Here is a 115343-nt window from a genome sequence, read left to right as displayed (position 1 = left end):
GCTTCGGAACGGCAGTCCCGGGCGGCCGGTTAAGGTAGACGGTTATGATAACAAACCGCGACGCGCCGCAAATGTCAACGTGCTTGCAGCCAGGTAGCCGCGCCCAGCCCGGCGGCGCGGCCGGTCGCCAGGCAAGCGGTCAGCAGATAGCCGCCGGTCGGCGCCTCCCAGTCCAACATTTCGCCGGCCGCGAACACCCCCGGCAAACGCCGCAGCATCAAGCCTTGGTCAAGTTCGGCAAAGTCTATGCCGCCGGCGCTGCTGATCGCCTCGGCCAGCGGTCGGGCCACGCTCAGGCGGATAGGCAGGGCTTTTGCCGCGATAGCGAGGCGGTGCGGGTCGTTGATTTCGGCGGCGCTCAGGACTTCGCGGAGCAGCGCCATTTTTACGCCGCCGAGGCCCAAGCGTTTGCGCAGATGATTGCTCAAACTCATTTTGCCGCGCGCTTGCCCGGCACGCTGGCCGGCTTCCTCGACCGTTAAGCCGGGCAGTAAATCCAAATGGACGACGGCGGCGGCGTTGGCGGCGATCTGCTGGCGAATCGGCGCAGACAGCGTATAGATCAAGCCGCCTTCCAAACCGTAATCCGCGATCGTCATTTCGCCAAGCCGCCGGCATTCCAGGCCGTCGTTTCCGACAAACGTCAAGGCCACCGACTTCAGCGGCTCGCCGGCAAAGCGTTCGCGGAAATAATCGCTCCAACCGGTTTCGAAGCCGCAGTTGGCGGGTTGCCACGGCGAGATGGTCACGCCGCGCTCGGCCAGGGGCTCAGTCCAGGCGCCGTCGGAACCCAACTGCGGCCAACTGGCACCGCCCAAGGCCAAGACCAGTGCATCGGTTTCGATCAGTTTTTCGCCGTCCGGACTCGCAAAGCGCAGCCGCTGGTCGGTCCAACCCAGCCAGCGATGGCGCATCCGGAATTTGACACCGCTGCCGCGCAGCCGATGCAGCCAGGCGCGCAGTAACGGCGCCGCTTTCATTTCGTTGGGAAACACCCGGCCAGAACTGCCGACGAAAGTCGCAATGCCTAATTCGGCCGCCCAATGGCGCAAAATCTCCGGCGAGAAATCGTGTATAAACCCGGCCAGCGCGTGGCTCCGTGCACCGTAGCGCGATAAAAAACTTTCAAAACCTTCGACATGAGTGATGTTCAAGCCACCTTTGCCGGCCATCAGGAATTTGCGCCCGGCCGACGGCATCGCGTCGTAAACGGTAACAGCGGCACCGGCTTGAGCCAGCACTTCGGCGGCCATCAAACCGGCCGGACCGGCGCCGACGATGGCGACGGTGGGCGAGCTATCCATGGCCGGCGATCCGTTCGCCGCCAAGACTTGTCCCGACCGGTGCCGGCCTAAGCGTCCAGGGCCTGATATTGGCACCGGCCGCCAAGCCCAGAAGTATGCGAGTTAGCATGGCGGCTGACCTATGCGGCTGACCTATCATGCGCGGAACCGAACCGATCAAGGTTGGCTGGGTTTGAGCGCACCACGCTTTTCCTGGCGTTTTTCCATATGCTCCTTGCGCATCTCGTCCATTTTCTGCATCTGTTCCGGGGTCAGCACTTCCTTGATCCGGGCGTGCGACTCTTCATGAATCGCCCGGAATTTGGCGTGTTGCTCGGTGAAAATGGCTTCCAGCTTGGTTTTTTGCTCGGGCGTCAGTTGCAGCATTTTGCTCAAGTGCTCGAGCTTGTGGTCGGTCGGTTGACCGTAATCGTTTTCGCTGGGGTAGGCAGTCGCGGTCAGCGGCAAAATCAGCACGGCCAGCATCAGTAGCGGTTTAATCATCGGATGTACTCTCGGAGGGTTGAATGAATGCGCACCTTCAGGGCGGCGTCACAATGGATAAGCAAACACCGCTAAAGTTCAGGTTTTCAAACGGCCAGCGGATCGCTGGCGGCTTGGCATTCGACTTGATGGCGGCGCGGCGGGTCGGACAATTCCAGCGCGGTCAATTGGCCGCCCCACAGGCAACCGGTATCGATGCCGTAGCAGTTATAGCCCTCGTAATACCCCAGTGTGGACCAATGGCCGAAGATGATCCGCATGCCCAGACTGCGCCGGCCGGGCACCGCGAACCACGGGAGCAAATGCTCGGGCTGGCTGCCGAGCGGACCTTTCTGCGTGAAATCCAACACGCCGTCGGCGCTGCAATAACGGAGTCGGCTGAAACAATTGATCGCAAACCGCAGTTTCTCGGTGTGGCTGAGATCGTCCTGCCAGACCGCCGGCTTGTTGCCGTACATGGACCGAAAGAAGCGCTCGTAGTCCGGACTTTGCATGGCCTGTTCGGTTTCCAGCGCCATTTGCCGGGTCAGTTCGAAATCCCACTGCGGCGGCAGGCCGGCATGCAGCATGCAATAATCATCGTCGTAATGGAATAATTTACGATGGCGCAGCCAAGCTATCAATTCGTCGCAGTCGGCGGCTCGCAGAATGGCGCCCAGCGTGTCTTTCTTGCTGGACTTGCCCAGCGCCACCACGGTGGCGATCAGATGCAGATCGTGGTTGCCGAGCACGCAGATTGCCGCGTCGCCCAAACTCCTGACGAAGCGCAAGGTTTCCAGCGACTTCGGCCCCCGATTCACCAGATCGCCGGCCAACCACAGCGTATCCTTGTTCGGATCGAAGTCTACCCGGTCCAGTAGGCGGCGCAAGTCGTCGTAACACCCTTGAATATCGCCTATCGCGTAGGTCGCCATTAATGCAGAGTGCGGGGAATCGACAAGGTAAATTTAGGTATGTTCGCGTTGAAGCTTTCGCCGTTGTCGGCCTGCATCTGGTATTTGCCCTGCATCACGCCGACCGGGGTTTCGATCATCGCCGCGCTGGTGTAACGGAACGAATCGCCGGGGTTCAGATGCGGATGTTCGCCGACCACGCCTTCGCCGTTGACTTCCTGCACCTTGCCGTTGGCGTCGGTAATCAGCCAATGCCGGGTCAGCAACTTGGCGGCGCTGGAACCGACGTTGGTAATCGTCACGGTATAGGCGAACACGTAGCGGTTGTCTTCGGGCGAAGATTGCGCCTCGATGTAGTAAGGCTGAGCCTCAACTAAAACTTTGTTTTTTTCGCTCATTGATAGATGATGTAAATCGTTATGGCGGTTATTTCAACCCAACTGATAAGCAAACGCAAGCAAGCAATCCGAATGTTCACGACCCGATTCGCGGCGCTGGCGCTGCTGACGATTTCCGTTACGGCCGGCGCCGAGGGCGGCAAGGAACTGTTCGCGGCGGCGGCGGCAGGCAAACCGGAGCGGGTCGAGGCTTTGCTGACCCAGGGCCAGGATGTCAACGCCAAGATCGAACAGGACCGAACCGCGCTGATGGCGGCCAGTTTCAACGGCAATCTGCGGGTGGTCAAAGCGCTGTTGGCCTACGGCGCCGACGTGAATGCCGCCGATAAAACCGGCGCCACCGCGCTCGGCGACGCGGTGATGTTCGGCAGCGCCGACGTGGTCGGCGTGTTGATCGCGGCCGGCGCCAACGTCAATGCCGCCGACGGCCAGAATGTCAAAATCCTCGACAAAGCCAAGAAGACGGGCCGCGAGACCATCGTTAAGTTGCTGGAAGCGGCAGGCGCCAAAGGCACAGAAACCAAATCCGAAACCGAAGCCAAGCCCGAAGGCGAAGCTAAGCCCGAAGGCGAGGCCCCCAAGGAAGCAGGCAAATAAACCAGCAACATGACCAACGATAAACCTTTGCATATCCACATCCTCGGCATCTGCGGCACTTTCATGGGCGGTCTGGCCCTGATCGCCCGCGAACTCGGCTACAGCGTCAGCGGCTCGGACCAAAACGTCTATCCGCCGATGAGCACCCAGCTCGAACAACAAGGCATTCGCTTGATGAACGGCTATAAGGCCGAAAATCTGGACGTCAAACCGGATCTGGTCGTCATCGGCAACGCGATGTCGCGCGGCAACCCCGAGGTGGAAGCCGTGTTGAATCTGGGCCTGCCCTATATCTCCGGCCCGCAATGGCTGGCCGAACACGTGCTGCAACACAAATGGGTGTTGGCGGTGGCCGGAACCCACGGCAAAACCACCACCACCAGCATGTTGAGCTGGATCCTGGAATTCAACGGCTTCAAGCCCGGCTTTTTGATCGGCGGCATCCCGTTGAACTTCGGCATCTCGGCACGGCTGGGCAAGTCGGATTTCTTTGTCATCGAAGCCGACGAATACGATTGCGCGTTCTTTGATAAACGCTCCAAGTTCGTCCACTACCGGCCGCGCACCGCGATTCTGAACAACCTGGAATACGACCACGCCGACATCTTCGAAAATCTGGACGCGATCAAAAAGCAATTCCACCATCTGGTCAGAACCATCCCCGGCCAGGGTTTGATCATCGCGCCGGACTGCGAGCAGCATGTCGCCGAAGTACTTGCAATGGGCTGCTGGACGCCGGTGCAACTGACCGCCATCGACGCCCCGGCGCCGTGGCAAGCCGAATTGCTAAGCAAAGACGGCAGCCGCTTCGCGGTGCATTTCGAAGGCCAAGCCCAAGGCGTCGTCGAATGGCCGCTGACCGGCCGACACAACGTCTACAACGCCTTGTCGGCCATCGCCGCCGCCCGTCACGTCGGCGTGCTGCCGGCCGACGCGATTGCCGCGTTGGCCCAATTCCAGAACGTCAAGCGGCGGATGGAAGTCATTGTCAAGAAAGCCGGCATCACCGTCTACGACGATTTCGCCCACCACCCGACCGCGATTCAAACCACGCTGGACGGCCTGCGCAAACAGGTCGGCAACGAAAAAATCCTCGCCATCGTCGAACCCCGCTCCAATACGATGCGCCTGGGCGTACATACCCAGTCGCTGGCCGAATCGCTAAGCCAGGCTGACCAGGCCATCATCTTTCAGCCGGACGGATTGGGATGGGACTTGAGCCAATTGCTGAAATACGCCAACAACATCGAGATTTGCAACAGCCTGGATGCCATCGTCGAAACCATCCGCGCCGAAGCCGGCGGCGTTTGCCACGTCTTGTTGATGAGCAACGGCAGTTTCGGCGGCATCTACCAACGGCTGCGCGACGCGTTGTAAGCCGCGATGGGCCACCGCGTCGAAATCCGTTACTGCACCCAATGCCGTTGGCTGCTGCGCGCGGCCTGGATGGCGCAGGAACTGCTGAGCACTTTCGACGGCGACCTAACCGAACTGGCCTTGCAGCCCGGCACCGGCGGCATTTTCGAGGTCTATGCCGACGGCGTACTGGTCTGGTCGCGCAAGGCCGAGGGTCGCTTCCCGGACATCACCGAGCTTAAGCAACGCGTCCGCGATCAAATCGCCCCGGAGCGCGATCTGGGCCACGCCGACCGCAAGCCGCCGCCGACCTAATCCGCGCGCGACCGGCCCCGCCGCAAATAGCGACCTATACTTGGCGCAACTGTTTGTTCCCACGGTTAGCCGATGACGCCCGACGACGACCTGACCCGCCTTCTCCGGCAAGACGATTTTACGGTGCTGAAACCGCGGCCTTACCCGCGTCCGTTGCCCGACACTCGCGCGAACGACGAGGCTTACGGCGGCGGCTATTCGTTGCGCGGTGCGGTCGGTGCCGGCGGCGTCGGCCAGGTGCTGCTCGGTTTCGACGAGCGTATCGGCCGGGAAGTCGCGATCAAGGAAATGCTGGACCAGGCCGCCAACGAAGACCGCGAACTCAGCACCCGCTTTCTGCGCGAGGCACGCATCACCGGCCGGCTGGAGCATCCCGGCATCGTGCCGGTCTACGACTTGGGTGTTAAGCCCAGCGGCGCGCCTTACTACGTCATGCGACTGGTACGCGGCGACACCTTGGCCCAGGCGCTGAAGGAGTGCAACGCCGATCCGTTGCCCGAACATGCGCTGTCCAAGCGTTTGGCCCTGCTCGACCGGCTAATCGATGTTTGCGAGGCGATGGCTTACGCGCATTCCAAAGGCGTCGTGCATCGCGATCTAAAGCCCGGTAACGTGGTGTTGGGCCAATTCGGCGAAACCATCGTGCTGGACTGGGGTTTGGCCAAGGTCGAAAGCGAGACGGAGTCGGCGGCGGCGCCGTTACCGCGCGCCGGCCGCTCGAACGCTGATGACGACGAAGACCTGACCCGGCTCGGCGACATCTTGGGCACACCGGCTTACATGGCGCCGGAGCAAGCCGACCCGCGTTTCGGCGGTATCGATGCCCGCACCGACGTGTTCGCTCTGGGCTGCATGCTATTTTATTTGCTGAACGGCCGGCCTCCTCTACAAGGCGGCATGGACCGGATTCTAGCCGAGTTGGCTTCCGACCAGGCCATGCCGACCGCGCGGAATCCGAATTTGGCGGCTCCGGTCGAACTGGTGGCGATCTGCGATCACGCGTTGGCCAAGGACAAGGCCAAGCGATTCAAGGATGCCGGCGCGTTCGCCGACGAATTGCGGGCATTTCGCGACGGGCGTCTCGTCAATGCCTACGCCTATACCCGCGCCGAACTGCTGAAGCGTTTTATTGCCCGTAACAAGGTGTTGTTGCTGGCAACAGCTGCGGTCATGGCGTCTATCGTGATCGGCGCCGGCTTGGCATTGAGATTCGGTATCGAAGCCAAGCAAGCCCACAAACTGGCGGTCGCCGAGGGCGAACAGGCCAAGCAACAGTTTCAACGCGCCGAGCAGGCGCTGGCCGACGTAACCCGCATTTCCAACACCAATCTAACCGTCGCCAGCCGGATTGCCTATCGTATCGGCGGCGAATTCGCAAATTTGCTGAACGGCTTAGTTCAGGCCGCGACTCAATTTCGGACCGCTGCCGACCTGGTTGGCGCCACGCCGCGCTTGGAAAAACTGACCACGGAGCTACCGCGTCTGGAAAGTGCCGCCACCACCCGGGCGCCCGGCACCCTCCTGGCCGTGGCGCCGGCCCGCTACCGGCACGCGATCGGCGCCGACACTTCTCAGCTGGAACATAACCGAATGGCCTTGCAAAGCGGCGAGCCGGTGCTGAGCCAGGTGCATGCGGCACCGGAAGGTTATCAGGCTGTCACGCTGGTCGCGCCGGTCAAAGCCGGCAATGCGACGATCGGCTTCGTCTCCGGTCGTATCAAGGCCGCCGAATTTCTAGGCGGCTTACTGCACGCGGAGTTGCAAGACAGCCGCCGAACCATTTGGATCATCCAGGATGACGGGTTGATTTTGTTCGATACCGAGACAAACGAAATCGGGCTAAATCTGTTTCGGGAGGAACGGTATGCCCAACTCCCAGAGCTGCGCCAATTGGCCGAAGAAATTGCCGGGCAACGGGGCGGGGTGGGGTATTATGAAAATTCGGCGGCGTATAGCGGCCGGCGCATCGCCTCTTGGGTCAGTCTAAATCCGGTGGCAAACCGGGAATGGAAAGTGGTGGTGCTGGAAGCTTGGTAACACATTATAGAAGGCCGGCCTCGGGCCGGCGCGTACACACTGGATAGGAGAATAGCCATGTTTGTTGCCGTATATCGTTGGCGGGTGAAACCGGGATACGAAGCGAAATTTCGCGAGGGCTGGCTGAAGGTGACCGACGCCGTCTATCAAATGTACGGCAGTCTCGGATCGCGGTTGCACCGCGATGCCGACGGCAGTTGGGTAGCCTACGCGCAATGGCCGGACGAAGCGGCTTGGCGCGAGGCCTGGCAATCGCAGCGACCGATCGCCGATCCGGAAGGCTATGCGATGTTGAAGGACAGCGTCGAGACTTGCTACGAACTGGCCGAGCCGGTGATGAAACTGACCGTGTTGGAAGACAGACTGAAGTCGCAACCGTATTCCAACTACGAAGTCACACCCTGACCCGTAGCGGCGACGGCGGTTCGGTCCGGCATCCGGGGCCGAGAACGCAAATGCCGATCGTCAGCGAAATCTGTTAACGGTAAATCGTCGGCGTCGCACAGCGCGAACCGCCGCGCCGGCGGGTTTCTGCTATTATCCAAGCAATAACCGCCCGAAACCGCGCCGGGCGGTGAACTTTTGCGGGCCAGCGCCTTGGCGCGCGCCGCGCGGAACCCCTGGCATTGGATACGGCATGGAAAAACTCGAATTCGGCGTGAGCGACGACGACAGGAAAAATCTACTCCACTTCGTCGATACCTTACAAAAGCTGCTCGGCGACTTGATCGGCGCGGACCAGTATTTTTTGCCCAAATTCCGCGACGATTACAAACGGGCGTGGCGCGAACTGGACCCTCACTTTTACGCATTGAAAGACGCGATTCAACGCGCCGACACCAACGCCTTGTTGACGCACGGTTTGCTCGGCAGTCCGCTGCATTTGAAGCTGAAAGTCATCAATCATTTCACCGAGGAGTTCATGCTCTACGGCATCGAACTGGTCGGCGGCCATAAAATCCTGGAAAAGCTGCTCGGCGCGGTGAACCGCCTGTTGGCGACCGTCGTGGATACCGTGGGAACCGGTTCCCCAATCCATACCTTCAACGAACTGTTGATTTCGATCATTCAGGACGACAGCTAGCAAAGCCTTGCAATCGGGCCGTTCCGGCCCGATTGCAAGAGCCAAGAGCCCGGCGAATTTACCGTCCAGACGCCCGGCGGTTGCGGCGCAACCCCATCAAGCCCAGCATCGAACCGAACAACCAAGCCGCGTTTGGCAGGGGTACGACCTGCACCCCGACGTTGAAGGTGTCCGGGGCAAAATCGGAAATCTGGGTGAAGCCGGCGGAAACCGCGCCGTCGCGCGGCCACAGGTTCCAGGTAAAACTTTCCGGCGCGAAACCGGTCGACGGCAACAGACCCGATGCAATCTCGGCAACCATATGATTACCGGTGATCGTCACCGAGCCCGGAGCGAGGTTCGTCGTGCTGAACGACGGCGCGATCAAGGTTACCAAGCCGGTGCCGTCGTTGTTCAAGCGCACGACCGAATCGAACAAAATATTCTTCAGACCGTTAGATTCGAAAAGCGCGGTACCACCGCCGCGATTGAAGCCCCAAATATAAAAACCGCTCGGCGACGAACCGATGTCGACATTGAACGTACTATCCAAACGGAAAGTCGCGGTGGCCTGATCGTAACTGACCGACGCCGACACCACATCCAAGTCGCCCGCCGTACTGCCGTTGTATCCGGCGACATAATCGCCGATCGCGTCGCTGACCGCGACGGCTTGCGCCGGCTGCGCAGCGGCGATGATCGCGACGAATACCCAATGTTTCGCTGTGTTGATTCTCATACACCTACCCTCTGTTGCTGATATCCGATGGAAGCACCCGGCGGGAAACTAAGTTCCCTCCGGGTGCGATTGCGGTTTACAAGGAATATAGACCGTATAACCGAGCGGCATGGCGCAGCTACCGAATAGGGGGTGGTCGGAGCACCGGTGCCGCTCGTAGGTATATCCCCGGAGCAACGCTAAGGTTCAATGCCCCTAAAAAAATTTTAACGCGGTCCAACTCGCGGTTCGTTCTCCGCGACACCGATCACTGCTTCGAATTCATTCAGCGAAAACACTCATTCAAATCGACCCGATACGCTCGCCATGACGAATTGAAGCTTGAGTCGCCATCAGGAAGCGGAGCCCGTTTCTCCTAGACGACCTCAAGGTATTTCTTCACTCGACATGTTGCTTGGCGGGGACTAACTTAGCTTGCGTCTAACAGGTTGTTGAAAAAGAAACTCGGTGGAAAAAATCTTCCAATTTGTCGCTAAAAGTCATTTAGCTGTGACAAACAATCAGGGACTTACAAAATTTTATTTTGCGGAAAATGCGTTTTTGGAGGCAAAAGTGGAGCAGTTTTTTAAATTTCAACAGCCTGTTAACGGCAAAAAAATCGGGACGACCAGTAGATGGGCAAAAAGATAAGTCGGACAAGTAGCTGGATGATATTTTATTTTTCTCCGACCTCTTTATTTCCCTGGCGTTCGATGTTGGTTTCAGGCCATCGATCGCATCCATCAAAAAGTAAAATGAATTTGGGCCTATGACTAACGCTGCATTCATCTTTTCCAGCACTGATTTCCCGGATAAAGACCGAGTCGACATTTGGCGCGAGATGTTTGCCAGAAAAATTGCTGGATTCGATGTCGAACACGCCGATTCGCGGCCTTTTTTCAACCAAACACGGTTTCATTCCTTCGGCCACGTGAACTTGGCGGCGCATACTAGTACCGCGGTGCGTTTTCGCCGTACTCGTGAACTCATTACCGGAGACGGGTTAGACGATTACCTAGGCCTATCGGTATGCGTAGCCGGTATCTGGGAGGTTATGCAAGGACAGCGGCGACTGTTGATCAATCGAAGCACCGCCGGCTTAGTTGATTCGACCAAAGTTCTCGACGGCGGGTTCGGACCAGACTCGCCCGAGGGATACCAGGAACTCTTGAGCTTGCGCATTTCCAGATTAGAATTGACCAAACGGGTACCGAAAGCCGAACGCCTGGTTATGACCCCTCTTTGCAACTCGGAGGGCATAGAGTTGTTAAGAAATTACCTGCAAATGCTAGACCGGGGGGGCGTCGCTCAAGATCCTAGCCTAGGCGAACTAGTGGGGGATCATATTGTCGATCTCATCGCTTTTCTTTGCAACGACGAGGTGGTTAAGGAGTCCCATTCCGGAGGGGTGCGGGCGGCCCGGCAAGCGGCCGTCATTCGATATCTGGAAAAGCACTTTAGTGAGCCAGGGCTCAGTGCGGCGCAAATCGCCGGCGAATTGAGAATATCCCGGAGATATTTGTTCGATCTGCTGAATGAAACCGGAGAAAGTGTTACTCAGATTCTTAATCGACTCAGAATTGCCCGGGCATGCCGGCTGCTGGCCGACCCCAAGTTCCGCCACCTTGATATCGCGGCGATCGCCTTCCAATCCGGGTTTAACGATCTGTCTTACTTTTATCGCCAATTCCGTCAGCAATTCCAAGAGCCGCCGGGCGCCTTTCGGGCGCGGCGCGCGCTTCAAAACAACCTTGACTCCCAAACAACCGAAGCCGGTAACACCGAGAAATCCTCCTTGCACCCGCTAACCGACGGCAAGCCATCCAACTAAGTTACCGCAGATTTATTCGCAGTTCCCGCAGCGTAAGGATGCACCAATTGGCGTCGAAAAACTGAGGTCGATATTTCTGCCTGGGCGTTGATGACTAACGATGTTCATCTGCTCAGCACACCTCGAGCCGAAAATGCGGCCAGTCGTATGATGCAAACCTTGGGCAGGTAGTATGTGCGCTATTTTAATGCCTGCTATCGGCTAACCGGCATGCCCCTTTTGCTTTATTGTCGCCCAGCGTTCGGGCTAAATCCCGGTAGTATCGCCCATCAGTTCGAGCAAACGGTGCGCTGCCAGCGTAGGCGATACGCTGCCGTTTTCGACGGCGGCGCTTAAATCCGGCATCGCGGCCCGGACGCCGGGGTTTTCTCGAAAGCGTTCCTGGAGGCCGGACTCGATCAGCGCCCACATCCAGGATAACGACTGATGCCTGCGTTTAGCGGCCAATTCGCCGGTTTCGCCGACGGTCTGGCGAAAGAGGCCGAGTTGTTGCCAGAAATTGCCGATACCTTCACCCAAAGCCGCACTGACTTTCAGTACCGGCGGCTGCCAGCGCGCGGCGCTTGGCCGCAGCAGTGTCAGCGCCCCCGTGATTTGGCCTGCGGTCAGGTCGGCCGCCACGGGATCGAGATCGGCCTTGTTGACGACGAAAATGTCGGCCAGTTCGACGATACCTTTTTTCATCGCCTGCAGATCGTCGCCCGCGTTAGGTTGCTGTAATAGGCAGAACGCATCGGTCATGCCGGCGACCGCTGTCTCGCTCTGACCAACACCAACGGTTTCGACGATGATCACATCGAAGCCCGCCGCTTCGCAAACCAGCATGGCTTCTCGCGTCGAAGCGGCGACGCCGCCCAGCGACCCGGATGAAGGCGATGGGCGAATGAAGGCTTCGTCGCGTGCCGATAATAATTCCATCCGGGTTTTGTCGCCGAGAATGGAACCGCCGGAGCGCGAGGATGACGGATCGACCGCCAGCACCGCCACCCGATGACCCTGTTCGATCAGGTGCAAGCCGAGTGCCTCGATAAACGTGGATTTACCGACGCCCGGCGTGCCGGAAATGCCGAGCCGAATCGAGTTGCCGCTGTTAGGCAGCAGGGCATGCAACAGGGTCCCTGCCCGCTGGCGATGGTCGCTACGGGTCGACTCGATCAGGGTAATCGTCTTGGCCAAGGCGCGACGCTGACCGGCGAGCACGGCACCGACCAGCGCTTGGTCTTCGCGGTTGAGTTGGAAATTCGGTAGAACCGGCATGCTGTTGGCCCCGGATCAGGATGCCGTCGGCGCTTGCGCCGCTTGGATGGCGTTTAACACATCCCGTGCGCATTGCGGAATCGGCGTGCCGGGTCCGAACACGCCCTTGGCGCCGGCGGCGAACAAAAACTCGTAGTCCTGGGCTGGAATCACGCCGCCGACGAAGACGATGATATCGCCGGCGCCCTGCCCGGCCAAAATGTCGATCAGCGCCGGCACCAACGTTTTATGGCCGGCCGCCAGCGTCGATACGCCGATCGCGTGCACGTCGTTTTCGATGGCTTGGCGGGCGACTTCTTCCGGCGTCTGAAACAGCGGCGCGATATCGACGTCGAAGCCCAGATCGGCGAAGGCGGTCGCGACGACCTTAGCGCCGCGGTCGTGACCGTCCTGGCCTAATTTGGCGATCATGATGCGCGGCCGGCGACCTTCGGCGGCCGCAAAGTGGTTGACCTGTTCCTTAAGTTGCGTCCACTCCTGATCGGCCTCGAAGGCCGCGCCGTACACGCCGGTCACGACCTGATTGCTGGCGCGATGGCGGCCCCAGACCTGTTCGAGCGCTTCGGAGATTTCGCCGACCGTGGCGCGCAGGCGAATAGCCTTGATGGCCAGGTCGAGCAGATTACCGTCGCCACTTTTCGCGCAGTCGCTCAAAGCGGCCAGCGCCACCTGAACCGCTCCGGCGTCGCGGCTGGCGCGAATCTCGGCCAGACGCGCCACCTGCGCGTCGCGGACCGCGTGGTTATCGACGTTCAGAATATCGATGGCGTCTTGCTGAGGTAGTTTGTATTTGTTAACGCCGACAATCACGTCTCGACCCGAATCGATATTGGCTTGCTTTTGGGTGGCGCATTTTTCGATTTGCAGCTTAGCCCAGCCCGTCTCGACCGCCTTGGTCATGCCGCCCATCGCCTGAACTTCTTCGATGATGGCCCAAGCCTTGTCTGCAATGTCCTGGGTCAGCGATTCCATCATGTACGAGCCTGCCCAGGGATCGATAACCTTGGTGATGTGGGTCTCTTCCTGGATGATCAACTGAGTGTTGCGGGCGATCCGCGCCGAGAATTCGGTGGGCAGGGCGATGGCCTCGTCGAGCGCGTTGGTATGCAGCGACTGGGTGCCGCCGAATACCGCCGCCATCGCCTCTATCGTGGTTCGTACCACATTGTTGTAAGGGTCCTGCTCGGCCAGCGACCAGCCCGAGGTTTGGCTATGGGTACGCAGCATCATTGATTTGGGATTCTTGGGTTCAAACGCCTTCATGATCCGCCACCACAACAAACGCGCCGCGCGCAGCTTGGCGACCTCAAGGTAGAAGTTCATGCCGATCGCGAAAAAGAAACTTAGCCGGCCGGCGAAATCGTCCACGTCCATGCCCGAGGCAATCGCGGTTTTTACATACTCAAGGCCGTCGGCCAAGGTAAACGCCAGTTCCAAGGCCTGGGTCGCGCCAGCCTCCTGCATGTGGTACCCCGAGATCGAGATCGAGTTGAACTTGGGCATGTGCTTGGCCGTGTAGGCGATGATGTCGGCGATAATCTTCATCGACGGCGTCGGCGGGTAGATATAGGTATTGCGGACCATGAACTCCTTGAGGATGTCGTTCTGGATGGTCCCTGACAATTGTGCCATCGACACGCCCTGCTCCTCGGCGGCGACCACGTAGCCGGCCAGCACCGGCAACACCGCACCGTTCATCGTCATCGACACCGAGACTTTGTCCAGCGGAATGCCGTCGAACAGAATTTTCATGTCTTCGACCGAATCGATTGCCACGCCGGCCTTGCCGACATCGCCGGTCACCCGCGGATGGTCGGAGTCGTAACCGCGATGGGTGGCCAGGTCGAAGGCCACCGAGATGCCCTGGCCGCCGGCCGCCAAGGCCTTACAGTAAAAGGCGTTGGATTCCTCGGCGGTCGAAAAGCCGGCGTATTGGCGGATGGTCCAGGGCCGCGCCGCATACATCGTCGCTTGCGGGCCGCGCAAAAACGGTTCGAATCCCGGCAGGGTATCGGCGAACGGCAGGTTTTCGGTGTCGGCCTTGGTGTAGAGCGGCTTGACGGACAGCCCCTCCGGCGTCGTCCAGGTCAGGTTCTCGACCGCGCCGCCCGGCGCGGATTTCGCGGCCGCCTTGGCCCAGGCATCCAGGGAAGGAATCTTTACTTCAGGATAATTTTTCATCTGCTTTGCTACTTCCAAGAGGTGATTGCATGCCCGGTCGGCCTGACGCTCGTGTAGAACCGGCGCCACTTTATCGATTATATTCGGTTAAAGATAGTCCGGAAAAATACAAGAAGCTGAGTTAGGCAGGTCACGCCAATCCGAATTCCGGAAGCCTTGAGCGATAGAACCTGCTCGCAAAGCCGGCGCTCTTGATCGCGACCCAATGCGTTGAAGCAAGACAGGTCGAGAGGTTGTTTTGGGCCTATTCATCGAAGACGCCATACAACAATAAGCTACCTATCCGGTTTCATTCCATCATCAACGCGCAACGTCTACACTTGTTGAGTGTGCAAACGACTCGGTTGTGCTGAAATCGCCTTCCCAATGCTTTGAATACCGTGCGGACGTTGACAATGTATGACGTAAGAGTCGATTTGACGGTAGGCTTCGTAATCTCAAGGCGCCAATCCAGTGATTCATCGGTTTTCGACAGTATCGGTACTGGTACTGCTGTCTCTATAATGTTTGATTCAAATATTTTTCAATAACTTATGAAATGCGACATGATTTGATTTTGTTAACTTAACGCCATTGCCCTAGGCATTCGGAGTGCGTCGTGAAGCGGATAATTTCATTGTTTGTGTGTAGTCTGCCGGTTCTATTGAGCGTGCGAACCGTTCGTGCGGACTTTTTTTCCACGGAGGATGGAAAATTTCGCCTGAGCAGTTTTGGTACCTTAGGCGTTGTTTACGACAGCAGCGACATCCTGTATTTACAAACATCGACCGATCAACCGAACACCTTCGACGGTCATTGGTCGTGGAGATCGAGCACCCAACTCGGTATTCAGGCCAGCGCCAAATTTACCGACGAATGGGATGCAATGGTGCAGTTCCTGATTAAGGACAGATCGTACAACTCATTGAACGAAAACTTATTTTGGGGCTTGCTGCGCTGGCAACCCAGCCGCAACTTCACTGTGCGCGCGGGACGCCTGGGGCTGGATGTTTATCTGCTATCCGATTACCGCAATGTCGGTTACGCCTATTTGTGGGAAAGGCCGCCCACGGAATTTTACGGCTCCTTGATTAACCAAAACTTTGACGGCGTGGACCTGGCTTGGCGCGTACCGCTCGCGCAGGGTTTTTTTCAAGCGAAAGCGTTTGCCGGTAGTTACTCGCATTCGTTTCCGATCTTTCAGCTCGATACCGTTTCAAAAAACACCTTGGCGCTTTCGCCGATATTCGGTGGCAAATTCAGTTACGAAGATGAGGACTGGCAGTTGTCCCTCGGCGCCACCTATACCATTTTCGATAAAAACTTCGTCGGAATCTCGCAGCTGCTCCAAGGGCTCAGCTCCCCAGGACTGAGAACAGTCTGGAGCAATGCGGCCGATTACGCCGCGCAACTCAACAAGGTTGGTAAAGGCATTGGTTTTTACTCAATAGGCGCCGCCTATAACGCCAACGAATGGAGCATTCAAAGCGAGTTTGGTTATCTCGATTCCGGCGTGCCCGAAATACAAAGCCAATTCAGCGGTTACTTCAGTATTGGCCGACATATCGGCGACGTTACACCCTATGTCTTGTTCAGCATCGCCAGACCGAGCGGCGAGTCAAAAGCGGTCGTACCGCCGGAAATCTCGGGTCCGTTGCAAGACCAACTGTATGCCGCCACATCGGTAGCCATGCAAGAGTATAGGATCAATCAGGAGACCATCAGTTTGGGTGCCCGCTGGGATTTCGCGCCCAATTTGGCCGCAAAGATTCAATGGGACCACAGTCATGTCGCCGCTAACTCTTCCAGTCTTTGGCTGAACGGCAGCCGTGAGATTTCGACGCCGGATTTAGATGTCGATTTGTTTTCGCTCAGCATGAATTGGTCTTTTTAATGATGGCGGGCCGTTTGAACATGAGACGTTTCCGAGGCACCAATCGTAGCGATGCAAGGCGGGTCAGCCCTTCGGAAGCGCTGCCGGCCGGCAAGCGCCGTTTCTTGAGTCCCTATATTTTTCTGATTCCGTTGGCGACGCTGCACGGGCAACCCGCATGTTGCGGCGAGGAGGTTTTGGTGGTGGTCAATCAAACCAATCAGGCCATGGAGTTTAGCCGCAACCAAGTGATCGACTTCTTCATGGGACGCCAGCAGAATTTCCACAGCGGCAAAGCCGTGTTTACGATCGATCTGGCGCAGGACTCCCCGACCCGCGCGCATTTTTATCAACAATTGGTCGGCAAATCCGTGCCGCAAGTCAATGCCTATTGGGCTAGATTACTGTTCACCGGCAACGCCACGCCGCCGAAAATGCTGCCCAGTCCGGCCGCGGTGTTGTCGGCGGTCAAGGAAAACGCCGATGCCATCGGTTATGTCGACGACCGGGACTATGACGGCTGTTGCAAAGTCGTATATCGTCTAAAACCGGCCGACTGACGACTCACTCGCCTAACTCATGATCACCTTTAAGAAACTTTCGGTACGGATTACGCTGGTCATCAGTTTTTTTGCGCTGTTGGTCGCGGGGGTCGGCTCGGCGGTGTCCTATACCGATACGTTGCGGCAAGAGCGCAATAAGGCTTACGCCAGAATCATGGAATTAGCCAAAACCGTCGAAAAAAGCGCGCAGATCGCGGCTTACCTGGATAACCAAGAGATTGCGGACGACGTTATCGGCGGTTTAATGAATAACGAAGTCGTAGCCGGCGTCTTGCTGAAAAGTCAAAGCGGTTGGCGTTCGACCAATGACCATAAACCGCTGAATGATGCTCTCGGCGAAGCGCCGTTAGCGCTCGACCTGGATTCTCCATTCAGTCCGGGCGAGAAAGTCGGTGTGCTGCAAATTTTCCCCAAACACGACGTTATCGAGCGCAATGCCAAGCTGATCGCTCGAAATCAGGCGCTACTCCTGTCGTCGTACACGTTGATCGTGGCGCTGATCATCATGCTGGCTATCCAGCAAATCTTCGTGCGCACCATCAAAACGGTGGCATCCACACTGAACCGTATCGACCCAAGCGGCACGAAACGCTTGCACTGTCCGCTTAGCCACCGAAAGGACGAAATTGGCCACTTGATCGCCGACATCAATTTCCTGTTGGATATTTCGCATTTTCGTATTCATTCCGAACGTGAGTTGCGCGAGCAGCTCGAAAAGCTTGAACAACGTTTTCGACTGCTGTTCGAGAATGCCAGCGTGGGTATTTGCGTGCTGAACGAACACGGCGATGTCATTTTGCACAACCCGGTTTGCCGTGAGGTATTGCGTCTGGACCCGGCGCCCGAAGGCCCAGCCCGCGTAGAGCAATTTTTTAAGGATGCCCGCCAGATTAACCGTATCGTATTCGACACGCTAACCGCCGGCGAGTTGACGAACGGCGAATTCGAATTAGCGACTACAGACGACCTAGATGGGCCGCGTTGGGCTCAATGCCTGTTTTCAAAAGCCAGGGTGAACGAAACGTCGGAATTCCAAGGCAGCGCTTTCGTGCAAATGATCGTAATTGATATTACGGAGCGAAAGATTGAAGAACTGCAAACGCGTTTTAAAGCGGAACGCGACCCATTGACCAAGCTGTTCAATCGCAATGGCCTGGAAACCCGCCTCAATCTGATGCGCGATCTGGCCCTGCAAGAAGCCTGCGGCTTCGCGATTTTCCTGATGGACTTGGATAATTTCAAACCGATCAACGATAACTACGGCCACGAAGCCGGCGATACCGTTTTGATAGCGGTAGCCGAGCGCTTATTGGCTTGTTTTCGGGCAAACGATATTCTGGTTAGGCTGGGCGGAGACGAATTTCTGGCCGCTTTAATCTGCAAACCGGCGATCAACCAAGCCGACTTAAGCCGGATAGCACAAAAAACAATCCGCTTACTGCTGCAAGACATCCCGTTGAATCGGGGCCGAAACGCGAATATCGGCGTTAGCATAGGCATCTGCGCCAGTGGACCGGAGCACGCCCATTTGTCGATTGCCCAGTTGATCGATCATGCCGACAAAGCGATGTATCAGGTCAAGCTCGCTGGCAAAAATGACTTTTGCATCAGCGTTCCATCGCCGATGCGGAGAGACCAATTGACGTCTTGAGACAAGCGGTTGGCTGGGCGAAGTCGCGGCAAAAGCCTATCGGGCAGGCGAAAGCTCAGCTCGCGCGCTCGATCAAGCCTTCCACCTGCTTGGCAAACACCTTGAGGTCACCCTTTTTGACGGTTGCACGGGGGATGACGATGGCGGCGTCGAAATCGACGTAGATGTAGACGTAATCCTTATGGCGCTCGACTCGCAGCATGTCTTTCCACAGCGTTTTGTGCTTGCCGCCCGGCGAGGTTTCCCGTAAGAACTCCGGCTCCGCCGTCAGATGGTGGATGCCGAACATGGCTTTTTTCTCGGCCTCGGTGTATTTATTGAAGAATTGGCGGCGCATGTCGATTTTCATGATGAAAGGCGACGCAAACGCCCAACCCAGCGCCAGGATCGTGATGTAGGCGGTGGTCATCATGTCCACGTAGTACACATAGTAAAACAAACCGATCGCCATCATCACGCCGGGGGCGAACAGCCGGTTGTTGCGGATTTTCTTTTGCATTTCCGGATCGCTTTTCAGCCTGAGTTCGTTGAAGTGAACCAGGTCTTCCTCGCGGAATTCGTATTCGATTTCTAACATTGCGCTCGCTCGTCGGGTGGATTAGTGCATCTTGATTTTGGCGTGGGTGCTGCGCCGGAACAGGTTGGACAGGGTCAGCATCGCGGTGCGGAAATAGCCGTGGATCGCCACTTGGTGCATTTTGTACAGCGACAAATACACCACGTAGGCGATAAAACCGCCGACGCTGACCGTACCCATCAGGCTGCCCATCAACGAACCGACCGTGCTGAATTTACCTAGCGACACCAGCGAGCCGTAATCGTGGTAAACGAATTTGACCGGCGCCTTGCCGTTCAGACGGTTGACGATGGTCTTGGCAACGGCCGAGGCCATTTGATGGGCGGCCTGAGCGCGCGGCGGCACGTTACCGGCATGGTCGGCCCAGGCGCAGGCGGCGCAGTCGCCGATCGCGAATACGTCGGGATCGCTGGTTTGCAGGGTTTGATCCACCACCAGCTGGTTGATGTGGTTGGATTCCAGCCCGTCCAGATTTTTCATCCAGTCCGGCGCCTTGATACCGGCGGCCCAGACTTTCAGATCGGCGTCGAACACCTCGCCGTCGTAGGTATGCACTTCGGTCTCGGTGACTTCGGTGACTTTGCGGCCCAGCTTCAACTGGATGCCCAACTTGAGCAATTGGTCTTGGGTGGCTTGCGACAAACGCGGCGGCAAGGCTGGCAGCAATTGGGTGGCGGCTTCGATGATGGTGATGTTGACTTCTATCGAGCCTTCCAGGCCGTAAGTCGCCAGCAGTTTAGTGACCTCGTGCAATTCGGCGGACAACTCCACGCCGGTGGCACCGGCGCCGACGATGACGATGGACAGCGGCTTGTCGCGTTGCCTGCTTTGGTTGGCATAAGACTGGATGTAATAGGTTTCGACCAGCTGGCGCTGAAAGCGATAGGCTTGGGTAGTGGTGTCGATAAACATGCAGTGCTGGTCGACGCCCTTGATGCCGAAGGTGTTGCTGACGCTACCTACCGCCATCACCAAGGTATCGTATTTGAAGCGGCGGGCCGGAATCAGTTCGGCGCCTTGTTTGTTGTTGATCGGTGCGACAATGATTTCCTTGGCGGCGCGGTCCAAGCCTTCCATGCGGCCGAACAGGAAACGGAAATGGTTGCGGTGGGCCTGAGCCATGTATTCGATTTCCTCGGCTTCGGCCAAGGTGCCGGAGGCGACTTCGTGCAGCAACGGCTTCCAGATGTGAGTCGAGGCGGCATCCAGTAGCGTGATCTCCGCCCGGCCGGACTTGCCGAGTTTTTTCCCGAGTTCGGTCGCCAGCTCCAGACCGGCGGCACCGCCGCCGACGATCAGGATTTTATGTAGTTCATCAGCCATTTATATTCTTCCCCAGTCGATAGCCGCGGCGCGGCATGGATGAAATCCCTCCACTTTATAGTGCATTCCGTTGTCCGGCATTATAACCAATCGCGCTCGGCCGCCCGCCGATTTTCCCGGCCGGGTTTCAGGCGCCGTAAACGGTGTGCAGCATCTTGGCGGACAGCAGCAACAACAACAGCGCGAACAGTTTTTTCAAGGCAGGTACCGGCAGGCGATGGGCCAGTCTGGCGCCCAATGGCGCGGTCACCACGCTGACTAGCGCAATCGCCGCCACCGCCGGCAAATAGATGTAGCCGAAACTATGGGCCGGCAGGCCTTCGACCCGCCAACCGCTGGCCATGTAGCCCAAAGTGCCGGCCAGCGACAGCGGCAGGCCGACCGCCGCCGAGGTGCCGATCGCATTCTGGATGCGCACGTTGCACCAGCTTAGAAACGGCACGGTCAAAGAGCCGCCGCCGATCGCCACCAGCGCCGACACCGCGCCGATCAACAAGCCAACCAGGCTTAAACCCATGGCGCCGGGTAGCTGTCGACTGGGCTTGGGGCGAACGTTGAGCACCATTTGCAGCGACACATAAGCCATGAACACCACGAAAAACAGGGCTAACGGTCGGTTCGGAATCAACGCGGCAACGAACGCCGCCGCGAAGGTGCCGGCGATAATGCCGGGCGAGAGCGTCCATACCACCGGCCAAATCACCGCCCCATGCCGATGGTGAGCCCGTAGACTGGCGATCGATGTCACGATGATGGCCGCCATCGAAGTTGCCAGCGCCATGTGTACCAAGTGAGCCGCGCCGAAGTTTTGCATCGCGAACAGCGTGGTCAACACCGGCACCATAATGCCGCCGCCGCCAATACCCAGCAAGCCGGCAAAGAAGCCGACCGCCACGCCCAGACCCAGGTAGGCCGCAATCCAGTCTAGTTCCAGCAAGAATGTTCCTCTTTCGGCCGAGCCGGTTGTTGTAAAAATTAGGTAGCCGTGGCCGATCTTTCGTTTGGCGCCACGGGTGACCGCTCTGTCGAGCGCGGCCGCCAAGCGCTTTCGACGGTGGTCGTCGAGGCGAGTTATTAACCCAGCTTATTTACCACTGGTATCCGTTCGGGCTGAGCTCGTCGAAGCCCCAGGTTGGCGTGCCCTTCGACAGTCTCAGGATGAACGGTGTGTTAAGGCCGGGTTAATAGCGGTTGAAGCGCGCTACAAATAGCGCAGCCACCGCCAAGCCGGACGCGCCGCTTTGAAGGCTTCGAACCAGCGGCAGACCGGATACAGCATCAGCAATACCAGCAGCCAAATCGCGTAAACGCCGGGCAACCCGTAGCCGTAGTCCGCCGGCAAGTCTTTCCGCCAAATGCCGCCGCCGGCGATGGCAGCGACCGGACCGTCGGTCCAATAGGCGATGAGCACCGCCAAACCGTGTATCAGGTAAAGATGGATCAAATAGTAAAATAGCGGGGTCTTACCGAACACCGGCAAAATCGGCAACAGCCGACCGCTGCTGGCTGCCAGGAACAGGAAGGCCGGACCCAAGGTCATCAGCAAGTACAGCAAGGACGGCGGGTATTTATGGCAATTGATAAACGACAGCAGCGTAAATGCCGGGTCCGGGTAGCTTTGCCAGGGTTTGGGATCGCCGTAAAAATTGCTGTAGCGCAGCGCGATAAATCCCAGAATCAGCGCGGCGCCCAATCCGGCCAGCCGCCGACCGCTTTGCCAGCCCGGACTGCTGATCAGTCCGCCGAAGCCATAACCCAGCGCCATCACGCCGATCCACGGTACCAGCGGATAATAGGGATTCAGTTTCCAACCGGCGCCGAAATCGATGTCGTCACCGGTATGCAGTACCGCCCACCACGGGCCGAACTCGCCCAAGTGTTCCGGTTTAATCCCGTCGAACAGATTGTGGGTCGCCACCATGATGCCGCCGAACGCCACCAGCCAAGCCAGCGGTAGTTTGACCAGGCCGGCCAACGCGATCATCGACCAGCCGATCGCCCACAAAACGCCGGCGTCGAGCTGGCGCAAGTCGGCCAGGAAATTCCAGGCAAAGGCTTCGACGGTCGCCACCAACACGACTAACAGCAGGCCGCGTTTGACCAGAAATTCGCCGAGCTGTGCGTCCGGACCGCGTTTGGCCGCCCACAGATAGGCGCTGGTGCCGGCCAGAAACACGAACACCGCCGCGCAAAAATGGGTGATCCAGCGCGTCATGAACAAGGCCGGGGAGGTTTTGTCCAGGTCGGTAGGATCGAAATGGGCGTTGCTGAAGAAGTCGCGGGTATGGTCCAGAGTCATCAGTACCATCACCAGACCGCGTAGATTATCGAGAGCAGGAATGCGTTGATTCATAGCCTTGTACTTGTTTAACGGCTGCGCTTAACGGTGCGCGGCCGGATTTGGGCTCGACTGGCGGAGGATTGTTCCTAACCTGATCGTACTATCGTTAGAAACGGGCGCGCCGGCCGCCAATACTAGCCGCCGAAACAAGCTTCGTTCATGGATAGCGCGGGCTGGCTGGGCGGTCGGCGCACGCCGATGAAGCGTTCCCGCCAGTACGGTTGATTCAAATCGGACACCATGACCCGACCGGTCCGACTACTGGGGGCATGCACGAAGCGGTCGTCGCCGACGTAAATGCCGACGTGGGAGTAGGGCTTATCGGTATTGAAAAACAACAGATCGCCCGGCCGGCGCTGCTCCGGATGGACGGCCGGCAACTGGGTAGCCAACGAAAAGGTATCGCGCGGCAGACGCAAGCCTTGGCGGTTGTAGACGTAATACACCAAGCCGCTGCAATCGAAGCCCTGGGTGGGCGAAGCTCCACCGTAAACGTAAGGCCGCCCCTGCAATTGCAAGGCCTCGGCGACCACCTTGGGCGCGTCGGCCGGTATTGCTTGCGGGGCGATATTCAGCGCCTTCTTGTCGTCGCCGGCGCAACCGGCCAGCAACGCGGCCAATAGCGCTATCGGCAATATCGCTGGCGAAAAACGGAGCTTGAGCATCGGTGCGGTTTTCAAGACGAAGTTGGGCCAATTATAGTCGGCCTGCCCGTTGTCCGCCCAGGCTTTGTATGTCAGCGCAGAGTCCCAACCGACGGAAACCGACGTTTTGCGCCGAAAAATGCACAGACGAGCGCCGGAACGACTTTAGCCGCGAAGGTAAACATCGGTCCACCCGTGGCCTATGAGTTGCCCCCCGTAATAACGCGAAAGCGCCCCCCCCGCCAAATTGACCCGCACTACCGAGAGTCCGACAAACACGAATTAAGCGCCAGCGAGAAGAATCCAACGGGCAATTGCGCCGCCGTTGCGTCGATGCTAAGGTTCGCCGGCGGTCCGGGCTAGGCAAAAATCGCCGAGTGCCGGGCATTGAAATCAGTCGCGCTTCGCAATCGGACTCACCGGCGCGCCGTTTCCCCTGTTCGGTAACGCTTAACTCGAATCCAGGCTTTTCACCCGTCCCGATGTTGCCACACTCAACCGCATGTTTAAGCCGATGCCGGAAATAATCGGCATTCTATTGGCCGCCGGCGCTAGTCGCCGCTACGGCGCCGACAAATTGAGTCAATGCCTGCCGGATGGAGAACCTATTGCGCTACGCGCCTACCGGAATCTGGCGGAGGGTTGCGATCGGGTCGTCGCGGTGGTTCGGCCGGACAATCCGGCCTTGGCCGAGCGTTTGCAAGCCGCCGGCGCCGAAGTCGCGGTTTGCCGCGATGCCGACCTGGGCATGGGACACAGCTTGGTCCGCGGCGTGCAAGTGGCCTCGCCGGCCGGCGGCTGGTTGGTGGCGCTGGCCGACATGCCCTGGATATTGCCGAGTACGGTGATCAAAGTCGCCGAGGCCTTGCGCGGCGGCGCCTTAGTGGCAGCCCCGGTGTTCAACGGCCGGCGCGGCCATCCGGTCGGTTTCGCCGAGGCATTGGCGCCTGAATTGATTGCATTGCAAGGCGATCAAGGTGCAAAATCGGTCATCCAAGCCCATCTTCATCAACTCATGCTGCTCGATTGCGACGATCCCGGTATTTTCCGCGACATCGACAGGCCCGAAGACTTATTCCCCCGACAATGCAAAAACCCGATCTGTTAAGTTTGCAACTTGAATTGCGCGACGCCCGCCGTCCGCACGCCCTGGCCACCGTGATCGAAATTCTCGGTTCGTCGTCGGCCAAACCCGGCGCCAAGGCACTGATCGGCGAAACCGGCGAGGTCCTGGCCGGCTGGATAGGCGGGGGTTGCGCGCAGGCGATGGCGGTCGATACCGCGCTAAAAGCCCTGGCCAGCGGCGAACCCTGTGTGATCGATGTCGATCTGACCGACGAAGTATTCGGCGCCGGCATGCCCTGCGGCGGCAGTATGCGGGTCTACGTCGAGCCGGTGGTGCCGAAACCGCGAGCCTGGCTGTTGGGCCACGGCCGCATCGTCGAGGCCTTGTGCGAATTCGCCGGCCGCCTGGGTTTCGACGCCATCGTTGACGATCATCAGGCCTTGCCGGCACGCTTCCCCGGCGCCTGCCGGCTGATTACCGACGATCAGCGCTATCAACAATTGCAACCGTTTGCCGGCGATTTTGTCGTCGTCGCCACCCACCACAAGGGCGATTACGACGCGTTGACCCAGGCCCTAAATTCCGAAGCCGGCTACATCGCATTGGTGTCCAGCCGTAAACGCGCGCAATTGGTGATTTCGCGCTTGGCCGGCGAAGGTTGGGACGAAACCTCCCTGAAGCGTATCCGGGCGCCCGCCGGACTGGATTTAGGGGCGAAAACGCCCGAGGAAATCGCGCTAGCGATCGTTGCCGAAATGGTCGCGGTTCGGCGGGGCGCGGGTTGCGTACCGTTGAGCGGCCTCCCGGCAAGTCCGCCCGGTTAATTCGGCCGCTTTACCGGCCGACAACCGCCGTGTACGATGCGCCCACTCGCCACACGGCATTTTTCGCGACACCTAACGGAGCGATAGACCATGACCACGCTCGATATCAACGGCAAACGCCATAAAATCGATCTGCCCGACGACACGCCGCTACTGTGGGCCTTGCGCGACCGGCTCGGCATGACCGGCACCAAGTTCGGCTGCGGCATGGCGGTGTGCGGAGCCTGCATGGTGCATCTGGACGGCACCCCCACCCGCGCCTGCGTGACGCCGATCTCGGCGGCGGCCGGCAAGAAAATCGTCACGATAGAAGCCGTCGGCAACGACCCGGTCGGCCGCAAGGTTCAGGACGCCTGGCTGGCCTTGAACGTGCCGCAATGCGGCTATTGTCAGTCCGGACAAATCATGTCGGCCACCGCGCTGCTCAAACAACACCCTCGGCCCAGCGATGAAGACATCGACAAGGCGATGAGCGTGAATTTATGCCGCTGCGGTACTTACCAACGCATCCGCGCGGCGATCAAACAAGCCGCGAGTCTGAACGAGGAGCCCGTATGAACCGGCCGTTTTCCGATCATCCCGGCGACGCGCTGAGCATCGTCAACGTCAGCCGCCGCGAGTTCCTGAAAACCAGCGCGCTGACCGGCTTCGTGCTGGCCGCAGGCTTTCCCGCCTTGTTGAAAGCCGACGAAACCGCGTCGCCGCAAACCCCGGCAAAGTACGGCGCCGACGCGATGCCGCACGGCTGGATAGACGATCCGCTGGTGTTCGTCGCAATCGCCGCCGACGGCACGGTCACCATCGTTTGCCACCGCTCGGAGATGGGTCAGGGCGTGCGTACCAGTTTGCCGATGGTGGTCGCCGACGAACTGGAAGCCGATTGGGCACGGGTGAGGGTTGAGCAAGCGCCCGGCGACGAGGTCCGTTTCGGCAATCAGGATACCGACGGCTCGCGCAGCACTCGGCATTTTTTCCTGCCGATGCGCCGGGTCGGCGCGGCGGCCCGGCGCATGCTGGAAGCGGCGGCGGCGGCCAAATGGCGCGTGCCTATCGAAGAGGTACGCGCCGAGCTGCATCAGGTCAAACATCTACCCAGCGGCAAGACCGTCGGCTACGGCGAACTGGCCAAGGCGGCGGCGAAACTGCCGGTGCCCGAACGGGATACCCTGCGATTGAAAGCGCCAGCCGAATTTCGCTACATCGGCAAGGGCCAGTCGGACATTTACGACGGCGCCGACATCGTTTCCGGCAAGGCTCAATACGGCATAGACATTCGGCTGAAAGGCATGCTGTATGCCGTGATTGCCCGGCCGCCGGTCTTCGGCGGCAGGCTTAAAAGCTACGACGCCAGTGCCGCGCTAAATGTGAAGGGCGTGGTCAAGGTCGTCGAATTGCCCGGCAGTCCGCCGCCGGCCGAATTCAATCCGCTGGGCGGCGTCGCGGTGATCGCGACCAACACCTGGGCGGCGATTCAGGGACGCGCGGCGTTGAAAATCGAATGGGACGCCGGCCCGCACGCCGGGTACGACTCCTCGGCCTACCAAGCCGAGCTGGAGGCGGCGGCGCGCCAACCCGCCAAGGTAGTCCGCCAGCAAGGTGATGTTGGGGCGGCGCTGAATTCCGCCGCCAAGCGCGTCGAAGCGGAATATTACGTCCCGCATCTGGCCCAGGCGCCTATGGAGCCGCCGGCGGCGACCGCCCGCATCGGCAACGGCCGTTGCGAAGTGTGGGCTTGCACGCAAGCGCCGCAATTGAGCCGGGAAAAGGTCGCCAAATGGCTGAAACTACCCGAGGACAAGGTAACGGTTCACGTCACCTTGCTCGGCGGCGGCTTCGGCCGCAAATCGATGCCGGACTATGTGATCGAAGCGGCCTTGCTGTCGCAAGCGATGGCCGGCAAACCGGTCAAGGTCACCTGGACCCGCGAAGACGATTTGCATCATTCCTACTACCACACCGTGACGCTCGATCGCCTGGAAGCCGGACTAAGTGCGGAAGGCAAGCCCCTGTCCTGGTTGCACCGCAGCGCCTCGCCGAGCATTTCCTCGACCTTCGTCGCCGGCAGCAAATTGCCGATGCCGGTGGAATTAGGCATGGGCGTGATCAACGTGCCGTTCGCGATCGAGCATCTACGCATCGAAACCGCCGAGGCCGAGGCCCATACCCGAATCGGTTGGTTCCGTTCGGTTTCGAACATTCCGCACGCGTTCGCGGTGCAATCCTTCGTCGCCGAGTTGGCGGCGGCGGCCGGCCAGGATCACCGCGATTTTTTGCTGGCCTTGATAGGACCGCCTCGCAAAATCGATCCGCGCGGTCTCGGCGACCACTGGAACCACGGCGAATCGCCGGAACGCTATCCTATCGATACCGGCCGTTTGCGGCGGGTCATCGAGACCGCGACCCGCGAAGCCGGCTGGGGCCGCACCTTGCCCAAGGGTCAAGGTCTGGGTCTGGCGGCGCATTACAGTTTTGTCACCTATGTGGCGGTGGTCGCCGAAGTCGCGGTTGGCGCGGACGGCAAACTCAGCATTCCCCGCATCGACATCGCGGTCGATTGCGGCCCGCAAGTCAACCCGGAACGGATACGCTCGCAAATCGAAGGCGCTTGCAATATGGGTGTCAGCTTGGCTACTCAAGGCGAGATCAGTTTCAAGAACGGCGCGGCGCAGCAGGATAATTTCCATGCCTACCAAATCGCCCGTATCGACGATGCACCGCGCGAAATCCGGGTTCATTTGCTGCCGGCCGGCGATTTCGACGTGCCGCTGGGCGGCGTCGGCGAACCCGGCGTGCCGCCGATCGCGCCGGCACTATGCAACGCCATTTTCGCGGCGACCGGCCGACGTATCCGTCATTTGCCGATCAAGGATCAGTTGGAAAGCGTTTGAGCGTTGGGTCGTCCTAGAGGTGTTCGAATAAATCGAGCTGGCGGTACTGCCCGGCCGAGCGCTCCGGGTCCAGGCCGGATAAGGTGACCCCCAGTAATCGCACCGGCTCGCTGCCGGTGCCGGCGCTGTGCAACAACTCGGCTAGCAACAGGCGCGTATCCGCGTCGTCGGCGATCGGTCGATCCAGCGTCCGGGCGCGGGTCACTTGCACGAAGTTGCGGTACTTGATTTTGACCGTTAGCGTGTAAGCCGTCATCTGCTTTTCGGCCAGCCGTAACAAGGCTTGGCCGAACAAATCTCGCAGCAGGCGCAATTGAGTCGCCGAGTCGGCAATGTCCTGCTCGAAGGTGGTTTCGACGCCGACCGATTTGCGCTGTCTGTCGGCCCGCACCGGCCGGTGATCGACGCCTCGGGCGATGTCGTGGTAATGCTGGGCGGCCTTGCCGAAATGCTGTTGCAACAAGACCAGCGGGGCTTTTTTTAAATCCAGGCCGGTCAGTATTCCGAGCGCCTGCATCTTGCGTTCGGTGGCCGGACCGATACCGTGAAACTTGCCCACCGCCAGGGTTTCGACGAAGGCCGGGCCTTGTTCGGGGGTAATCAAGTGCAAACCGTCCGGTTTGCCCAAATCCGAGGCGATTTTCGCCAAGAACTTGTTATAGGACACGCCGGCCGAAGCGATTAGTCCGGTTTCCCGGCGAATGGCTTGTTTGATTTGCCCGGCCAATCGCATCGCCGATTCGGCCGAGCTGACGTCCAGATAGGCTTCATCCAGCGACAAGGGCTCGATGCAATCGCAATAGCGGGCGAAGATGGCGCGGATGGCTGCCGAAACAGCCCGGTACACGTCGAAACGCGGTCTAACGAAAATAGCTTGCGGACAGAGCCGGTAGGCCTGCGACGACGGCATCGCCGAATGCACGCCGAACACGCGGGCCTCGTAGCTACAGGTGGCGACAACGCCGCGCGAATCGGGTTGGCCGCCGACGATGACCGGCTTGTTGCGGTATTGCGGGTGGTCGCGTTGCTCGACCGCCGCGTAAAACGCATCCATGTCGATATGGATGATTTTGCGCGGAACCTCGGTCATGGCGGACTAGGGTTTGTGGGGCAATTCCAGATTGGCGGTGTCGTTCCAGTCCGCGAACGGAAACGGCAATTTGTCGGTATTGAAGGTCAGAAACAACAAAATGTGGTAATGATAAATCGACAGCGAGCGGCCGAAATTCAGGATGTTGGGATTGCATGCGCCAGTCAGCAGCACCGAGCCGACCTGCAACAGAATTACCAACCACAGCAACAACTTCACCAGGCTGTCGATGGCCGCGTAGATCACCATGAAGATGATCCGCTTCCAGGTTTCGATTTTTTTCAGGTTTTCGTTGATTTGGTCCTGCATCGCCGCCTTAGCCTCGGTTCATCACGTCGCGCAAGTCCAAGGCCGCCGCGTTGGCTCGGGCGATGTAGTTGGCCAGCGCCAGCGAATAGTTGGCGAACAGGCCGAAGCCGTCGCCGTTCAATACCACCGGACTCAAGGTCGGCGTCAAGGCTTTTTCCAGCGACTGGATCATGATGTCCAGCGTATTCATCGCCCGCTTGTCGAGCAAAATGTCGGAAAAATCGTGCTTGATTGCCCGCAGAATGTGTAACAAGGCCCAGCTAGCGCCGCGCGCTTCGTAGAACACGTTATCGATTTCCAGCCAAGGCGTTTGACCGATGGTCGGCATGTTCATATCGACCGGGTTGGAGGGGTCGCCGTGCGCGGCGCCGGAGAAGCGGTCGGTACTGGCCGCCAAACGGGTGGACAATCCGCCCAAGCGTTTGATGACAACCTCGGTGTATTGCCAAAGGTTATCGGCGCGGGCGTGAAACTGGGCCGGCTTCGATTCCGAAGTCGGATTTTGCAAACGCGCCATGTAACCGTGTAATGCCTCGACGCCTTTAACGTATTCGGATTCGGTGGACGGCAGCGCCCAGGAATTGCGTTCGTAGTAAAAATAAGGCTCCGCTTTCGCCAAATCCGGGTCTTCGGCCGATTGCGACTGGTCGCGGGCGAAATGGTTGCGCAAGGCGGTGGTGCCGTCGCGCAGCATGACCAGCGCGCCGTACTCGAAACTTTGGATGTTATCGCAGAACAAGCCAGGCGGCGCCACGTCGTTGGATAAGTACCCGCCGGCCTTGAATAAAATCACGTCGGCAATGTGCGCCAGCGTGTTGGCGTAGACGTAGCCGATCGGCATTTGATCGGTGTGGGTCACGTTCATGCGTTCGATCGCTTCATCTTCGACGCTGAATTGTTCCGGCTCCTGGCTCCACCATTCCCCCAAAACCAGCATCACGATGACCACCACGCTGACCAAGGATCCGAATCCCCACAGAATGCCTCTCGACTTGGAGTCTTCGTAAGCTAATGGATTATCTGACATTTGTAACAATTCCCGGTGAGTCTTTTGAGAAACAGGAGAAAGCCGCCCCCCGATAAAAATGCGACCATGTTAGCACGGATTAACCGGTTGGCATTCGCCGATTTCAGTGCAGCTTGGCGTTGGCAAGCGATAGCGGATCGGCCAGCCGAGTGGGCGGGAGTTGCACGAAAAAGCCTTTCGCCCGCAGGCTGGCGATGACTTTTTCGACCTTCTCCCTGGCCAGTTTGCGTTCCGGCGTCAACTCCAGCTCCATCACGAATTGCAAGCGACCCAAGCTGGCGAACAAATCGGCCGGTAAAGCCGAGAAATCGTCTTTCTTGTCCAGATATAAATAGAGTTCGTCTTTTTTAAGGCTTTTATAAATAAAGCATTGCATGCGCGGCTCTCGGATTGGTTTGGACTGCCAATTTTAACGGTTTTTGTTTAGAATTTTCGGTCAACCCCTTCTCGCAGCCACCGCTAATGTCCGATTCGATTCCGCCGCAAGACCGTTTTTTCCGGCTGGCCTGCCTATTCGAGGCCGGCTTGGCGCCGCTGGCGGTTCTGTTCGGCTGGCTGACCGACGTCGATCCGTTCGCGGGCTTGGCTTGGTCGGAACCGGCATTGGCGAACGGCTTATTGGCCACGCTGCCGCTGTTGATCGTGTTTTTCGCGCTGCAAGCGCTGGAATATCCGGCGTTGCGCGACATTCGCGAATTGCTGCTGGAGACGTTGGGCCCCCGACTGGTCGGACGGCACTGGTCCGATCTGCTGATTCTGGCCGGTCTAGCCGGCTTCGGCGAGGAAGCGTTGTTTCGCGGCTTTTTGCAGCCGTGGCTGGAGAACCGTTGGGGCGCGCTGCCCGCGCTCTGGCTGAGCAACACGGTGTTCGCGCTGGTACACGCGGTAACCCCATTGTACGCGGTGTTGGCCTTGCTGATCGGTCTCTATCTCGGCGTTTTGCTGGATTACGGCGGCGAGCGCAACCTGCTGATGCCGATGGTGGCCCACGCCGCTTACGACTTCGTCGCGTTTGTTGTTATCCTGCGCGATTACCGCCACCGCCAATTAAGGAGCCAGTAATGCCCGAGTCGCCTGGTCGAGACAACCACGATAAGCTGACGGCCCACAAACTGATCTGCGTCGCGATGCTGGCGCTGGTGCTAGCCTACAACGCGTTTTGCCACTTCTGGCCGAATGAGTTTCAGCTCGGCTGGCCGGCTGACCGGCGCGAGCTGATCCGTAGCGTGCTGTACGGCATTGCCATCGTGCTGTTTCCGTTCACCAATCTGCTGCGCCACGTCCTGCTGCGTCTGAACCAGACCATGCCAGGCCCCAAACCGGCGGCGGCCCGCTATCTGGTTACGATTGCGGTCACCCAGGGGCTGATCGAATGGGTCGGGCTGTTCGGTTTCGGAATGTTTCTGATCGGGGACGGTTACAACACCCTCTATATTTTCAGCCTGATGGCGGCGCTGGGCGTGTATCTGCATCGACCGAAAGCCGAGGAATATCGGCGCATTGTCGCCGAGCTGACCCGGAAAACCCCGTGATGCCGGCAAATCCCGTTGACTATTTCCGATTTTTAGGATGCGCGCTTAGGTTGTACAATGGCGGGCTTATTAAAGATTAGCCCCAGGTGTGATTATGCAAATTATTCAGGAAGCGCTCACCTTCGATGACGTTTTATTGGTGCCGGCCCATTCTTCCGTATTACCCCGCGAAGTCGAGCTGAAAACCCGGCTGACCCGCAAAATCACCCTGAACATCCCGCTGGTTTCGGCGGCGATGGACACCGTTACCGAAGCCCGCTTGGCGATCGCGATCGCCCAGGAAGGCGGCATCGGCATCATCCACAAAAACATGACGATAGATCAGCAAGCCGGCGAAGTGCGGCGCGTCAAAAAATACGAAAGCGGTGTCATCAAGGACCCGATCACGGTATCACCCAACGTTACGGTCCGCGAAGTGTTGGAATTGACCCGCGCGAAGAACATTTCCGGGGTGCCGGTCGTCGCCGGTGAAGAATTGGTCGGCATCGTTACCAGCCGAGATTTGCGTTTCGAAACCCGCCTCGACGTGGCGATCAGCCAGATCATGACGCCGAAAGACAAGCTGGTCACCGTCCGCGAAAGCTTCAGCCACCGGGAAGTCATCGAAAAACTGCATACCCACCGCATCGAAAAAGTCCTGGTGGTCAACGACGCCTTTCATTTACGCGGCATGATTACCGTCAAGGACATTCAAAAAGCCAAGGACAATCCGCAAGCTTGCAAGGACGAGCAGGAAAGGCTGATCGTCGGCGCGGCGGTCGGGACCGGCGCCGACACCGGCGAACGGGTCGGCGCGCTGGTCGAGGCCGGCGTGGACGTGATTATCGTCGACACCGCCCACGGCCACTCGCAAGGCGTGCTGGACAAGGTGCGCTGGGTCAAACAAAACTTTCCGCAGGTGCAGGTCATCGGCGGCAACATCGCCACGGCTGCGGCGGCCAAGGCGCTGGTCGAAGCCGGTGCCGACGGCGTCAAGGTCGGCATCGGTCCCGGCTCGATCTGCACCACCCGTATCGTCGCCGGCGTCGGCGTGCCGCAGATCACCGCAGTCAGCAATGTCGCCGACGCCTTGAAAGCCAGCGGCGTGCCGCTGATCGCCGACGGCGGCATTCGTTATTCCGGCGACGTCGCCAAGGCATTGGCGGCCGGCGCTCACGCGGTGATGCTGGGCGGCTTGTTCGCCGGCACCGAGGAAGCCCCCGGCGAAGTCGAATTGTTCCAGGGCCGCTCGTACAAATCTTACCGGGGCATGGGCTCGCTGGGCGCGATGTCGCAACAGCAAGGCTCCAGCGATCGCTATTTCCAGGAAGATACCGAGCAGGTCGAAAAATTGGTGCCGGAAGGCATCGAAGGCCGGGTGCCTTACAAAGGTTCGGTACTGGCCATCGTCCATCAATTGTTGGGCGGCGTGCGTTCGGCGATGGGCTATACCGGTAACAGCACGATAGAAGAAATGCACAACAACGCTCAGTTCGTTCGAGTCACCAGCGCCGGCATGCGGGAAAGCCACGTCCACGACGTGACGATCACCAAGGAAGCGCCCAACTACCACATGAACTAATCCGGACCGATCCCGGTCCGCTCCCTGGCCGTCGCCGACCGGCGACGGCGGGTTTCCGGAAATCAGCATGCAAGCAAACCAACTCGAATCCTCCATGCCCTGCAACCTGTGCGGCGGCCGCCATGTCGAGGTACTGTCCAAGCGTTCCCGTAGCGGCGCGGCGCTACGCACCGTAATCTGCAAGGATTGCGGCTTGGTGTGGAGCGACCCGTTTCCGCACGACCCCCGCCAGTTTTACGCCGACGACTACCGTCTGGCCTATAAGCAAACCTACGCCCCCAAGGCCAAGCATATCCTGCGCGCCGGCCGGGTGGCGTTGGAACGCCACGCCAAGATCAAGCATCTCTTGCAGCAACGCCGGCGGGTGTTGGACGTCGGCACCGGCGGCGGCGAATTCGCCTACCTGATTCAATCGCTGGGCCACGAGCTGCAAGGTATCGAACCGAACAAGGGCTACGGCGAATATTCCGCCGCCCAATACGGCTTGAATCTGCAAATCGGCTTCATCCAGGACGCCGCACTGGACGACGCCAGTTTCGACCTGGTCACGATTTGGCACGTGCTGGAACACACCGAAGACCCCAGCGCGGTGCTCGGCCGCCTGCGCGGCCTGCTCAAACCCGACGGTATCCTGGTTGTCGAAGTACCCAACGTCGAGGCCGTCTGCCAATCGCCGGCCAGCAGCTTTCACGAAGCCCATCTGTTCAATTTCAACGCCAACACCCTGCAACGGATGGGCGAAAAAGTCGGCCTGACCGCAAGCGAATACCGCTTATCGGAAGACGGCGGCAACTTGACGATGTTCTTCAAACCCGCCGAAGTCCGGACCGACCCGGCAGCCCTGAGCGGCAACGCCGACCGGATCGGCGCGATCGTGCGCGGTCATACCAACCTGCGCCACTTCATGCGGGCCGCGCCCTATCTGCGGTTTTTGAAAAAACTGCAACGCAGCATCGCCGAGCGCGGACTGAACCAGCCGGTCGCCGATAGCAAATCCCTGCTGGATCGGCTGTACCGCGAGTATCGCGTACTCTAGGCAGCGACCGATTTTCTGTTATTTCCGACGGCTTGGGCTAGATTAAAGCCCAAGCCGCTTCCGTTACTTCAAGGTGTTCCCGTGACGACTCCCGCATCCAACATCCACGCCGACAAAATCCTGATCCTCGACTTCGGTTCGCAATACACGCAGCTGATCGCCCGCCGCATCCGCGAGATCGGCGTGTATTGCGAGATTTATTCCTGCGACAGTCGCGACGACGAAGTCAAAAACTTCGGCGCCAAGGGCATCATCCTGTCCGGCGGTCCGGAAACCGTGACCAGCAGCGACACCCCGCGCGCGCCGCAGGCCGTGTTCGACCTGGGCGTGCCGGTACTGGGCATTTGCTACGGCATGCAAACCATGACCGAACAGTTGGGCGGCAAGGTCGAGTCCTCCGACCACCGCGAATTCGGCTACGCCCAAATCCGCGCCCGCGGCCATTCCAAATTGTTGACGGAAATCGAAGATCACGTCTCGCCGGAAGGTTACGGCCTGCTGGACGTGTGGATGAGCCACGGCGACCGCGTGGTCGAATTGCCGGACGGCTTCAAACTGATCGCCAGCTCCGACGGCGCGCCGATTGCCGGCATCGCCGACGAGGCGCGCAATTTCTACGCGCTGCAATTCCACCCGGAAGTCACCCACACCAAGCAGGGCGGCCGCATCCTGAGCCGCTTCGTATTGGACATCTGCGGCTGCGCGGCGCTATGGAATGCCAACAACATCATCGAAGACAGCATCAAGGCGGTGCGGGAAAAAGTCGGCGGCGATCAGGTGATACTGGGCTTGTCCGGCGGCGTCGATTCGTCGGTGGTCGCGGCCTTATTGCACCGCGCCATAGCCTCGCAACTGACCTGCGTGTTCGTGGATACCGGCCTGTTACGCCTGCACGAAGGCGATCAGGTCATGGCAATGTTCGCCGAACACATGGGCATCAAGGTCGTCCGCGTCGATGCCGAGGCCCGCTACATGAGCGCACTGTCCGGCGTCAACGACCCGGAGCAAAAACGCAAAATCATCGGCGGATTGTTCGTCGAGATTTTCGACGAGGAAGCCGGCAAACTGACCGACGCCAAATGGTTGGCGCAAGGCACGATCTACCCGGACGTCATCGAATCGGCCGGCGCCAAAAGCGGCAAGGCGCATCTGATCAAATCCCACCACAACGTCGGCGGCCTGCCGGAAAACATGAAGCTGAAACTGGTCGAACCACTGCGCGAACTGTTCAAGGACGAAGTCCGCAAACTCGGCCTGGAACTGGGCCTGCCGGCCGACATGATCTACCGCCACCCCTTCCCCGGTCCCGGCTTGGGCGTGCGCATCCTCGGCGAAGTCAAAAAATCCTATGCCGACTTACTGCGCAAGGCCGACGCCATCTTCATCGAAGAACTGTATCGCCATGATTTGTACAACCAAGTCAGCCAGGCCTTCGCGGTGTTCCTGCCGGTCAAATCGGTCGGCGTGATGGGCGACGGTCGTAAATACGACTACGTCGTGGCCTTGCGCGCCGTCGAAACCATCGATTTCATGACCGCCCGCTGGGCACACTTGCCCTACGACTTTCTGGACTTGGTCTCAAGGCGCATCATCAACGAAGTACCGGGGATTTCCAGGGTAACTTACGACATCTCCGGCAAGCCGCCGGCGACGATTGAGTGGGAGTAAAAATGCGCTGAAAAATAAAACATTCAACATCTAATTCGTAATTTTTTAGGGCTTGGCACCATGCCTTTGATTAATGAACTAAATATGGATACTAAAGATTGGATAATGACCATTTCAGTCATTATGGGGCCAATCCTTGCTGTCCAGGCTCAGAAATTTCTTGAAAATTTTAGTGAAAAAAGGGAGCGTCGTGTCAGGTTGTTCAAAACCTTGATGTCTACACGAGCAGAGCGCCTAAATAGAGACCATGTTCAAGCTCTAAACATGATTGACATTGAGTTTTATGGTCGAATGATTCCACTTATAAGAACGCGATATCAAACTCAAAAAGAACAAGCAGTTACTCATTGTTGGAAGAATTATAATAACCACCTAGGCCAAAGAAATACATATGAGTCAGGTGAGGCATGGCTAAAAAAGTGCGATGACCTGTTTACTGATTTGCTTTATGCAATGGCGCAATCCTTAAACTATGATTACGATAAAGTTCAGCTTCAAAGGGACTGTTATCGACCGGAAGCTCACGGAACGATTGAAAATATACAGCTCAATCTTTTAACTGGTTTAGAAAGTATTGTAAAAGGAGATAGATCGCTACCAATGGCGGTAACTTCTTTCCCTGGAGTTAATAATCCCGATTCGGAATCATCGTTAGAAACGCCTGGTAGTGAAAGCAAACAACCGAGTAATATCGCGAAACCCGATTAGTAACCCTGATTTCCATCGTTCCCGCGCTCTGCGTTCACGTTATACACATCTCATCTCGACATCTTCTGTGCATCCAGGGCGAAGACAAAGTCGCTGCAATATAGCCTTGCCACCCCGCGTGGCGTCGTGTTTGCAAGCGAATAACTGCCAAAGCCCGCTCCAACAGGGTCACTTCCTACAACCGCAGAGGTTCGAGCGGCGGCAAGCACCGCTTGACCACGCTATAGCATAGCAGCGTCCGTAACCAAGGGAGGCAAAATGGGCAGCAGCCGCAACCTCATCACCAAACCGGACAAACCCCATTTCTAACCTGTAACGAGAATAAAGTCAGCCGGAGTTTACCCGCCCTGATGCCATTCAAATCGTTCTGGATACTTGGCGATACCAACGGCAGCACGCCAATTTCAAACTCTTCGCTTACGCGATCCTGGAAAACCTGTCGCCCAGGCTACGGTTTTGGACAAATGCGTCGCCAGTTTCAAATCCTACTCTGACCGGCGAATCATCGACCTGCCGCAACAACAAAAGCCGAGCGCCTGTTGCAAAAGTTGCGTTTCGCCAAGGCCGCGCATAAGAACGACCGCGAATTCCCATTTTGGCAGAAAGGCCTAAACGCCGAACTAGTGTTTAGCGAGACGATGATGCGGGAAACGCTGGATTGCATCCACGCGGGAGCGCGATAACGGTAATCGGGATTGCTCCGCAATCAGTTAATATGTTAGAGTCAGTTCGGCGCGACAAGCTCCGTGGTAGAGACTCGAAACACTCTACTTCCAGACATCTCCTATTTTCAAACGTAAGGAAACAAAAATGTTCAGGAAATTATTATGGCCGGCATTGATTGGCGTATTTTCATTCAATGCTCACGCTAGCGAAGTTATCGATAATACGCCAATCCACTCAAATCAAATAACGGTCCCCGAAGTAACCATTCGCCCGGAATTGCCCGGTATAACAATATCGCCAGGACAGCCACCCGAAGGTGTTCCTGCCTCGAATCCTGTCCTTATTGGTCAGCGATTGAGCTATAACGAAGCTGAAAGCTTATGGCAATATAGCTATCAAATATTTGGCCAGCAAATCAACGAACACGCCGCATTAACTATTCCGTATTTCTCGGATCAAGAAATTAGTTTGTTATCGGGACCGAGCGGTTGGAATTTGGAAATTGGCAATACCGATCTGTTTAACCTGGGTCAGGGTGTTGGATATATACGCTGGAGTTACGACGGCGTTACGCCTGACAGTTCAAACCGAGTTTTTAGTTATTACTCGCATTGGTCTCCAGGACAAGCAAGCTATAATTTCGTTGAAGCGGATCAAACTACGTCGAGCGGATTTCTTGCTCAACCATTGTCGCCGCAAGCCGCGCTGGCTGGAATTACGCCGCTTCTGTTACCTGTTCCAGTGCCTATTCCTTCGTTAGCGCTTCCCTTGTCGGTCTTGTTAATAGGCTGGGTGTTAAGCGGCTCTAAGCAACAAGCCCAGACTGCGAAGGTGTTTGTTTAGCGTGCGACGCCGGAAAAGCCGGGTTGGATACTCGCTAACCCGGCCAGATAGAATTCCATAGTTCCGCCCCGAGCATTGTTGCTGCTGGACTGATAACAATGCCGTTCTCAGTCCAACAAACAGAGCGAAAGATGAAGTACTACCGCGTCGGCGCCCACGCCGAAGCGCCGACGCTCTGGCGCCCCTATAAAACCGCCATCTTTATTCAGGAACAATCCGGCAAGCCACTGCGACAGGGCAAACAACCGGCCTATTTCGGCTTGGTTGGAAAAGGCGCTTGTGGCCCCTGCGGCTGAAATCGTCTAGCGCGCCGTTGCCGCGAGCGAATAAAAAGAATCAAGCCGAATGGTTTTGACGCCGAGTCCGGAACACTTTGCAATATAATCCGAGCATTAGCGATACATCACCTAGCCAAACCACACAACATGACCGACACACCCGACATCCTCAAAACCATCCTCGCCAAAAAAGCCGAAGAAGTAGCGCGCCGCAAGAACAACACACCGTTGGCTATGCTGCAAGAATTGGCCGGCACCGTGCAGGGTCCGCGCGGCTTTTATCAGGCTTTGCGCAACAAGGCCGACCAGCAAAAACCGGCAATCATCGCCGAAATCAAAAAGGCTTCGCCCAGCCAAGGCGTGATCCGCGAGGACTTCAAGCCGGTGGAAATCGCGGTCGATTATGCCTTCAACGGTGCGACCTGTTTGTCGGTGTTGACCGACAAGGAATTTTTCCAAGGCTCGGAAGCCAATCTGCAAATGGTCCGCGAACGTTGCCCGCTGCCGGCGATCCGCAAGGATTTCATAATCGATCCGTATCAAATCCACGAATCGCGGGCGCTGGGCGCCGACTGTATCTTGTTGATCGTCGCCGCGCTGGACGACGCGATGCTGAAGGAACTGGCCGACACCGCGACCGGTTTGGGCATGGACGTGCTGGTGGAAGTGCACGATGCCGAGGAACTGGAACGGGCCTTGGCGCTGAACACCCATATGATAGGCATCAACAACCGCAATCTGCGTACCTTCGAAGTGTCCCTACAAACCACGCTGGACCTGAAAAACGCGATTCCGGCCGACAAATTGATCGTCACCGAAAGCGGCATCCACACTCCGGCCGACGTCAAACTGATGCAGGACAACGGCATATACACCTTCCTGGTCGGCGAAGCCTTCATGCGCGCCGAATCGCCGGGTAAGAAGATGCGCGAGTTGTTTTTCTAAATCCGTTATTTTCGGATTCGCTGATGCTCGCCGCTGCCGGGCCAGATTAGACCGACCAAACCCTTTTTTACTCGAAACGGGTTTACGTCTTTCACGCGCGCACGACGGAGACTGGTATAGTGCCGCCGGTTTTCACCGATGGGGGCGGGGCGATGGCTAATATCCTGGGGGCGGTCCGTGGTTGGCGATTGTGCTTGCTGGTGCTGCTGGCGCCCGTGGCCGGCTTGGCGGGCGACGAATTTTCGTTAATGCAGGCCCTGGCCGACCAGGGCTGGCACGACCTGGACGACGAGCGTTGGAACGCCTACGCCCAGGCTACCTACATCTCCAGCTGGAAACCGGCCTTCGCGGCGGCTTACACCAATCTGAACGGCACGCCGCATTCGCTCAGTCCGAATGCCGAGCGCAGTTTTACCGGCACCTTTACCGCTTATTTCGGTTTGAAAGCCTGGTCGGGCGGCGAGATTTATCTGGCGCCGGAAATGATTTCCGAACTGCCGCTGTCCGACTTGAAGGGCTTGGGCGGCGGCATCCAAAACTTCGAATTGCAAAAAACCGGCTCGGTCAGCGCGACCTGGTACAAGTCGCGGTTTTATCTTAAGCAAACCTTTGGCTTCGGCGGCGACGACGGCCGCAACGAGTCCGCGCCCTTGCAACTGGCCGGCGCGTTGGACAGCCACCGCTTGGTGGTCACTTTCGGCAATCTCAGCGTGTTGGACATTTTCGACAAGAACCGCTTTTCCGCCGACTTGCGCCAGCAGTTCTTGAACATGGCGTTTCTCAGCCACGCGGCTTACGACTTTGCCGCCGACGCGCGCGGTTATTCGGTCGGTCTGGCCGGCGAATATTATCTCGGCGCGTGGACCTTGCGGCTGGGCCGCTTCGCCACGCCGCAAAATCCCAACGATCTGCCGTTGGATTTCAACGTGTTCAACCATTACGGCGATCAACTGGAGATCGAACACCGCCACACGCTGTACGGCCAAGACGGCGCGGTGCGGCTGTTGGCCTACCGCAATCGGGAAATCATGGGTCGCTGGGACGCGGCCATCGCGGCGCTGAAGGACGACCCAAGCAAAAACGCCGCGGCTTGCGGCGGCTTTCACTACGACTCGACCAACGCCGGCGCGCCGGATCTGTGTTGGGTGCGCCGGCCCAACGTCAAAACCGGCATCGGCATCAATATCGAACAGCGCTTGACTGGCGCGATCGGGATATTTCTACGCGGCATGGTTTCGGACGGGCAAACCGAGGTGTACTCCTATACCTCGGCCGACCGCTCGTTGTCGTTGGGCGCGGCCGTCGACGGCGAATATTGGGGCCGAGCCCGCGACACGGTCGGGGTCGGCTTCGCCAGCAGTTGGTTGTCGGCCAGCCACGTCGACTATTTGCGCCTGGGCGGCGTGGACGGATTTATCGGCGACGGCACCATCCGCTACCGGCCGGAACAGTTGGTAGACGTTTACTATAAATTCCATCCCTGGCCCTCGGTGTGGCTGACCGCCGACTACCAGCACATCGCCAATCCGGCCTACAATGCCGATCGAGGTCCGGTCGACGTTTACGGACTGCGCGCCCATTTCGAATTCTGACGTCGCGCGGTTGAAATCAACCGCAGGTTGGGGGATTTTACCCAAAAAAGGCTTTTCCGGAAAAAGATAGCGTATCGATAATAGTCTGCTATCATGCGCGGCCCGCGAACGGCGGGTGTCGGCGCGGACCGTAACCCCGACTCGGTAATGGCAAAGCTCTTGCTAAACTGAATCTGCTCCGGCGCGGCCGGAGGTTTAATCAATCACGGCGAAATTGATGCGAAAACGATTCCAGCAACTCTGTTGCCTCCTGGCGCTGCTCGGCGGGCAGTCGGCGTGGGCGCAAACTCGCGCGCTGACCGCCGAACAGGCCTTGGCGCTGTTCTTTCAGCGCAATCTGGATTTGATCGCCGCCCAGTACAACATCGATCAGGCGCGCGCCCAGGAAGTCATCGCCGGCGCCATCCCCAATCCGGATTTCAATTTCCAGTTGTCCGAGATCGGCGACAATCCCAACATGGGCTCGGCGGCGCGCGGCTGCAATCACAATCCGTCGGTCTCTTGCGGGCCCGCCGAATACTTTTCGTTCAGCCAGTTGATTGAGATGGCCGGCAAACGCGGTTTGCGCATCGAAAGCAGCGGCTTCGCGACGCAAGCCGCGGAAGCCGATCTGCGCGATGCAGTGCGTATCTTTAGCAATATGGTGCTGGACGCCTACTTCGATCTGTTGCTGGCCCAAAAAAACCGCTGGCTAGCCCAGGAAGCCGTCTCCCATTATCGGGACATCGCGGTGGCCAACAAGCTGCGCCTAAACAGCGGAGACATCGCCGAAGCGGATTTTTTACGGGTCAAAATGGAAGCCACCCGCGCCGAAGCGGATCTGGACGCGGCCGAAGCGGCGGTGCGTCAGGCCCAAACCTCGCTGGCGCAAGTTCTGCGTTGGCCGGAGCCGGACTGGCAATTCGAGGCCGCCGAAGTCTGGCCGGCGCTCAGCGACATCGGCCAGCACGGCGATGAAACCGCATTGCTCGACCAAGCCTTGCGTCAGCGGCCGGATTTGCAGGCCGACCGGCGCCGCGCCGAGCAAGCGCAAAAGGAGCTGGAATTGGCCCGCCGCTTGAAATACCCGGACGTCACGGTTAACGCCGGTTACGCCCGCGACCCCAGCAACAACGCGCTCAACTCGTTTTTCGTCGGCGTCAGCGTGCCGGTACCGGTGTTTTATCAGTACCAGGGCGAAGCCGACAAGGCGACGGTCGGTTTGAATCAAGCGCAATTGGCGGTCGAACAAACCGAACTGGCGATCCGTAGCGATGTGGCCAATGCGCTGGCCGCCTGGCGCAGCGCCGATAAAATCGCCCAACGCTACGAAAACGGCTTGCTGACCGATGCCCAAACCGTGCGAGACAGCGCCGAACTGGCTTTCAAAAAAGGCGCGACCGGCGTGTTGGATTTTATCGAGGCGCAGCGCAGTTACAAAACCGCGATGCGCGACTACTTCGCGGCCGTCGTCGGTCGTGCCAACGCCTATTACGACTTGGCCAAAGCCGTCGGCGACGAAACCCCGCTCGGCCGTCCGGCCGCCGATTCAAATTCCATTCCCAAGCCCTGATGACCACCGTGTTTAAACGCCATTTTAACGTCCCGATTCGGACCGCGCTGCTGGCGGGCTTGCTGGCGCTGGCCGCGTGCAACGAAGCCGCCGATAAAACCCCGCCGCCGCCAGCCGCCAAAACGCCGGGCGAGGTGGTGTTGCAAGCCGATTCGCCGAAAAAAACCTACGTCAAGATTCGCGAAGTGGCCTATAGCCGGCCGCCGACGATGGAGCCTCTGGCCGGCAAGATCGCCTACGACGAAAACCTGACCTCGCGGATTAGCTCGCCGGTCGCCGGCCGGGTAGTCGGCCAAGCGCTGGCCTTGGGCAGCCAAGTCGCCGCCGGGTCGACGCTGTTGGAATTGCACAGCCCCGATGTCGCCGACGCCGAAGCCGATTTCGCCAAGGCTCAGGCCGAATCGACGCTGGCCAACCGGGCCTATCAGCGCCAGCGCGAGCTCTACGAAGGCAAGGTCGTCGCCCGCAAGGACTTCGAGCAAGCCGAGGACGATTGGCAGCGGGCGCGCAGCGAACTGCAACGCACCGAAACCCGCTTGAAAAATCTGCATCTGGCCGGTCGCCAAGCCAACGGCCGGTTTGCGTTGAAATCGCCGTTGGCCGGCAGCGTCGTCGAGCGTAACGTCAATCCCGGTCAGGAAGTCGGCCCGGACACCGACCGTCCATTGTTCGTGGTGTCCGACCTTAGGCGGTTGAGCGCGGTACTGGAGGTGTTCGAGATCCATCTGAGCAAGATCAAGGTCGGTCAGCAAGTCAGCGTCGAAGTGCCCGCCTATCCGGGCGAACGTTTTCCGGCCGTGGTGCGCTATATTGGCCAAGTATTGGACGAAACCAGCCGCAGCGTGCAAGTGCGGTGCGAGCTGGCCAATCCGGACGGCCGCCTGCTGCCGGGCATGTACGCCAGCGTGACCCTGGAAAGCGACCCGTCTCAACAGGCGATCGTGATTCCGCTGACGGCGGTATTTACCGAGGCCGAATCCGATTACGTATTCGTCGCGACCGGGGAAAATCGTTTCAAGCAAAAGCCGATCAAAATCGGCCTGCGCCTGAAAGACCAAGGCGTCGTTCTGGAAGGCTTACAGCCCGGCGAGCGCCTAGTCACCGAAGGCGCCCTGGTGCTGCGCGCCGAGGAAGATGCCGACACTCAGGCCAATTGACCGGGATAGCTCATGATCGCGCGCATCATCGCTTTTTGTTTGCAGCAACGCTTGATGGCGATCGGCATGACGCTGGCCGTCGCCGTATCCGGCATCATTGCCTTCGAAAAACTGCCGGTTCAGGCCTTTCCCGACGTGCAGAACGTGTTCGTCCAAGTCGTTACCCAGTATCCCGGCCAGGCGCCGGAAGAGGTCGAAAAGTTGGTCACGCTGCCGATCGAACGGGAAATGAACGGTCTGCCGCATCTGCTGAACATGCGCTCGGTGTCGATCTTCGGCTTGTCGGTGGTGACGTTAACCTTCGACGACGACGCCGAGGATTACTTTTCGCGCCAGCAAGTACTGGAGCGCCTGCACAATGCCGACATTCCGGACGAGGTCAAACCGCAGTTGGGGCCTCTGTCGACCGGCGTCGGCGAGATTTACCGCTACGTGATCGACGCCAAACATCTGCCGTTGACCGAGCAGCGCGCGTTGCAGGACTGGGTGATCGAACCTAAGTTGCGCACCGTGCAGGGTGTGGCCGACGTGATTTCCTACGGCGGCGGCGTCAAGGAATACAAGGTGCTGGTCAAACCCGATCGGCTGAAGAATTACCAACTCGATCTGAACCAGGTGTACGCGGCGATCGCCGCCAATAACACCAACACCGGCGGCGGCTATATCGAGGACGGCGACGAAGCCTTGGTAGTGCGGGGTGTCGGCTTGCTGAAGTCGGCCGACGAAATCGGCGATATCCTCGTCGCCAGCCACGACGGCGTGCCGGTGCGGGTCAAGGACATCGCCGAAATCGCGGTCGGCCCGCAACCGCGCACCGGCATCGTGGCGATGAATCAGCGCGACGACATCGTCGAAGGCATCGTGCTGTTGATCAAGGGCCGCGACGCGGTGGAAGTGGTCAATGGCGTCAAGGACAAGATCGCCGAACTGAACCAGTTCGGCCTGCCGCCCGGCGTCAAAATCACGCCGATTTACGACCGCACCGAGCTGGTCGGCCATACCGTGCATACCGTCGAACACAATATGATCGAAGGCGCGGCATTGATTCTGGTGATTCTGCTGGTGTTTTTGCGCCGCTTCCTAGCGGCCTTGCTGGTCACCTTGATCATTCCACTGTCCTTACTGTTCGCGTTTATTCTGGTCGATGCCGGCGGCGTCTCGGCCAACCTGATTTCGTTGGGCGCGATCGATTTCGGCATTATCGTCGACAGCGCGGTAGTGCTGGTGGAAGCGGTGATGGTGCAAATTACGCTGGATTTGCAGCGCAAGGCCGACATGCGCCATCTGCGTCAATCGCTGTTGAATACCGCCACCGAAATGGGCCGGCCCATTTTGTTTTCCAAGGCCATCATCATCATCGCCTTTTTGCCGATTTTCACGTTCCAGCGCGTCGAAGCCAAAATCTTTTCGCCAATGGCCTACACGCTGAGTTTCGCGTTGGTGGCGTCGATGCTGTTCAGCCTGACCTTCGTGCCGGCGATGCTGACCTATTTGCTCGGCCCGAACATCGGCGAGCGCCACAATCCGTTGGTACACGCGATGGAACGCCACTACCGGCGCCTGCTGGAATGGGTGTTGCGCCACGCCAAAATCGTGTTTACGGCGGCGGTCGCGGCGCTGGTGTTGAGTTTCATGACCGTCCGGCTGATCGGTACCGAATTCATGCCCAAACTGGACGAGGGCAACATCTGGCTGACCATCACGCTGCCGACGCCGGTGTCGCTGACCACCGCCAAGGACATCGAACGGCGGGTGCGCGCCAAGCTGGAAACCTTTAGCGAAGCGAAAATGGTGCTGACCCAGTTGGGCCGGCCCGAAGACGGTACCGATCCGAAAGGCTTCAATAACCTGGAAGCTTTAATCGATCTAAACCCGAAATCGACTTGGCGCTACCATTCCAAGGACGAACTGGTGCAGGCGATGGATAAGGCCTTGGCGGTTTATCCCGGCCTGATGACCAACTTCTCCCAGGTAATTCAGGATAACGTCGAGGAGGCGATTTCCGGCGTCAAGGGCGAGATTGCGATCAAGGTGTTCGGCGGCGATTTGAAAACCTTGCAAGACCAGGCCGATCAAATTACCCAAATCCTGGCCTCGATCCGCGGCGCCACTGACGTGGCCGCCGAGCAGCAAGCCGACTTGGCGCAAGCCATCGTCGAGATCGACCGCGCCAAGATTTCCCGTTACGGCATCAACGTCGCCGACGTGGAGCGGGTCATGGAAATCGGCATGGGCGGTAAGGCGGCTTCTCAGTTTCTGGAAGGCGAACGGCGCTTCGACATCACGCTGCGCTATCAGGAGAACGCCCGCAATTCGATCGCCAGCCTGGAGAATTTGCTGGTCAGCTCGCCGGACGGCTTAAAGATTCCGTTGGCGCAACTGGCGACAATCAAGGTCAATCAGGGCGCGTCGCGCATCAGCCGAGAGGACAACATGCGGCGGATCGCGATCAAATGTAACCTAATCGACCGCGACCAGGGCAGCTTCGTCGCCGAAGCTCGGGAAAAAGTCGCCGAGCAAGTGGCCTTGCCGCCGGGCTATCATATCGTCTGGAGCGGCCAGTTCGAAAACCAGCAACGGGCGATGAAACGCCTGGCCATCATTGTTCCGATCAGTCTGGGATTGATCTTCGTCTTGCTGTTCTGGGCCTTCATGTCGGTTAGAAACGCATTGTTGATCGTGATGAACGTGCCGTTCGCGATGATCGGCGGTTTATTGATCCTGCTGGCGACCGGCATCAATTTAAGCGTGTCGGCGGCGGTCGGATTTATCGCGCTGTTCGGCATCGCGGTACAAAACGGCGTGATTCTGGTATCGCAGTTGAACAAATTGCGCCGCGAAGGTCAGTCCCTGCACGACGCGATCGTCAACGGCTCGGTCAGCCGCTTGCGGCCGGTGGTCATGACCGCGCTGATGGCGATGCTGGGCTTGCTGCCGGCCGCTTTGTCCACCAGCGTCGGTTCGGAAACCGCCAAACCGTTCGCGGTGGTGATTATCGGCGGTTTGGCGACCGCCACCGTTCTAACATTGACCCTACTACCGGCCCTGTACCGTTATTTTTCCGAAGCCGACGAGCCCTAGGACTGCCCATGAAAGAGATACGCGCCTACATCCAACCGCATAAACTCAATCCCTTGACGTTGGCGCTATTGGAGATTCCCGGCTTTCCCGGCATGTCGGTCATGGATTGCGAAGGTTTCGGCCGGGAACGGACCGAACATATTCAGGACTACAAACCGTTCTTGCCCAAGAAGCGTATCGAGATTTTCGCGCCGGACGCACTGGCCGAACGGATTTTTACCACGGTGATGCGCGTGGCCCACAGCGGCCACCACGGCGACGGCAAGGTCTACATGCTGGAGGTCCACAAGGGCGGGCGAATCAGCTCCGGCGAACGCGGCGAGGATTTGGCATAAAAGGGCCGGTCGGCGTCCTATCCGTCCGGCCCCAGCGTTTTAAGGCAGTTTGACGGTGCGCGGCGCGTGTAGCGTCGCGGCGCTTGGATCGTAGGCAGAATGCGGCGGCAGATAGCGGCCCAGGTAGCCGATCAGCGCGTCGATGTCCTGCGCGCCGCCGAGCATGTCGCCGCCCTGGGTGAACACGCTATAGTTGTCGCCGCCGGTCGCCATGAAGTTGTTGACCGTGACCCGGTAGGTTTGGCTGGGGTTGATCACCGCGCCGTCGCTGACAATCAGGTCGGTGGCGGTCGGGTTGCCGCCGGCGTCGTAAACGCTCAGCGATACATTGCGCACCTTCGCGCAAGCCGGCGCGGACTCGCTCCATTCCTGATGCAAGCCGTTGGAGATTTGCAGGATGCGTTGCGAGGTTTGATTGTTCTTGGTCACGCCGTCGGACAACAAACAACCGCCGCCGACGAATTGCTGCTCCAGCACATCTTTTAATTGCGCGGCGGTCAAGGTCAGCGTCACCAAGCTGTTGCCGAAAGGCTGCACCGTAAACGCCTCGCCGTAGCTGACGTCGTGCGGATAGCCGGCGGCGGTGAAGCCTGGATTGCGCACGCCGCCGGGGTTCATCAGCGCAAACTGGGCGCCGCCGAACGCCGCCGCCGAGGTGGCTTGCCATTGCGCATCGGCGATCAAATCGCCGGCCGCCATTTCGCCGGCGCTGTTCGCCGAGTTGGTGGCCGGGCCGGTAATCGTGCCTATCGTGCGAGCCGCCAGCGGTGCCACCAATGCGGCATAACCGTCGACGATGCCTTTGATTTCGGCGTCGGCCGCATAATTGGCGTCCGTCCTGTCCACGGTGATGTTATGCGCATCGACCGCGACGACATCGCCGTTGGCGTGGTTGATGGTCAGGTCGATGTCGGTCAGCACCCGGCCGAACGAACTGGCCTGGGTCACCGGAATCGCGCGGCCGGCCTTGTTGGGCAACTGGCAGATGAAACCGGTGTGGGTGTGGCCGGAAATCACCATGTCCACCGCGTTGTCCAGTTGGGCGACGATGCCCTTGACCGGCGATGTGGTCGGGTCTTGCAAGGCCGCCGAACAATCGTTGATGAAATTCGGCGCCGCGCTGCCTTGCGAGCCGCCTTGATGCAGCAGCACGACGATGGCTTCGACGCCCTGGGCGCGCAATTTCGGCACCAAGCCGTTGACGGTGGCGGCTTCGTCCTTGAACGCCAAACCGGCGACGCCGGCCGGCGTGACGATGGTCGGGGTTTCCTTCAAGGTCAAACCGATGAAGCCGACCTTAAGCTTGCCGCCGGCGGTATTGAAGCTTTTGATGGCGTAAGCCGGAAACACGGTCTTGCCGTTCGCGGTGTTAACCACGTTGGCGGCCAGAAACTTGAATTTTGCGCCTTCGAACGGTACCGGCGTGCCGACCTCGGCGCCCTTGCAGGTGTTGCTGTCGGTCGGATGGCAGCCGCCCGCCTGCATCCGCAGCAACTCGTCCTTGCCTTCGTCGAACTCGTGGTTGCCCACCGCGTTGAACTCCAGGCCCAGGCGGTTCATCGTTTCTATCGTACCTTCGTCGTGAAAAAAGGCCGAGATCAGCGGGCTGGCACCGATCAGGTCGCCGGCCGACACGACGACGCTATTCGGATTCTCCGCTTTCAACGCATCGACGTAAGCAGCCAGCATGTCGACGCCGCCGGCCGGCTTGCTGACGATCGCGGTGCCGGAGCCGCCGGCTTGCACGCCGAAATTGCCCGGCGATTGCAGATTGCCGTGGAAGTCGTTGAATGCGACGATCTTAACGGTGCTGGTGGCGGCTTGCGCGCAACCCAGCGTCGCTAACGCGATGCCGATACCGGCGATCAATTGTTTGTTTCTCATGGCGATTCTCCCAATCAAGCCGAACGGCGCCGTGCCGCGGCAGCCAACAGTCCGCTACCGGACAGCATCAGCCAAGCGGCGCCCGGCAACGGAACCGCCGTCAAGGCAACACCGCCCAAGGTGGCGTTGAATGGTTGATCGTCGGCATCCAGTGCCGAAACCGCCAGCAGGCCGGTGATGTTGTGGCTGCCTGCGCCGAGCAGGAACTCGCCGCGACTGAAGTCGGTTTGGCTCCAGGCTGCGTTAAAATCGATCACGGTCGGCGTATCGCCGTCCACGTAATTGTTGATCCCGACACTGGTATAACCCAGCGCGACACCGTTATCGAAAACCTGAAAACGGTCGCCGGAGAAACCGGCATCGACGACTTTCAGTAGTGCCGGAGCGCTCAACGTGAACTCGAAAGCGATGGCGGAACCGTCGTCGGCGATCCAGCTGAGCGGATCGATGCCGGATTCGGCGGAAAAATCATCGACAACGAACTCGCTCCAACTGCCGTCGACGGCTAAATCGACCGTTTGGGCCTGAGCCGGTAGCGCGAATGCCAGCGCCACCGCCGCGAAAAATCTTGGTTTGAACATAAGTCTGTACCCCATTTGAAAGATGCCGTTGAAGGGGCCGGGACGATTCCGTCCCAGCCACCGCTGGGCATTACAAACCGGGAATATGAAAAGCCGATGACGCTAGCGCGACATTTACGTGGCAAGCGCGCGGACGCCTAGCCGAGGGAGATGATGCTTGGAGTGGGTAGATGGACGGGGAAACCGGCAACCGGCTATGCCGAAGGCTATCGAGCGATGCCGCCGGAATCGACGGCATCGATGCTATCAAGTCAGTAATGGCTTACGAAAAATTGCGGCCGTAGAAGATTTCGGCCATTTCTTCCTGGAGCATTTCCTGGATTTCTTCCTGCTCCTCGTCGCTGAAATTACTCTCCTTTTCGAACAGGTAATTTTCCAGTTCGGTTTCCTTCAGCATCATCTTGGTATGGAAGATGTTCTCCTGATAGACGTTGACGTCGATCATTTGATACAGCTCCTTGGTGCTTTCGGCGATGTAGTTTTGAATCGAGTTGATCTTGTGGTCGATATAGATCTTCTGGCCGGTCACGTCGCGGGTGAAACCGCGCACCCGGTAATCCATGATGACGATGTCGGACTCGAAGCTATGTATTAGATAATTCAAGGCTTTCAACGGCGAAATTTGTCCGCAGGTGGACACGTCGATGTCGGCCCGAAACGTGCAAATATCGGTATCCGGATGACTTTCCGGATAGGTGTGCACGGTGATGTGGCTCTTGTCCAAATGCGCCAAAATCGTGTCGGGCAACGGTCCGGGCGACTCGGAATTCATGCCGGCCGGGATCACCGCGCCCTCGGAAATCAACATCGTTACGCTGGCGCCTTGCGGGTCGTAATCCTGATGAGCGATGTTCAAAATCTGCGCGCCGATGATGTTGGCCACATCCTTCAAAATTTGGGTCAGGCGTTTGGCGTTGTAAGCTTCGTCGATGTATTCGATGTACGCTTTTTCTTGCTCCTTGGGCGCGTAGCAAACGTCGTAAATGTTGAAGCTCAACGATTTGGTCAGGTTGTTAAACCCGTGTAATTGTAATTTGCTCAACCGCTTAACCCTCGATAACTTCGAAATCGTGACTGATTTCCACGCCGGCCTTGCCCAGCATGATGGATGCCGAACAATATTTTTCGGCGGACAGTTTCACCGCCCGCTCCACCGCCGATGCCGGCAGATTTTTCCCGGTCACCTTGAAATGCAGGTGGATTTTGGTAAACACCGCCGGCACGGCGTCGGCGCGTTCGGCGGTCAATTCGGCACTGCAATGCACGATGTCGTGGCGGCCTTTCTGCAGGATGTCGACCACGTCGAACGACGAGCAGCCGCCCACGCCCATCAGCAGCATTTCCATCGGGCGCACGCCCAAATTCCGGCCGCCGTGGTCGGGCGGACCGTCCATCACCACCGTGTGTCCGCTGCCGGACTCGCCGACGAACAATCTGCCGTCGACCCATTTAATCGTTGCTTGCATCCTCTAACCCAAGTCGAAACCAAAATTGACGCGGATTTTACAACGAACCCGTCAAATGTCTTGATTTTTTTCCGAAACTCCTGCACCTTGATAAGGTAGCCAAATCAGTTCACAGAATTATTACAAATTATGAGCTTCGTTAAACAAAACAAGATCTCGCCATCCGCTCTCGAAGCCTTTTTGCGCTTCTGCCATGTCCGGACCTATCCGGCCAAAATCACGATCGTCCGCCCCGGCGACGTCGGCGACAAGTTGTTGTTTGTGGTCGACGGCTCGGTCAGCGTCAGCGTCGAAGACGAAGAAGGCCGGGAACTGATTCTGGCTTATTTGAACAAGCACGATTTCGTAGGCGAAATCGGCGTGTTCAAAAATGCCGAAACCCGTAGCGTGTTGGTGAAAACCCGCACCAAGTGCCAGATGGCGGAGATCGGTTACGAGCGTTTTAAGCAATTGCTGAACGCCGATTTGCGCGATCAGGCCGTCGAAATTCTGACCGTGCTCGGCGAGCAACTCTCCACCCGTTTGCTGATTACCAGCCGCAAATACCGCGACCTGGCCTTCATGGACGTCGAGGGACGTATCGCCCGGACCTTACTGGATCTGTGCAAGGAGCCGGACGCGATCACCCACCCCGACGGCATGCAATTGCACATCACCCGTCAGGAAATCGGTCGTATCGTCGGCTGCTCCAGGGAAATGGCCGGCCGGGTATTGAAGGAGCTGGAAGATAAAGGCTTGATCACCGCCCACGGCAAAACCATCGTCGTGTTCGGCACCCGCTAAATCCGTCCAACGCCCACCATCGGCGCGGCCGCTCCACCGGAACGGCCGCCTAGATCATTTAAATAGCGAATCGAACAGTTCTTGCATCGCCGTCCAGGATAGCCGGTCGGCTTCCGCGTCGTAAGCCACGTCCAACTGGTTGGCCTTGCCGAGACGGTCGGCATCCGGATTGGTAAAACCGTGTTTGACGCCCGGATAATTGACGACGCGATAATCCGCCTTGGCCAGCGCCATTTCCTTTTCGAAGTCCGCGATGCTTTGCGGCGTCACGAAGCCGTCGGCCGCGCCGTTCAACACCAACACCTTAGCCTTGACACTGCCGGGTTTGGCCGGAGTATCGGTCACCAGATTGCCGTGAAAGCTGACCACGGCCGCCAATTCGACGCCTTGCCGCGCCATGTTCAACACAGTCGATCCGCCGAAACAGTAGCCGATCGCGGCAATCTTGCCGACATCGACGTTGGGTTGCTCACGCAAGAATTGCAAGGCCGCCAGAAAACGTTGCTTGGCGATGTCGGCCCGTTCCAGCACCGATTTCATGAAGGCCGACGCTTCGGCGGCGTGTTCGCTGGACTTCCCGTCCCCGTACATATCCACCGCCAACGCGGTATAGCCCAGCTCGGCCAGCATTTTGGCGCGCTGGCGGGCGTAGTCGTTCAAGCCCCACCATTCGTGGACGACCAGCACGCCCGGCTGCTTGAGGCCCTTGGCGTCGTCCCAGGCCAGATAGCCGCGCAGCCGAGTATCGCCGGCGCTGTATTCGACGGTCTGCTCGCGCAACGCGGCTTGCGCGCCGCTCGCGATTAACAGGCTTAACACTAGCCAAATGGGTTTCATGATGTCCTCCTAGTTGCAAAAATGATCGGACCGGCTTTTTATCGCAATCTGTGGTGAAATGCCACCGAAATCGGCGCCGCCGGCGCCCCAGTGCCCCAACCGATCAACAAAATGAACCCATCGAAACCCATCGCCGTTTGGCGGCAAATCCCTGGCGGCGTGTGGGCGCTGGGCTTCGTCAGTCTGTTGATGGACATTTCCTCGGAAATGATTCACAGCCTGCTACCGCTGTTCATGGTCGGCACGCTGGGCGCCAGCACGTTGAGCGTCGGCTTGATCGAAGGCGCAGCCGAAGCCACCGCGCTGATCGTCAAGGTCTTTTCCGGCGTCGCCAGCGATTACCTGGGTAAGCGCAAAAGTCTAGCGCTGATCGGTTACAGTCTGGGCGCGCTGACCAAGCCGCTGTTCGCCATTGCCGCCAGTAGCGGCATGGTGCTGACCGCCCGCTTGCTGGACAGAGTCGGCAAAGGCATACGCGGCGCGCCGCGCGATGCGCTGGTGGCGGACCTGGCGCCGACGGAAATTCGCGGCGCGGCCTTCGGCTTGCGGCAGTCACTGGATAATATCGGCGCGTTTCTGGGCCCTTTGTTGGCGGTGACCTTGATGCTGTGGTGGGGCAACGACTTTCGGGCTGTGTTTTGGGTGGCGGTGATTCCGGGCGCCTTGGCGGTACTGATGCTGCTGGTCGGCGTCAAGGAACCCAAGCATCTGGTCAAGGCCAGGCACGGCAATCCAATCCGCCGCGCCAATCTGCGCCGCTTGGGCAAGACCTATTGGCGGGTCGTGACCATCGGCGCGGTGTTCACATTGGCGCGCTTCAGCGAGGCTTTCCTGGTACTCAGGGCGCAACAGGGGGGCATAGCCTTAGCGCTGGTACCGCTGGTGATGGTGGCGATGAATATCGTGTACTCGGCAACCGCCTATCCGTTCGGAAAATTGTCGGACCGGATTTCGCCGGCGCGCTTACTGAGCTGGGGCTTGCTGGTGCTGATCGGTGCGGACCTGGTGTTGGCCAGCAGCGCCGATTGGCGGGCGACGCTGGCCGGCGTCGGTTTATGGGGCGTTCACATGGGAATGACCCAAGGCCTGCTCGCCAAACTGGTAGCGGACACCGCGCCGGCCGATTTACGCGGCACCGGTTTCGGCTTTTTCAATCTGATCTCAGGCCTGGCAATGCTGGCTGCCAGTGTCGTCGCCGGCTGGCTGTGGGATAGCCACGGCGCGGCGCTGACTTTCGTGGCCGGCGCGATCTTCTCCGCCACCGCGTGGCTGATGCTGCGACTCGATCGTCGCGCGCGTCATTGAAAAGGCCGGGAGTATTCCGCTCGACACGGCGGGCAAGCCATCGCCCTCTTTCCAAAGCCGGACGTAAAGTGTAAGTTAACACTTACAAGCGGCGGCGTTCGACCGTCGTATCGCCAGTTCGAGGCCGTCCGTGAATTTCGCTCCCATCCCCGCTCTGCAACACTCTCGCAAATGGCAGGTCTGGCTGCTGGCCGTGGTACTGGCGCTGCTGCTGACCGAAACCATCGTCGCCGCGATGAGCTGGTTGTTGCGCGGCGTAATCACCTGGGATTATTTGCTGACCGGCTTGGTCGCGTCGCTGATCGTCGCGTCGCTGGTGTCGGGCATCACGGTGTTGCTCCTCGAGAAAATGGCTTCGCTAGACCGCAACATTTTGCAACTGAACACGATCATCGACGCCCTGCCGATACCGATCGCCTTGTTCGACGCCGATCGCCGGATATTACGCCTGAATCCGGCCTTCAGCAACGCGTTCGGCTACCTGGCGGCCGATCTTCCCGATGTCGAAACCTGGCGCCGCAAAGCCTATCCGGACAGCGACTATCGCTATTGGGTAACCGACGAATGGCAGCGCCGGCTGAATTGCGAGCCGCCCCGCTTCGAACCGCTGGAACTCAAGGTTTTTTGCAAGAACGGCATAACCAAAAACGTGGTCGTCACCGTAACGCCGTTGGGGCCGCTCTGCGACCACCTCCACTTGGTAGTGCTGTACGACGTGTCGGAGCGGGTCGAGGCGATGAATGCGCTGGCCGAGTCGCGCAACTTGTTGCAACTGGTGATCGAAACCATCCCGTTGCGCGTATTCTGGAAGGACCGAGCTTCCCGTTATCTGGGCTGCAATGCTTTGTTCGCCGAGGACAGCGGCGCGCCGGACGTGGCGACCGTGATCGGCAAGGTCGACACTCAATTGGCGTGGTACCGGCAAGCGGAGCTCTACCGGCGCGACGACCGTTGGGTCATTGAGTCCGGTCAAGCGAAACTGGCTTACGAAGAACCACAAATCACGTCCGATCACGGCGAATGTGTGCTGCGCACATCGAAAGCGCCGTTACGTAACCGACGCGGCGAAACCATCGGCGTGCTGGGCGTTTACGACGACATCACCGAATTCAAGCAAATCGAATCCGAGCTGTGGTTTACCCGAGCCATGGTCGATAAAAGCAAGACCGCGTTCTACTGGCTGGACGAAAACGGCCGTATCACCTATATCAACGATTACGCCTGCGAAACGCTGGGTTACAGCCGCGCCGAATTGTTGGGCATGTTCCCCTGGCAGTTCAACCTCGATTTGAGCGAGGCGGACTGGCCGATGTTGTGGCAACGTCTACAAGCCGAGGAAATCGTCGTGCTGGAGAGCCGGCACCGCCGCAAGGACGGTACGCTGGTGCCGGTCGAAGTGACCGGACATTACATCCGTTACGGCGATCGTTCGCTGATGTTTGCATTCGCGCAAAATATTAGCGAACGCAAACAAGCCGAAACCCAGTTACGCATCGCCGCCACCGCGTTCGAGTCCCAAGAAGGCATGGCCATCACCGATGCCGACGCGGTGATCCTGAAAATCAATCTGTCGTTTAGCGAAATGACCGGCTACACCCCGGCCGACGCGGTCGGCCGCAACCTTAACCTGTTGCATTCGGATATTCACGACGGCCGATTTTACGACGAAGTATGGAGCGGCTTGCGCCGTAACGGCGTCTGGCAGGGTGAGCTATGGAACAGGCACAAGAACGGCACGGTGTTTCCGGTGTGGCAAACCATGACCGCGGTGCGAGGCGCGGACGGCGCCATCACCCATTTTGTCGCGGCGATGACCGACATCAGCGAGCGCAAGGCCATCGAAGACCACGTCCACCATTTGGCCCACCACGACCCGCTAACCGATCTGCCCAATCGCATCCTGCTCAGCGACCGCTTGCGTCAGGCGCTGGCGCAAGCCAGACGCGAGCAAACCCGGCTCGCCTTGATATATCTGGACCTGGACCAGTTCAAACCGGTCAACGACAGTTACGGTCACGACATCGGCGATTTGCTGTTGCAAGACGTGGCCTGCCGGCTACGGGCCTGCGTCCGCCGCGAATCCGATACGGTATCCCGGCTGGGGGGCGACGAATTCGTGGTTCTGCTGCCACAAATCGACGGCGAGCGCGATGTGGTGGCGATTTCCGAAAAGATTTTGGAAGCCTTGAACCGACCGTTTTCGCTCGAGCAATACGCGGTGAATATTTCGACCAGCTTGGGCATCGCGATTTATCCCAATCACGGAGCCGACGTCAAAACTTTAATGAAGCACGCCGACCAAGCGATGTACCAAGCCAAATGCGCCGGCAAGGGCTGTTATCGGTTCTACGGCGACTCGGCCGCGACGCCGGCCGGAGACGGCTGATCGCCCAGCCACCGGCCCAATTCCGGCGTAAAGCGCCGACCTTGCGCGACGACAAAACGGAATGGCACCGACACCAACGCCATGCCGCGATTGACCTGCACCGCGAAGTGCAGGTGGGGACCGGTGGTAAGGCCGGTATTTCCCGAAAACCCGATCAATTGTCCGGCCGCGACCCGCTCGCCGACCTTGACGAGGGCTTTTTCCAACGCAAGATGGGCATAGACCGCCATCGTGCCGTCGTCATGGCCGATGCGAATCGTGTTGGCTTTGCCGGCATAGGCGGGTTCGGTGCCGTTGCCGTCGAAATCGTTTTCGACATCCAGCACGACGCCGGCGCGCGCCGCATGCACCGGGGTATCGACCGGCATCATGATGTCCACCGCGTACCGATTCTGGTCGTCGGTATGGCTGTATTCGCCGCCGAAGCCTTGGGTGATTTGAAAGCGGCTTCCCAACGCCAACGGCGGGCGGTAATCGGGGTCCCCCGGCGCTTCGGCCAGCGGCTGGCCGAGCACATAGCGATATTGCAAACCGTAGTGCCATCGGCCGGCGCCGGGAACGGCGCCAACCGCGAACAGCGGTGCGGACAGACCGGGACCGACAACGAAACGGCTCGGCAGCGCTGGCTGGGCCTCGACGTTTTCGCCGTCCCGCCAGTCGATCTCGACTTCAATCGGTCCCGGATAGGTGTTGCGAACCGCGAAGGTCGCGCGTCGGTCGTCGCCGGATTTTTCCAGCCACACTCTCTGAGCGGCGGCCGGTTTCATTTGCCGAATCTCGATCGGACCGGCGTCCGGCGGCGCCTGGTCGCTGTAATGCCAGAGGCCCTGGGGATCGCGGTATTTGTAAAGTTTTTTGGCGTCGGCGCCGCCGCAAATCAGCACCAGCACCATCGCCAAGCCGCCGCGCGCCGACACGCCGCGAACTACTTCCGGGTAGAGCTGAACGTGTAGGATTTGACGACGCCCTGGTTATCGAAGCGAATCAGCAAATCCTGAGTGTCGTCGCCGCCGAACAGCGAATATTTGTAGATGCCGTAGGTCCACGTCGGCCGGCCGTCTTCCATGCCGGTACGCCAGGGCGTGCCGAACAGTTCGGTGATGTCCTGTTTGCGGGTTTGACCGACTTTGATTTCCGGTACTCTGGACGCGGCGAATTCCTGACCGACCGTGACGCAACCGCTCAACGGCAGCGCCGACAGGCCGGAAAGCATCAGGGCCGAACCCAGGGAAACAGCCCGCAAGCTGAATATTTTCGCGATATTTCTCATAAGCATTGCCTGATAGGGAAATTGATTGATATAAGTAGCGGAACGCCGCGTATCTTAGCCGGTTCGCGCAACGATTCGTAATTTTTAGCCCGTGAGTCGATTACCATGCCAGCCTCAGCCGATAGCCTCCCCCTCGATAGCCTGCGCTTCGACAACCGATTCGTCCGCGAGTTGCCGGGCGACCCGGAACCCGACAATTTTCGCCGCCAAGTGTATGCGTCCTGTTATTCGAAAGTCACACCCAGCAGGGTCAAGAACCCGCGACTAGTGGCCTACGCCGCCGACCTGGCCGAGGAACTGGGCATTGCCGAGGAGGTCTGTCGCTCCGACGATTTTTGCCAAGTCTTCGCCGGCAACCGGCTGGCGGACGGGATGGAGCCGTTCGCGATGGGATACGGCGGTCACCAGTTCGGGCATTGGGCCGGACAACTGGGCGACGGCCGCGCCATCAATCTCGGCGAAGTGATCTGCCCGGACGGCTCGCGGCAAACCCTGCAATTGAAGGGCGCCGGCCTGACCCCGTATTCGCGTAGCGCCGACGGCCTGGCGGTATTGCGCTCGTCGATTCGGGAATTTTTGTGCAGCGAGGCGATGCACCATCTCGGCGTACCGACCACCCGCGCGCTCAGCGTCGTGTTGACCGGCGAAACCGTGGTGCGCGACATGTTTTACGACGGCAATCCGCAATTGGAACCGGGCGCGATTGTGTGCCGGGTCGCGCCGTCCTTCGTTCGTTTCGGCAACTTCCAATTATTCACCGCCCGCGACGACCTGGAGTCGCTGAAAGCCTTGGTGGACTACACGATACGCAACGACTTTCCGGAATTGGGCGAACCGTGTACCGCCGTTTACCTGCAATGGTTCGCCGAAGTCTGCCGGAAAACCGCCGATATGGTGGTGCATTGGCAACGGGTCGGCTTCGTCCACGGCGTGATGAATACCGACAACATGTCGATTCTGGGCTTGACCATCGATTACGGCCCCTACGGCTGGCTGGAAAACTACGATCCGGACTGGACGCCCAACACCACCGATGCCCAAGGCCGCCGCTACCGTTACGGCAACCAACCCAAAATCGCCTATTGGAATCTGGTGCAACTGGCCAACGCCTTGTATCCGCTGGTTAAGCGCGCCGAGGGCTTGCAGCAGGCCCTGCAAAGCTTTACCGATACCTTCGATCGGCAATGGCAGGCGACGCTGGCCGCCAAACTCGGCTTGTCGGCATTCGATGCCGAAGCCGGCGACGAGGCCCTGACCCATCGCGTGTTGAAGTTGTTGCAGAATGCCGAAACCGACATGACGCTGTTCTTCAGGCAACTGGCCGATATCGATATCGCCGGATCGGCCGACGAGCAAGCCAATGCCGAATTTATCGAGCTGTTGCAACGAAACAGTTACGAGACCTTGAGCGAAGCCGTCGTCGAAATGGCCGAGCGCTGGTTCGGCGATTATCGGAAAAGGCTGTTAAGCGACGGCCTGCCGCAAAGCGAGCGCCGCGAAATCATGAATCGGGTCAATCCCAAATACGTGTTGCGCAATTATTTGGCCCAACAAGCCATCGATCTGGCCGAACAAGGCGATTTCAGCCTGGTTTGGGAGTTGCTGGATTTATTGCGCGCGCCGTATGCCGAGCAACCCGAGCGCGATCGGTTCGCCGCGAAGCGGCCGGATTGGGCCAAGGAACGCGCCGGTTGTTCGATGCTCTCGTGTAGTTCGTAATTTTCGGCGTCGTGACACTGGCGCGTAACCCGACATGGCTTATCATTGTCGCTTGATTTTTCGCTGAGGCATTCAAAGGAGCTCTCATGGCCGTAGGAACCGTTACTGTTGTCACCGGCACCGTTACCGCGCTTTCCGCCGACGGCGGCCGGCGCATACTGCAGGTGGGCGACCGCATCGACGCGACGGACATCTTGGAGACCGCCGACGGCGCCAGCCTGGTGGTTGCATTGGATGGCGGCGGCAGTCTGGACATGGGCGGTAACGACCGGATGGCGCTTGGCGACGCGTTGCCGGACGGTGGCGATATAACCGCCAACGGCCAGGCCCAAGCCAGCGGCCCCAGCGTGGAAGACATTCAGGCCGCGTTGTTGGCCGGCCAGGATCCGACCAAGGTGGCAGATCCCACCGCGGCCGGCGCACCGGCGGCGGGCGGCGGGCCCGGCGGCGGCAATGAAGGCCACGGCATCGTCAGCATCGATTATTTAAATCCGGTCGCGCCGGTCAACAACGGCTTCGATACGATAGGCCCGGTCGTGGCGTTCAACGACATCGCCCCGCAAGTCCTGCTACTCGATCCGCGCCGCCTGCCTGCAACCGCGGACGGCGGGCTCAACCAACCGCCGATCGCGGTCGACGACGGCTCGAGCGGATTGCCGGCCGGCACGCCGGTGACCTTGGACGTGCTCGGCAACGACAGCGACCCGGATGGCAGCCTGGACCCGACCAGCGTGCAAATCGTCGGCACCGCCGCGCCCGGACAGTCACTAACGGTGGCCGGGGAGGGCGTGTGGAGTGTGGACCCCGTCAGCGGTGCGATCACGTTTACCCCAGCCGCCGGCTTCGTCGGCGATCCGACACCGATTCAATACAGCGTCGCCGACAATCTCGGCCTACGTTCCGATCCAGCCACGGTCAGTATCGACTACAACCTACCGCCGGTGGCCGGCGACGACGGCATCTCCGGCCTAGCTCCAGGCAACGCCGCGACATTAACCGTATTGGGCAACGACAGCGACCCGGACGGTAGCGTCGATCCGACCAGTATTCAGATTGTCGGCACGTCGGCGCCGGGCCAAGCGCTAGTGGTCGCGGGCCAGGGCACCTGGAGCATCGACCTCGGGTCCGGCACCATCACATTTACGCCGATCGCCGGCTTCATCGGCGACCCGATCCCGATTCAATACACCATCGCCGATAATCTGGGTTTGCGTTCGGAGCCGGCCACGGTCAGCGTCGATTACGCCCCGGCGGTCACGGCGCTCGATTCGGCCGTCGACGAAAGCGACGCCGACCGATCCGTGACAGCAGCATTGACGATAGACGGCGCGGCGCCGGCTTCGGTCACGTTGGCCGCCGTCGGCGCCACTTGGAACCCGGCGACGCAGACATTGACCGATGATGGCGGCCATTACACCGTGAAGGTCGAGAACGGCACCTATCAATTTACTCTGCTGCAACCGTTGACCCACACCGGCAGCGGCAACCCACTGGCATTCGACATCTCGGCAAGCTTGACCGCCGCCGATGGCAGTAGCGCGAATACCGATTTTACCGTAACGGTTTACGACGACGGCCCCACCGTGACCAATGCCAACGGTCAACTGAAAGATTCCGTCGGCGAAGCGTTAACGCAGTTGATCGATTACGACTTGGGATTCGACGGCTTGGGCAGTGTTACGCTGAACCTGCCCGAAATTTCCGCTGACGGCGCGCCCTGGCAATTGACGTCGGACGCCGACGCGGTCAGCTTCGCGGTTGCCGACACCAACGGGGACGGCTTGGACGAAATCTACGCCTTCATCGACAAAGGCCCTCAGGGATTGGATGCCAGCGACCGGATGGTGTTTACGTTGACGCCGACGCAAAACGGCTCCGCAATCGGCGATTACACGCTAACGCTCTACCAAGTACTGGATCTGCCCCCGGCCGATAGCGTGACGCTCGGCTTCGGCACCACCAGCACCGGGCCCGCCGGGCAAGTGGCGGTCGGCAATTCGCTGCTGGTGACGGGCAGCGACCTTAATGTCGCCAACGGTCACATCGGGATAGGCAACGCCAGCCTGGACAAGGGCGAATCGATTACCTACCAGTTCGGAACGGTCGATAACTTCGATGTATCCGTCAAACAATTGGTGAATTCGGTACAGTTGCAGGAATTCAACACCAATAGCGGCGCCGATGCGTTTCGCTGGACCGCCTATCGCGACGGCGCCGTGGTCGGTAGTAAGACTGTGAGTTTTACCGCGACAGCCGGCGGCGATTACGCGCCGGCGATCACCGTGGACGGCGGTTACGATACGCTGAAGATTCAGGTGATCTCCGGCGGTTTCGAGGTTGGCGGTCTGAAATACCTGAATCTACCCAACACCCAGCAGCTCGATTTGAAATTCGGTTTTACCGCGACCGATGGCGACGGCGACAGCGTGACCGGCAGCTTTACCGTCGATACCGGGGCCTTGCTCACGACACAATTGCAAACCCCGGCCAGCGTATTGGAACACCCCGATAGCTTGCACGCGCTGTCCACGCCGTAAAATCGAAACCTCCAGGCATAAAAAAACCGGCTCGCGCCGGTTTTTTTATGCTGACAGCATAACGCTAAATCAAATGCCGGCGTCCGCCAACGCCCAACACACCGAGCAAGCCGGTCGTAAACAGCCAAGTCGCGGCCGGCAGAGGTACCGCAGCCACCGAATAAGTCAGCGTCGCTTGCAAGGATGGCGGAAATTGGTCGGACAAGCCGCTGTTGAACAAATCCAGATCGACCCCATCGGACAAGGTCAATCGAATCACAACCCGACCGTCCTGAGTCCAGTTAACGATGTCGTCGCCGCTGATATCGAAACTTCTGGTCCAACGTACCCAAGAAATGTCGCCGCCCTCGGCGCCCAATTCGGTGGCCGTGCCGTAGCCGGTTTGCGGCCGCGCATCCCAATCGTAAAGATAGTAATCGTCGCCGGGGACGTAGCTGTCGAGCACGACGGCGTTGACCGATTCGTTGGCGGCGTCGATCGTGTAATCGCCGGTGGCGCTGATCGTGAACACGCCATCAATGAAGGTGGCGATGACGGCTTCTGGAATTTCGAAGTCGAAGGTTCTGGCGGTATTGCTCGGCGAGAAGACTTCAGAAGTGTAGGTAACCTGGTTGGGCGGGGTGTAGGTAACCGTGGTGGCATTCGCGTGAGAAGCGGCGAAGGCCATTCCCAGCAAGGCGAAGAGTTTGGATAACGTGGTCTGCATAAGGACTTACCCATGACTAAAAAGGATGGTCCAATTCTACGCGATCCGCGCTCGGCAGGCCACTGGACGAATGGGAAACTCGTCTCTTTACGATACGGAATGTTCGGTATCGGTCCGCAAGCGGCAAGCCGCCGCCGATTGCGATTTTTCGATCGCGGCGCAAAGCCAACAAATTGGCCGAAAGCCTCCCAAAAAAACATGCTTGCGCCGACCATTTCGGGTATCCTTTTTAAGCTCATCCCACGTTATTCCAGGTTCCGAAATGACCAACAATACCGACATTGCCGGCAAACACGATATCGATCCCGCAGAAACTCAGGAATGGATGGAGGCGCTACAGGCGGTCATCGAAAAGGAAGGCAGCGACCGCGCCAGCTACCTGATCGAAACCCTGCTTGAAACCGCCAGGCAATCCGGTCTGGATATACCCTTCTCCGCCAACACCCCCTACATCAACACGATCCCGGTCGATAAGCAGCCGAAGTATCCCGGCAACACCGATATCGAACGCACCGTCCGCTCCTACGTGCGCTGGAACGCGATGATGATGGTGTTGCGCGCCAACAAATACACCAATGTCGGCGGCCATATCGCCAGCTTCGCGTCGGCGATTACCTTGTACGACGTCGGCCAAAACCATTTCTGGAACGCCGCTTCGGACAAGCACGGCGGCGACCTGATTTTCTCGCAAGGCCATTCGGCGCCAGGGACTTACGCCCACGCCTTCTTGCTGGGGCGCTTGAGCGAGGCGCAAATGGACAATTTCCGCCAGGAAGTCGGCGGCAACGGCTTGTCGTCCTATCCGCATCCCTGGCTGATGCCGGAATTCTGGCAATTTCCGACCGTGTCGATGGGGCTGGGGCCGATCATGGCGATTTACCAAGCCCGCTTCATGCGCTACATGCAGGATCGCGGCATGACCAATACCGACGGCCGGAAAGTGTGGGCCTTCCTTGGGGACGGCGAGACCGACGAGCCGGAAACCCTGGGCGCGATCGGCATGGCCGGCCGCGAAAAACTGGATAACCTGATTTTCGTCGTCAACTGCAACCTGCAACGTCTGGACGGCCCGGTACGCGGCAACGGCAAGATCATTCAGGAATTGGAAGGCAACTTCCGCGGCGCCAACTGGAACGTCATTAAAGTCATCTGGGGCCGGCGCTGGGACGCCATCCTGGCGCGCGACAAGGACGGCTTGGTGGTCAAACGCATGATGGAATGCGTCGACGGCGACTACCAGACTTTCAAATCCAAGGACGGCGCCTATGTCCGGGAGAAGTTCTTCAATACGCCGGAACTCAAGGAACTGGTCAAGGATTACACCGACCGCGATATCTGGGAACTGAATCGCGGCGGTCACGACCCGATCAAGGTCTTCGCGGCCTACAACGCGGCGGCCAACCACCAAGGCCAGCCGACCGTGATTCTGGCCAAAACCATCAAAGGTTACGGCATGGGCGATTCCGGTCAGGCGCAAAACACCAGCCATCAGCAAAAGAAGATGAGTCTGGAGTCGATCAAAGCCATCCGCGACCGCTACCAATTGCCGATCAGCGACGAAGAACTACCCAATTTGCCCTATATCCGCTTCGCGGAAGACTCCGAAGAACTCAAATATTTGCGGCAACGCCGCGTCGATCTGGGCGGCTATTTGCCCGCGCGACGCCCTAAATCCTATCCTCTGGAAATTCCGGCTCTGCCGGCCTTCAAAGCCCTGCTGGAAGGCACCGGCGAAGGTCACGAGATTTCAACGACGATGGCCTTCGTCCGTATCCTCAACATCCTGGTCAAGGACAAGCAAATCGGCAAGCGGGTCGTCCCCATCGTGCCGGATGAATCGCGCACCTTCGGCATGGAAGGCATGTTCCGCCAGCTCGGCATTTGGTCGCAGGTTGGTCAGCTTTACACGCCGCAAGACGCCGAACAACTGATGTTCTACAAGGAAGACAAGCACGGCCAAGTGTTGCAGGAAGGCATCAACGAAGCCGGCGGCCTGTGCGACTGGATCGCGGCCGGTACCGCCTATTCGACCCACGGCGTGCCGATGATTCCGTTCTTCATTTACTACTCGATGTTCGGTTTCCAACGCGTCGCCGATTTGATCTGGGCCGCCGCCGATCAACGCACCCGCGGCTTCCTGCTGGGCGGCACCGCCGGTCGCACCACCTTGAACGGCGAAGGCTTGCAGCACGAAGACGGCCACAGCCATTTGGTGGCGGCGACCGTGCCCAACTGCTATTCCTACGATCCGACCTTCGCCTTCGAACTGGCCGTGATCGTCCACGACGGCTTGCGCCGGATGTATGTCGAACAGGAAGACATTTTCTACTACATCACCTTGATGAACGAAAACTACGATCAACCCGCGTTGGTCGAAGGTTCGGAAGCCGATATTCTGAAGGGCATGTATTTGTTCAAGAAAGGCCCGAACAGTAAAAAGCCGCGCGTGCAACTGCTGGGTTCCGGCACCATCTTTATCGAGGTCATCGAAGCCGCCGGATTACTCCACGACGATTGGGGCGTCGATGCCGACTTGTGGAGTTGCCCCAGTTTCACCGAACTGGCGCGCGACGGCCAAAGCTGCGAGCGCTGGAATCGACTGCATCCCACAGAAAAGCCGCGTACCACGCATATCGAACATTGCCTGGGCGGCGCCAAAGGCCCTATCGTCGCCGCGACCGACTATATGCGCGCCTTTGCCGAACAAATTCGGCCTTGGGTCAAACAACCTTACACGGTCTTGGGTACCGACGGCTTCGGCCGGTCCGACACCCGCGCCAATTTGCGCAGTTTCTTCGAGGTGGACCGCTACCACGTGGCCGTCGCCGCGCTGCACGCGCTGGCCCAAGGTGGCGAGTTCGACGCCGCGAAAGTCGAGGTGGCCATCGCCAAATACAATATCAATCCCAACGTCACCGCGCCCTGGTTGATTTAACGGCTGATTTAACGGAAAGCGACACATGAGTTCTTTAATCGAAGTAAAAGTCCCCGACGTCGGCAACGTGCCGGAAATCGACATCGTTGAGGTATTGGTCCAGCCCGGCGACGTCGTCGCCATCGAGCAGACCCTGGCGGTCATGGAAACCGACAAGGCGACCATGGACTTGCCGTCCAGCGCGGCCGGCATCATCAAGGCCGTACACATCAAGCCGGGCGACAAAGTCGCCGAAGGCAGCCTGATCGCCACCGTCGAAGTCGGTGAAGCCGCTGCCGTGCCCGCGGTTGCCGAGGCCGCGCCCGCGCCGGCCCCGGCGGGACCCGCCGAAGTCGTTCCCGCTCCGGTCGCCGAAGCGCCCAAACCCGAAGCGGCTAAACCGGCACCAGCGCCTGCCGCTCCGGTCGTTGCCAACGAAGGCTTCAAGCCTCACGCCACTCCCAGCGTGCGCTTGTTTGCCCGCGAACTCGGCGTCGATTTGAGCAAAATTCCCGCCGGTAGCGGCCGCAAGGGACGTATCCTACAAGACGACGTGAAAAACTTCGTCAAGCAAGTGATGACCTCGGCGCCGGCGACAACCGGCGGTGCCGGCATACCAGCAATTCCGGCCGTCGATTTCAGCCAGTTCGGCGAAATCGAGGAAAAACCGTTGAGCAAAATCAAACGCCTGACCGGCCAAAACCTAACCCGCGTCTGGCTCAACTTGCCGCTGGTGACTTACCATGATGAAGTTTCTATCGACGAGATGGAAGAATTCCGCAAATCCGTCAACGCCGGCCAAGGCAAGGACGGCGTCAAGCTGACCGGCCTGGTGTTCATCATGAAGGCGCTGGTCGCGGCGATGCAAAAGTATCCGGCGTTCAACAGTTCCTTGTCCCCGGAAGGCGACAAGCTGTACTTCAAGAAATATTTCCATATCGGCATCGCCGTCGATACCCCGAACGGTTTGGTGGTGCCGGTGATAAGGGACGTCGACAAGAAAGGCATTTTCCAACTGTCGACCGAGTTGGCCGAAATGAGCGAACTGGCCAGACTCGGCAAGTTGAAACCCGCCGACATGCAGGGCGGTTGCATGACCATTTCCAGCCTGGGCGGCATCGGCGGCACCGCGTTCACACCCATCGTCAACGCCCCGGAAGTCGCGATCCTGGGCGTGACTCGTTCCAAGGTGCAACCGGTCTGGAACGGAAAGGAATTCGAACCGAAACTGATGCTACCCTTGGACATCACCTACGACCACCGCGTCATCGACGGCGCCGAGGGTGCGCGCTTCATGGAAGCGTTGAAAGCCAATCTGGCGGATATACGGCGCTTGTTGTTGTAAACAACCAGGATCAACTTCCTTGGAGAGGTCAGTATGCAAACACTGAATTTAGAAAAACTACCGGACTTTGCCAGGCACGAATTGGAGGATTTTTATCAATTTTTGTTGCAAAAATACGCCGATCAACAACAAGACCCCAAGGAATCAGCGCCGCTAGCGCCTCGTTTGGTTAAACCATTCGAACCCCTGCCACGCGAAGCGGTTTATGAGCGTTAGCAGTTTTGTCGATTCCAACGTCTGGCTTTATGCTTTCATGGATGAAAGTTCGCCCAAACACCAGCAAGCTTTAACGGTTATCGCGCAGCCCGGCGTAACTCTCAGCACTCAAGTCGTAAACGAAGTCTGCAACAATCTGCTGCGAAAAGCCGGATACACTGAGCAAGAGATTCGGCAAACCGTGGAAAATTTCCGGCAACGTTATCCGATACATGCCGTCACATTGGATGATGTACGCCGGGCCTCCGAATTACGCGAATCGTTCAGTTTGTCCTATTGGGATAGTTTGGTGGTCGCCTCGGCAATTGCTGCCGATTGCCGAATTATTTACTCGGAAGATATGCATCATGGTTTAAACATAAACGGTTTACAGCTACTCAACCCTTTTGTTTAACTTTCCCCGCAACCTCGGTTAGCGAAGCGTAACCGAGATTTAAGCGTCAAGTCCTGGCAAAAATGCTTCATTCCCGCGATTACGCGTCGCTAAACGCGACTACGCGGGCTGTCTTCTATCGGCTTCCACCAAAATGGATAATACTCAATACAAATAATGAATGATGTTAGAATCCAGCTCGCTCGACTAAACCTGCTTCTGAACCTATCGGCCGAGCTCCGCTGGAAAGCCAGCGTGTTGTAGCGAAGATAACGGCGCTTGAAACCATTTTCTATTTCAAAAGTACAAGGAAAAATGATGCATCCCCGCACAAGTATTTTGTTTCGTAATATCTGTTTCGCCGCCAGCTTGTTGGCAATGATTGACAACGTTCATGCCGGAAAAGTGGTAACTGGTGCCACAATATTGGATAGCGAAAAGTTTGTAATCAACTCCGCAACCAGTTCCCTGGCTTATAACCCTGGGACGATTTCGTTTGAAATCGGCATGTCACCCACAGTCAATTATTAGCTGAGCGGCTCGTTTGATGCTACTGTCTGGACTCTGGATGGAAGTAGCAACACTTGGCTGACCATCAGCAATCTCAACCTGTCTACAAGTAACCTGCCAAGCGGTTTTCAAATGCCGGATTTCATCAATAGCCAGCTTACGGGTCCTGCTTTTTCCGGTGGCGGCAACCCCTGTGCATACTTCCCATACGGCGGTTCTTGTTATGCCATTGGGAGCTTTCCTTCTATCGTAGGACAACTACAAAACGGCTCCATCAGCTTCAATGCTTTTTTTCCGGTTGGCGTGGCTATTTACGGCGGCGGGTCCACATATCAGATCAATGCGACGGCAGCCGTGGTACCGGTCCCAGCCGCTTTCTGGTTATTTGCGTCTGTATTGGGACTTTGCGGATTTAAGGTTCGGCAACAAACGGTCTCGGTAGATCGAGGCTAGGTGTTACTCGGAAGGCGGAACGCATTAGCAATTCCGTCTTCCGTACACAGACAATCGACGTATCGCCTAACGGCATCCTCCCTACCTTACAGTCACTCTTCCGGCCGGACTATTCCCCCTGACCGCCTCGTTATACATGTCGAAGCCGCTGGCCGGCGGTATCGCAGCATTACCGGGACGGCCGACTTTCCAAACTTGGTATAAGGTTAAATCCCCACCGGGTTGTAGCTTGGCGACGCGAACGATGCGGTCCGGGTAGCGCTGGGTTTCCTTGACGTTGGCCCAATAGTTGTCGTCGCTGGCTTGCAATTTGGCGTCGGCCAAGTAGGTTTGGTCGTTCTCCTGGCCTTCCGCCAACGCCGGAATTCCATCTTCGACGACGACGAATTCGCTGCCGGTTGGCAAACGACCCGGCTCGTCGTTCCGCTTGATTCGGAGTTCGCTGATCACCACATCGCCGAGGCTTAGCGGCTGGTTCAAGTCGATCGATTCGTTGCCGCTCGACGTGATGCGGCGAAAAGCCCGCTCGACGGTCAGACCGGCCGCGCGAGCGCTAACCGCCGGATACGGCACATCGACTTGCAAGCTGGCCGAGGCCACGTCGGTGTCGTTTAACTCGGCGATGCGGATGTCGGTCAGTTCGCCGGCCGCCGGCAATGAGTCGAAACGCCCCAGATAACCGCCGGGTATTCGATTCAAATTACCCAGCACGCGGCCGGCCGCGCTGGCTTTCAAGGACCTTGCCTTGGCGTTTTGCGCGGCGGCGGCTTCCTTGCTGAGTAGTTCGCGGGTGTTGAAGATCACTTGGGCCGTGTCGTAAGTCGAAGTCCAATAGCCGTGTTGCTGAGTTTGCAGCAGCAGGCGTTTGAGTTTGGTTTCCAGAGCCTGAGGTAGTTCACCGGCCGTAAACAAAACACCTAGTCCTTCGGAAACCACGCTGGGCAATCCGAAGCCAAAACCCAATCGGCCATACAACTCGCCGCGCGAGGACTGATAAGTACCCGGATCAATCGCGTCCAAGGCTTGTTGCAAGCGGGTAACCAAGCGTTTTTGCAGATCGGATTTGTCCTGCAAGGCTTGATTGAAACTGTGCCAGCTAATGGTTCGATAGGCGGTCACCAAGCGCAGCGCGGCGGTCAAGTCGGCGATGCCGGCCCGATCGTCGGCATACACTCGGGCGACGAAATCGGCCTGCTGTTGCCATGGGCCTTGGTAAATATAAGTGGCGGCGGTGTAGCCGGCCAGCGTAAAACCGTCCGAAGCTTGGTTGCTGGCGGCCTGTCGCTCCAGCCAGACCACGCCTTTCCCGTAGGCGGAGGCGGCGCCGTCGATCTTCAGTTCTTCGGCGTATTTCAAGGCCTGCATCGCAATCAAGGTAACCGGTACACTCGCGGCGCTGTCGTTGGGCCACAATCCGAAACCGCCGTCGGCTTTTTGGTTTTGTATCAATTTGCGGATACCCAGAGCGGCATTTTGCTTGGCACGCTGCAAGGGCTTTTCGAGCGGTCCGAGTTGCTCGGCTTTCAAACCGGCCCGCTCGATCAAGTCCAGCAGCACCAGATTCGGCACCGTGCTATGCGCCAATTGTTCGGTACAGCCGTAAGGGTATTGCGCCAGCATGGCCGCTGCTTGCAAGGCCGCGCCGAGCAAGCCGGAATTGACCCGCACCGTCAGTTGCTTGGCTTGGGCTGGTTCCGGAATATCGAAATGCAAACCGCCATCGCGGCGTTCGGCTGCATAGACTTGCGGTAGCGCGGCCGGCTGAATAGGCAGATCGAAGGTCTCGGTACCACCGACCTTGACCGGCGCCGGCGCGGTCAAGCTCACCCTCAGGGACGCGTTGCCGGATTCGACGGCCGCCCGTAAACGCAGCGGCCACAGTTGTTCGGCCTTGCCGGCCAGTTCGGCCGCCCAGGCAAGCTCACCGCTTTGTCGCTGCAGCGATTCCGAAAGACTCAGATCGCCGGTCAGCTTAACCGGATCGGCCAAGTGGTTGGTCAACTTCACGGCCAATTCGACTTCGTCGCCGCCACGCAAAAATTGCGGGCCGACGGTATCGACGGCGATGTCGGTCTTGGTGCGAAATTGGCCGGTCGTTTCGCCGAGCCGGCCGTCCTTGTCGCTGGCGATCGCGGTGACCAGCCATTCGGTGACGTTGGCAGGCATATCGACATCGATAGCGGCAACCCCGTTGGCATCGGTAACGACATGCGGAAACCAGCCGGCGGTATCGCGCATCGCTTTCTTCGCCAGCTTGCTTTGACTTTTCAAGGCACTCAGCGCGAAATTGGGTTTGCGTAACAAATCGGCGTAACCGTAGCCTTGCAGGTCATCGGAGTAAAAAGTGGATAAATTGCTGCGTTGCAGCGGGTAGAAAAAGTCGAAAATGCCGGGCCGGAATTCAGCTTGCACCGCGTAAACGGCGCGATCGACAATGGACACCGCCAATTCGGTGTCGGCGGCCGGCGTGCCGTCGGCGCGCTTGACTTGAAGTTTGATTTGGGTCGGCTTCAGCGGCTCGGCTTCGGCTTGGGCCGGTTCGATGGCGATTTGCAAACGCTTGTCCCACGGCACGATTCTGAAACCCAGCGTCTGTTCCTTAAATTTGCCGCCAGCCACCGGCACGGTCACCGTATGGTAAAAGCCGGTACCAAATTCGGGTTTGGCGGTCACGTCGAACCATCGACTGCGGCCTTGCACCTGAGCGCTACGGCTATCGAACAACTTGGCACCCGCCACGGTTTCCCAGATTGCCCCGCGCTCGTTATTTCCCCAGGCCTTGGGCAGCAGCGCGAAGATCCTGGCTTGCTCGCCGGGGCTGAGAATAGTGGTCGGCGTGTACAACTCCAGTTCCGGATTGTCCGCCACCGCTTCGCCACCGCTGCCGGCGACAATCAAGGTTGCCGCTTGCGACTCCGCGGCATGGTTCATCAATCTGCCGGCCAAGGTTTCCAAGCGGGCGACCGCCGACAAGCGACCGTATTGTTGCAGGGCCGGGATCGTCAATACTTGCTGGCCGCGTTCGTCGGTTTGGAATTCCAGTTTGACCAGACCGCGCTTAACCGAACCGGGTTGGTCGATCAAAACATCGACCACGCCACCGGCCCCGGCGGCGGGTTTGCCGTCCGGATAGCTGGTTTGCAGCAACAGTTGCAGATCGTTGTCGCCAACCGCCGCGACGGTTTTATTGAAGCGTAACGCCGGCTGGGCTTCCGACAGGGTCGCGTACAGGTTGTCGGTCAAAATCGCACTGCCGCCGGCCGTATCCTGGGCGCGCACCATCAGGGTATAAATCCATTCCTGTTCGGGTTTGGGCTGTTTGGCATCGGCTTGAGCCTCGACCGGCACCGTGAATTCGAAGCTGCCGTCGCCGTTTTCGGCCAGTTTGGCGGCGGTTTCCCACGGGTTGCTGGCATCGACGGCTTGACGCGCTTCGATCGAACTGAACAATCGCTGCGGCTGGCTCAGCGGTGCCGCGGATTTGATCTGACCAAAATAATCGTTGCCGGTCGTCAAACCGGCGCCGGCCTCGCTGACGAACTGCGGCACCTCGAATTTCTTACGGTACAGAAACACCTCGAACTTGACGTTTTGCGGTACGCCGCCGCTATAGCGCTTGGCGCGGAATTTCAAGTTGAAAGGTTGACCGGGTTGCACGCTGGAACTGCGATCCAGCCATTCCAGATAAAAAGTCGGCTTGATGTAATCGCGCACCCTGAATTCGCCGCCGTAGGCTTTTTGGTCGATCTGGGCCAGCAAGCGGTACAAGCCGGGCGTCTGTGCGGGGTCCAAATCGAAGCTGCCGGAAAACGAACCGAAATCGGTCAACAGGGTTTGGCCTTGCAAACCGGTGGCGTTGCCGTCGGCGCGCAGCAACGAAACGTCGGTTTGCCTGGATTGAAACGCCGGTATTTGCAACCGTCCATCCTGCATGTTGCGGACGATACCCTTGTAGAAAAAGGTTTCGCCGGGCTTGAAGATCGGCCGGTCGGTCATGACAAACACCGCGTCGTCCTTGGCCTGAGTCGGTAGAAAGTCCGTCGCGGTCAGCGCGGTGCGCGGTGCTTCGCCCGGCTTGCCGGCCGGCGCATCGACCCTGACCAGCAATTTGCCGTCTAGAATTCCGTCGGGGTTGTCGAAACGCAATTCGCCGACGGCATCGGAAGCACCCGGGATCGCCCGCCAACGCCCACGGCCGTCGCGAACGCTGACCTTGGCGCCGGCCACCGGTTGCAGATCGCGGTTCATCGTCCGCACCAGCAATTGCTCGCTGGATTGCTTGACCTGTACCGCCAGACTGCTGACCTGAATCAAACATTGCGCCTCGGTTTTACCTTGCACGGCCTGCAATAAATATAGGCCGTCGGGCAAGGGCTCGAGCGCGACTTGCCTAACCTTGTAACGGTTTTCACTCCAGGCGTCTTCGTTAAACCACCAACCCAAATCGTGGGTTTGCCGGCCGTTGCGTTGCAAATCCAGATAGCTTTCCCTGACGACGCTAAAACCTTTAGGCGCCGCGACCAAAATCTGTTGCGGCACCGAGACCAGCGGTTTTTCGGTGACGGTCAATACCGAGCCGCTAAAGTTGGTTTCTTTCAACGCCTTGCGGAACTCCACATCCAACAGGCCGCGCAACAGCTTCAACGGCGATTGGGCGTTATTCAGACCCTTGGCGAAATAGTGGCCCGGATTGAGTTCGTTAACGGGTTGTTCGTAACTGCGACTGACATTGAATTGACCATCCAAAAAGTTTTCCAGGTTGTCGGCTTTCAATACCCGAAGCAACATGGGCTGGTCGGTGACGGTGTAATCGAGGCGTACGGCCAGCGACTCGGTATTGGAAAAGCTGCGCTCGGCGGTCAGGTAAAAGGGACTCCCGGCCCAGGCTGGTCCGGCGCAAGCCAGCGTCAGCAAGCCGGCGAGGGTCCAGCATAGCCCGATTGAGAGCGCGACGACGTGGGGATTATCGGGGACCGCGGCCGGACAAATTGAAAATACCCATCGAGCGAAAGCTCGAATCGACGAGTCCGCCCGTCTACCTGGACCGAAAATATCCAACATGTCCCTTCCTCCCCGTTCTATCGCCCGAACTTCGAATGCGCCGCATTCGACGCTGCGTTAACAGCAAAGCCGCCGGCGCCAATCGCGACGGCGATACCTAACCCGCCAACTGCGTCGGCCGGCTTTTGGCCGTTAATGTTAGCAGGCCGAAGCGCGGCTTGCCGCGTTCGACCCGAGGAGAAAACCGCGCCGCTCGGCACCGACCCAAATTCCGGGGCGCCTGAAAACGCCGAATCAGGTGATCACGTCAGGTGCGTTACGGCCGGTACGCCGTTTGACTTCGCAAAACTGCTCGGCGAGCGCGATCAAATCGGCCAAGGCTTCTTGAGCATCCTGATCGTGTTTGGCGACGTCGCGTTCGTAACGCTCCAGATAGATTCGCAACGTGGCGCCCACCGTACCGGTGCCCGACAAACGGAACACGATACGCGAACCGTTGGCGAAGCCGATGCGTATGCCTTGCGCGCTGCTGACGCTGCCGTCCACCGGATCGGTGTAGCTGAATTCATCGGCGTATTTGACCGTGTAATCGCCCCAACTTTTACCGGGCAAGCCGTTCAGAAGGCCGCGCAAGTGGTCGAATATTCCGTTGGCGATATCGCTATCGACGGCCTCATAGTCGTGCCGGCAATAGATGTCGCGGCCATACGTTTGCCAATGTTCGCGGACGATATCGGCGACCGGCTGGCGTTTGCGGGCGATCAGGTTCAACCAAAACAAGACCGCCCACAATCCGTCCTTCTCACGCACGTGGTTGGAACCCGAGCCGAAGCTTTCTTCGCCGCAGATCGTGATTTTGTCGGCGTCGAGCAAATTGCCGAAAAATTTCCAGCCGGTTGGGGTTTCGTAACAGGGCAGACTGAGTTTGTCGGCGACCCGATCGACAGCCTGGCTGGTCGGCATCGACCGGGCAACGCCGCTGATACCCTTGGCATAGGCCGGAATCAGTTTGGCGTTGGCGGCCATGATCGCCAAACTGTCGCTGGGCGTGACGAAAATGTTGGCGCCCATGATCATGTTGCGGTCGCCATCGCCGTCGGATGCCGCGCCGAACACCGGGGCGTCCGCCCCGAGCATGAGTTCGGCCAGTTCATGAGCATGCGCTAGATTCGGGTCAGGGTGACCGCCGCCGAAATCTTCCAGCGGTACGGCATTGAATACTGAACCCAGCGCCGCGCCGAGCTCCTCTTCCAATATTTTTTTGGCGTAGGGACCGGTGATGGCATGCATGGCATCGAACTTTAGCGTGATCAAACCGGCGGCAATGCTTTGTTTAATCAATTCGAAATCGAAAATGTCGGCCATCAACGCGGCGTAATCGGCCACCGGATCGATGATGCTAACCTTTACACCGGCGATTTGTTGCTCGCCAAGCGTATCCAGATCGATGTCCGCAACCTCCGCGCTCCGATATTCGGCAATAACTTTGGTATTAGCGTAGAGTGCATCGGTGAACTTCTCCGGGGCCGGGCCGCCGTTGCCGACGTTGTACTTGATGCCAAAATCTTCGTCAGGTCCGCCGGGATTGTGACTAGCCGATAGAACTATGCCACCGAAGGCTTTGTATTTCCTGATAATATTCGACGCGGCAGGGGTGGACAATAAGCCGCCTTGGCCTATAATGAGCTTACCGAAACCGTTGGCGATCGCCATTTTGATGATGATCTGAATGGCTTGTCGATTGAAATAGCGACCGTCTCCGCCGATGACCAGGGTGTCGCCTTGGAAGCCGTCCAAGCTATTGAATATGGATTGGACGAAGTTTTGCAGATAATTCGGTTGTTGGAAAACGCTTACTTTTTTCCGTAGCCCCGATGTGCCGGGCTTTTGATCGTCATAGGCAGTGGTTTTGGTGATTGTTATTGTCATATGCTACCCTTTGTTTTACCGCGTTTCGAAAGGGTTAAATTACACCAAAACCCCGGTTATTTACAGATTGCCATGCTGAAGAAAAAATTATCGAAAGTTTTTGTCCTAATTGGCTGTCTAGGGTCCTCGGTAAGTCTGGCATCGGACGTCTGGCTGCTGGTCGATACCGAAAAGCTGAACATGGAGGTCAAGAAAGGTGAAAAAACGCTTGCCGTGCTGGAAAACATCGCCATCGGCCGTAGCGGCGCGGGCAAGAAAAGCCATCGCGGCGACGATGTGACACCGCTCGGCAACTACCGTATCGGCTGGATCAATCAGAAAAGCTCGTTTCGTAAGTTTTTCGGCTTGACCTATCCGGATGTCGACCACGCCGACGAAGCCTTGAAACAAGGCAAAATCGATTTGGGCACCTACGAAGCCATCGCCCGGGCGCATACTGCCGGCCAAATTCCGCCGCAAAACACCGAATTGGGAGGTCAGATTGGTATCCATGGCTTGGGTAGTGCCAATCTCGCCATTCATAAAACCACAAACTGGACACACGGATGTATCGCATTGACTAACGAACAAATAGACTTGTTGAGTCAATGGGTGGAAAAAGGGACGCTTGTCACCGTGAAATAATGTTGGTAAAAACCAAAAAAATGTTGGACAATTGCCACCGTTTTTTCATTTTATTTTTTGAAACCACAATCAAGGGGAAAACACCATGATGAAAGCCATTAAATTATCAGCAGTTGTTGCCGTTGCAGCTCTGGCTACTGGTTGCGCCAGCACTTCAGATATCGAAAACCTGCAAGGTCAAATCGACAGCCTGAAACCACAAGTTTCCGCTGCCTCTGCTGACGCCGCTTCCGCCAAAGCTGCCGCTGCCGAAGCTGCTGCTAAAGCTGCCGCTGCCGAAGCCGCTGCTAACCGTGCCGCTCAATATGCTCAAGATACCAACAGCAAATTGGACCGCATGTTCAAAAAATCACAACACAAATAAGCTTTATTATTTGAGTTGCCGATTAAAAAAGCCCGTGAACCGAAAGGTTCACGGGCTTTTTTTGTTGTCCCGAGTTAGCGGTCAGTGCGCCTGACTTTGTACGATAGCCGGCGTTTGCACGGGTCTCTCGTAAATCGCAATCGGAATGCCGCTGGCTTTTTCGAGAGCGGCTTTCAAAATCGCCCCCTTGATGACCGGCATCTTTCCGCCATTGGCTTGTTCGATTAAATCCAATGCCACATGCAAGCGCTGCTCGAAAGTCGCGGGCGTCTCTTCCATTTGCGGATAGGTTTCCAGATACAAGGTATCGTGATACCAGCCAACCTTGATCGGCTGATTGACAATATTGACCGTGGTACCGGTTTTCACCATCGGGAAGAACTGCTCGATATCGGCGGGATACATCCTGATGCAGCCATGGCTGACGCGCATGCCGACGCCATTGGTTTTGTTGGTGCTATGGATCAAATAACCGGGAATACCCAGGCGAAACGCGTACAACCCCAACGGGTTGTCGGGACCGGGCGGGTAATACGGCTCCAGAACATCGCCATCGGCCAAATGTTCGGCAATGATGGACTTAGGCGGCGTCCACGATGGCCGCTCGGTTTTACCGAGAATCCGGGTTTTCCCAAGCGGCGTTTTCCAGTCGTCCTCCCTGCCTATGCCGATCGCATACGTCACTACCTTGGTAGCGTCCGGAAAGTAGTAAATTCGCATTTCCGGCAAATTGATCACAATCCCTTCGCGGGGCGCGTTAGGCAATAAAAAACTGCTGGGAATACGCACCTGAGCGCCGGCGCCCGGCAACCAGCGGTCGACGTAAGGGTTGGCCAACACAATTTGATCCTGCCCCAGCCTGAAATTGACGGCGATATCGATCAACGTGTCTTCTTGTTTGGCCGCAACATATTTGACCTCGTGCGGCGGATTGCCGATCAGGCTATCGCCGGGCCGGTCCGGCGGCGGCAAGGTCAAGGCCGAGGCCGACGGGACGGCCGCGACCACACCTATCAACAGGCTTATCAATAATCGGGTTTTCATTGAACCTTACCTTCAACGTTAAATAATTCGAGCAGACGCGGCAGGAACTGGGCAAGTTCCGCTGTCATAATCGAAAAATCGGCATCGAATTGCTCGACTTCGTCGAACGCCTCGATATTCGCGGCTTGTTCCTGCACTAAATCCAGGAATTTCAGGCGCTTAATCGCCAAATTCTCGTCGAGCACAAACGATAGCCTATCCGTCCAATTCATCGCTAATTTAATGACTTGTTTTCCGGTATCCAAATGATTTTTGATCTCCGGCAAACCCAGGTCGTGGCGCTTGCAGCGAATAATTGCGCCCTCTTCCTCGGGCGAGCGCAATTCGCATTCGTCTTCGATGACAATGTCACCAGGGGCTTGGTTTGATAGCAGCCACCGGGTCATCACGCTGGAGGCCATGCCGTTGCCGGCAATCGGCGTCACCGGCAACGAGCCCAGGCATTTGCGTAACAGGCTCAATAAGTCCTCGGCTTTCTTCGCCGAGGCAGCGTCAACAACCAGCCAACCACCTCGACTGTCGATGTAGGCATAGGTCTTTTTGGAAAAGGAAAAGGCTCTCGGCAATAAATCAAAAATTAATTCGTCCTTCAGCCGACTGCGCTCCTTGGCCGGCAGTTTGCGAGCTTCACGCTCTTCGATTTCAGTAATCCGATCCTGTAGCATCTCGTTAACGACCGAACCGGGAACCACCTTTTCCTCTTTCTTGGCGCAAACCATCAAAAAGCCATTGTTGACGTGCGCGAGGTCGTCGGACGCCCGCCCCAACGGCGAAGTCCAGCCGAAACTGAAGGTGTCGTGGCTACCACATGGCTTGAAAGGAGACTCAGCCAGTTTTTGTTGCACGGCGTCGGCGGACAACTCGAACGGCTCGGAAAACCGATAGACGGCAAGATTCTTAAACCACATGAAAAGACTCTGTCAAAAACCGGCCATTATCGCAAATTTGTTGAATCCTTAGAACTGGCCAATTGGGGAAACCGCCGAATCGTCCAAGTCGGACGGATCGCTTCATTATCAGTTATTCACATTTAGCCATTAAAGACGAGACTGTAAAAAAGCTTGACAAAATAACTCGTTGAATTCAAAAGGGTAAAGTCAAGCCATTGATAAATAATGTATTTTTATTGGCCAATTTCTGTACAATTTAAGCTCGCTTCAGGAAAACCGGGGAATTCGACCGGAAATCGTCGCTCAACTCACAGACTTATCCACAGCTTCTGTGACTATCCGGACTTTTCCCTGCCGGGGCAATCATTTATCGGCGACAACTCCCTGACTATCCTAAAGCGCCGGACAAAACCGAACCATGGCTTTCCATCAGGTTTGTTAAGATATGCCGAACACGGCACTCCGGCCGCCGTCTGTCGGCCGCAACTGGGGCGACACCATGCTTTCCACTTGGGAAAATCTGCTGATTGGCGCCATGGCGCTTTTGATTTTATTCTGGATGCAACCCGGCATCAAAGCCGCGTTGGCCCGCAGCCGGCAAGCACCATCCGACTGGGGCGGCTTGATCGTGCCGCTCGTCATGGTCGTGATGTTTGTGCTGTTCCTCATCGCAATGGTTTGAAATGAACGAAGAATTTTATCTGGAAGACGAAGACGACGAAGTCGAGTATTACGCGGTACGCCCAAACAAGACCCGCATCAAAAAGGAAATCGCCGAAGTGTTTGCGATGGCCGAGGAAATCTGTGGCTTGTCGGCAGCCCAAATCGCCGAATTCGAACTGCCGGAGCCGATAGAGCAAGCCTTGCGTGATGCCGGCAAAATGGGGCAAAACGCCGCCAAGAAGCGTCTGCTGAAATACATCACCGCGCGGATGCGCGAACTCGACACCGACTCGATCCGCGAAAAGCTGGACCGCCTCAAAAACCGCAGCGCTCATGCGGTGCGCGAGCACCACCAGGCCGAACGCTGGCGCGACGCATTATTGGCCGACTCCGGTAACGGTCAAATTACCGAATTGGTCGGCGAATATCCGGACGCCGACACCCAGCATCTGCGTCAGTTGCAACGCAATGCCCAAAAGGAAGCGAAGGATGGCAAACCGCCGAAGGCCGCAAGGCAGCTGTATCAATACTTGAAACAGCTGATCGCCGATGCCGGCGCGGCCTACCAAAGCGAATCCGACGACGACACCGAAAGCATCGAATGAGCCCGAACGGGTCCACCTCAGCGACCGGCCACGCGCATTTGCGCTAAAATCCAGGCCTGCCGCCTAGCGACATAAGCGCTGGGTCTATCGGCTTTCAGCAGTAGAGGATTCGGCAGCGTCGCGGCCAACAACGCGGCTTGCGCCGGCGTCATCCGTTGGGCGGGAACGCCGAAATAGCGGCGGCTGGCCGCTTCGACGCCGAATAAATGATCGCCGAATTCGGCGATGTTCAAATAGATCTCGAGTATTCGCTGTTTGCTCCAGAACGCCTCGATCAGCACGGTAAACCAAATCTCCAGCGCTTTTCTGGCCCAATTTCTCGCCGGACTCAGAAACAAATTTTTCGCGACTTGCTGACTGATCGTGCTGGCGCCCCGCAGTTTGCCGCCGCGCGCATACTGCGACCATGCCTTGCCGATTGCCTCGACATCGAAGCCGTTGTGCTGAAAAAACAATTGATCTTCCGAGGCCACCACCGCCGCATAGGCATGCGCGGATATGCGCCGGCCATCGACCCACTGCCGGGCAATCGGCCGATAGTCTTTTCCAGCCAACCAATCTTCCCAATGCCGGTTCAACATGAAAGCCGAGGTTGGCGGCGGTAAGTAGCGCAATACCGCGACGCTCAGCACCGACCCCACGACGAAAGCGGCAATCGCATAGCCGAATCCCCGTTTCAGAGAACCCCACCACGCTGAAGCCGCGGCCGGCCGAAAGCGGCGAGCCGGGGTGCGGTAACGTTCGGGATGTCGGAAATGTCTCAAGCTAAGTTCGGCGTCGGTGAATTTCCCGGACATTATCCATGATTCGCGCCAGAGCGAACGAAGTGCGGGAAATGCCGCTACGATTTGTATTTTTTACGGAATTTAACATAGTTTTTAACAAATGCCGTGTCGAGCGGTCTGGGTATCCCGCATCGCGCTTGGCCTGGTTGTTTTGGCATAGCACTTGCTTAAGTAAAGGCGGCATCAAGGATGTTAAGTTCTCTCCCCCGTGAACATGGAAAACAACGACGCCAAGGAATACCTGGATAAAAGCTCGGACATCGGCTTTTATCCAGGCAGGGACGACCCATCATGCCAACCGCTCCCAAACAGCGCATCCAATCTCGGTCCTCGCGCCGATTCGCAGTATCATCCGAACTTTGCGATTTCGTCCTAGACCGCCATGAAAAATCACCATCGCTTGTTGCTTGGCCTCGTGCTGGGCGCCGCGGCCGGATTGATCGGCCACGAATACGCCGGCTGGTTGCCGCTGCAACTGAGCGTTCGCTATGTGCTGGAACCGTTGGGGCAAATCTTTTTGCGGCTGATTTTCATGGTCGTGGTGCCGATGGTCGTCAGCGGCCTGATACTGGGGGTATTCCAACTCAGCAGCCACCACGGCCTGGCGCGGGTAGCGCGGCGCACGCTGCTATTCACGTTGTTGGCCAGTTCCGCATCGGTTGCGATCGGTATTAGCCTGGTGAATATTGCCGAACCCGGTGTCGGCGTCGAAATTCCCCAAAGCGGCGAAACCACGGCGGTCGGCGGCATCCGCCGAAACGCCGAACAAGCCAAACCCATCGAACAAACCTTGTTGGATATTATTCCGAAAAATCCATTCGCGACCGCCTCGCAAGCGTTGGAAGGCGAAATGCTGGCGCTGATGTTTTTCTCGCTGGTGTTCGGCGCGGCCTTGGCCACGATCACGGCCGGCAAGGCGTCGCGTTGGGTCGAATTGCTGGAAGAAAGCTATACCGCCAGCTTGGTCGTCGTCGACTGGGCGATGCGTCTGGCGCCGTTGGCGGTATTCGCGCTGGTGTTTCAATCGACGTTCAAATTCGGCCACCACATTTTGGTGTCGCTGGGATTTTACGTGGCCGTTGTCGTCGGCGGCTTGCTGCTGCAACAAGCTCTGGTGTATTCGGCATTGTTGAAAACCTTTACCCACCGCTCGCCGCTGGCGTTTTTTCGGGATTGTCGGGAAGTGTATCTGTACGCTTTTGCGACCGCGTCGTCCAATGCCACACTGCCGCGCTCGCTGGAGCTGGCCGAGCGCGATTTGGCGATCAAACCGGAAATCGCCCGCTTCGTGCTGACGATAGGTTCGACCGCCAATCAAAACGGCACCGCGCTGTTCGAGGGCATTACCGTGCTGTTCCTGGCCCAGGTCTACGGGGTCGATCTGTCGATGGCCGAACAGGTTAGAGTGGTGATGATGGCGATATTGGCCGGCATCGGCACCGCCGGCGTACCGGGCGGCTCGCTGCCGCTGATTATGATTTTGACGCAACAGGTCGGCATTCCGGCCGAAGGCATGGGGCTGATCCTGGGTGTGGACCGCTTCTTGGATATGTGCCGGACTACCCTAAACGTTAGCGGCGATTTGGTGATCGCCGCCTTGGTGGACCAGCCCGAACCGGCCGAGGCCGAGTAAACCACCGGCCGGGATATGCCGCGCGACACGCGAGTTTCGCGCCAATCGCCACCGGTCTGTGATATTCAACACTTGCAGGGCCTGATTCGGCCCTGTATCGTTGCCCGAATCTTTGCGCCGATAAGCTCACATGTCCGATTCCGCCACACACAAACTGATCCTGGTCGACGGTTCGTCGTTCCTGTTCCGCGCCTTTCATGCCGTTCCGCCACTGACCAATGCGCAAGGCGAACCGACCAACGCGATTTACGGCGTCTCCAACATGCTGCGCAAGCTGATCAACGATTACAACACGCCGTATTTCGCGGTGGTGTTCGACGCGCCGGGCAAGACTTTTCGCCACGACATGTACGAGCAATACAAGGCCCATCGCCCGCCGATGCCGGACGATTTGCGGGTGCAAATCCAACCCTTGCACGAACTGATCCGGGCGTTGGGATTACCGCTGATTATCGAGCACGGCGTCGAGGCCGACGACGTGTTGGGCTGCTTGGCGCAAAGCGCGGCCCGCCAGGGCTTCCAGGTCGTCATTTCCACCGGTGACAAGGACATGGCGCAATTGGTCAACGATCAAATCATCCTGGAAAATTCAATGACCAATACCCGGATGGACATCGCCGGCGTGATCGACAAATTCGGCGTCAAGCCCGAGCAAATCATCGATTATCTGGCCTTGATGGGCGACGCGGTCGATAACATTCCCGGCGTGCCCAAGGTTGGCCCGAAGACCGCCGCCAAGTGGTTGCAGGAATACGGTACGCTGGACAATCTGATCGCCCACGCCGGCGACATCAAGGGCAAAATCGGCGACAACCTCCGCGACGCGCTGGGCCAGTTGCCGCTATCGCGCGAGCTGACCACGATCAAATGCGACGTGGCGCTGCATTACACGCTGGACGACCTGAAACGCAAGGAACCGAACATCCCGGCCTTGAAAAACCAGTTGGGGCAACTCGGCTTCAGCAGCTGGCTAAAGACCTTGAACGGCGACGCCGCGCCTTCGACTACCGCAGTTTCCGACGTTGCCGAGAGCCTGGACGGAAACGCTGGAGCAAGCTCCGAATCCGCCGCCGCGTTGACCAGAGAGTATCAAACCATCCTCGATCAAGCCGATTTCGAGTCCTGGCTGGCGGCGCTCGCGCGAGCCGATCTGTTTGCGTTCGACACCGAAACCAGCAGCCTGAATTACAGCGACGCGCAAATCGTCGGCGTCTCGTTCGCGGTGGAAGCCGGTCGGGCCGCCTATTTGCCGTTGGCGCACGATTATCCGGACGCGCCGGCCCAACTCGACCGGGAAAGTGTGTTGGCGGCCTTGCGGCCACTGTTGGAAGATCCCGCGAAAGCCAAGCTCGGTCAAAACCTAAAATACGACGCCCACGTGCTGGCCAACCACGGCATCGCGTTGCGCGGCATCCGCCACGATACGATGCTGGAATCCTACGTACTCAATAGTACCGCCACCAAGCACAATATGGACGACCTAGCCAAGCACTACCTCGGCGTCGAAACCATTCATTTCGAAGACGTGTGCGGCAAGGGCGCCAAGCAGATCGGCTTTGCCGAGGTCGCCATCGACCAAGCCACCGAGTATGCCGCCGAAGATGCCGACATCACCTTGCGTTTGCACCAAACCTTGTCGACGCAATTGCAACGGCAACCCGGTCTTTGGACGCTGTATAACGAAATCGAAGTGCCGCTGATCGACGTGTTGACCCGCATCGAAGCCAACGGCGTATTGATCGATAGCGATATGCTGGCGCAACAAAGCCAGGAACTCGCCGACCGGATGATAGGCCTGGAAATCCAGGCCCACGATCTGGCCGGTTCGACCTTCAACCTGGGCTCGCCCAAGCAAATTCAGGAAATTCTGTACGACCGCCAAAAATTGCCGGTATTGAAGAAGACGCCGAAAGGCCAACCGTCCACCGACGAATCGGTGCTGCAGGAACTGGCGATCGATTATCCGTTGCCGCGAGTGATTTTGGAGCATCGCGGCATGAGCAAGCTGAAATCGACGTATACCGACAAACTGCCGCAACAGATCAATCCTAAGACAGGCCGGGTGCATACCTCCTACCATCAGGCGGTCGCGGCGACCGGCCGGCTGTCGTCCACCGATCCCAATCTGCAGAACATTCCGATCCGCAGCGAGGAAGGTCGCAAGATTCGCCAAGCCTTCATCGCGCCGCCCGGCTATAAAATCGTCGCCGCCGACTATTCGCAGATCGAATTGCGGATCATGGCGCATTTGTCCGGCGACGCAGGCTTGCTGAAGGCCTTTGCCGACGGCGAAGACATCCACCGCGCCACCGCCGCCGAAGTATTCGAAGTCTCGCCGGACCAAGTCACAAACGATTTGCGCCGCTCGGCCAAGGCCATCAATTTCGGTCTGATCTACGGCATGTCGGCCTTCGGGCTAGCGCAACAGCTGGGTTTGCCGCGCAATCAGGCCCAGTCCTACATCGACCTGTATTTCAGCCGCTATCCCGGCGTCAAACACTACATGGACGATATCCGCGAGCAGGCCAAGCGCCTCGGCTACGTCGAAACGATCTTCGGCCGCCGCCTGTATTTGCCGGACATCAACGCCCGCAACGCCGCTCAGCGCCAATACGCCGAGCGCACCGCGATCAATGCGCCGATGCAGGGCAGTGCCGCCGACATTATCAAACGGGCGATGATCGCCTGCCATCACTGGATAGCAACCAGCGGCGCCGACCTGAACATGATCATGCAGGTACACGACGAATTGGTGTTCGAAGTGGCCGAATCCCAGCTCGACGCCAGCATCGCCCAAATCGTCGCCATCATGTCCAACGCCGCCGAGTTGGCCGTGCCCCTGCTCGTCGAAGCCGGAACCGGCGCGAATTGGGACGAGGCGCACTGAGCGGCATGGGGGATTGGCGTTGAAAGTCAAATTCTGGGGTGTCAGAGGCTCCATAGCAACCCCCGGCCCGAATACGGTCAAATACGGCGGCAATACCACGTGCATCGAAATCGCCAGCTCGTCCGGGGACTTGATCATTCTCGACGCCGGCACCGGCATCCACGCGCTGGCTCAGAGCCTGGAGAGCCGTCAGCCGCTGACCGCGCACATCCTGATTACCCATACCCATTGGGACCACATCCAGGGCCTACCCTTCTTTCTGCCGATGTTCAAGGCCGGCAATCGCATCAACATCTACGGCGGACTCGATCCCTTCACTCAGCAAGGCATAGAGCGGGCGATGAACGTGCAATTGCAACACAGTTATTTCCCGATCAGCGAAGCCCAGTTGCAAGCCGACATCCGCTACTTCACGCTAAAAGCCGGCGAAACGATGGCGGTTGGCGGGGTGAAAGTCACGCCGACGGTCTTGAACCACCCGGTCTATAACTTCGGTTATCGGATCGAGGATGCCGACGGCAGCTCGCTGTTCTTTACCGGCGACTACGAACCGCCGACCAATCCCTACCGCGGCGACCATCCCGGCTTTCAAGCAATGCAGGATTTGACCGAACAAAAACTGGCCGAAGTTATCGCCGCGATGAGCGGAGTAGATGCGCTGATTATCGATTCGTCGTACACCGAAACCGAATACGCTCATCGGCGCGGCTGGGGCCACGGCACCTATGCCTCGGCGATAGCGCATGCCAAGCAGGCCGCCGCCAAGCGCCTGTTTCTGACCCACCACGAGCCAACGCGCGGCGACGCCGATCTGGAATCGATTTATAACGCCATCCTGCAAAGCATCGGCACCGAGCCGCCGATTTATCTGGCCAAGGAAGGCGAGGAATATCAGTTGGCGCCGGCCGCCTCGCGGCATGAGGCTCAATAGCGGCGCAATGCTTGAATTTCCGGCCGGGCCAGGGCCTGACTCAGTCGCCGCCAGGCCAGCGCGTCGCCCGGTAAGCCGAAGCGTAGGCCATCCGGTTCGGTGAACAAACGGGTCAAAATTCCTTGCTCGGCCAGCGCGGCGTGCAAGGCCGGCGCCGCCGGGCAACGCAGCCATTGAAATAAGTCGCATCCGCCGTCGGGTGGCCAGCCGTGGTCGCTCAGCAACGCCGCCAGCCGAGCCGCCTGGCTATGCAAGTGCCGGATGGTCGCCTGCCGCCAAATCGTATCGGCCAAGGCCATGGTCGCCGCATAGCGACCAGGATGACTGATAGGCCACGGCCCCAGCGTTTCGGCCAGCAGAGCCAGCAAGTCCGCTTCGGCGATCGTGAAACCGCAACGTAAGCCCGCCAACCCGAAAAACTTGCCCAGCGAGCGCAGCACGATCAAGCCCGGCCGCACCGGCAAGCTGGCTAAACTCGATTCGGGCCGGCTGTCCATGAACGCCTCATCCACGATTAGCCAGCCGCCGCGCTCGGCGAGACGAATTTGCCAAGCCAGCAATTGGGCCGGCTGCCATAACTTACCGGTCGGATTATTCGGATTGACCACAATCAGCACGTCCAAGTCGTCCAGTGCCGGTTCGATGTCCGCTTCGCTCAACACGACTAATTGGTGGCCGGCGCGTTGCCAATTGGCGGCGTGTTCGGCGTAAGCCGGATGCAGTACGCCGACTCGCCCCGGCGGGCGCAACGACGGCAAGGCTTGAATCGCTGCCTGGGAACCGGCCACCGCCAGAATGTGGGGGTTCCCGTAGTAACGACGCGCGGCATCCGGCAACTCGTCGTCATCCTCGGGCAGGCGTTGCCAGCATTCGGCCGGAATGGCCGGCACCGGCCAGCCGTTTGGGTTCAGGCCGGTGGACAAATCCAGCCAATCGGCCAGCGGTATGCCGTAATACCGAGCGGCCCGGCGCAATCGGCCGCCGTGCTCAAGCAAGGTAGTCTCCCAGCGCGATCGCCGCCAGCCACAACCACAAGGTTCGTTGCACCAAGCCGCAAGCGCGGGAGATGTCGGCCAACTCCGGCGATCGGTCGCCGCCGAACCAGGCTTTTTGCTTGATCTGGCCGTGATAGACGGCGGGACCGCCCAATCGCAGATTCAACGCGCCGGCGCCGGCGCTCATCACCGGACCGGCGTTCGGACTATCCAGTAACGGCGCGAATTGCAGCCACGCGCGTAGTGCCCGTCCCGTGTCGGCCAACGCCGCATAGCTCAACGCAGTCAGCCGCGCCGGCAACCAGTTCAACACATCGTCGAAACGCGCCGCGGCCCAGCCGAAATACCGATAGCGAGTATTCCGGTAGCCCCACATCGCATCCAGGGTGTTGACCAGCCGATAAACGACCGCCCCGGCCGGGCCGGCCAGTACAAACCAGAACAGCGGCGCGAATACCGCGTCGGCGCCGTTCTCCAATACCGATTCGATTACGGCTCGTCGCACGTCTTCCTCGGACATTGTTTGGGTTTGACGGCTGACGATGTAACCGACCCGTTGCCGGGCCAATGCCAAGTCGCCGGCTTCCAAAGCAGAGGCAACGGCCGTGGCGTGTTGCTCCAGGCTACGGGCGGCGATGCAAAAATACAGGATCGCGACCGCCAATCCGGCTTGCAATGCCGGTATCGCCGGAAGCGCCAACAAGCACGACAACGCCGGGGCCACCGCGCCTAGCAAAGCCAGAATGCCTGCCCAGCGTTGCTTGGCCGGGGAGGCGGCCAGATCGAGCCAGCTTCGTTCCAGGATGCCGGCCCAGCGGCCGAATGCCGCCAACGGATGCAACGCATTGCGCGGCTCGCCCAGGCAGCGGTCCAGCCCGACGGCTAAAAGGACGATCAGGGTCAAGGTCATGCGGTTAAGGGATGAAGGTATGCGGCGAGGCCGACCTTTCGGGATGGCAGGTGCAAAACTGAATCATGTAATCTTGACCGAGCGGCGGAGCGGTGAATCGGGATTACCGCTCCAAACCGCTTAGCGGCCGAATCGCGAGCAGCACTCGCGAAGGCTGTCAAATCGCCACGCGTGCCGCTTTCTGGGCTAACAGTACCTTGACGGCCGAGACCGCCGCAAAAATCGCAATGCCGTAAATCAGAGTGGCCGACAAATAGGATGGATAGTATCTCGCGAAACCTTCGGCATATTGAGCCAGCGAGGTTTCGGCGTGACGGCCCGACAACCAGTAGAAACTGCCGTTGGAAATCAAAAAGGCGGCCGATGTCGAAACGACCAGCGCCGCGAAGCGCTGTGCGACATTGGCGGCGGTAAGGCCGCTGTATCGCCGGCACCACTTCCCGCCCAGCCACATCGCTCCATAGGCAAGAATCAAAAAGCCGTAGGCGGGCGATACGCAAAAATCGCTAACGCCCAGCTTGGTGATGGCCAGGTAATCGATCAACCCGGCTTCCAGCAACAGCAGCGCGAACAGATAGCGGCCGCCGAGCCATAAGCCGGCCAGAAAGAAAATCGCCAACGACGCATCGGGTAGCGCGAACGGCGTGCCGAAGTGGTGAAAGCGGGTGGCGGCCATCAGCGCCATCAACGCGACGGCACCGGGTTTGACGGCAAAACTAGGCATGGTCATCGAGAGGTCTCCAAGGAAATCAATTGTTGTAATGTACGGAAAAGTAAAAGTTCCGGCCGGCGGTATTATAAGTATCGACGGTTTGGTATTGCTTATCCAGCAGATTGTTCAATTTAGCGCTCAGCGTCCAATGCTTGTCGATGTGGAAGGCGGTGCGCAAGTCCACGGTCACGAAGCCGTCGACTTTCCGGGTGTTGGCCCGGTCGTCGTAGCGATGGCCTTGCGCCAGCACATGGCCGCCAACGTCGACGGCACCAAACGAGCGCGACAAATCATAAGACAGACTTTGTTCGGCGCGCCGGGCCAGATCCAGATTGGTTTGGCGATTGCGCGGGCTGAGCAAGCTCATGCTCAACTTATTTTGCCAACCCAGCCATTGACCGCCCAGTTCCGCCTCTAGGCCGTCGATTTGGGCTTTATCGACGTTTTGCGGCTGATAGCGATAGGTGGTCGAATTCAGGATTTCGCCGGCCCAATCGATTAGATTGTCGATATTGGTGTGATAGGCGCGCAATTGCCAATTCAGCCAGTCATGCTGTCCAGCGAGGCCGGCTTCGAAGGTCGTCGATTCCTCGGGCTTCAGACGCGGATTGCCCTCGGTGATGTAGGTAAAGCCGGCAAAGTCGGACTGGTTGTGCGGCCAGTACAAGTCATTGAAGGTCGGCGCCTTGAACGCGTTGCCGAAACTGGCGAACGCGCTCAAACCGTAATCCCAGTTAAAGCGCCAGCCGAAATTGCCGGTCACCCGGTCGCCGAAGGCTTGGTTCTCGTCCCAGCGTAAAGCCGCGTTGATGAAGTGACGATCGAATAGCCGGCTGTGCAAATCAGCGAATACCCCGACGTCGTAGCGCGAGGATTCGCTGTAGTTCACCGAACTGCGCACTTCGTCGAGGCGATAATCGCTGCCCAAGGTCAGGCGATGGGCTTCGGTCAGGCGAAATTCGTTCTGCCAACTGGCATTCCAGCGGGTGGTGTTGTATTGGCTGTTGAACTGGCCGTTAGCGTTGAAATTGTCGGCCCTGTCCTCGGTCTGGCCGAAACGCAATATCGAGCGCCAATGTTCCAGTACGTCGAAGCTGGCCGTCGTACCGACCACTTGATTGACGAAATCGGTTCGATTCGGTGTGCCGTCGTATTCGGATTTGCCTTCGGCGCGCATGAAAAAGGCTTCGACCTCCGCGTTGTTCGCAAAACGATGGCCGACACGGGCGTTCAGGCCGGTGTTGTAATAGGCATCCCTATCGGTTTCCGTGCCGATACTGCGGGTATTGAAACCTTGGCTGCCCAGGTGAGAAGCGCCCAGGCTATACCAGTTGTCGCCCCATTTGCCACTGATAGAACCTGCGCCGTTGACGGTATCGAACGACCCGGCACCGGCATCCAGACTGATGCTGGGGGTTTCGGACCGAGCACCCTTGCGGGTGAAAATCTGTATGACACCGCCGATCGCTTCCGAACCGTAGAGCGCCGATTGCGGTCCCCGGGTAATTTCGACCCGCTCGATTTGATCGATCGGCAACCATTGAAACGCCGTGGTGCCCAAAGTGACCGAACCGGCCTTGATGCCGTCGATCAACACCAAAATATGGTCGGAATTAGTGCCGCGCATATAGACGTTCGCTTGCTGACCGTAGCCGCCGTTCTGAGTAATATCGAGTCCCGGCGCGGTTTTGAGTAGATCGGGCAGGGTTTTGACTTGCGATTGCTCGATGTCGGCGCGTGTAAATACCGTGGTCGCGCTGGCGAGTTCGTCGGTAAGCGTGGCGGTGCGAGTCGCCGTTACGACGGTATCCGGCAAATTAACGCTCGATTCGGCCGGTGTCGCCCCGGAAAATACGGTGCCGGCTCCCGCCAACGCCAGCAAGGGATAGTAAGGTTTGTGCATGATTGTCCTCTGCGCCCACCGCGCATTCGGGGTATAAAAACGACAGAGGAGAACGGGGCACGAAAAAGGCGTAGACAGGCTGCGACCATTCCGTAAACAGCCCTCCGCTGTCTCGAATGATCTTTCGGGCCAGTCTCCGGGCTCATAAGCGGCCTTAGCGGCCTGAAGTTGCGGCCTTCCCATGCGCAATCGCACAGTGGCTTGTTCGCAATTCTTGACTTATCTACCGTTGCGGGGGCAGCGTCGGCATGAACGGTGGATGACACCGGCTCACCGACTTCCTGTTTAAGCCGGACCATACGGTCCAGGACACCTGAAAGAGGGAAGGCGATTTTAGGCCGGAATAGTCGTTTGCGCAAGGCAAGTCTCCCGGTAAGGATTGCAAATCACCGGTTACATGCTATAACTTGGGGCATTTATCAACGAAGCCGCTCAGAAGGCTTCAATAGAAACTGGCGGGATCATGGAAATTCAATCGAAATTGCTAGGCAACCAAGACATCAATCCGGACACCATTATCACCTTTCCGCGCGGTATTCCTGGCTTCGAGGATCAAACCCGTTTCAAGCTGTTTCATCAGGAAGGCAGCGAAATCGTTTATTGGCTGCAAGCGGTGGATAACGCGGAATTGACATTCTCGGTCGCGCATCCGGCCCATTTCAACATCAATTACAACTTCACGCTGACCGACGACGAAGAAGCGCTGTTGAAGATCGAGGAAGGCGACGATTTATTGATTTTGATTTTACTGCACAAGGATAACGAACAGGAAAACGGCAAGCCGACCATCAAGGGGTCTATCAAAGCGCCGCTACTGATCAACAGTAACAAGCGCATCGGCTATCAGAAAGTTTTGGTGACGATAGAACAAAGCATCACGCTAACCGAGAAAGTCAGCGAAATCGACGTATCGGAAGCGTAAAACCCTTCGGCAACCGCCGACGCAATGCGGCGGTTGCTTTTACGTTATGCGGCTTGTACCGGAATGGCGTGGCTGGAATGGCTGATGTGGTTATTGCCGTCGAAATACACCAGCGTCGGCTGATAGTTTTTCAACTCTTTTTCGTCGAGACTGACGTAAGCCGCGACGATGATCAGATCGCCGGGACACGCCAAACGAGCCGCCGCGCCGTTGATCGAAAAAATACCGGAGCCGTCCTGAGCGCGAATCGCGTACGTCGTGAAGCGTTCGCCATTGTTGACGTTGTAAATATGGATCTGCTCGTATTCCCTAATCCCTGAAAAATCCAAAATCTTGCCGTCAATCGCACAGGATCCTTCGTAATCCAGTTCTGAATGCGTTACCCGCGCACGGTGTAACTTGGCTTTAAGCATGATGGTTTGCATGGTAAACAAGTTCGAAGACAGGGACGGCGATTATGCCTGAAATTGAACGGGCTATCAAATATCGGCATTGGCTTTATCGCCGGAAAGCCTTGTCTCGTCAACCATTTGAACGACAAACCAGGTTGTCGATCAAGCGGGTATTGCCGAGTTTGGCCGCGGCAAGAATCACCAGATCCATGTCGCCGGAAGTGGCGGGCGCCAGATCGGCGACCCGACAAATCGTAAAGTAATCCACCACGAACCCGGCTCGTGTCAGGCGTAGCGACTGGGCGGCTTCTATCCCGGCAAAATCGCGCTCGCCGCGCTGTATCGCATCTCCAGCGGCCCGCAAACACCGGTACAACTCAGGCGCGCTAGCGCGCTGCGGTGCCGTCAAATAGCCGTTACGCGAACTCAGCGCCAAGCCGTCGTCGTCCCTCGCCGTCGCGACGCCTTGGATTTTCACCGGCAGATTCAGATCGGCCACCATGCGCCGGATTAGCGCCAGCTGTTGAAAGTCCTTTTCGCCGAGCAGCAGCAGATCGGGCTGAACCATGTTCAACAATTTGCAGACAACCAACGCCACACCATCGAAATGGCCGGGCCGACTCGCGCCGCAATGGATGGTCGACAAACCGGCAACCGAGATAGTCGTCAGGGAAGCCCGCGGATAGATTTCCGCGACGCCGGGCAGAAACAGCAGATCGGCGCCGGCTTCGCTCAACTTGGCCACGTCGTCGGCTTCGGTGCGCGGGTAACTGGCAAAATCTTCGGCCGGACCGAACTGGGTCGGATTCACGAAAATACTGACCACAACCTTGTCGGCATGACGGCGGGCAGCCTCCACCAGCCGGAGATGTCCGGCGTGCAGATTGCCCATCGTCGGGACGAAGGCAATTTTGAATTCAGCGCGTCGCCAGGGTTTCAGCAGCATTCGCAATGCTTCGATGCGATCGACGGTTTGCATGATCAGTAGGCGTGCTCGGAACCGGGAAATTCACCGGATTTGACGGCGGCGTGGTAGCTGGCGACCGCGTCCGCGATACCGGCCGCGCCGGTCATGAAGTTTTTCGAAAAACGCGGCCGTTTGCCTGCGCCGATGTCGAGCATATCGTACAACACCAACACCTGACCGTCGCAAGCCGCGCCCGCGCCGATGCCGATCACCGGTATCGCCAACCGCCGACTGATGCGCTCGGCCAACTCGGCCGGCACGCACTCCAACACCAGGGCGCCGGCGCCGGCTTGTTCCAGCGCCTCGGCGTCGGCCAGGATCCGCTCGGCCTGGCCGGCGTCCCGACCTTGTACCCGATACCCGCCCAGTCGGTTGACCGATTGCGGCAGCAGGCCCAGATGTCCGCAAACCGGGATGCCTTGCTCGACCAAAAAGGCAACGATGGCAGGCTTGGCACCTTCCAGCTTGACCATTTGCGCGCCGCCCTCGCGCATTAGCCGCGCGGCATTGTTCAGCGCTTGCTCGGGCAGTGCGTAACTGGCAAATGGCAGATCGACGATCAAAAATGCTCGGCGACGCGTTTTCGCGACACAGCGGCCGTGGTAGACCATGTCGTCGATAGTCACCGGCAACGTACTCGCTTCGCCTTGGACGACCATGCCCAACGAATCGCCAACCAGCAGCACATCGATGCCGGCGTTATCGAGCACCGCCGCGAAGCTCGCGTCGTACGCGGTCAGGCAGCTAATCTTTTCGCCGGCGCGTTTCATTACCGCCAGATCGCTGACTGTCAACATTTTGGTGGTCTCGCCGTACAGGGTCATGAATCGATTTGGGTCAACCCGTCCGGCGGACAGCGGCTCATCAGTTCGGCCAGCGAGCCGAGACCGGGCACCGTCAAATCCGGTACTGAAAGCTCCGCCAGCGGATACAGGACAAAGGCACGCTTGGCCAATTCGGGATGCGGTACGATCAGATCCGGTTGTTCGATGATCTGGGCATCGTAGAGCAACAGATCCAGATCCAGGGTTCGAGCGCCCCAGCGCTGCCCACGCACCCGGCCGTGGCGGTTTTCGATGGCTTGCAATTGGCGCAGTAAATCGATGGCCGGCAGCGCGGTGGCGATCCGCATCGCCGCGTTGACATACTCAGGCTGATCTTGCGGTCCAACCGGCAAACTGCGATACAAGGCCGAAAAACCCAGTTCGACAACCTCGGCTAGCTCGGCAATCTCGCCTCTGGCCTGCGTGACGTGAGCTACCGAGTCTTCCAGATTACTGCCCAGGCCGATATAGGCTTCCCTATAACCAACGGGTAGGCTCATTGCGAATTGGGTTGTTTGGAACGGGAGCGGTAGCGGCCTGTTTTTCTTGCCCTGGGTTTACCGCCGCCCTTGGGCGGTGCGGTCATCCGATGACGTTCGTCCTCGTCGGCCTCCTGAAAGCCCGTCCACCAGGCCACTAGTTCCGGATCGGCGCCACCGGTTTCGGCGCGCAACTGCAGAAAATCGTAGGCCGCGCGGAATTTGGGTTGTTCGAGCAAACGAAACGGCCGAGAACCTACGGTGCGAGTGAATTTCTGTTGCAAAAACCAGACGTCGCGGATCGACTGCGTGATGTGGCGCGGCATTGCGGTAATCTTGACTTGCCGCCCCAAAACCTCGTTGGCGGCGTTTTGATAAGCCAGCGTTTCGTTTTCGCCGTGGTCGATGCGTTGTTGGGCCGATACGGTCAGTGGTTCCCACAATAATGCGGCCAACAGAAAATACGGCGTCAGCGTCTTGCCGTCATTGAAACGCGCATCGGAATTTTCCAGCGCTCGGATCACGAATAAGCGGGGAAAATCCTGCTCCTGACTGGCCAGACAGCGATCGGTGTCGGGAAACAAAATCGCAAACAAGCCGTAATGGCGCAGCATTTCGAAGGTTTGCACACCGTAGCCGGCCAAAAACAGCTTCAACACTTCGTCGTACAAGCGGGCGGAAGGGATACTTTTTAGTAAATCCGTCAGTTCGTATATCGGCTGCTCGGTATCCGGATGCAAGCTGAAACTCAGCTTGACCGCGAAGCGCACCGCGCGCAGCATCCTCACCGGATCTTCCCGGTAGCGCTGCTGAGGATCGCCAATTAGCTTCAAGACGCCGGCCGAGTGGTCACTCATGCCGCCGGTAAAGTCGACGACCGAAAAATCTCGGATATTATAGTAGAGCGCGTTGACGGTGAAATCCCGCCGCCAGACGTCTTCCTCCAACGTACCGAACACATTATCGCGCAGTAAGCGGCCATCTTCGTGAACGACTTGCTGATCGGGCGCCTCGGCCTCCGAGCCTCGGAACGTTGCCACTTCGATAATTTCCCGACCGAAAAACACGTGAGCCAACCGAAAGCGCCGGCCTATGATTCGGCAATTGCGAAAGATCTGCTTAACCTGCTCGGGACTGGCGTTAGTCGCGACATCGAAGTCTTTCGGCTCCCGGCCTAAAAGCAAATCCCTGACGCATCCGCCAACCAAATAAGCTTCGAAATCGGCTTTTTTAAGCCGCAACAATACCTTCAACGCATTTTCGCTGATTTGCGCTCTGGAGATGCAATGTTCGGCTCGCGCGTATATTCTCGGGGCATTACTGGAATGCGGCGCGACTGGAGCCGCTTCGACAGCGGTGCCGGGCGGCGAGAAAATTCTTCTGAAAAAACTAAAAATGGCTCTATCCCTAAAGTTTTAAGTGGCGGCGGGTCGAAGGCTATCAAGCAGGATCGGAGCCGGCCGGGCACCTTTATCATAACACCGAGCCAGATTCATGCTCAATCGAGCGCTTTCTTTTACAATCCCTACCTTTATAGGTAGAATTCAGAGACTCGCCGAGTGGCGGCGATACTAAATAATATCGATGACTGTCCTCGTTGTCCGGGCTCCGGCGGCGGGCAATTTACTTCGGAGCGTGGAGCGTATGTTTAAGAAGATATTAAATGGTTTTATCGACCAACCCTTGTTCACCAGTTTGTTCGTGGCCGATTTCGCATTGCTGGTGTTTCACCGGCCGCCTTTCTTGTTTTCGCTGGTCATGCTGGGCTGTCTGGTCGGCATGAGCATGTACATGGGCCAGAAGCTGGCTTTGTTCGAAAAATAATTGCGTCACGATCTTTTTGAAACCGCCAAGCCCGGTGCCGCCAAAGCCGCGACACCGGGCTTTTTGCGTCGCATGGCCGCCGTGTTTTACGACGGATTCCTGTTGTTGGCCATCTGGTTTGTCGCAACCGCGCTGATTCTGCCGTTCAATGCCGGAGAAGCCTTTAACAGCGGCCAATATTTTTATCCGCTGTATTTGTTGGCCGTGGCGTTCGGTTTTTACGGTTGGTTTTGGACGCATGGCGGCCAGACGCTCGGCTTGAAGGCCTGGAAAATTCGAGTCGCGGACAAGGCCGGCGGCAAACTGGGATGGCGGCGGGCCGGCGTGCGCTTTATTGGCGGCCTGCTGTCATGGGCAATTTTTGGCTTGGGCTTTGCGTGGTGTTTGATCGACAAAGAAGGCTTGGCCTGGCACGACCGGCTATCCGGCACCCGCCTGTTTTTTCTGGACGGCCCGGGATAATGCCGAAACGGATGTGCTATATTCGCGCCTCACACCAATCCTAGTCCGGGAGTCCAGAATGAAAACTATAACAATAGCCCTGTCACTGTTTGGCGCATTGATCTCGACCGCCGCTGATGCCGACGTGCAACTGCAAGATAACTCTAAACTCATCGGAAAATGGCAAGTTACCGCCGAAGCGCTCGCGCTGGACAGAGAAAGGAAACCCTTGCAGGTCACCTGGGAATTCCAAAAAGACGGCACCTTGATTACTACCGGCGAAGATGCGCGTAGCGGCATCGGCGAAATGACCATTCCGATTAAATACAGTATCGAAAACGGTGTGATCAAAAAACAAATCACGCCCGGCCGCGAAAAATACGAAGACTGTTCGGTCGTTGAACTGGACGGCAAGGATATGACGCTGAAATGTAAATTTCTCTATTTGTTCATGACCCACAAGTAAGCTAATGCCGCCCTGGGCGGAATCCTCCGCCCTTTCGCTTCCGCCCACCGCTAGCTGACTCGCCACACCGCCAACGAAGCCACGCAAAACACCACGGCGCTCGGCAACATGGCCATTAGCATCGGATTCATGTCGTAAACCAAGCCAACATGACCGGCGATCCGGTCGAAGATGTTGAAAGTCATCCCGATCACGATACCTACCATCACCCTGGCACCGGTGCTGGTACCTCGGCCTATGCCGATCACGAACGGCGCCGACACCATCAGCATCACGAAGGTCACGAACGGGTTGATCAAACGACTCCAGAACGCCAGCTCGTAACTCTGCGACTTCTGACTGTTCTGTTTCAGAAAGTCGATGTACATAAATAAATCGTACAACGATAAATTATCCGAGTTGACGACCGCCACTTTCAGCAAATCCGAATCGATGCCCGAAGTCCAGGCCTGTTCAGGCTGGGCGCCGGCCAAAATTCGCGGTTGGCCGATTTCGGAATAGCGAACGTTTTCCAACTTCCATTGTTTGTTGCCTAGAAATTGGGCTCGCTCCGCTTGGGTGATTCGACTCACGTGGTGTTGGTCGTCGATGTCGTAAATCCGAATGTCGGCCAAGGTACCGTCATCTTGCAATCTACGGACATTGATGAAGCTGTCGCCCTCGCGCAGCCACATACCATATAAAGAGCGCATCACGACGCCGTCATGCAAGGCCGTGGTTTTCAAGACCTGCGCGGCCTTCTCGCAAGTCGGCGCGACGAATTCGCCCACCGCGACCGCGACGCTGACCAACACTAAGCCGGCCAACATGATGGAGCGGATGATCCAGGCGATCGACAAGCCGGCGGCGCGCATCGCGACGATTTCACGATTGTTCGCCATTGAGCCGACCACGAACAAGCTGCCGAGCAATGCCGACGACGGCACCAATTCGTAAAACACCCGAGGCGAGGTCAGGGTCAAAAACCACAGAATTTGTTTCAGGCCGTAATTGCCCTGGCCCAAATCTTTCAGTTCGTCGCTGAAGCTAAATAAATTAAACAACGTCAGCAACAGCAACACCGCAATCAACGAACCCTTGACGATTTCCTTGACGATATACCAAGTCAGAACATTGATCATGCCAGTTTCCCCCTTACGGTTTCCCACAGCCAGCGCCAGCCGTAGAGTCGAGCCAGCATTAGCAAACCGACCGTCAACAACAGGGCGTCCACCCAAAAATAGCCAAGCCAGCCCGGCACTTTGCCGCCGACCACCCAGCTATGATTGACCCGTTGCAAGTTGCCGTACACGAAATAAATGCCGAAAGCGACCATCATGCTCCCGTAAATACCACCGCGCGGCGAAAGCCGGGCCAGCGGCACGCCCAAGAATGCCAACAGGATGACGCCGGATGGCGTATTCAAGCGATCCTGCAATTCGGCGACATCGCGCGTCTCCCGAGACGACCACAAATCTTCGGTCGCTACCGCCTCTCGGCCCAACACCAGTTCGGTGGTTTTCTTTTCGACCAAGACCGCGTATTCGCCGAATTTTTCGATCGTGAAGTCCCGGTTACCGGGCTGGCCCATCACCCGCTCGCCGTTTTCCAGTATCAGGTATAGCCCGCCGGGTAAAAACGCCAAACGTCCGGTCTCGGCGTTGACGACGCCGGTGCGCTCGCCCTGCTTGTTTTGCACGAAGACCTTGTGCATCCGGCCGTCCTTGTCGACGTTCTCGGTGTAAAAGATCAACTCGCCGTCGCTGTATTCGCTGAAGCGGCCGGCTGAAATACCGCGAATATCGGCATCCTGCCTATCCTGGTGCATCAGCTTTTCGCTCATTGCCTCGGCCCAGGGCGCCGCGAGCATCGACAGCGCCACGCCGGCCAGACTCAGCGGCACGACCAACAGAAATACCGCGCGGTAAATGGTGAACACGCTGCCGCCGGCGGAGGCGATCGCCGCCATCTCCTGTTCCCGGTACATCCGGCCCAACACCATCAGCACCGCCATGAACAGCGATGCGGGCAGGAAGGCATTGGCGGCCAACACGATTTTCAGACCCAACAAGGTCAATACCGTCTCGTTGGCGATGTTGCCCTCGATGGCCTGAGCCAACACCCGGATGAACTTGCGGCTGACGATAATTACCACCAGTACCGTCAACACGCCGCCGACCGTCAAAAACAACTCCTTGACGATCATTTTGTCCAGCACCGTCAATAGCCGAAACGGCCGGCCGGCACTGGGTAAAGCTCGCAAATTGCTCAACAACGCACTCCTGATTTTCTAAGGTATAATCCGGCGAACCCGGCCGCACCTCGGCGATCCCCTTCAATCCAAGACACCCACGACCTATCGCAATGGACTATTTTATAGAAAGCGCTCCCCTAGACAAACTGCAAAGCGACTGCCTGCTGGTTGGCCTCTACGAAAACCAACAACTCGGCCCGGCCGCGACGGCGCTAGACCAACAATTCGGCGGGCTGCTCTCCAAACTAATCGGCCGGGGCGACATCAAGGGGAAAAACGCCGAAACACTGTTAATCAACCATTTGCCGGAAGGCGGTATTCAACGTCTCGTGTTGGTCGGTTTCGGCGAGCGCGGCAAAATCGGCCGCAAGCAGTTCCGTAAGGCGCTGATCGCCGCAGTCGGCGCGATCAAGGCTAGCAAGGTCAAGGCCGCGACCGCCGCGTTGCTGGACATCGACGTCGAAGCCGGCGACGTGCAATGGAAAGCCCGGCAAATCGTGGAACTGTTCGGCGACGGCGTTTACCAATACAGCGCGACAAAAAAGGTCGACGACAAGATTCCGTTGCAACAACTGGCCATCGTTGCCAGTGAAGCACAACGCGCCCAGGCCGAAGCCGGATTGCAACAAGGCGCGGCGATCGCGGCCGGCGTCGAATTGGCCAAATCGCTCGGCGACTTGCCGGGCAACGTCTGCACGCCGACTTATCTGGCCGAGCAGGCCTTGGCGTTGGCCGGCCAACACGACAAGCTGACCTGCCAAATTCTCGAAGAGCACGACATGGAAGCGCTGGGCATGGGCTCGTTCCTGGCCGTATCGCGCGGTAGCCGCCAGCCGGCCAAGCTGATTTGCCTGGACTATCAGGGCGGCGACAGTAGCCACAAGCCCATCGTGCTGGTCGGCAAGGGCCTGACTTTCGACGCCGGCGGCATTTCGCTGAAGCCCGGCCAAGGCATGGACGAAATGAAGTACGACATGTGCGGCGGGGCTAGTGTGTTAGGGATTCTGCGGGCGGTCACCCAATTGAATTTGCCGCTGAACATTGTTGGCCTGATCCCGTCCTCGGAAAACCTGCCGGACGGCGCCGCCAACAAACCGGGCGACATCTTGACCAGCATGTCCGGCAAAACCATCGAAGTGCTGAACACCGATGCCGAAGGCCGCTTGATTCTGTGCGACACGCTGACCTACGCCAAAAAATACAATCCCGACGTGGTGATCGACATGGCCACGCTGACCGGTGCCTGCATCGTCGCGTTGGGCCGAGTGCCGAGCGGCCTGTTCGGCAACGACGACAAGTTGTGCAACGATCTGCTGGGCGCCAGCGAAACCGCCTGCGACATGCTCTGGCGCATGCCGATCTGGGAAGAATACCAGGAACAGCTTAAATCCAATTTTGCCGATCTGGCCAACATCGGCGGTCCAGACGGCGGCAGCATCACCGCGGCGGTGTTTCTGTCCAAATTCGCCGAGGATTTCCGCTGGGCCCATATTGACATCGCCGGCACCGCTTGGCGCACCGGCGCCAACAAAGGCGCGACCGGCCGACCGGTGCCGTTGCTGACTCAGTATTTGCTGAACCGGGCGGCGGCGTAAGTTCGTTTTGGGGGAAATTGACCGCGGCCGCGAGCCGGTCGCGGCTTCAAGCTCCCGGCCGAACCACGCCTACGACATGACCGAGCCCGGCTACTCGCCCGCTGCGCCTGAAGTCAGCTTTTACGTGCTGAGCTCGCACGATCCGGAGCAGCGCCACGAATTCGCCTGCAAGCTGATCGAAAAGATCTACCGTAGCGGCCGATTTTGTTATGTGCTCACCGATTCGGCGGAACAGGCCGAATTGATGGACAAGCGCTTGTGGACGTTTCGGCCCGGTAGTTTCGTGCCTCATCAACGCTATTCGGGCACGCTGCCCGGCCACCCCGGCACGATTCTAATCGGCGTCGGCGATATTCCGGAAAACTGGCGCGGTGTCATTGTCAACCTGTCCGCCGACTTTCCGCCGACCTCGCCTCCGACCGAGCGGATACTCGAGATCCTTGACAACAGTGAAGCCAGCAAACAAGCCGGTCGCCAGCGCTATCGGCGGTATCAACAGCTCGGATTGACGATTCAGACCCATAAGATGTGAGATTTTCGAGGCGGCGCGCGCCATTGCGCGGATCGGCGAATGTTGCGTGATTTGCCGATCCGAAGCAGTAACCGTTGTCTCCTTGGATTTTACGGTGAGTTTCCGCCGGTCGGCTCGCCGGCTCCTACTTGAGCTTTCGGCGACTTTTTGGCCGCTTTGCGCTGTTCGGCGCGGGCCAAGCAACTCAGACGCTCGCCGTCGTCGGCGACGCTCCAGCCGCAAATTTCCGACAAACTCCGGAAGCATCCCAAGCAAACATCCTCGTCGTCCAGACAACAATTGCGCACGCAGGGCGAAGCCACCCGATCCAGCCCACTCATCGCGCTTCCTCCTCGGCGAAAAACCGCCGCGCATCGACCACATCCAATTCAATTTGCGCTTTCAAGGCTGCCAACGACACAAAGCGGGTTTCGTCACGCAATTTGCGTTTGAAATGAACTTCCACGTAATGGCCGTAAATATCTTGATTGAAATCGAATAAATGCGTTTCCAAGACCACTTTGGCGCCGCCGTCGACGGTAGGACGCGTGCCGACGTTGGCAACCCCAGGATATTCGTTACCGTCCAGACCGCTCATCGTCACCGCGTACACACCGACTATCGGGGTATTTTTGCGAAACATCCGTACGTTGGCGGTCGGAAAACCCAGTTCGCGACCGCGTTTGTCGCCGTGCGCTACCCGTCCGCACACCGAAAAGTCGCGGCCCAACATGGTTCGCGCCAACGCCAGTTGGCCTTCGCTGAGCGCATCGCGAATTAAAGTACTGCTGACCCGCAAACTGTCGACCTCGAAGGAATGACTGTCTTCGACCGCGAAACCGTATTGTTCGCCGAAATGCTGCAGCATCGCGAAATTGCCGCGTCTGGCCTTGCCGAAATGAAAATCGTCGCCAACCACCAAATGCTTGACGTGCAAGCGCTCGACCAGAATGTCGCGGATGAAATGTTCGGCATCGCAATCGGCCAGGGTCCGATTGAAAGGCAGCACCAACAGTTCGTCTATCGGCAATTTGGCGAATTGAATGGCTTTTTCCCGTAAGCGGGTCAACCGGGACGGAGCGTGATCGCCTAGAAAATATTCCAGCGGCTGGGGTTCAAACACCATTGCCACGGTCGGCAGATGCAGACGGCGACCATGCTCGGCCAAGGTTTCGATGACGCGGCGGTGGCCAAGGTGCAGTCCGTCGAAATTGCCTATCGTCAATGCGCAACCGTCGCGCAACGGCTCCAGATGGTGCAGGCCTCTGATCAATCGCATGGCTGAGTCGGGTTAAAAGCGGCGATTCTATCAGCAAGCGCCGACCCCGGCCTATCGTCATTTATAATGAGCGCCCGACCGAGTTTTGCTTTCGTTGTTTATGCCCGCATGATAGATACCTTGTATATCGAAGCCGCCGTCGCCGGGCATTCCCGCACGGCGGCGATACGCGCCCGCTTTCCGCGAGCGCGCGTGGTGGAGTGCGCGCGCTACGGCGAAGTCTTCAATCCCAGGGCGCAGAATTTTCGCTTGCAAAAGCAAAGGCCGGCGTTGATCCTGGCCGAGAAATACCGGAAATTCGCGTTGCCGGCGCCGGCGGGTTACGGCATCGGCGGGACACGTAATTACTACTTCTCGCATATGCTCAATTGCCTGTACGACTGCCGCTATTGCTTTTTACAAGGCATGTACCAGTCGGCCAATTACGTGTTGTTCGTCAATTTCGAAGATTTCCAGCGTGAAATCGACCAAATTTGCGCCGAAACGCCCAACGAGGCCGTTTATTTTTTCTCGGGCTACGATTGCGACAGCTTGGCCCTGGAACCGATCACCGGTTTCGCCGAGCAGTTCCTGCCGTTTTTCGAGACGCTACCCAACGCCTGGCTGGAGTTACGTACCAAGAGCACCCAAATTCGCAGCCTCCTGACGCGCCGGCCGTGGCCGCGTTGCGTCGTGGCATTTAGCTTGGCGCCGGACGCGGTGGCCGAACAAGTCGAAGCCAAGGCACCCAGCCTTGCCAAGCGCTTGGAGGCGGCGGCCAAGTTGCAGCAACAGGGCTGGCCCATCGGTTTGCGTTTCGATCCGTTGATATACCAACACGACTATCGCAAGCAATACCGGGCATTGTTCCAGCAAGTCTTCGCGACCCTGGATGCCGAAACCTTGCACTCTGTCAGCCTCGGTACCTTCCGCCTACCCGAAGCGTATTACAAGAAGATGCATAAGCTGTATCCGGACGAGCGCCTGTTTGCCAGTCCGTTGCAAACCTCGGCCGGCCTGGTCTCGTATCGCGCCGACCTGGAACAATCGATGATCGCCGACTGTAGCGAAATGTTGCGGCAATACCTAGACGAAGCCCAGTTGTTCCGGTGCATGCCGTGAGCCGCGCAATCCTGGTCACCGGCGCGAGTTCGGGCATCGGCCGCGCCATCGCCCGGCGTCTGTTACAACTAGGCCATCGCGTGATCGGCACGTCCCGCGATAGCCGTCGTTTCGAGTGGGTCCATCCGCGTTTTTATCCGATGGCGCTGGATTTGGCGGATTTGTCCGCTATCGCGCCGTTCGCGAAGCGTTTGCAGCAGGACTTTCCGGATCTCGACGCGGTGGTGTTCGCGGCCGGTTACGGCCGGTTCGGCGCGCTCGAGCAACATTCACAGGCGCAGATCGAGCAGCTGATAACCGTCAACTTCACCGCTCAAGCTTGTTTGACGCGGGCGCTGCTGCCCCAACTCAAGCAACAAGCTCGCGCCAACCTGCTCTACATCGGCTCGGAAGCCGCGCTGAAAGGCAGCCGTAACGGTAGCATCTATTGCGCCAGCAAGTTTGCGTTACGCGGTTTTAGTCAGGCGTTACGCGAGGAATGCGGCAAGAGCGGCGTTCGGGTATCCTTGATCAACCCCGGCATGGTCGATACCGCGTTTTTCGAAACCTTGCACTTCGCACCGGGCAAGCAAGCGGGGCAAGCCTTAAGTGCCGACGATGTCGCCGACGCCGCGCTCTACATATTGCAAGCCGGCCCGCATCTGGTGATCGACGAAATCAACCTCGGCCCGGCCTGCAAGGTCGTCGACTTTAAGAAGCCACCCCATCAGCCCTGAGTCATGCTTTCCAAACTAATCGTTTACGCCGCGTATTTTCTGAAGTCGGCCGAAGGCTACCGGCGCAGCAAACAATTCTTCTACCAGCTATTGGAAGAACCGCATAGCCCGCGTAAACGACGCTTCGACAGCATCATGATCGGCCTGATTGTGTTGAGCGTGATCTTTTTGCTGTATCGGATCGAACATCAGGCCAGCACCATGGGCGGCTATTTCGAGCAGGCCATCCTGGCGGTATTCATTACCGAGTACTTGCTACGCGGTTGGATTTATTCGGATTCCTACAAAATCATCATCGAAGAATACGAAAAAGCCCTTTATTTGAATTTGCCGTTCAATTTGCCGGCGGCCGGCAAGCGCATACTCGCGAAGGAACTGGAATACATGAGTTCGGCGTTCGCGGTGATCGATATTTTGGCGATTTTGCCCAGCTATCGACCGCTGGACATCTTGCGCATTTTCATCGTATTCCGCTTGTTCAAACTGTTCCGCTATTCGGACAGCGCCAAATTGTTTGCCAACGTGCTGGCCAGCCGCCGCTACGAACTGACCACCTTGCTGATTTTCAGCGGTTTCTTGCTGTTCATCGCCAGCGTGGCGATTTATATGTTCGAATACCAGGTGGCGAGCGGCAGCATCAAAACCATGTTCGACGCCTTCTATTGGTCCGTCGTGACCTTGGCGACGGTCGGTTACGGCGACATCACCCCGCAAACCACCGGCGGACGCTGGGTCGCGGTGTTTCTGATCCTAACCAGCATCGGCGTGTTATCGTTTTTTACATCGATTCTGATCGCCGCCTTCGCCGAAAAAATGCTGTCGCTGCGCGAAAGTCGCGCCTATGCCGAACTGGACCGCTACCAAAATTTCATCATCATTTGCGGCTTCGGCCGGGTCGGCCAGGAAATCGCCCGCCATCTGCATCGGGAGCAGCAGCCCTTCATCGTTATCGACCGCAAGGAGGCTAACGTCGTCCAGGCCAAAAACCTGGGATATCTGGCGGTGCAAAACGATGCCAGCAAAAACGAAGTGTTACTGAACGCCGGCATCAATCGCGGCGCCACCGCGATTTTGTGCATCACCGGCGACGACGTCGTCAACGTTTACATCACGCTGACCGGCCGGCACTTGAATAAAAATGTGCGGATTATTTCCCGCGCCAACCGCCACGAAAACGTCAACAAACTCTACCAAGCCGGCGCGGACAACGTGATTCGGCCCTTCGAGGTCGCCGGGTTGCTGGCCGCCGAGTTCGTCGGCCAGCCGGTGGCCTTCGAGGCGATTTCCGGGATTCTGCAAAATCAGACCGAAATTACGATGGAAACCGTTTTGGTCACCGAAAACTCGCCGCTAGACAACCGTCGCATCGGCCAGTTGGACCTGAAACAAAACAAACTGACCCTGCTAGGCGTGATCAGCGACAATCCCATCCATTTCAAACACAAGAATAAGTACCAGGTGAAACAGCAGCATTTTTACTTCAATCCCGAAGAAAAATTCATCCTGCGCCATGGCGATTTGTTGGTGTTGCTGGGGCGGAAATACGGGATCGATCATTTTCGCGATCAGGTCGAGCAGCGCCGCTTGTGGAATAGGGCCGCGCCATGAAAAAGGTCGCCGTTTTCGGCTACAACCGCCTGTCGTTCGAGGCTATCAGCCGCCTGGATCGCGAGCATCACGACATCCTGGTTATCGACCATCGGCCGCTGCATACCGCGATGGCCGCTGAAAACGGCTTCGAATCGGCCACGATCGATTTTCGTAGCGACGAGGAATTGAAATCGATAGGCATCGGTCGGGATATCGACATCCTGTTTTGTTTTTTCGACGACGACTCCGAAAACGTGTTTCTGACCTTGTCGGCGCGAGCGATGGACAAGAAACTGGTCATCATCGCCATCGTCGACAGCCCGGAATCGGCGGAAAAACTGCTGGCGGCCGGCGCCAACAAAATCATCGATCCCTACGAAATTTGCGGCCGCAAGATTCACGACATGCTGAAACGGCCCGACATTACCGATATTTTCGACCACACCGTATTCGGCCGCCACGATTTGCGGATGGCGGAAATCGCGATTCCTCAAACCAGCTATTTACAAGGCCGCACGGTCGAGCAACTGGAGCTGGGGACGCAATACAATTTGATACTGATCGGCATCGTCGATCAACAGGCCGGCGATCAGTTGCAGTTTGTCAGCGAACAAACCGAACGCCGCTTGAACGCCGGCGACATTCTGGTCATTCTGGGGCCGACTCGGGAAATTCGGGCTTTTAAAAAAGATGTCGAAGACGAGTTTTGCGATATTTAGCGGAATGCTCGGACCCGATAAGCCATCGCAGCGCGAAGTTGTTAACATGTCGCGGATGGTTAGCGCGGTTCGAAAGCCTCCGCTTCGAACCGATTTTTCATACTCCAAATTTAGCCCTCATTCGTTATGATCAGCTCGCTTTTTGATTATTTCAGTCCGCGCGCGCGGTTCTTTATCGGTTTTATGGCCTGCGCTGGTTTGCTGGCCGTCGGTGCCTATTTGCAATTCGTCGAAGAGCTGGAGCCCTGTCCGCTATGTATTTCGCAGCGCTTGGCCATACTGGCCACCGGCTTGATTTTCCTGGCGGCGGGCCTGCACAACCGCGGCCGTAAGATCTATGCGGTTTTGGCCGCCGCCGCCGCATTGATCGGCGCCAGCGTTTCCGCCCGTCACGTGTGGTTGCAGCATTTGCCGCCGGAGGAGGTACCGGAATGCAGCCCCGGCCTGGAATACGTATTTCAGAATTTCCCGTTGGCCGACACCATCAAATTGATGTTGAGCGGCACCGGCGAATGCGCCAAGATCGACTGGACCTTACTGGGATTGAGCATACCGGCCTGGACCTTGTTTGCTTTCCTGTTGCTGGCGACCTGGGCCGGGCTGCTATGGCGAGATTCGACACCGCATATTAGCGAATAAGCATTGTCGAATATCGGACAGGGTTTCCTTCTCCAAGCTGTGTTATTTCCCTCAGTTTTGTAACAAGTTATGCACAAAAACGGAGCAAACGCCCGAAGCCTCACCGCCTAGACGGAAAACGATGGAGCCTGCCGAAGATTGATTTCAAGCCATTGATAACTAAAGATAAATTACATTGGCTCAAATTTACGCAATTTAACAAATCTGTAATTAAATCCGACACTAAGCGGTCCGTATTCGCCTCCATCCACAGAGTTATCCACAGGTTTTGTGGGTAACTTAAATTCCTTAGCCGACATAATCACTTAGCGATGCAACATCGAAAACAACTCATCAAAAATGGCTAAATGCGATGCCGCCGACAGTTTGATTTTAAAAATTGCGGTGCCGGTTCCGTTGGACAGATTGTTCGATTACCGACCTTCCGAACTCGGCAATTCGGCGGAATTTCAGCGTGGCGCCAGGGTTTTGGTGCCGTTCGGCAAGCGTCAATGCGTCGGCGTCGTCATGGGTAGCGCCAACGGCTCGACGCTAGCCAGTCGCTCAATTAAGCCGGTCATCGAGCTACTGGACGACACCCCGTTGTTGTCGGCTCTCGATTTGCAGTTGCTGGAATGGGCTGCCCGCTACTACCACCATCCGATCGGTGAAGTAGTGGCAACGGCATTTCCGACCGCGTTACGCCAAGGTTTGCCGGCCACTTTGCAGTGCGAGCGTTATTTCGCGCCGACCGCGGCCGGCCGGGCGCCTGATGTCGATTTGGGACGCGCCACTCGGCAAAAAGATTTGCTGCGGCGAATGCTCAGCCGCGAACCGGCTTGGTCGGCGGCCGAATTGGCCGGACACAAGCCGGCCCTGCGGGCGTTGATCGACAAAGGTTTGGTCGAGCCGCGAATGCCGGACCCGTCGGATGGTCCGGTCGTGCTCGGTGCCGCGCTGGCCGCCAATCCGGATCAGCAAGCCGCGATCGACGCGGTCGGCGCCGACCTGGGCCGGTTCGCGGTGCATTTGTTGGAGGGGGTGACCGGCAGCGGCAAAACCGAAGTCTACATGCAGATCATCGCCCGAACCCTGGCTTTGGGGCGGCAAGTGTTGGTATTGCTGCCTGAAATCAATCTGACACCGCAATTGGAACAGCGGTTTCGGCAGCGCTTCGGGGTGGGGATCGAAACCTTTCACTCGAATCTGACCGACCGGCAACGCCAACAAGCCTGGCTGAGTATGCGCGCCGGCGTGGCGCGGATACTGCTCGGCACTCGATCCGCGCTGTTTACGCCGCTTCGGGAGCCCGGCCTGATCGTGTTGGACGAGGAACACGACGGCTCCTTCAAACAACAGGACGGGTTTCGATTTTCGGCGCGCGATGTCGCGATCGCCAGAGCCAAGCTGCTGAATATTCCGGTGGTGATGGGCTCGGCGACGCCGTCGCTGGAGAGTCTGGCCAACGTAGCCCAGGGCCGCTACCGTCTGTCGCACTTGCCGCACCGAGCCGGCAACGCCAAGCCGCCGGCATTTCAGGTGTTGGACATTCGCGGCAAGAAGCTGCAAGCCGGTCTGTCGGAGCCATTGGTAACGGCGATCGGCGCGGAACTCGCCGAAGGCCGGCAAGTGCTGCTGTTTCTAAACCGGCGCGGTTATGCGCCGGTGCAAATCTGCCACGATTGCGGTTGGGTATCGCGCTGTCACCGTTGCGACGCCAATCTGGTGATCCACGCCGGCATACACAAATTGCGCTGCCATCATTGCGGCTACGAGCAAGCCTTGCCGCGGCAGTGTCCGGCCTGCGGCGTCGGCGAGTTGCAGGCGCTCGGCCTGGGCACCGAACGCATCGAAGAAACGCTGAACGAGTTGTTCGCCGGCCACCGCATCGTCCGCCTGGACCGCGACACCACGCAGCGCAAGGGCGCGCTCGAAGGCTATTTGCAGCAAATTCATCGCGGCGACGCCGACATCGTGCTCGGCACGCAAATGCTGGCCAAGGGCCACCACTTTCCGAATGTGACCTTGGTCGCGATCCTGGATATCGACAGCGGCCTGTTCAGCATCGACTTTCGCGGCGGCGAGAAATTGGCGCAGTTGATCGTGCAAGTCGCCGGTCGGGCCGGCCGAGCCGAATTGCCCGGCCGGGTGATCCTACAAACCCGCCATCCGCGACACGCGCTGCTGCATAGCCTGCTGAGCCACGGCTATCGAGCTTTCGCCGAAACCGCGCTTAGCGAACGCCGCGCCGCCGGACTGCCCCCCTTCGGCTATCAAGCCCTGTTGCGGGCGCAAGCCGGCAACGCCGGTGCTCCGCAGCAATTTTTGGGGGCAGCCATTCAATGTCTGACCGACTTTACACAGTCCGGCGTGCAAGTGCTCGGCCCGGTTAGCGCGCCTATGGTCAGACGAGCCGGGTTATACCGATACCAAATACTGCTGCAAAGCGATAAGCGCCCGGCTTTGCAGCGGCTACTGGATTTTTGGGTTCCACGCCTCGCCGACTTACGCGAGGCCAGATCGGTACGTTGGTCGCTGGATGTCGATCCGCTGGACTTGTATTAACCATCCGCTATCGATTCGCTGCGATCGCCCAGCAAAAAGCCGCCGGTAAGTGAAGGGTTTTATGGGATAATTCGCCGCTTTTTCGCGGCTCGAGGTCGCGGCAAAAACTAGGGGGTATTCGCCAGGCCGACACTTCGGGCTCACCGAACGCCCCGCCCGGAAGATTGCGGTCTATGGCGGCGGGACTAGCACCCCACCCCAATCCGAATGGCAATCACATAATTAAAATAACGAAAGGGGGTACTTTTCAATGTGTTGGAGCGGAGAAGCGTCGGGCGTATTAGCCGCCGCCGGTTTGACCACCGCCGTTTACGTGGCGTACAAAGGCGAGTCCAAGGAACTTTGGATTCCGTTGACTTATTTCGCGTTGATGGAACTGTTGCAGGCGGCAACCTATGTGTACATCAATCTATGCGACAACCCGAACAATCAGATACTGACGCTGCTCGGCTACGTGCATATCGCCTTCCAGCCGTTTTTCGTCAACATGGTAGCGATGTATTTCATTCCGGAGAGCGTCAAGCTCAAAATCAGGACTACCGTCTATACGCTGTGCGCGATCAGCTCGCTGGCGATGTTGATTAAAATGTATCCGTTCGCTTGGGCCGGCAACTGCGTCGAAGGCGTCGAAGGCTTCTGCGGCGCGCAGACCTGTTCGGTGTCGGGCGCCTGGCATATCGCCTGGAAAATGCCGTTGAACGGCTTGATGTCCAATCCGGTCGAGTGGCTGTTCGGCTTCAACTGGGGCCTACATGCGTTTTCCTATATTTTGGCGGCGTTTTATCTGCCCATCATTTATGGTTCATGGCGTTTCGTCGGTTTCCATTATTTGATCGGACCGTGGATTTCGGACGTCACCACCGACGATCCGAACGAGTATTGCGCGGTCTGGTGTTTGTTTTCGATCGCGCTGTGCGTGTCGGTCATCAAAACCCCGATCCGCAAATATTTGCACGTCAAGAAATGGCCGTTTTACCACCGAGAAGTGGGCGATAGCCTTTAGCATTAACCCGAAAACCGAGGCCAGACCCTCGCTTATAAGCCTTGCCGGCCAATGCCGGCAAGGCCGCCGTCCAAACCTCGGTTCCGTGCAAACCCTTAGTCCACCGTTCGCCACGAGGATGCGATGACGATCAATAAACCCGCAATTCTGGAAGCCTTCCACTTCCGCCACGCCTGCAAGGAATTCGATGCCGAGCGCAAAATCGCCGGCGCGGACTTCGACTTCATACTGGAAACCGCTAGGCTGTCGCCGTGTTCGTTCGGCCTGGAGCCCTGGAAGTTTCTGGTGATTCAGACCCCGACATTGCGCGAGAAATTGCGTCCGCATATCTGGGGCGGCCAAAAACAGTTGCCGACCGCCAGCCACCTGATCTTGACGCTGTGCCGCAAAAGCCGCGACCTGCGCTACGACAGCGACTATGTGCAAGGTTTCATGCGCGAGGTTCAGCATTACCCGGAAGACGCCGCCCAGGCCCGCACCCAAGTACTGGAAAAATTTCAAAAGCACGACTTCGCGCTGCTGGAATCGGAACGCGCCATCAACGACTGGGCCGGCAAGCAGACCTATATTCCGCTGGCCAATATGATGACGGCGGCAGCCCTAATCGGCATAGACTCCTGTCCGATCGAAGGCTTCGAGCGCAACGGTTTGGAACAGGCTCTGGCCGCCGAGATCGGCATCGACCTCGAACAATGGAGCGTCGCTTATCTGGTGGCTTTCGGTTACCGGAAAAACCCGCCGGCTCGCCCGAAAACCCGCCAGGAAGCCAGCGCGGTCATCGAATGGCGCTAGGTGCCGCGAACCTTACGACTCCGGCGATTCCAGCCTGGCGTGCTTGTCGATCAGGTAAATCCAGCCTTCTTGTTCGGCGACCTTGATCGCCGTCAGACTCTTATCCAGACAAATTTCGCTCAACGATCGTCCGCTCACCGGATCGTAACAAATCCCGTGCATCGAGCATTGCAGATAACGGCCGGAGGGATCGAACACGCCGTCGCGTTCGCAATCCAGCGTCCTCGGCATATGGGCGCAATGATTCAAATAGCCGAACACCGTGCCGTTAAAACGCACCACCAAGGCTGGTTCGGGCGCTCCCCGGTATAGCACCGAAAAGCACCACTTACCCAGCTCGGCTAACTGATCGCTTCGGCAAATCGGGACGGGATGGCTCTTACTCATCAGAACGGCTCCTCGGAAAGGGCAAACGGGTCACTGGCGACCGATGATACGACACGATGACCGAACGCGCGACGGATTTACCGCCGTCGAGCGTATCCGCCGAGAGTAAGGGGCCACGACAACGGGCGTCAGGCTAACCTTAGGCGGATAAGCGCAGCCCGCGTTTACATGCTGATCTGATTTTTGCGCCGTCGGAGCGCCCATTTCCGCGTCCCGTCGGCGGATCTAGCCAGACTGTTGTAGGTCGGCCCAATCCCGCGAGGTCCAGCATCGTCGAGTGCCGAAAACCGGACGCCCAACCCGATATGCCCCGGTTTCCGGCCTCGCTCGCCGGTCTTTTCGTTCAATCCCGAACGCGGACTGCCCAGACCGGCATAGGAAAACATCAGGTCGTGAAAATTCGACGGGCGATAGTTGTGGAATAAACCGCCGACCGCAAATAGCAAGCTCTATAATCACGCTTGATTCAGGAACCCTTCCGTGGGATCGTCATCCCATTTCACCAAGCAGCTTCAATATTCCTCCCGTGCCTCCCGCCCACTTCCAACAACAACTCTTCGCATGGTTCGACCTGCATGGCCGCAGGGATTTACCTTGGCAACAAGACATCAATCCCTACCGGGTTTGGGTGTCGGAGATCATGTTGCAGCAGACTCAAGTAGCCAGCGTGATCGGCTATTTCCAACGCTTCATGGACCGATTCCCAACCGTATGGCATTTGGCGGACGCGGAACTGGACGATGTGTTACAGCATTGGGCCGGACTGGGTTATTACGCCCGTGCCCGCAATCTGCACAAAACCGCGCGCCTGGTCGCGGCGAACGGCGGCGAGTTTCCGCAAACCGTCGAAGCGCTGAGCGCCTTGCCCGGCATCGGCCGCTCGACGGCCGGCGCGATACTCAGCATTGCCGGCGGGCAAAGCCAACCGATATTGGACGGCAATGTCAAACGGGTATTGACGCGCTTTCACGCGATCCATGGCTGGCCGGGCGAGACCAGGGTCGCGGCCCAACTCTGGCAGCTCGCGGAGATCTACACGCCGAAACACCGAACCGGCGACTATACCCAGGCAATGATGGATTTGGGCGCGACGTTGTGTACCCGCGCCAAGCCGCTGTGCGAGATTTGCCCGGTCCAGGCCGGATGCGAGGCCAAACATCGGGGGCTGGTTCGGCAATTGCCGGCAGCCAAACCGCGTAAGGCTTTGCCGGTCAAACAATGTTATATGCTGCTGTTGACAGCGCGCGACGGCGCGATCTTGCTGGAAAAGCGTCCGCCAACCGGTATCTGGGGCGGCTTGTGGAGTTTGCCGGAGTTTCCGGATCGGCCGAGCGCCGAAATCTGGTGTCGCGAACGGGGCTATCGTTTGGCGGCCGTCGCGACCTTAGCGCAACGCCGCCATACCTTTTCGCATTATCACCTGGACTACACGCCGTTATTAGCCAGCTTGGCGGAAGTCGCCGCGATCGCCGACCCCGCGACTTTTGCCTGGCAAGCCCCGGAGGCCTGGGCCGCCCTGGGTTTGCCGACGCCGATCAAACAGCTGTTGGCGCAAATGCCCGAACCGGACGGCGCGGTTATTTCGCCAGATCCGCGCCTCCTTTAGGCGCCGGCGGCCAACGGATACCGCGATCAGGCTTGCGCCGCCCGCCGATTCAACCAGCTCAACCACCGAGCGTAGCCGCGCGCCAAGCTCATTTTCAAATCGTCCAGATAGCAATAGGCCACCGGAATCACCAATAGGCTGAGCAGCGTCGACGTGACCAAGCCGCCGATCACCGCGATCGCCATCGGACTGCGAAACGAGGCGTCGGCGGCACCCATGCCCAACGCGATCGGCAGCATACCGGCGCCCATCGCGATCGTGGTCATCACGATGGGCCTAGCCCGCTTGCGGCAGGCGTCCAGCAGCGCTTCGCCGCGGCTCAGGCCATGCTCGCGGCGAGCGACGATGGCGTATTCCACCAGCAGAATCGAGTTTTTGGTGGCGATGCCCATCAGCATCACCAGGCCGATCAGCGACGGCATCGAAAAAGCCTTGCCGGCGATCAGCAATGCGACGAAGCCACCGCCGAACGACAGCGGCAGCGCGGTCAAAATCGTGACGGGTTGGATGAAGTCCTTAAACAGCAATACCAACACCACGAAGATGCACAACACGCCGGTCAACATCGCCGAACCGAAACTGCCGAACAACTCCTCCATCATTTCGGCATCTCCGATACTGAGCAAGCGCACACCGGCCGGCAGGTGGCGGATGCTGGGCAACTGATGCGCGGCATTGGCGACGTCGCCGAGCGGTTGGCCGTTGAGTTCGATTTCGAAATTGACGTTGCGGGCGCGGTCGTAGCGGTCGATCAGGGCCGGACCGCTGGACAGCTCCAGTTTGGCGACCTGGCCGACCAGCACCGAACCAGCGTTGGGCTTGTTGGACGGCACCGTCAAACGTTCCAGCACCGCCAAATCCTGACGGCCGGCACTCGCCAGTTTGACGACGATCGGCACTTGCCGCTGGCTCAGGTTGAGTTTGGGGAGCGACCAGTCGTAGTCGCCTATCGTCGCGATGCGCAGGGTTTCGGCCAACGCGGCGGTGGTGACGCCCAGATCGGCGGCGCGGGCGAAGTCGGGACGCACCGCGATTTCCGGGCGGATCAAGGCCGCGCTGGAGGCGATGCTGCCCAGGCCGGGTATCGTGCGCAAATCGCGCTCGACATCGCCGGCGGCCTTGCTCAAGGCCTGCGGATCGTCGCCACTCAACACCAGCACGTATTTTTCTCCGGACGCGCCCAAGCCGACCTTGGTACGCACGCCGGGCAAACGTTGCAACGCGATCCTAATGTCGTTTTCTATCGTTTGCTTGCGCACCGGCCGGTCGCGGCGGGCAGCCAGAGTGACGGTTAGCGTCGCCTTGCGCACCTCGCTGGTACCCATGCTCATTACCATCGGGTCGCTACCGGCCGCGCCGGCGCCTATCGTGGTGTAGACGCTTTTGACGTAAGGCACCGCCGCCACCAATTGCCGGGCCTGTTCGGCCGAGGCGCGGGTTTGCGCCAGCGTCGCGCCGGGCGACAGCTCGACGAAGACCTGGGTTTGCGGATTGTCGTCGGCCGGGATGAAGCCGGTCGGCAACAGCGGAATCAACATCAGCGAGCCGATGAAAAACGCCAGCGCGCCGGCCATCGTCACAATGCGGTGGCGCAAGCACCAGGCCGCCAT

The 115343-nt window shown here is 58.3% G+C and carries 107 protein-coding genes and 1 riboswitch (1 of these 108 only partly in view); of the genes, 63 read left to right on the top strand and 44 right to left on the bottom strand.

Going from position 1 to position 115343, the window contains the following annotated elements:
- Nucleotides 1–74: 74 nt before the first annotated feature.
- From BJL95_RS18930 to apaG, 4 genes are all read right to left on the bottom strand, one after another.
- Complete coding sequence (locus tag BJL95_RS18930) at nt 75–1379, bottom strand: TIGR03862 family flavoprotein (RefSeq protein ID WP_302848354.1); 1305 nt, start codon at nt 1377–1379, stop codon at nt 75–77.
- Between the two features lie 81 nt (nt 1380–1460).
- A complete protein-coding gene (locus BJL95_RS18925) occupies nt 1461–1787 on the bottom strand; it encodes a Spy/CpxP family protein refolding chaperone (RefSeq protein WP_071160180.1) in 327 nt (108 codons plus the stop codon).
- An 86-nt stretch (nt 1788–1873) separates the two neighbouring features.
- Nucleotides 1874–2701, bottom strand: coding sequence for a symmetrical bis(5'-nucleosyl)-tetraphosphatase (locus BJL95_RS18920; RefSeq protein ID WP_071160178.1), 828 nt, complete (start codon nt 2699–2701; stop codon nt 1874–1876).
- Nucleotides 2701–3078 carry a Co2+/Mg2+ efflux protein ApaG gene (apaG, locus tag BJL95_RS18915; RefSeq protein ID WP_064026361.1) on the bottom strand — a complete coding sequence of 126 codons (378 nt, stop codon included), beginning with the start codon at nt 3076–3078 and terminating at the stop codon, nt 2701–2703. The genes BJL95_RS18920 and apaG overlap by 1 nt, the downstream gene beginning before the upstream one ends.
- A 72-nt stretch (nt 3079–3150) precedes the next feature.
- Between apaG and BJL95_RS18910 the strand changes: the two genes are divergently transcribed.
- From BJL95_RS18910 to BJL95_RS18885, 6 genes are all read left to right on the top strand, one after another.
- Nucleotides 3151–3675 (top strand): ankyrin repeat domain-containing protein, encoded by a 525-nt coding sequence (locus BJL95_RS18910; RefSeq protein ID WP_071160339.1) that lies wholly within the window; start codon nt 3151–3153, stop codon nt 3673–3675.
- A gap of 27 nt (nt 3676–3702) precedes the next feature.
- The gene (gene mpl, locus BJL95_RS18905; protein WP_071160337.1) at nt 3703–5052 is read left to right on the top strand and encodes a UDP-N-acetylmuramate:L-alanyl-gamma-D-glutamyl-meso-diaminopimelate ligase; all 1350 of its coding nucleotides are present in this window, start codon (nt 3703–3705) and stop codon (nt 5050–5052) included.
- A 6-nt stretch (nt 5053–5058) separates the two neighbouring features.
- Nucleotides 5059–5346, top strand: coding sequence for a SelT/SelW/SelH family protein (locus BJL95_RS18900; protein WP_071160176.1), 288 nt, complete (start codon nt 5059–5061; stop codon nt 5344–5346).
- Nucleotides 5347–5418: 72 nt separating this feature from the next.
- Nucleotides 5419–7383 carry a serine/threonine protein kinase gene (locus BJL95_RS18895; protein WP_071160174.1) on the top strand — a complete coding sequence of 655 codons (1965 nt, stop codon included), beginning with the start codon at nt 5419–5421 and terminating at the stop codon, nt 7381–7383.
- A gap of 57 nt (nt 7384–7440) precedes the next feature.
- Nucleotides 7441–7788, top strand: coding sequence for an antibiotic biosynthesis monooxygenase (locus BJL95_RS18890; RefSeq protein WP_071160172.1), 348 nt, complete (start codon nt 7441–7443; stop codon nt 7786–7788).
- Between the two features lie 232 nt (nt 7789–8020).
- Nucleotides 8021–8467, top strand: coding sequence for a hypothetical protein (locus tag BJL95_RS18885; RefSeq protein WP_071160170.1), 447 nt, complete (start codon nt 8021–8023; stop codon nt 8465–8467).
- Nucleotides 8468–8525: 58 nt separating this feature from the next.
- On the opposite strand, the gene BJL95_RS18880 is transcribed toward BJL95_RS18885, so the two are convergent.
- On the bottom strand, nt 8526–9185 hold the full coding sequence (locus BJL95_RS18880) for a hypothetical protein (protein WP_071160168.1): 660 nt from the start codon (nt 9183–9185) through the stop codon (nt 8526–8528).
- Nucleotides 9186–9632: 447 nt separating this feature from the next.
- Between BJL95_RS18880 and BJL95_RS24855 the strand changes: the two genes are divergently transcribed.
- Complete coding sequence (locus BJL95_RS24855) at nt 9633–9815, top strand: hypothetical protein (protein ID WP_139306332.1); 183 nt, start codon at nt 9633–9635, stop codon at nt 9813–9815.
- 118 nt (nt 9816–9933) lie between these two features.
- The gene (locus BJL95_RS18875) at nt 9934–10995 is read left to right on the top strand and encodes a helix-turn-helix domain-containing protein (RefSeq protein WP_071160166.1); all 1062 of its coding nucleotides are present in this window, start codon (nt 9934–9936) and stop codon (nt 10993–10995) included.
- Nucleotides 10996–11241: 246 nt separating this feature from the next.
- Here BJL95_RS18875 and meaB read toward each other — a convergent pair whose 3' ends face one another.
- Nucleotides 11242–12252, bottom strand: coding sequence for a methylmalonyl Co-A mutase-associated GTPase MeaB (meaB, locus tag BJL95_RS18870; RefSeq protein WP_071160164.1), 1011 nt, complete (start codon nt 12250–12252; stop codon nt 11242–11244).
- A gap of 15 nt (nt 12253–12267) precedes the next feature.
- On the bottom strand, nt 12268–14433 hold the full coding sequence (gene scpA / locus BJL95_RS18865; protein WP_071160162.1) for a methylmalonyl-CoA mutase: 2166 nt from the start codon (nt 14431–14433) through the stop codon (nt 12268–12270).
- A 598-nt stretch (nt 14434–15031) separates the two neighbouring features.
- Between scpA and BJL95_RS18860 the strand changes: the two genes are divergently transcribed.
- Genes BJL95_RS18860 through BJL95_RS18850 form a run of 3 tightly spaced genes read left to right on the top strand, consistent with a single transcriptional unit; the run spans nt 15032 to nt 18499 of the window.
- Nucleotides 15032–16306 carry a hypothetical protein gene (locus BJL95_RS18860; protein WP_139306331.1) on the top strand — a complete coding sequence of 425 codons (1275 nt, stop codon included), beginning with the start codon at nt 15032–15034 and terminating at the stop codon, nt 16304–16306.
- 20 nt (nt 16307–16326) lie between these two features.
- Nucleotides 16327–16845, top strand: a complete 519-nt coding sequence (locus BJL95_RS25540; RefSeq protein ID WP_217631709.1) for a hypothetical protein — start codon at nt 16327–16329, stop codon at nt 16843–16845.
- A 19-nt stretch (nt 16846–16864) separates the two neighbouring features.
- Nucleotides 16865–18499, top strand: coding sequence for a sensor domain-containing diguanylate cyclase (locus BJL95_RS18850; RefSeq protein WP_071160158.1), 1635 nt, complete (start codon nt 16865–16867; stop codon nt 18497–18499).
- Between the two features lie 55 nt (nt 18500–18554).
- Here the strand turns inward: BJL95_RS18850 and BJL95_RS18845 are convergent, their stop codons facing one another.
- The 5 genes from BJL95_RS18845 to BJL95_RS18825 form a co-directional block, all read right to left on the bottom strand.
- A complete protein-coding gene (locus tag BJL95_RS18845) occupies nt 18555–19076 on the bottom strand; it encodes a YcxB family protein (protein ID WP_064026382.1) in 522 nt (173 codons plus the stop codon).
- A 21-nt stretch (nt 19077–19097) separates the two neighbouring features.
- Nucleotides 19098–20399 (bottom strand): NAD(P)/FAD-dependent oxidoreductase, encoded by a 1302-nt coding sequence (locus tag BJL95_RS18840; RefSeq protein WP_071160156.1) that lies wholly within the window; start codon nt 20397–20399, stop codon nt 19098–19100.
- Nucleotides 20400–20526: 127 nt separating this feature from the next.
- A complete protein-coding gene (locus BJL95_RS18835; protein WP_231883589.1) occupies nt 20527–21336 on the bottom strand; it encodes a sulfite exporter TauE/SafE family protein in 810 nt (269 codons plus the stop codon).
- A gap of 264 nt (nt 21337–21600) precedes the next feature.
- Entirely contained in the window at nt 21601–22752 is a 1152-nt protein-coding gene (locus tag BJL95_RS18830) for a DUF1624 domain-containing protein (RefSeq protein ID WP_071160154.1), read from the bottom strand.
- A gap of 122 nt (nt 22753–22874) precedes the next feature.
- Nucleotides 22875–23405, bottom strand: coding sequence for a C40 family peptidase (locus BJL95_RS18825; protein ID WP_071160152.1), 531 nt, complete (start codon nt 23403–23405; stop codon nt 22875–22877).
- Between the two features lie 493 nt (nt 23406–23898).
- On the opposite strand from BJL95_RS18825, the gene BJL95_RS18820 reads away from it, so the two are divergent.
- The 4 genes from BJL95_RS18820 to BJL95_RS18805 all read left to right on the top strand — a co-directional run bounded on the left by BJL95_RS18820 (nt 23899) and on the right by BJL95_RS18805 (nt 28162).
- Nucleotides 23899–24492, top strand: a complete 594-nt coding sequence (locus BJL95_RS18820) for an NTP transferase domain-containing protein (protein WP_071160333.1) — start codon at nt 23899–23901, stop codon at nt 24490–24492.
- Nucleotides 24471–25274: an XdhC family protein gene (locus BJL95_RS18815; RefSeq protein ID WP_071160150.1), complete on the top strand. Its 804-nt coding sequence runs from the start codon at nt 24471–24473 to the stop codon at nt 25272–25274. The genes BJL95_RS18820 and BJL95_RS18815 overlap by 22 nt, the downstream gene beginning before the upstream one ends.
- 90 nt (nt 25275–25364) lie before the next feature.
- The gene (locus BJL95_RS18810; protein WP_064026395.1) at nt 25365–25832 is read left to right on the top strand and encodes a (2Fe-2S)-binding protein; all 468 of its coding nucleotides are present in this window, start codon (nt 25365–25367) and stop codon (nt 25830–25832) included.
- A complete protein-coding gene (locus tag BJL95_RS18805) occupies nt 25829–28162 on the top strand; it encodes a xanthine dehydrogenase family protein molybdopterin-binding subunit (protein WP_071160148.1) in 2334 nt (777 codons plus the stop codon). The genes BJL95_RS18810 and BJL95_RS18805 overlap by 4 nt, the downstream gene beginning before the upstream one ends.
- Before the next feature lie 13 nt (nt 28163–28175).
- Here the strand turns inward: BJL95_RS18805 and dinB are convergent, their stop codons facing one another.
- From dinB to BJL95_RS18785, 4 genes are all read right to left on the bottom strand, one after another.
- Complete coding sequence (dinB, locus tag BJL95_RS18800; protein ID WP_071160146.1) at nt 28176–29252, bottom strand: DNA polymerase IV; 1077 nt, start codon at nt 29250–29252, stop codon at nt 28176–28178.
- Between the two features lie 6 nt (nt 29253–29258).
- Entirely contained in the window at nt 29259–29561 is a 303-nt protein-coding gene (locus BJL95_RS18795) for a DUF4389 domain-containing protein (protein WP_064026401.1), read from the bottom strand.
- A 7-nt stretch (nt 29562–29568) separates the two neighbouring features.
- On the bottom strand, nt 29569–30588 hold the full coding sequence (locus tag BJL95_RS18790; RefSeq protein ID WP_064026403.1) for a DUF2333 family protein: 1020 nt from the start codon (nt 30586–30588) through the stop codon (nt 29569–29571).
- Nucleotides 30589–30691: 103 nt separating this feature from the next.
- Nucleotides 30692–30964, bottom strand: a complete 273-nt coding sequence (locus tag BJL95_RS18785; RefSeq protein ID WP_064026405.1) for a YcgL domain-containing protein — start codon at nt 30962–30964, stop codon at nt 30692–30694.
- A gap of 86 nt (nt 30965–31050) precedes the next feature.
- Here BJL95_RS18785 and BJL95_RS18780 point away from each other — a divergent pair, with 86 nt between their 5' ends.
- The 15 genes from BJL95_RS18780 to BJL95_RS18725 all read left to right on the top strand — a co-directional run bounded on the left by BJL95_RS18780 (nt 31051) and on the right by BJL95_RS18725 (nt 47542).
- A complete protein-coding gene (locus tag BJL95_RS18780) occupies nt 31051–31650 on the top strand; it encodes a CPBP family intramembrane glutamic endopeptidase (RefSeq protein WP_071160331.1) in 600 nt (199 codons plus the stop codon).
- Complete coding sequence (locus BJL95_RS18775; protein ID WP_071160144.1) at nt 31650–32120, top strand: hypothetical protein; 471 nt, start codon at nt 31650–31652, stop codon at nt 32118–32120. Before BJL95_RS18780 ends, BJL95_RS18775 begins: the two co-directional genes overlap by 1 nt.
- 94 nt (nt 32121–32214) lie before the next feature.
- Nucleotides 32215–33681 (top strand): IMP dehydrogenase, encoded by a 1467-nt coding sequence (guaB, locus tag BJL95_RS18770; RefSeq protein ID WP_071160143.1) that lies wholly within the window; start codon nt 32215–32217, stop codon nt 33679–33681.
- Nucleotides 33682–33748: 67 nt separating this feature from the next.
- A complete protein-coding gene (locus BJL95_RS18765) occupies nt 33749–34717 on the top strand; it encodes a bifunctional 2-polyprenyl-6-hydroxyphenol methylase/3-demethylubiquinol 3-O-methyltransferase UbiG (RefSeq protein ID WP_071160141.1) in 969 nt (322 codons plus the stop codon).
- An 81-nt stretch (nt 34718–34798) separates the two neighbouring features.
- Nucleotides 34799–36385 carry a glutamine-hydrolyzing GMP synthase gene (gene guaA / locus BJL95_RS18760; RefSeq protein WP_071160139.1) on the top strand — a complete coding sequence of 529 codons (1587 nt, stop codon included), beginning with the start codon at nt 34799–34801 and terminating at the stop codon, nt 36383–36385.
- A gap of 60 nt (nt 36386–36445) precedes the next feature.
- The gene (locus tag BJL95_RS18755) at nt 36446–37093 is read left to right on the top strand and encodes a DUF6680 family protein (RefSeq protein WP_083386160.1); all 648 of its coding nucleotides are present in this window, start codon (nt 36446–36448) and stop codon (nt 37091–37093) included.
- A gap of 539 nt (nt 37094–37632) precedes the next feature.
- Complete coding sequence (locus tag BJL95_RS25285; protein WP_175463758.1) at nt 37633–37776, top strand: hypothetical protein; 144 nt, start codon at nt 37633–37635, stop codon at nt 37774–37776.
- Between the two features lie 127 nt (nt 37777–37903).
- Entirely contained in the window at nt 37904–38602 is a 699-nt protein-coding gene (locus BJL95_RS24850; RefSeq protein WP_139306330.1) for a hypothetical protein, read from the top strand.
- A gap of 131 nt (nt 38603–38733) precedes the next feature.
- A complete protein-coding gene (locus tag BJL95_RS25280; protein WP_175463757.1) occupies nt 38734–38898 on the top strand; it encodes a hypothetical protein in 165 nt (54 codons plus the stop codon).
- A 129-nt stretch (nt 38899–39027) separates the two neighbouring features.
- Complete coding sequence (gene trpC, locus BJL95_RS18750; RefSeq protein WP_071160137.1) at nt 39028–39825, top strand: indole-3-glycerol phosphate synthase TrpC; 798 nt, start codon at nt 39028–39030, stop codon at nt 39823–39825.
- A 152-nt stretch (nt 39826–39977) separates the two neighbouring features.
- Nucleotides 39978–41417, top strand: a complete 1440-nt coding sequence (locus BJL95_RS18745) for a carbohydrate porin (RefSeq protein ID WP_254786849.1) — start codon at nt 39978–39980, stop codon at nt 41415–41417.
- Nucleotides 41418–41634: 217 nt separating this feature from the next.
- The gene (locus tag BJL95_RS18740; protein ID WP_071160135.1) at nt 41635–42969 is read left to right on the top strand and encodes a TolC family protein; all 1335 of its coding nucleotides are present in this window, start codon (nt 41635–41637) and stop codon (nt 42967–42969) included.
- Nucleotides 42969–44126 (top strand): efflux RND transporter periplasmic adaptor subunit, encoded by a 1158-nt coding sequence (locus BJL95_RS18735; RefSeq protein ID WP_071160133.1) that lies wholly within the window; start codon nt 42969–42971, stop codon nt 44124–44126. The genes BJL95_RS18740 and BJL95_RS18735 overlap by 1 nt, the downstream gene beginning before the upstream one ends.
- A gap of 12 nt (nt 44127–44138) precedes the next feature.
- Nucleotides 44139–47207 carry an efflux RND transporter permease subunit gene (locus tag BJL95_RS18730; protein WP_071160131.1) on the top strand — a complete coding sequence of 1023 codons (3069 nt, stop codon included), beginning with the start codon at nt 44139–44141 and terminating at the stop codon, nt 47205–47207.
- A gap of 8 nt (nt 47208–47215) precedes the next feature.
- The gene (locus tag BJL95_RS18725; RefSeq protein ID WP_071160130.1) at nt 47216–47542 is read left to right on the top strand and encodes a P-II family nitrogen regulator; all 327 of its coding nucleotides are present in this window, start codon (nt 47216–47218) and stop codon (nt 47540–47542) included.
- Nucleotides 47543–47581: 39 nt separating this feature from the next.
- Here the strand turns inward: BJL95_RS18725 and BJL95_RS18720 are convergent, their stop codons facing one another.
- From BJL95_RS18720 to BJL95_RS18705, 4 genes are all read right to left on the bottom strand, one after another.
- Nucleotides 47582–49426, bottom strand: coding sequence for a bifunctional UDP-sugar hydrolase/5'-nucleotidase (locus BJL95_RS18720; RefSeq protein ID WP_071160128.1), 1845 nt, complete (start codon nt 49424–49426; stop codon nt 47582–47584).
- Between the two features lie 14 nt (nt 49427–49440).
- Complete coding sequence (locus tag BJL95_RS18715) at nt 49441–50007, bottom strand: hypothetical protein (RefSeq protein WP_071160126.1); 567 nt, start codon at nt 50005–50007, stop codon at nt 49441–49443.
- 262 nt (nt 50008–50269) lie between these two features.
- The gene (gene speD, locus BJL95_RS18710; protein WP_217631711.1) at nt 50270–51076 is read right to left on the bottom strand and encodes an adenosylmethionine decarboxylase; all 807 of its coding nucleotides are present in this window, start codon (nt 51074–51076) and stop codon (nt 50270–50272) included.
- A complete protein-coding gene (locus BJL95_RS18705; RefSeq protein ID WP_064026428.1) occupies nt 51054–51473 on the bottom strand; it encodes an OsmC family protein in 420 nt (139 codons plus the stop codon). Before BJL95_RS18705 ends, speD begins: the two co-directional genes overlap by 23 nt.
- Before the next feature lie 129 nt (nt 51474–51602).
- Between BJL95_RS18705 and crp the strand changes: the two genes are divergently transcribed.
- Nucleotides 51603–52256, top strand: a complete 654-nt coding sequence (gene crp, locus BJL95_RS18700) for a cAMP-activated global transcriptional regulator CRP (protein WP_064026430.1) — start codon at nt 51603–51605, stop codon at nt 52254–52256.
- Nucleotides 52257–52310: 54 nt separating this feature from the next.
- Here crp and BJL95_RS18695 read toward each other — a convergent pair whose 3' ends face one another.
- The gene (locus BJL95_RS18695) at nt 52311–53093 is read right to left on the bottom strand and encodes a dienelactone hydrolase family protein (protein WP_064026432.1); all 783 of its coding nucleotides are present in this window, start codon (nt 53091–53093) and stop codon (nt 52311–52313) included.
- A gap of 111 nt (nt 53094–53204) precedes the next feature.
- Here BJL95_RS18695 and BJL95_RS18690 point away from each other — a divergent pair, with 111 nt between their 5' ends.
- Both BJL95_RS18690 and BJL95_RS18685 read left to right on the top strand, forming a co-directional pair.
- Nucleotides 53205–54398, top strand: a complete 1194-nt coding sequence (locus tag BJL95_RS18690; protein WP_071160325.1) for an MFS transporter — start codon at nt 53205–53207, stop codon at nt 54396–54398.
- A 130-nt stretch (nt 54399–54528) separates the two neighbouring features.
- Nucleotides 54529–56784: a PAS domain S-box protein gene (locus BJL95_RS18685; protein ID WP_064026434.1), complete on the top strand. Its 2256-nt coding sequence runs from the start codon at nt 54529–54531 to the stop codon at nt 56782–56784.
- On the opposite strand, the gene BJL95_RS18680 is transcribed toward BJL95_RS18685, so the two are convergent.
- Both BJL95_RS18680 and bamE read right to left on the bottom strand, forming a co-directional pair.
- On the bottom strand, nt 56745–57701 hold the full coding sequence (locus BJL95_RS18680; RefSeq protein ID WP_083386159.1) for a peptidoglycan DD-metalloendopeptidase family protein: 957 nt from the start codon (nt 57699–57701) through the stop codon (nt 56745–56747). The genes BJL95_RS18685 and BJL95_RS18680 overlap by 40 nt on opposite strands.
- A gap of 8 nt (nt 57702–57709) precedes the next feature.
- Nucleotides 57710–58054, bottom strand: a complete 345-nt coding sequence (gene bamE / locus BJL95_RS18675; RefSeq protein ID WP_071160123.1) for an outer membrane protein assembly factor BamE — start codon at nt 58052–58054, stop codon at nt 57710–57712.
- 105 nt (nt 58055–58159) lie between these two features.
- On the opposite strand from bamE, the gene BJL95_RS18670 reads away from it, so the two are divergent.
- Entirely contained in the window at nt 58160–59773 is a 1614-nt protein-coding gene (locus BJL95_RS18670; protein WP_071160121.1) for a YdiU family protein, read from the top strand.
- Nucleotides 59774–59859: 86 nt separating this feature from the next.
- Entirely contained in the window at nt 59860–62310 is a 2451-nt protein-coding gene (locus BJL95_RS18665; protein ID WP_071160120.1) for a retention module-containing protein, read from the top strand.
- 64 nt (nt 62311–62374) lie between these two features.
- Here the strand turns inward: BJL95_RS18665 and BJL95_RS18660 are convergent, their stop codons facing one another.
- Nucleotides 62375–63016, bottom strand: coding sequence for a hypothetical protein (locus tag BJL95_RS18660; RefSeq protein WP_071160118.1), 642 nt, complete (start codon nt 63014–63016; stop codon nt 62375–62377).
- A 262-nt stretch (nt 63017–63278) separates the two neighbouring features.
- Between BJL95_RS18660 and aceE the strand changes: the two genes are divergently transcribed.
- From aceE to BJL95_RS24845, 6 genes are all read left to right on the top strand, one after another.
- The gene (aceE, locus tag BJL95_RS18650) at nt 63279–65951 is read left to right on the top strand and encodes a pyruvate dehydrogenase (acetyl-transferring), homodimeric type (RefSeq protein WP_071160114.1); all 2673 of its coding nucleotides are present in this window, start codon (nt 63279–63281) and stop codon (nt 65949–65951) included.
- Between the two features lie 25 nt (nt 65952–65976).
- Entirely contained in the window at nt 65977–67275 is a 1299-nt protein-coding gene (gene aceF, locus BJL95_RS18645; RefSeq protein ID WP_071160112.1) for a dihydrolipoyllysine-residue acetyltransferase, read from the top strand.
- 33 nt (nt 67276–67308) lie between these two features.
- Nucleotides 67309–67491 (top strand): hypothetical protein, encoded by a 183-nt coding sequence (locus tag BJL95_RS18640; RefSeq protein WP_071160110.1) that lies wholly within the window; start codon nt 67309–67311, stop codon nt 67489–67491.
- Nucleotides 67481–67885 carry a PIN domain-containing protein gene (locus tag BJL95_RS18635; RefSeq protein WP_071160108.1) on the top strand — a complete coding sequence of 135 codons (405 nt, stop codon included), beginning with the start codon at nt 67481–67483 and terminating at the stop codon, nt 67883–67885. The genes BJL95_RS18640 and BJL95_RS18635 overlap by 11 nt, the downstream gene beginning before the upstream one ends.
- A gap of 258 nt (nt 67886–68143) precedes the next feature.
- Nucleotides 68144–68395: a hypothetical protein gene (locus BJL95_RS18630; protein WP_139306329.1), complete on the top strand. Its 252-nt coding sequence runs from the start codon at nt 68144–68146 to the stop codon at nt 68393–68395.
- Between the two features lie 111 nt (nt 68396–68506).
- Entirely contained in the window at nt 68507–68827 is a 321-nt protein-coding gene (locus BJL95_RS24845) for a hypothetical protein (RefSeq protein ID WP_139306328.1), read from the top strand.
- Between the two features lie 81 nt (nt 68828–68908).
- Here the strand turns inward: BJL95_RS24845 and BJL95_RS18625 are convergent, their stop codons facing one another.
- Together BJL95_RS18625 and BJL95_RS18615 are read right to left on the bottom strand one after the other, a co-directional pair.
- Entirely contained in the window at nt 68909–73888 is a 4980-nt protein-coding gene (locus tag BJL95_RS18625; protein WP_083386158.1) for an MG2 domain-containing protein, read from the bottom strand.
- 234 nt (nt 73889–74122) lie between these two features.
- A complete protein-coding gene (locus BJL95_RS18615; RefSeq protein WP_071160104.1) occupies nt 74123–75757 on the bottom strand; it encodes an alpha-D-glucose phosphate-specific phosphoglucomutase in 1635 nt (544 codons plus the stop codon).
- Between the two features lie 72 nt (nt 75758–75829).
- Between BJL95_RS18615 and BJL95_RS18610 the strand changes: the two genes are divergently transcribed.
- Nucleotides 75830–76381 (top strand): murein L,D-transpeptidase family protein, encoded by a 552-nt coding sequence (locus tag BJL95_RS18610; RefSeq protein ID WP_064026526.1) that lies wholly within the window; start codon nt 75830–75832, stop codon nt 76379–76381.
- 85 nt (nt 76382–76466) lie between these two features.
- Nucleotides 76467–76745 (top strand): Lpp/OprI family alanine-zipper lipoprotein, encoded by a 279-nt coding sequence (locus tag BJL95_RS24205; RefSeq protein ID WP_082885413.1) that lies wholly within the window; start codon nt 76467–76469, stop codon nt 76743–76745.
- Between the two features lie 81 nt (nt 76746–76826).
- Here the strand turns inward: BJL95_RS24205 and BJL95_RS18605 are convergent, their stop codons facing one another.
- Together BJL95_RS18605 and rdgC are read right to left on the bottom strand one after the other, a co-directional pair.
- On the bottom strand, nt 76827–77789 hold the full coding sequence (locus tag BJL95_RS18605; RefSeq protein ID WP_064026458.1) for a L,D-transpeptidase family protein: 963 nt from the start codon (nt 77787–77789) through the stop codon (nt 76827–76829).
- Nucleotides 77786–78697, bottom strand: a complete 912-nt coding sequence (gene rdgC, locus BJL95_RS18600; RefSeq protein WP_071160101.1) for a recombination-associated protein RdgC — start codon at nt 78695–78697, stop codon at nt 77786–77788. The genes BJL95_RS18605 and rdgC overlap by 4 nt, the downstream gene beginning before the upstream one ends.
- Nucleotides 78698–79124: 427 nt before the next feature.
- Between rdgC and BJL95_RS18595 the strand changes: the two genes are divergently transcribed.
- Nucleotides 79125–79361 carry a hypothetical protein gene (locus BJL95_RS18595; protein WP_254786848.1) on the top strand — a complete coding sequence of 79 codons (237 nt, stop codon included), beginning with the start codon at nt 79125–79127 and terminating at the stop codon, nt 79359–79361.
- Nucleotide 79362: 1 nt separating this feature from the next.
- Complete coding sequence (gene yjgA, locus BJL95_RS18590; protein WP_071160099.1) at nt 79363–79947, top strand: ribosome biogenesis factor YjgA; 585 nt, start codon at nt 79363–79365, stop codon at nt 79945–79947.
- A gap of 17 nt (nt 79948–79964) precedes the next feature.
- On the opposite strand, the gene mtgA is transcribed toward yjgA, so the two are convergent.
- On the bottom strand, nt 79965–80744 hold the full coding sequence (gene mtgA, locus BJL95_RS18585; RefSeq protein WP_083386157.1) for a monofunctional biosynthetic peptidoglycan transglycosylase: 780 nt from the start codon (nt 80742–80744) through the stop codon (nt 79965–79967).
- Between the two features lie 370 nt (nt 80745–81114).
- Between mtgA and BJL95_RS18580 the strand changes: the two genes are divergently transcribed.
- The 3 genes from BJL95_RS18580 to BJL95_RS18570 all read left to right on the top strand — a co-directional run bounded on the left by BJL95_RS18580 (nt 81115) and on the right by BJL95_RS18570 (nt 86183).
- Complete coding sequence (locus BJL95_RS18580; protein WP_071160097.1) at nt 81115–82365, top strand: dicarboxylate/amino acid:cation symporter; 1251 nt, start codon at nt 81115–81117, stop codon at nt 82363–82365.
- 130 nt (nt 82366–82495) lie between these two features.
- Nucleotides 82496–85252 (top strand): DNA polymerase I, encoded by a 2757-nt coding sequence (gene polA, locus BJL95_RS18575; RefSeq protein ID WP_071160095.1) that lies wholly within the window; start codon nt 82496–82498, stop codon nt 85250–85252.
- A gap of 19 nt (nt 85253–85271) precedes the next feature.
- The gene (locus BJL95_RS18570) at nt 85272–86183 is read left to right on the top strand and encodes an MBL fold metallo-hydrolase (protein WP_071160316.1); all 912 of its coding nucleotides are present in this window, start codon (nt 85272–85274) and stop codon (nt 86181–86183) included.
- Here BJL95_RS18570 and cobD read toward each other — a convergent pair.
- The 4 genes from cobD to BJL95_RS18550 form a co-directional block, all read right to left on the bottom strand.
- Nucleotides 86177–87178 carry a threonine-phosphate decarboxylase CobD gene (gene cobD / locus BJL95_RS18565; protein ID WP_071160093.1) on the bottom strand — a complete coding sequence of 334 codons (1002 nt, stop codon included), beginning with the start codon at nt 87176–87178 and terminating at the stop codon, nt 86177–86179. The genes BJL95_RS18570 and cobD overlap by 7 nt on opposite strands.
- Nucleotides 87171–88088: an adenosylcobinamide-phosphate synthase CbiB gene (cbiB, locus tag BJL95_RS18560; protein WP_071160092.1), complete on the bottom strand. Its 918-nt coding sequence runs from the start codon at nt 88086–88088 to the stop codon at nt 87171–87173. Before cbiB ends, cobD begins: the two co-directional genes overlap by 8 nt.
- 157 nt (nt 88089–88245) lie before the next feature.
- Nucleotides 88246–88818, bottom strand: a complete 573-nt coding sequence (locus tag BJL95_RS18555) for a hypothetical protein (protein WP_071160090.1) — start codon at nt 88816–88818, stop codon at nt 88246–88248.
- Nucleotides 88819–88837: 19 nt separating this feature from the next.
- A complete protein-coding gene (locus tag BJL95_RS18550) occupies nt 88838–90703 on the bottom strand; it encodes a TonB-dependent receptor (protein ID WP_071160088.1) in 1866 nt (621 codons plus the stop codon).
- Between the two features lie 109 nt (nt 90704–90812).
- A riboswitch (cobalamin riboswitch) is annotated at nt 90813–91035 on the bottom strand.
- 131 nt (nt 91036–91166) lie between these two features.
- On the opposite strand from BJL95_RS18550, the gene fliW reads away from it, so the two are divergent.
- A complete protein-coding gene (gene fliW / locus BJL95_RS18545; RefSeq protein WP_064026476.1) occupies nt 91167–91625 on the top strand; it encodes a flagellar assembly protein FliW in 459 nt (152 codons plus the stop codon).
- A gap of 44 nt (nt 91626–91669) precedes the next feature.
- Here the strand turns inward: fliW and panD are convergent, their stop codons facing one another.
- The 5 genes from panD to pcnB all read right to left on the bottom strand — a co-directional run bounded on the left by panD (nt 91670) and on the right by pcnB (nt 95594).
- Nucleotides 91670–92050 carry an aspartate 1-decarboxylase gene (panD, locus tag BJL95_RS18540; RefSeq protein ID WP_064026534.1) on the bottom strand — a complete coding sequence of 127 codons (381 nt, stop codon included), beginning with the start codon at nt 92048–92050 and terminating at the stop codon, nt 91670–91672.
- A 97-nt stretch (nt 92051–92147) separates the two neighbouring features.
- Nucleotides 92148–92996: a pantoate--beta-alanine ligase gene (gene panC, locus BJL95_RS18535; protein WP_071160086.1), complete on the bottom strand. Its 849-nt coding sequence runs from the start codon at nt 92994–92996 to the stop codon at nt 92148–92150.
- 2 nt (nt 92997–92998) lie between these two features.
- Entirely contained in the window at nt 92999–93808 is an 810-nt protein-coding gene (panB, locus tag BJL95_RS18530; RefSeq protein WP_071160083.1) for a 3-methyl-2-oxobutanoate hydroxymethyltransferase, read from the bottom strand.
- Nucleotides 93805–94308 (bottom strand): 2-amino-4-hydroxy-6-hydroxymethyldihydropteridine diphosphokinase, encoded by a 504-nt coding sequence (gene folK / locus BJL95_RS18525; RefSeq protein ID WP_064026482.1) that lies wholly within the window; start codon nt 94306–94308, stop codon nt 93805–93807. The genes panB and folK overlap by 4 nt, the downstream gene beginning before the upstream one ends.
- A complete protein-coding gene (pcnB, locus tag BJL95_RS18520; protein WP_231883593.1) occupies nt 94305–95594 on the bottom strand; it encodes a polynucleotide adenylyltransferase PcnB in 1290 nt (429 codons plus the stop codon). Before pcnB ends, folK begins: the two co-directional genes overlap by 4 nt.
- A 337-nt stretch (nt 95595–95931) precedes the next feature.
- On the opposite strand from pcnB, the gene BJL95_RS18515 reads away from it, so the two are divergent.
- The 3 genes from BJL95_RS18515 to BJL95_RS18505 are packed head-to-tail and all read left to right on the top strand — an operon-like array spanning nt 95932 to nt 97018.
- A complete protein-coding gene (locus BJL95_RS18515) occupies nt 95932–96111 on the top strand; it encodes a hypothetical protein (protein ID WP_064026486.1) in 180 nt (59 codons plus the stop codon).
- Nucleotides 96112–96573 carry an RDD family protein gene (locus BJL95_RS18510; protein WP_269454748.1) on the top strand — a complete coding sequence of 154 codons (462 nt, stop codon included), beginning with the start codon at nt 96112–96114 and terminating at the stop codon, nt 96571–96573.
- Nucleotides 96574–96631: 58 nt separating this feature from the next.
- Entirely contained in the window at nt 96632–97018 is a 387-nt protein-coding gene (locus BJL95_RS18505) for a hypothetical protein (RefSeq protein WP_064026488.1), read from the top strand.
- A gap of 50 nt (nt 97019–97068) precedes the next feature.
- Here the strand turns inward: BJL95_RS18505 and lptG are convergent, their stop codons facing one another.
- Nucleotides 97069–98136 carry an LPS export ABC transporter permease LptG gene (gene lptG, locus BJL95_RS18500; RefSeq protein ID WP_064026537.1) on the bottom strand — a complete coding sequence of 356 codons (1068 nt, stop codon included), beginning with the start codon at nt 98134–98136 and terminating at the stop codon, nt 97069–97071.
- Nucleotides 98136–99269: an LPS export ABC transporter permease LptF gene (gene lptF / locus BJL95_RS18495; protein WP_064026539.1), complete on the bottom strand. Its 1134-nt coding sequence runs from the start codon at nt 99267–99269 to the stop codon at nt 98136–98138. The genes lptG and lptF overlap by 1 nt, the downstream gene beginning before the upstream one ends.
- Before the next feature lie 92 nt (nt 99270–99361).
- Between lptF and BJL95_RS18490 the strand changes: the two genes are divergently transcribed.
- Both BJL95_RS18490 and BJL95_RS18485 read left to right on the top strand, forming a co-directional pair.
- On the top strand, nt 99362–100846 hold the full coding sequence (locus BJL95_RS18490; protein ID WP_071160081.1) for a leucyl aminopeptidase: 1485 nt from the start codon (nt 99362–99364) through the stop codon (nt 100844–100846).
- A 76-nt stretch (nt 100847–100922) separates the two neighbouring features.
- The gene (locus tag BJL95_RS18485) at nt 100923–101378 is read left to right on the top strand and encodes a DNA polymerase III subunit chi (RefSeq protein WP_071160314.1); all 456 of its coding nucleotides are present in this window, start codon (nt 100923–100925) and stop codon (nt 101376–101378) included.
- Between the two features lie 89 nt (nt 101379–101467).
- On the opposite strand, the gene BJL95_RS18480 is transcribed toward BJL95_RS18485, so the two are convergent.
- The gene (locus BJL95_RS18480) at nt 101468–101698 is read right to left on the bottom strand and encodes a DUF1289 domain-containing protein (RefSeq protein ID WP_071160079.1); all 231 of its coding nucleotides are present in this window, start codon (nt 101696–101698) and stop codon (nt 101468–101470) included.
- Nucleotides 101695–102636: a bifunctional riboflavin kinase/FAD synthetase gene (gene ribF, locus BJL95_RS18475; protein ID WP_071160077.1), complete on the bottom strand. Its 942-nt coding sequence runs from the start codon at nt 102634–102636 to the stop codon at nt 101695–101697. Before ribF ends, BJL95_RS18480 begins: the two co-directional genes overlap by 4 nt.
- 108 nt (nt 102637–102744) lie before the next feature.
- Here ribF and BJL95_RS18470 point away from each other — a divergent pair, with 108 nt between their 5' ends.
- The 8 genes from BJL95_RS18470 (at nt 102745) to BJL95_RS18435 (ending at nt 111740) form a co-directional block, all read left to right on the top strand.
- Nucleotides 102745–103737 carry a spore photoproduct lyase family protein gene (locus BJL95_RS18470; protein ID WP_071160312.1) on the top strand — a complete coding sequence of 331 codons (993 nt, stop codon included), beginning with the start codon at nt 102745–102747 and terminating at the stop codon, nt 103735–103737.
- Nucleotides 103734–104453, top strand: a complete 720-nt coding sequence (locus tag BJL95_RS18465) for an SDR family oxidoreductase (protein ID WP_368086612.1) — start codon at nt 103734–103736, stop codon at nt 104451–104453. Before BJL95_RS18470 ends, BJL95_RS18465 begins: the two co-directional genes overlap by 4 nt.
- Nucleotides 104454–104456: 3 nt before the next feature.
- Entirely contained in the window at nt 104457–106061 is a 1605-nt protein-coding gene (locus BJL95_RS18460) for an NAD-binding protein (RefSeq protein WP_071160073.1), read from the top strand.
- Nucleotides 106058–106762 (top strand): TrkA family potassium uptake protein, encoded by a 705-nt coding sequence (locus BJL95_RS18455; RefSeq protein ID WP_071160071.1) that lies wholly within the window; start codon nt 106058–106060, stop codon nt 106760–106762. Before BJL95_RS18460 ends, BJL95_RS18455 begins: the two co-directional genes overlap by 4 nt.
- Before the next feature lie 126 nt (nt 106763–106888).
- Entirely contained in the window at nt 106889–107401 is a 513-nt protein-coding gene (locus tag BJL95_RS18450; protein WP_071160069.1) for a disulfide bond formation protein B, read from the top strand.
- A gap of 339 nt (nt 107402–107740) precedes the next feature.
- Complete coding sequence (locus BJL95_RS18445; protein ID WP_071160067.1) at nt 107741–109945, top strand: primosomal protein N'; 2205 nt, start codon at nt 107741–107743, stop codon at nt 109943–109945.
- A 250-nt stretch (nt 109946–110195) separates the two neighbouring features.
- A complete protein-coding gene (locus BJL95_RS18440) occupies nt 110196–110948 on the top strand; it encodes a DUF5765 domain-containing protein (protein ID WP_064026909.1) in 753 nt (250 codons plus the stop codon).
- A gap of 123 nt (nt 110949–111071) precedes the next feature.
- A complete protein-coding gene (locus tag BJL95_RS18435) occupies nt 111072–111740 on the top strand; it encodes an NAD(P)H-dependent oxidoreductase (RefSeq protein WP_175463756.1) in 669 nt (222 codons plus the stop codon).
- A gap of 12 nt (nt 111741–111752) precedes the next feature.
- Here BJL95_RS18435 and BJL95_RS18430 read toward each other — a convergent pair whose 3' ends face one another.
- A complete protein-coding gene (locus BJL95_RS18430; RefSeq protein ID WP_071160065.1) occupies nt 111753–112127 on the bottom strand; it encodes a Rieske 2Fe-2S domain-containing protein in 375 nt (124 codons plus the stop codon).
- A gap of 526 nt (nt 112128–112653) precedes the next feature.
- On the opposite strand from BJL95_RS18430, the gene mutY reads away from it, so the two are divergent.
- Entirely contained in the window at nt 112654–113733 is a 1080-nt protein-coding gene (mutY, locus tag BJL95_RS18420) for an A/G-specific adenine glycosylase (RefSeq protein ID WP_071160060.1), read from the top strand.
- A gap of 26 nt (nt 113734–113759) precedes the next feature.
- Here mutY and BJL95_RS18415 read toward each other — a convergent pair whose 3' ends face one another.
- On the bottom strand, nt 113760–115343 hold the 3' portion of the coding sequence (locus BJL95_RS18415; protein ID WP_071160058.1) for an efflux RND transporter permease subunit. Its footprint extends 1521 nt past the window's final position; only the last 1584 of its 3105 coding nucleotides appear in the window; the start codon falls outside the window, past its right edge — the gene reads right to left on this strand; it ends in the stop codon at nt 113760–113762.

Source organism: Methylomonas sp. LWB (assembly GCF_001856095.1).
Lineage (GTDB): Bacteria > Pseudomonadota > Gammaproteobacteria > Methylococcales > Methylomonadaceae > Methylomonas > Methylomonas koyamae_A.
This window is presented reverse-complemented; position numbering and strand designations above follow the sequence as displayed.

Excerpts from the sequence above, each read along its gene's own strand:
- BJL95_RS18925 (WP_071160180.1), bottom strand. The coding sequence starts at position 1,787 with ATGATTAAACCGCTACTGATGCTGGCCGTGCTGATTTTGCCGCTGACC.
- BJL95_RS18920 (WP_071160178.1), bottom strand. The coding sequence starts at position 2,701 with ATGGCGACCTACGCGATAGGCGATATTCAAGGGTGTTACGACGACTTG.
- apaG (WP_064026361.1), bottom strand. The coding sequence starts at position 3,078 with ATGAGCGAAAAAAACAAAGTTTTAGTTGAGGCTCAGCCTTACTACATC.
- BJL95_RS18910 (WP_071160339.1), top strand. The coding sequence starts at position 3,151 with ATGTTCACGACCCGATTCGCGGCGCTGGCGCTGCTGACGATTTCCGTT.
- BJL95_RS18900 (WP_071160176.1), top strand. The coding sequence starts at position 5,059 with ATGGGCCACCGCGTCGAAATCCGTTACTGCACCCAATGCCGTTGGCTG.
- BJL95_RS18895 (WP_071160174.1), top strand. The coding sequence starts at position 5,419 with ATGACGCCCGACGACGACCTGACCCGCCTTCTCCGGCAAGACGATTTT.
- BJL95_RS18890 (WP_071160172.1), top strand. The coding sequence starts at position 7,441 with ATGTTTGTTGCCGTATATCGTTGGCGGGTGAAACCGGGATACGAAGCG.
- BJL95_RS18885 (WP_071160170.1), top strand. The coding sequence starts at position 8,021 with ATGGAAAAACTCGAATTCGGCGTGAGCGACGACGACAGGAAAAATCTA.
- BJL95_RS18880 (WP_071160168.1), bottom strand. The coding sequence starts at position 9,185 with ATGAGAATCAACACAGCGAAACATTGGGTATTCGTCGCGATCATCGCC.
- BJL95_RS18875 (WP_071160166.1), top strand. The coding sequence starts at position 9,934 with ATGACTAACGCTGCATTCATCTTTTCCAGCACTGATTTCCCGGATAAA.
- meaB (WP_071160164.1), bottom strand. The coding sequence starts at position 12,252 with ATGCCGGTTCTACCGAATTTCCAACTCAACCGCGAAGACCAAGCGCTG.
- scpA (WP_071160162.1), bottom strand. The coding sequence starts at position 14,433 with ATGAAAAATTATCCTGAAGTAAAGATTCCTTCCCTGGATGCCTGGGCC.
- BJL95_RS25540 (WP_217631709.1), top strand. The coding sequence starts at position 16,327 with ATGAGACGTTTCCGAGGCACCAATCGTAGCGATGCAAGGCGGGTCAGC.
- BJL95_RS18850 (WP_071160158.1), top strand. The coding sequence starts at position 16,865 with ATGATCACCTTTAAGAAACTTTCGGTACGGATTACGCTGGTCATCAGT.
- BJL95_RS18845 (WP_064026382.1), bottom strand. The coding sequence starts at position 19,076 with ATGTTAGAAATCGAATACGAATTCCGCGAGGAAGACCTGGTTCACTTC.
- BJL95_RS18840 (WP_071160156.1), bottom strand. The coding sequence starts at position 20,399 with ATGGCTGATGAACTACATAAAATCCTGATCGTCGGCGGCGGTGCCGCC.
- BJL95_RS18830 (WP_071160154.1), bottom strand. The coding sequence starts at position 22,752 with ATGAATCAACGCATTCCTGCTCTCGATAATCTACGCGGTCTGGTGATG.
- BJL95_RS18825 (WP_071160152.1), bottom strand. The coding sequence starts at position 23,405 with ATGCTCAAGCTCCGTTTTTCGCCAGCGATATTGCCGATAGCGCTATTG.
- BJL95_RS18820 (WP_071160333.1), top strand. The coding sequence starts at position 23,899 with ATGCCGGAAATAATCGGCATTCTATTGGCCGCCGGCGCTAGTCGCCGC.
- BJL95_RS18815 (WP_071160150.1), top strand. The coding sequence starts at position 24,471 with ATGCAAAAACCCGATCTGTTAAGTTTGCAACTTGAATTGCGCGACGCC.
- BJL95_RS18810 (WP_064026395.1), top strand. The coding sequence starts at position 25,365 with ATGACCACGCTCGATATCAACGGCAAACGCCATAAAATCGATCTGCCC.
- BJL95_RS18805 (WP_071160148.1), top strand. The coding sequence starts at position 25,829 with ATGAACCGGCCGTTTTCCGATCATCCCGGCGACGCGCTGAGCATCGTC.
- dinB (WP_071160146.1), bottom strand. The coding sequence starts at position 29,252 with ATGACCGAGGTTCCGCGCAAAATCATCCATATCGACATGGATGCGTTT.
- BJL95_RS18795 (WP_064026401.1), bottom strand. The coding sequence starts at position 29,561 with ATGCAGGACCAAATCAACGAAAACCTGAAAAAAATCGAAACCTGGAAG.
- BJL95_RS18790 (WP_064026403.1), bottom strand. The coding sequence starts at position 30,588 with ATGTCAGATAATCCATTAGCTTACGAAGACTCCAAGTCGAGAGGCATT.
- BJL95_RS18785 (WP_064026405.1), bottom strand. The coding sequence starts at position 30,964 with ATGCAATGCTTTATTTATAAAAGCCTTAAAAAAGACGAACTCTATTTA.
- BJL95_RS18780 (WP_071160331.1), top strand. The coding sequence starts at position 31,051 with ATGTCCGATTCGATTCCGCCGCAAGACCGTTTTTTCCGGCTGGCCTGC.
- BJL95_RS18775 (WP_071160144.1), top strand. The coding sequence starts at position 31,650 with ATGCCCGAGTCGCCTGGTCGAGACAACCACGATAAGCTGACGGCCCAC.
- guaB (WP_071160143.1), top strand. The coding sequence starts at position 32,215 with ATGCAAATTATTCAGGAAGCGCTCACCTTCGATGACGTTTTATTGGTG.
- BJL95_RS18765 (WP_071160141.1), top strand. The coding sequence starts at position 33,749 with ATGCAAGCAAACCAACTCGAATCCTCCATGCCCTGCAACCTGTGCGGC.
- BJL95_RS18755 (WP_083386160.1), top strand. The coding sequence starts at position 36,446 with ATGCCTTTGATTAATGAACTAAATATGGATACTAAAGATTGGATAATG.
- BJL95_RS24850 (WP_139306330.1), top strand. The coding sequence starts at position 37,904 with ATGTTCAGGAAATTATTATGGCCGGCATTGATTGGCGTATTTTCATTC.
- BJL95_RS25280 (WP_175463757.1), top strand. The coding sequence starts at position 38,734 with ATGAAGTACTACCGCGTCGGCGCCCACGCCGAAGCGCCGACGCTCTGG.
- trpC (WP_071160137.1), top strand. The coding sequence starts at position 39,028 with ATGACCGACACACCCGACATCCTCAAAACCATCCTCGCCAAAAAAGCC.
- BJL95_RS18745 (WP_254786849.1), top strand. The coding sequence starts at position 39,978 with ATGGCTAATATCCTGGGGGCGGTCCGTGGTTGGCGATTGTGCTTGCTG.
- BJL95_RS18740 (WP_071160135.1), top strand. The coding sequence starts at position 41,635 with ATGCGAAAACGATTCCAGCAACTCTGTTGCCTCCTGGCGCTGCTCGGC.
- BJL95_RS18735 (WP_071160133.1), top strand. The coding sequence starts at position 42,969 with ATGACCACCGTGTTTAAACGCCATTTTAACGTCCCGATTCGGACCGCG.
- BJL95_RS18730 (WP_071160131.1), top strand. The coding sequence starts at position 44,139 with ATGATCGCGCGCATCATCGCTTTTTGTTTGCAGCAACGCTTGATGGCG.
- BJL95_RS18725 (WP_071160130.1), top strand. The coding sequence starts at position 47,216 with ATGAAAGAGATACGCGCCTACATCCAACCGCATAAACTCAATCCCTTG.
- BJL95_RS18720 (WP_071160128.1), bottom strand. The coding sequence starts at position 49,426 with ATGAGAAACAAACAATTGATCGCCGGTATCGGCATCGCGTTAGCGACG.
- BJL95_RS18715 (WP_071160126.1), bottom strand. The coding sequence starts at position 50,007 with ATGTTCAAACCAAGATTTTTCGCGGCGGTGGCGCTGGCATTCGCGCTA.
- BJL95_RS18705 (WP_064026428.1), bottom strand. The coding sequence starts at position 51,473 with ATGCAAGCAACGATTAAATGGGTCGACGGCAGATTGTTCGTCGGCGAG.
- crp (WP_064026430.1), top strand. The coding sequence starts at position 51,603 with ATGAGCTTCGTTAAACAAAACAAGATCTCGCCATCCGCTCTCGAAGCC.
- BJL95_RS18695 (WP_064026432.1), bottom strand. The coding sequence starts at position 53,093 with ATGAAACCCATTTGGCTAGTGTTAAGCCTGTTAATCGCGAGCGGCGCG.
- BJL95_RS18690 (WP_071160325.1), top strand. The coding sequence starts at position 53,205 with ATGAACCCATCGAAACCCATCGCCGTTTGGCGGCAAATCCCTGGCGGC.
- bamE (WP_071160123.1), bottom strand. The coding sequence starts at position 58,054 with ATGAGAAATATCGCGAAAATATTCAGCTTGCGGGCTGTTTCCCTGGGT.
- BJL95_RS18670 (WP_071160121.1), top strand. The coding sequence starts at position 58,160 with ATGCCAGCCTCAGCCGATAGCCTCCCCCTCGATAGCCTGCGCTTCGAC.
- BJL95_RS18665 (WP_071160120.1), top strand. The coding sequence starts at position 59,860 with ATGGCCGTAGGAACCGTTACTGTTGTCACCGGCACCGTTACCGCGCTT.
- BJL95_RS18660 (WP_071160118.1), bottom strand. The coding sequence starts at position 63,016 with ATGCAGACCACGTTATCCAAACTCTTCGCCTTGCTGGGAATGGCCTTC.
- aceE (WP_071160114.1), top strand. The coding sequence starts at position 63,279 with ATGACCAACAATACCGACATTGCCGGCAAACACGATATCGATCCCGCA.
- aceF (WP_071160112.1), top strand. The coding sequence starts at position 65,977 with ATGAGTTCTTTAATCGAAGTAAAAGTCCCCGACGTCGGCAACGTGCCG.
- BJL95_RS18640 (WP_071160110.1), top strand. The coding sequence starts at position 67,309 with ATGCAAACACTGAATTTAGAAAAACTACCGGACTTTGCCAGGCACGAA.
- BJL95_RS18635 (WP_071160108.1), top strand. The coding sequence starts at position 67,481 with ATGAGCGTTAGCAGTTTTGTCGATTCCAACGTCTGGCTTTATGCTTTC.
- BJL95_RS24845 (WP_139306328.1), top strand. The coding sequence starts at position 68,507 with ATGCCGGATTTCATCAATAGCCAGCTTACGGGTCCTGCTTTTTCCGGT.
- BJL95_RS18625 (WP_083386158.1), bottom strand. The coding sequence starts at position 73,888 with ATGTTGGATATTTTCGGTCCAGGTAGACGGGCGGACTCGTCGATTCGA.
- BJL95_RS18615 (WP_071160104.1), bottom strand. The coding sequence starts at position 75,757 with ATGACAATAACAATCACCAAAACCACTGCCTATGACGATCAAAAGCCC.
- BJL95_RS18610 (WP_064026526.1), top strand. The coding sequence starts at position 75,830 with ATGCTGAAGAAAAAATTATCGAAAGTTTTTGTCCTAATTGGCTGTCTA.
- BJL95_RS24205 (WP_082885413.1), top strand. The coding sequence starts at position 76,467 with ATGATGAAAGCCATTAAATTATCAGCAGTTGTTGCCGTTGCAGCTCTG.
- BJL95_RS18605 (WP_064026458.1), bottom strand. The coding sequence starts at position 77,789 with ATGAAAACCCGATTATTGATAAGCCTGTTGATAGGTGTGGTCGCGGCC.
- rdgC (WP_071160101.1), bottom strand. The coding sequence starts at position 78,697 with ATGTGGTTTAAGAATCTTGCCGTCTATCGGTTTTCCGAGCCGTTCGAG.
- BJL95_RS18595 (WP_254786848.1), top strand. The coding sequence starts at position 79,125 with ATGCCGAACACGGCACTCCGGCCGCCGTCTGTCGGCCGCAACTGGGGC.
- yjgA (WP_071160099.1), top strand. The coding sequence starts at position 79,363 with ATGAACGAAGAATTTTATCTGGAAGACGAAGACGACGAAGTCGAGTAT.
- mtgA (WP_083386157.1), bottom strand. The coding sequence starts at position 80,744 with ATGTCCGGGAAATTCACCGACGCCGAACTTAGCTTGAGACATTTCCGA.
- BJL95_RS18580 (WP_071160097.1), top strand. The coding sequence starts at position 81,115 with ATGAAAAATCACCATCGCTTGTTGCTTGGCCTCGTGCTGGGCGCCGCG.
- polA (WP_071160095.1), top strand. The coding sequence starts at position 82,496 with ATGTCCGATTCCGCCACACACAAACTGATCCTGGTCGACGGTTCGTCG.
- cbiB (WP_071160092.1), bottom strand. The coding sequence starts at position 88,088 with ATGACCTTGACCCTGATCGTCCTTTTAGCCGTCGGGCTGGACCGCTGC.
- BJL95_RS18555 (WP_071160090.1), bottom strand. The coding sequence starts at position 88,818 with ATGACCATGCCTAGTTTTGCCGTCAAACCCGGTGCCGTCGCGTTGATG.
- BJL95_RS18550 (WP_071160088.1), bottom strand. The coding sequence starts at position 90,703 with ATGCACAAACCTTACTATCCCTTGCTGGCGTTGGCGGGAGCCGGCACC.
- fliW (WP_064026476.1), top strand. The coding sequence starts at position 91,167 with ATGGAAATTCAATCGAAATTGCTAGGCAACCAAGACATCAATCCGGAC.
- panD (WP_064026534.1), bottom strand. The coding sequence starts at position 92,050 with ATGCAAACCATCATGCTTAAAGCCAAGTTACACCGTGCGCGGGTAACG.
- panC (WP_071160086.1), bottom strand. The coding sequence starts at position 92,996 with ATGCAAACCGTCGATCGCATCGAAGCATTGCGAATGCTGCTGAAACCC.
- panB (WP_071160083.1), bottom strand. The coding sequence starts at position 93,808 with ATGACCCTGTACGGCGAGACCACCAAAATGTTGACAGTCAGCGATCTG.
- folK (WP_064026482.1), bottom strand. The coding sequence starts at position 94,308 with ATGAGCCTACCCGTTGGTTATAGGGAAGCCTATATCGGCCTGGGCAGT.
- BJL95_RS18515 (WP_064026486.1), top strand. The coding sequence starts at position 95,932 with ATGTTTAAGAAGATATTAAATGGTTTTATCGACCAACCCTTGTTCACC.
- BJL95_RS18505 (WP_064026488.1), top strand. The coding sequence starts at position 96,632 with ATGAAAACTATAACAATAGCCCTGTCACTGTTTGGCGCATTGATCTCG.
- BJL95_RS18490 (WP_071160081.1), top strand. The coding sequence starts at position 99,362 with ATGGACTATTTTATAGAAAGCGCTCCCCTAGACAAACTGCAAAGCGAC.
- BJL95_RS18485 (WP_071160314.1), top strand. The coding sequence starts at position 100,923 with ATGACCGAGCCCGGCTACTCGCCCGCTGCGCCTGAAGTCAGCTTTTAC.
- BJL95_RS18480 (WP_071160079.1), bottom strand. The coding sequence starts at position 101,698 with ATGAGTGGGCTGGATCGGGTGGCTTCGCCCTGCGTGCGCAATTGTTGT.
- ribF (WP_071160077.1), bottom strand. The coding sequence starts at position 102,636 with ATGCGATTGATCAGAGGCCTGCACCATCTGGAGCCGTTGCGCGACGGT.
- BJL95_RS18470 (WP_071160312.1), top strand. The coding sequence starts at position 102,745 with ATGATAGATACCTTGTATATCGAAGCCGCCGTCGCCGGGCATTCCCGC.
- BJL95_RS18460 (WP_071160073.1), top strand. The coding sequence starts at position 104,457 with ATGCTTTCCAAACTAATCGTTTACGCCGCGTATTTTCTGAAGTCGGCC.
- BJL95_RS18455 (WP_071160071.1), top strand. The coding sequence starts at position 106,058 with ATGAAAAAGGTCGCCGTTTTCGGCTACAACCGCCTGTCGTTCGAGGCT.
- BJL95_RS18450 (WP_071160069.1), top strand. The coding sequence starts at position 106,889 with ATGATCAGCTCGCTTTTTGATTATTTCAGTCCGCGCGCGCGGTTCTTT.
- BJL95_RS18445 (WP_071160067.1), top strand. The coding sequence starts at position 107,741 with ATGGCTAAATGCGATGCCGCCGACAGTTTGATTTTAAAAATTGCGGTG.
- BJL95_RS18440 (WP_064026909.1), top strand. The coding sequence starts at position 110,196 with ATGTGTTGGAGCGGAGAAGCGTCGGGCGTATTAGCCGCCGCCGGTTTG.
- BJL95_RS18435 (WP_175463756.1), top strand. The coding sequence starts at position 111,072 with ATGACGATCAATAAACCCGCAATTCTGGAAGCCTTCCACTTCCGCCAC.
- BJL95_RS18430 (WP_071160065.1), bottom strand. The coding sequence starts at position 112,127 with ATGAGTAAGAGCCATCCCGTCCCGATTTGCCGAAGCGATCAGTTAGCC.